A 113,169-nucleotide genomic window follows, 5' to 3' on the forward strand; every position below is an offset into this window, starting at 1 on the left:
ATCAACCCGGAGCTCGGTATCGCGATGGACATGTCGATCCAGCTGAAGAGCGAATCGGGTGCGATCTGCACGCTGTCGCTTTCGTTCAACAACGACGGACCGTTCGGCACGTTCTTCCGCTACATCGGTGACACCGATACGTACATCGCCCGCTATGACGACCTGTTCAACGGTCGCGAGGAGCCGATTGATGTGTCGAAGGTCGCCGTCAGCATGAACGGCATCGAGCTGCAGGACCGCGAGTTCATCAGCGCGATCCGCGAGGGGCGGGAGCCGAACTCCTCGCTTCGCCAGGTCATCGATTGCTACCGCGTGCTCGGTCAGCTGGAGGAGCAACTCGCGTGATGCTTCCCCGCATGGGATTGGGCTGCATGTCGTTGAGCCATGCCTACGGCATCCCACCGTCCGCGGAAGAGGGCCTCGCCGTGCTGCGCACAGCACTCGACAGTGGCGTGACACATCTCGACACCGCAACGCTTTACGGTGGTGGGCGCAATGAGGAGCTCGTCGGTCGCGCTCTGCGTGGGCGGCGGGACGAGGTCGTGCTGGCCAGCAAGGGCGGCATGGCTCTTGTTGACGGAGTGCGGGCCATCGATGGGCGGCCAGAGACGCTGCGCGCGCAGGTGGATGCCTCGCTCGCAAGGCTGGGCGTCGAGCACATCGACCTTTACTACCTGCACCGGTGGGACAAGTCTGTGCCGATAGGTGAGAGTGTTGGTGCGCTCGCTTCGCTCGTCGAGGCGGGGAAGATCGGTGCGATCGGACTGTCCGAGGTGTCGGTCGACCGACTGCGCGAAGCGCAGAAGGTCGCGCCGATTGCGGCCGTGCAGAACGAGTACTCACTGTGGAGCCGCAACCCGGAACTCGAGATGCTTGAGGCGACCCGTTCCTCTGGAGTCGCGCTGGTGGCGTTTTCGCCGGTGGCGCGCGGGTTCCTCAGCGACAGCGTCGGCGATCCCGCCGAGCTCGTCGAGAAGGACATCCGCCGGGCGATGCCGCGCTTTCAGCCGGAGAACTGGCCGGCGAATGCCGCACTGCTGCCTGCCTGGCGTGCGCTCGCCGCAGAGGCTGGATGCACGCCGGCACAGCTGGCGCTTGTGTGGCTGCTCTCTCGCGGCGACCACGTCGTGCCGATTCCTGGGACCACGAGGATCGATCATTTGCGCGAGGACCTCGCGGCTGTTTCGCTCACGGTGGACGCCGCACTGCTGACGCGTGCCGGCGAGCTGATCGACACTGCGACCGTCTCCGGCCCCCGCTACGCTCCGGGGCCGGCCGCCGACGTCGATACCGAGAACTTCGACGAGTCCGCATGAGGGCCATCTCCTCGATGGCGACTCGCCACGTGCTCTCCGAGCTCGCCGCTGCCGCGGTATCGGCCGGGCTACCTGAGGTGGAGATCGAATCGGTCGGCGGAGTAGATGCAGCAAAGCGTGTGGCCGCGGGTGAGTCGTTCGATCTGGTGTTCCTCGCATCCGACGCTCTGGATCGGCTTGCCGCGGACGGGCATGTGGATGCTGCGTCCATCGCGCCTCTCGTGCTGTCGCAGGTGGCTGTGGCTGTGGCATCCGGCACCTCCGAACCTGCGGTGCGCCCCGAGGGTGCAGCTTTCGCGGATGCCTCCGGCGTGCGCGAAGCGCTGCGCGCCGCGAAGCGGATTGGGTATTCGACCGGCCCCAGTGGCACGGCGCTCGTGAAGATGATCGAGGAGTGGGGGCTGGCGGAGGAACTGGGCGAGCGACTCGTTCAGGCTCGTCCGGGCATCCCCGTGGCCAAGTCATTGGCCGACGGCGAGGTGGACCTTGGCTTCCAGCAACTCAGCGAGCTCGTCGGTCAGCCCGGTGTGCGCATCCTTGGCGTGATGCCGGGTGATTGTGCGATCGACACCGTGTTTGCGGGAGCGGTGGCGACTGCGTCGGACGACAAGGCCCGTGCGGCGGCAGTTCTGGCGTTCCTCGCATCCGATGCCGCAGCGCCGATCAAGGCGCAGCATGCCTTCGGGATTCCGGCACTCTGATAGATCCGTTGCACGGTCGCTTCATCTTCTCGTCATCGTCCGTGTGCTGTGGGTTCATCCGCCCTTCGTATTCTGCCGAGCATGCGAGAAACCGGCACCACAACGCTCCGCCGTCTGCTCGTCGCCGTTCTTGTCGCGCTGGCCGTGCTGATTCCGGCGGCGCCGGCCATGGCGCACAACTATGCGGCGACCGTGTTCGTGGAGGTGACCGAACCTGAGCCAGGGCTTGTACGTACGGTGCTTGACTTGGAGTACGTGCTGCTGGCCGTTGATGGCGCCAAAGCCATGGGTGACGCGGCCTTCGAGCGCGATGCGTACGCAGATGTGCAGGCATCCGGTCAGGACCCGAGCAAGCTCACCCCCCGTATCCTCGAGCAGTACACAGACACGGTCAGCGACTACGTGCTTTCGCGGTGGTTCGTTGCACCCGAGGTCGGGCATGGTGAGTCGCCTGCCGATGCATGCACGAACCTCCTCGCTGCGCCGTATGAGATCGTCCTGATCGAGAATGTGCCGCACGCGCGAATCGTGGTGGAATCCGACTGTCGAGCTCTCGTGGGCGCGCAATCACCGGTCTATCGCATCTCTACTGAGCTGTTCCCTGGAACCGAGCCAGGGGGAAAGACCACCACGGTCGTCAATTATGACCTGCGCTCTGGATCGGGCGTCGCAAATCTCGACACCGACACGAACCCGACGATGACGACGAACCAAGACTGGGGTTCTCGCATGTGGGAGTTCTTTGTGCTTGGCGGCGAGCACCTTCTGTTTGGACTCGACCACATCTTGTTCCTGCTGGCGCTCATCGTCGGATCGCGTCGGCTGCGTGACATCCTGCTCGCCGCGACGGCTTTCACGGTCGCTCACTCGGTGACCTTTATCCTCGCCGCTCTCGGCATTGTCAGCGTGCCGGCGTTCATCGTCGAGCCGATCATCGCCCTGTCGATCGCGGTGGTCGCGATCTGGTACCTGTGGGGAGTATGGCGCCGCAGGAGCACGGATGCCGAGACCACAACGCGGGGCGGGTCATCAGTGGCAGGGTCCCGCTCCACCCCGGATGACGGCGGCGGCACGAGCGCTATCGCGGTGCTCGAACGGGCGGCGGTCATCGAGACCGGCGCGCCCGCGCGGAAACGGGCTCTGCAGATGACCCGCGCGGACTGGCTGCGGGTGGGGGTGGTGTTTGCGTTCGGTCTCATCCACGGCGTTGGATTCGCCGGTGCACTCGGGATCGACGAGCCGCTGTCGTGGGGACTGCTGGGTGCACTGCTGGTGTTCAATGTCGGCATCGAGGTCGTGCAGATCGCCATCATCGTCGTTCTTTTCCCGCTGTTGGTGCTGCTGCGCAGGCGAATTCCTTCGGTCGGACTCTGGGTGGGGATCGCAGTGTCCGCCGCGGTGGCGATCGTGGGACTGTACTGGTTCATCGAACGTGTCTTCGCAGTCGGATGACGTGCTCGCGAGGTCGTCGGCGCGTGAGATCGGCGATGACCTCCGGCGGCGCATCCTCGATGGCGAGTTCGTCACCGGTGCACGACTGCCGAGCGAGCATGCGCTCGCCGACGAGTACAAGACATCGCGTGCGATGATCCGCACGGCGCTGGCCGCCGTGGCGCGACGCGGGTTGATCGAATCGCACCGCAACGCCGGTTGGTTCGTGAGCCTGGTCGACCAGGTGCAGGGCTTTGACCGGTTGCGTTCGTTCTCGCAGTGGGCCGAGAGCCGCGGCATTCGCCCCGGTGGCCGGATCATCGATAGGGAACACGTGCATGCCACGGTGCGCGAGGCGCGACTGCTGCGTGTGGCGCTCGGGGAGCAGTTGTTGCGTTTCACGCGGCTGCGGCTGCTCGACGGGCGTGTCGTGATGATCGAGCGCTCGACCTGGGCGCCCTGGGTGATGCCCGTCATCCAGGCGATGCCGAATGACGTTGCCTCAACGACGCTCGCGCTCGAAGCCGCAGGTATCCAGGCCGTGCGCGGGACGCATCGGATCTCGGCAGTGCCCGCGTCGAGTCATGATGCGAAGATGCTCAGTGTGCGGCGGTCGAGTCCGCTGCTCGCCATCGAACGCTCGACGTTCGCCCGAGATGGTCGCGTGGTGGAGTTCGGAGAGGACCGGTATCTGCCGGGCGAGTTCGCATTCGAAATGACAGTCGGCGAACACTAACGCGCCCCTTACGCACGGCGGATGCGCCCATTGTGCACAGTGGGCTGGGCGATACGGGTGAATCCGCGCTCCGGAGGATGAGGCGTCAGCCGATGTTCACGTAATGGCAACTCGGCGGTGGTGGCCTGGGATCGCCCCAATCCACCGACTTTTGGAGACCATCGTGTCACCACACTCCTCTTCCTCCCGGGCGAGCACCTGGGCCGGCCGTGTGCTGGCGGTCACCGCGGCATCCGCGCTGATCGGATCCCTGACCGCGCTGCCCGCGCAGTCCGCTGCGAATCCCCAGGTACCCACCCCGACACCCACCACCGAAGTCAGCGCACCCGCTCAGCCGGCGCCCGACACGACGGCGCCGACGCTGGCAGCCGTTGAGATTCCCGACTCCGTGAAGCTGAACGAAGAACTCGTGCTTCCGGCGGCGGCAGTTACGGACGACTCGGGTGAGGACATCTCGCTCGTCGTGACCACGACAGGTCCCGACAGTGTTGACGTGCGCCTGTACGAGAACACGGACGGCGGGTTTCCGCTGACGCCAGAGGTGGCTGGCACTTATGTCGTGACGTACGCCGCGATGGATTCGGCCGACAACCTGGCGCAGGAGACGTACGAGTTCACGGTCGACTCACCCGCGCCGCTTGCGGCTCAGGCGGCCGACACCACGATCGAACTCCCCAGCGACACCCCGGGCTCGATCTCGTTCGCCTCCATCGGTGACATTCACAACAGCTGGTCAGAGCTCGACATGGCTTTCGATTTCTGGCGTGAACAAGACGTCGATGCATCGCTTTTCGTCGGCGACCTCACCAACAACGCGACCGCGGCGGAATACCAGGGCTTGCGTGACACGCTCGATCGCAGCCAGGGTGACCTGCCCGTCATCGCTTCGCTCGGCAATCACGATGTCGGCTCGAACCTCTCCGGCTACAACCTGTTCCAGTCCACTCTTGGCCAGGCGCCGAACGCCGACTACGTCATGAACGGCTACCACTTCATCACGGTCAGTCCCGGTTCCGGATCGCTGAACGAGGACACGATGTTCCCCTCGAACGGGAGCAGCAATGACTACGCCTACGCGGCGGACTGGTTGGAGACACGTCTGGCCGCTGCTGTCGCTGCCGACCCTGAACTGCCGGTATTCGTGCTCGTGCACGCGCCACTGCGATGCACGCACTATGTCTCGAATGAATGGTACGGATCAGGGCTGGCGACCGGATGCGGGGATGACTTCGACTCGCTGTTCGAGTCCTATCCGCAGGCTGTGGTGTGGGGCGGTCACATCCACACGCCAAACCACATCTCGACATCCATCTGGCAGGGTGCCGAGGGTGCTGGCGGATTCACGACTGTGAACGCACCGCCGCTCGCGTATTACGAGTTCGAGCGCGGCGTCGCCAACACCGACCCGTACAGCAAGGTCACCAACGACAGCACACCCGATAACGGTGGAGACAACCGCGAGACCGCGATCGTCGAGGTTGAAGGCTCGGTGGTCACGATCAAGACCTACGACCTGCGCGCGAATGCGTGGGAGGACCAGGTCTGGACGTGGGACGTCGCAGAAAGCATCGATGATGCCCTGCCGTTTGAGGAGCGCTTCCCGCTCGGGGATGCTCGCGCTGACAAGACCGAGGCGCCGACGTGGCCCGAGGGCTCGGCGGTCGAGGTCTCCGAGATCGAGCCGACCGAGGCGATGGTGACGTTCAACCAGGCGGCCGTCGCGCCGAACGAGGTGGGCGACATCGTCCACAAGTACCGCTACCAGCTGATCGACACGGCGACCAAGCAGGTCGTGAACACGTTCACCCAGTGGTCGGGCTTCTACTTCATGCCGATGCCGGAGACGCTCAACCACATCGTGTGGAATATGGTGCCGGGGCACGAGTACGAGGTGCGCATCTCGCCGATCAATACCTGGGGCAAGGAGGGCGACTACATCTCGACGACGTTCAGTACGAAGGGTTACGACGTCGGGATCAATGTGGCGGGTGCGGGCACCGCGTCCGCGGATCTCGCAGACGCGATGCCGGGCGAAAAAGTGACGCTCACGGCAACGCCCGCAGGAGGCGAGATGTTCCTGGGCTGGGATGTCGTCGAGGGAGACGTCGAGATCATCGAAGGCGCCTTCACGATGCCGAGCGGCCACGTCTCGATCGAGGCGGTCTTCACAGGCTCCTCGGGTTCCGTCGACGCCCACGCCGTCACAACGATGGTGCGCGGCAGCGGGGTCGTCTCCGCTGACCCGGCTGCCGCCATCGGCGGTACGACGGTGACGCTCAGTGGCGAGCCGGCCGAGGGCAACGAACTCTGGGCCTGGGAGCTCGGAGTCGATGGTCTGGATGTGCCCGTCGGGTCGATCCAGGTGGATGCCGGCAGCACGTTTGTGATGCCGGAGCGCGACGTCACGGTGACCGGCGTGTTCGGTCTGCCTGACCACTACGGGATCGTCTACGACGGCAACGGTGCGACCGGCGGTGAGACGGCGCCAAGCCAGCTGCCGGTAGAAGGCCTGGGGACGCTGGCTTCGAACGGCTTCGAGTGGGCACACCACCGTTTCATCGGCTGGGGTACTGAGCCCGATGGCACAGGCGAGCGCTTCGGCGCCGATTTCGACGTGCGCGCGCTTGCGGAGGCGCGTTCGACAGTGACGCTGTACGCGCAGTGGCAGAACCTCGCCAGCGGGCTGGTTGCCGAGTCATTCGACTCGCTTACCAGCACGTTGAAGCCGGGTGTCCAGCACAACCCGGATGTCGTGGGGTGGACCCACGAGGGGCCGGACGGCTGGTCGGTGACCAACGCGGACGCCATGGGCGCAGGCGGCATGCAGGATCTGCGCGGTTGGACGTTCGCGACTCCGGACTTCTGGCTGGGTGAGCTTCAGGAACGCGACAGCTTCACCAAGGGAACCGGCGTGATCGCGGTCGCGGACGGTGACGAGTGGAACGATGCGGCAGGCGCGGGAGTGATGGACACCACGCTGAACGCGCCGGTGTTGACGCTTACCGAGGGTGCCACCGAGGTGCGTATCCAGTGGGACAACAGCTACCGGCACGAGGCCGGTCAGTCAGCTGAAGCCTTCCTCGAATTCGACAACGGCGATCGCGTCACTCTCGCGGCCTGGGGTGACGGTTCACCCGAGAAGGTTGACATCAACAGCCACCGCGATGAGGTTGTGGCGGTGCCTGCAGGCGCGACGTCGGCCACAGTGAAGTTCCACTACACCGCCGGGAACAATTGGTGGTGGGCGATCGACAACGTGCAGATCGACGCCATTCTCGGCAATGCGCCAGCGGAGTTCGCTTCGACCGGCGTCGCAATCACCGGATCAGTGAAGGTTGGCAAGACCCTCATTGCAGATCTCAGCGCCTGGGCTCCCCAGCCCGAGCAGGTGTCGTACCAGTGGCTGCGTGAAGGAAAGGCGATCCGTGGCGCCGACGAGGCGACGTACGAGCTCACCAATCGCGACCAGAACAAGCGGATTCAGGTCGTGGTCACCGGTGCGTCGGATGGCTTCGCGCCAGTGACCGTCACCTCGGAGAAGACCGACAAAGTGAAGAAGAAGAAGAAGGATCACCACCGCTGATCCAGGGCCGGTAGGGGCCAGAGGTCAACAGGACCGCTGGCCCCTCGACCTCGGCGGGCCGAAACAACAAAACCACGCCGAGACGACGCGCATAGGCCGTTGTCTCGGCGTGGTTTTGTCGTCTCGCTAGGTGCCGTTCATCTCGGCACGCGCTACGATTGGCGCACAACGAACGGCAGTTCGCATAGCGAACACCGACCTGGAGCTTCATGACTGCCACCTACATCTACGATGCCGTGCGCACCCCGTTCGGGCGCGCGGGCGGTGCGCTCGCCAGCATCCGTCCCGATGATCTTGCCGCCGTCGTGATGCGTGCCGCTGTTGAGCGCACTGGGGTGGATCCGGCGCGAATCGCGGACGTCATCTTTGGCGATGCGAATCAGGCGGGCGAGGACAACCGCAACCTCGCGCGGATGGGTGCACTACTCGCGGGGCTTCCCACCTCGGTGACCGGCGTGACGGTGAACCGCCTGTGTGCATCCAGCGTCGAGGCCGTCATCCAGGGTGCGCGGGCCATCGAATCGGGGGATGCCGAGATCATCCTCGCCGGCGGGGTCGAGTCGATGAGCCGGGCGCCGTACGTCGTGGAGAAGTCCGCAAAGCCGTTCCCCACGACCGGAAACCAGACCATGTGGAACACCGCGATCGGCTGGCGGATGACGAACAGAGCGCTGCCGACGCACTGGACCATCTCCAACGGAGAGGCCGCGGAGAAGGCCGCCCGCGTCGCCGGTGTCAGCCGTGAGGAGCAGGACGAGTTCGCGGTGCGATCGCACGAACTCGCCGCGAAAGCATGGGCCGACGGCCTCTATGACGGCGAGATCGTGCAGGTGCCTGGGGCCGAACTCGCGCGTGACGAGGGCATCCGCGACGGTTCAACGATCGAGAAGCTGGCCGGATTGCGTCCGCTTTTCGCGGCAGACGGCACGGTGACTGCGGGGAACTCCTCGTCGATCAATGACGGCGCGTCCGCGGTGCTGCTTGGTGCTGAGGGAGTCCTGCCGGGGGAGCCGCTGGCGCGCATTACCGGTCGCGCCGCGCACGGCGTCGACCCGGATGACTTCCCGATCGCGCCGATCGAGGCCGCGAACAAGGCGCTCGCCCGCGCCGGACGCAGCTGGGCTGACGTCGACTTCGTGGAGTTGAACGAGGCATTCGCATCGCAGTCGATCGCGTGCCTGCGCGGGTGGCCTGACCTGGATCCCGCTCGATTGAATGTGCATGGTGGTGCTCTCGCGATCGGCCATCCGCTCGGTGCATCAGGCGGGCGCATCATCGGCCACGCTGCACACGAGCTGCGCCGTCGTGGTGGCGGGGTTGCCGTCGTCGCGATCTGCATCGGAGTCGGGCAGGGGCTCGCCGTCGTGCTGGAACGCTAGGGTTTCGATGTGACTGAATCGGATGCTGCACCTGCCGAAGCGCCGTCCGGCACCGACTCCGCGTCTTCGACTGACTTCGTGCAGTCGCTCGCGCGTGGGCTGGCGGTCATTCGCACGTTCGACGGCGAACCGGCCGGATTGTCGCTAGCGGAGGTTGCCCGCCGCGCGGATATTCCGCGGGCCGCTGCCCGACGATTCCTGCGCACGCTAGAGCAGCTCGGCTATGTGCGAGCGACAACGGATGCCCGATTCCTTTTGACGCCGCGGGTGCTCGAACTCGGCTACGGCTACCTCTCGTCGCTGTCGCTGCCTGAGATCGTCCAGCCGCACCTTGATGCTCTCTCGCACGAGATTGGCGAATCGGTCTCGATGGCAGTGCTGGATGGAGCAGACATCGTTTATGTCGCGCGCGCTGCGGCGCGCCGCATCATGAGCGTTCGAATCACGATCGGCACGCGCCTGCCGGCCTTCGCGACGAGCATGGGGCGGGTGCTGCTGGCGGCGCTTCCGGCATCCGATGTCGACGCCGTGCTGAGCCAGGACGAGCTCGTCGCGTACACGGCACTCACGCGCGTTGATCCGGCAGAACTCACCGAGGTGCTCGATGGTGTGCGCGGTCAGGGTTGGGCCATGGTCGACGGCGAGCTGGAAGTGGGACTGCGCTCGATCGCCGTGCCGCTGCGTGGACGCTCGGGGGTGACAGCAGCGTTGAACGTCTCAACAAGCACCGCGCGCGGGCGCGCAGACGACGTGCGGGCCGAGTTGCTGCCGGAACTGCAGCGCGCCGCCGGGCGTATCGAGGAAGAGCTTCGCGCAGCGCGGGCCTGAATTTGAACTCAGCCCGGCATCCTCGTCGATGGGGGAAGCTTTTCCTGGCTTCCACCGGCGGCGGTGAAGCCGGGAATTCCTTCCCGCAACGAGCAGGACGAGCGTCAAGGAGGAGGTAACTCGCCGTCGCGGCGGCTCAGCGGCCCAGCACGAACCGGTCCCGCGCCGCGAATACCCCGATCACGCCCTGCGCCACCATCGTCACCAGGAGAATGGTCAGCGGCACGATCCAGCTGCCGGTTGCAGCGTGCACGGCGCCGAAGAGAACTGGGCCGATCGCGGCGATGGCGTAGCCGACTGACTGCGACATGCCTGACAGCGCGGATGAGGTGCTGTGGTCGCGTGCGCGCTGCGCCATCAGCGTCAGTGAGACCCCGAGCGATGCGCCGGAGAACAAGCCGAGCGGGACGACCCAGATTCCGATCGCTCCTGGCCAGATCATGAGACCCGCAATCCCGGCGATGCCCAGAAGCGGGAGCAGAGCCGGTGCGATCCGCGCGCCGCGTCCGCGCATGACGAGCGCCACTGTGAGCGCGCCCACCAGCGAGAACACCTGATAGAACATGACGTCGATGCCCGCGATTGCGGCGCTGCGGCCGGTAGAGATCGACACCGAAGCAAGCCAGGTGACCAGCACGTAGAAGCTTGTCGACTGCACACCCATGTAGCCGGCGACTTGCCACGCAACCGGATCGCGCCAGATTCCGATGCGCGGTGCGCGCCCGAGCGAGGGCGTACGCACCTCCCGTCGGCTCACCAGCCACCAGGCGATCAGAGCGAAGGGCAGCACCGCGCCGCCGGTGATGAGCAGCGCCATCCGCCATCCGGCCCCGATATCGTTGCCGCTGAGCTCCGCCAGCGGAACGGCCAGACCGGATGCCACGGCGCCCGCTCCGCCCAGGAGAGCCGAGTACACGCCCATCATCAGTGGCACGCGTAGCGGGAAGTCCCGCTTGATCACCGCCGGCATCAGCACGTTTGCGATCGCCAGCGCGACGCCGATCAAGCCAGTGCCCACCCACAGCCAGACCGTCGATCCTGGGATCGAGCGGACGATCGTACCCACTGCGAGCAGCCCGAGGGCGGCGAGCACTGCGCGACCCAACCCCAGACGCCGGCCGAAGCCATGCGCAAACGGCGATACCACTGCCCACGTGATCAGCACGATCGTCGACAGCGCGCCCAGAAGTGCGAGCGGGATGCCGGTGTCCGCAGACATCCGGTCGATCAACGGACCAACAGCCGAGATCGCCGGCCGCATCATCACGGCGACAAGGCACAGTGCGACGATCGCGGCAGCGATCGACCTGCGCGCGGACTTATTCATCTCAGGGCCTTTCACGCACGGTTCCCGTCGCAATTCGTGTGGTTAAAAAGCCCGGATGGGCGCACGAACTGCGACGGGAACGGTAGGGGTGGGGCGGAGCTCAGGCGGACTTGGGCTGCTCGGTGCCGCCGGAGTTCGTTTTGGCCCGCTGGATCTCACCGTAGATGTGGCGGCGTAGTTCGACGAATCGTGGATCGGAGCGTGTCGTCAGCTGATCGCGCTCGTCGGGCAGATCGATCGTCACGTCGTCCTGCACGACGGTCGGACGGTTCGACAGCACGATCACGCGCTGGCCGAGGTAGACCGACTCGTCGATGTCGTGCGTGACGAACAGCACGGTGACGCCGAGCTCCTTCCAGATCTTGCGGACAAGATCCTCAAGATCGGCGCGGGTCTGCGCGTCGACAGCCGCGAATGGTTCGTCCATCAGCAGGATCTGCGGGCGGTATGCCACAGCGCGCGCGATCGCGACGCGTTGCTGCATGCCGCCGGACAGCTGCCACGGGTACTTGTCCGCGGCATCTGAAAGACCGACCGCATCGAGTGCCTCGCTCGTGCGCTGCTGACGCTCGGCCTTCGCGATACCGGCGCTCTTCAGCGGCAGTTCGACGTTGGCCTGCACGCTCATCCACGGGTACAGGCTGCGCCCGTACTCCTGGAACACAACCGCCATGGTCTTCGGCGGGCCGGTGATGGTCTTGCCCTCGATCTCGAGTCGACCCGCAGTCGGAGGCAGAAGACCGGCGATGCATTTCAGCAGCGTCGTCTTTCCCGCGCCGGACGGGCCGACAATGCAGACCAGCTGCCCCTGAGGGATGCTGAACGTCAGATCGCGGATCGCTTCGACGCTCTCGCCGCCCGGCGTCGGTGCCGGGTAGACCTTGCGCAGGCCCTCGACGAGCAGGACGGGTGTGGTGGTGTTTTCAGGACTCACGTTGGACTTCTCTCAATCCGTGGTACCAGCGGAGGATGTAGCGCTCGGTGTAACGGAACAGCACCGCAAGACCGAGACCGATCAGGCCCAGCAGCAGGATGCCGCTCCACATCTCCGGAATGGCGAAGTTGCGCTGGAACTGGACGATGGTGAAACCGAGACCGGCAGCGGTGTACCAGAGCTCGGAGATCACCATCAGGATGAGGGCGATCGACAGGCACTGGCGCACTCCCGCCAAGATCTGCGGCGCCGCTGCGGGAAGGATCAGATATCGCAGGCGCGCCATGCGACCCAGTCCGTAGCTGTGAGCCGTGTCGCGCTGCACCTCATCGGTGGCGCGGACGCCTTCGACGGTGTTCAGCAGCACGGGCCAGAGCGATCCGAAGATGATCACGAACACCTGCATCCGCCAGTTGACGCCGATGATGATCATCAGCAATGGCAGCAGCACAGGCGGCGGGATCGCACGGAAGAACTCCAATAGCGGCTCAAGCAGCTGCCGCAGCGGCTTGAACGATCCGATCAGCAGGCCGAGACCGACACCGATGATGATCGAGCCGGCGATGCCAATGAACAGGCGACCGATGCTCGGCAGCACGTCCTTGGTGAAGCGGTCGCCGAACCAGGTCTCGAAGAACGTCGTGATCAGTTCGCCCGGCGTCGGCACGAAGAAGCTGGGGTTGATGATCGTGGAGATCCACCACAGCAGCACCAAGACGATCGGTAGCGCGAGCAGGAAGAAGACAGACTTGAAGAACTTCATCCGAGTGCCTCCGTCCGCACTGAGGTGTGCCACGCGAGCACGCGTCGTTCGACGAAGCGAACGACGAGGTTGATCGCGACACCGATGAGACCCGTCGCGAGGATCAGGGCGTACATGCCAGTGATGTCTCCGCCTTCGCGAGTCTCTGCGATCTGCTTACCCAGCCCCGGCGTTCCGATGATGAGCTCGGCGGTGATCGCGAGGATCAGGGCGACCGCGGCGGCCAGGCGGATGCCGGTCATGAGGTACGGCAGTGCCGTGGGCCACGTGACATGGCGGATGCGCTGGAATCGGCTGAGGCCGTAGCTTCGCGCGGTGGCATCCGCAACCGGGTCAACATCCTTCGCGCCGTAGATGACCTGCAGCAGGACCTGCCAGAACGCCGCGTAGACGATGAGCAGCAGGCCGGCTTGGATCTTCGTGCCAAACAGCAGCACCGCGAGCGGGATCAACGCCACCGACGGAACGGGGCGGAGGAACTCGATCGTCGAGTGCGTCAGCCGCTCGAGGAACCGGCTTGATCCGATGAGGAATCCGATGACGGTCGCAGCGACTACGGAGATGAGCAGGCCCAGCGACCAGCTGAGCATGGTGGAGCCGACGTCGCGCCAGAAGGCCATGTCGACGACGTACTCGCCGAAGCGGATGAGCACCTCGCTGGCCGGTGGCACGAATCGGGAGTCGACCAGGCCCAGCCGAGAGACCGCTTCCCAGAGGCCCAAGAAGCCGACCACTCCGACGATGCCCAGCAGCGCGCCACTCCCGGAGGAGGTGCGGCGACGCAGCCGCCGCACCTCACTCAGGGTGTTGATGACTGCTGTCACGGCAGCAGGTTGTCGAAGTCCGGCTCAGCCGACAGAACGCCGTATTCCTGAGCTGCCGCAGCGAGCTTCTCGATCGACGCGCGATCCATCTCGGTGGGGAACTTCGGCAAGGTGATCTCAGCGAGGACGGCCGGGTCGGTCTTCGTGTACGTGGCCATGATCTCGCGCACGGCGTCCGGGTTGGCATCAGCGAATTCCAGCGACTTCGTCATCGCGGTCTGGAACTTCTCCAGCAAGTCGGGGTCGACGTCGTTGAGCGCGAAGTACGCGGCGATGTCGAGCTTCGGGTCGAAGTCGGCGTAGGCGTAGGTGACCACGTTCAGACCCGCATTGATGGCGCTGGTCACGAAGGGCTCGACGACGAACGCGGCGTCAACCTGGTCGTTTTCGACTGCGGCGATCGCGTCGGGGAAAGGCACCTCGACAAAGCTGATCGTCGATGAATCTGCGCCGGCCTCGTCAACCACAGAGCGAACCGCGGTGTCATTGATGTTGCCGACGCTGTTGCTCGAGACGGTCTTGCCAGCGAGGTCGGCGGGCGAGGAGATGCCCGAGTCGGCCTTGGTGATCACCGCGCCCATGTCCTTCGTGGTGTCGCCGGTGGTGGCGACCGCGGAACTGACCATCTTGAGGTCCAGGCCCTGGTCTGCGGCGACCATGAGCGACAGTGTGTTGCTGAAGCCGAACTGGTAATCGCCAGAGACAACGGCTGGCACGATGGCGGCGCCGCCGGTTGCGGTCTCGATCGTGAGGTCGAGGCCTTCCTCTTCGAAGAAGCCCTGATCGTCTCCGAGGTAGATCGCAGCGGTGTCGGCGATCGGGATGACGCCGACCTTGACTGGGATCAGATCAGCGGAGCCGCCGTCGCCTGAATCGCCGGAGCCGCCGCTTGCGGGGGCATCCGAGTCGGTGCATCCGGTCAAAACCAGAGCGGTGATCGCCGCAAGGGCGAAAAAGCCTGCCTTTTTCATGTCACTCCGTCGTGTCAAAGGTGTTGTATTCGAGTGGATGCTGTTCCACTCGATGTCCTGAACGTACGCAGATCCAATGGCGTTGTCAATATTGTCGACGAGATTGATAACAATCTGATGGAGGGACGTCAGCGAGTGGCAGCAGCTGCCTCTGCGAACTCGCTCAGCGTGGCGATGACGCTCCCGACATGGATCCCCATCGCGGCTCTTGCTGCCTCGGCATTTCGCGTGCACACGCCGTCGATGATCGCGAGGTGCTCTGGCAACGATTTGCTCGGGCGTCCCGGAACCAGGAAGAGCTGGAACTGGTGCCGCACCATTTGCCCGTTCAGCTGCTCGAGTATGCGGCTGGCGGTCTCGTGCTGCGCGATATCGCGCAGGGTCGCGTGCAACGTCGAGTTGAGTTCGGAATAGCGGACGAGCTCGTTCTGATCGACTGCCGCCTGCATGTCGACGCCGACCTGCCGGAGGAATGCGATCTGCTCGTCGGTGACATTCTCGGCCGCGCGGGCGGCGACCAGACTCTCAACGGCCTGGCGGATCTCAGTGATCTCGACGGCCTCTTCGACGGTGATCTCGCGCACGCGCGCCCCGCGGTTCGGCTGCAGCTCAACCAGCCCCTCGGCGGCAAGCTGGATCAGCGCGTTGCGCAGAGTGAAGCGACTGGCCTCATATTCCTGGGCCAAGTCGGCCTCGATCAGGCGCTGGCGCGGCGCGTATGATCCGCGCAGAATGGCATCGCGAAGTTGGGTGCGTACGTCGGAGTTATCGACCACCGGGTGCGTTCCTCTCGAGTGACGGGACTCCTCGATTGTGCACTACGGATGCCGTAGCGCGCTCTTCGCGCTTCTCACAGCGACCCCGTCGTCGTCAGCAAGATTGTTGACAATAATCGGGAGCATACAGGAGCCGCGTCAGCCAGGACAACACTGCGCGGCTCCCGAGATTCTCGGCATCCAGACACCAGACACGGATTCCGCTGACACTGTCCTAGTTCAACAGTTTCGTGACGACCGTCACAAAGTTCTTGACAATGGATGCGGTCGGGGTCACGATTATCGAACCCGCACGATGAAGTGGCCGGTACGGTGCCCTAACGGGCCTTGCCGCAGTCGTCGTGATACCCGCGCACCATCACGAAAGGCCATTCGATGAAGAAGAGTCTTGCTGCCCTGGCGATTGCCGCAGCCACCGCATTGCTGCTGAGCGGATGCACGGATTCCGCTGCCCCTCCCTCCTCATCCACGGAGCCCTCGCCTGGCGGAGATGACGGCGCCGGCGAGGTGCGCGAGATCCGCGTCGCCGCACTGCCGATCGCGGAAACCGGCGCGCTCTGGGGTGCCATCGACGCCGGGATCTTTGAGGAGCACGGTCTCGACGTCGAGGTCGTACCCGCACAGGGCGGCGCGCAGGCGATTCCTGCGCTGCTCAGCGGAGACATCCAATTCGCGATCGGCCAGCCTTTCGGTCCGTTCCGTGCCGACCTGGGAGATCTGGGTGTCACGGTGTTCAGCAACTACGCATCGAGTCTCGCAACTGGTGATGACGTGAACGCGGTGGTCGCTTCTGCAGACTCCGGGATCACGCGACCGGCCGATCTCGCCGGCAAACGCGTGTCGGTGAACAGCGTGGGTGCTGCCGGCGACGTGACGATCATGCAGGCCGTCGCCGATGACGGCGGTGACCCTTCCACGATTGAGTTCGTCGAAGTCGCCTTCCCGGATGCCGCGGCGCAGCTCGAGTCGGGCACAATCGACGCGGCCTGGGTGCCGGACCCGTTCATGTCACAGGTCATCGATGGCGGCGGGTCACTCGTGGTGTACCCCTACCAGGCGACGATCCCTGGGCTCTCGGTTCTCGTCAACTTCACGACGCAGGATCTGATCGACTCCGACCCGGAGTTGGTGGCCGACTACGCGGCGGCGATGGCCGAGGCGCTGGACTGGGCGGCAGGCAACGAGGACGCTGTTCGCGCAGCGATCGTGACGCACATGGAGATTCCAGAGGCCGCCGCCGCTGGCATTGCCCTGCCGACGTTCACCGCTGAGCTGAACATCGCTGACTTGGAGTCGCTCGCATCGATCGCGGTCGACTTCGGCGTTTTGGATGCCGCACCGGATCTGGACCGACTGATCCAGCAGCAGTAGGTATGTCTGCATCCGTTCGTCTCAGAGCGACCGTGCGCAAGACGGTTCTAGGCATCCTGGGCATCGTCGGCTTTTTGGTTGTCTGGCAACTGATCCCGATGTTCGGCCTGATCAACCCGCAGGCGTTGCCGCTCGCGACTGACACGTTGGCGCGGCTCGGCACGGAGTTCCAGGATCTTGAGTTCTGGCGCAACGTCGGTCGGACGATGACCGGGTGGCTCATCGGGTTAGTGATCGCCTCTGCGCTGGCGGTCGCGCTCGGAACGCTGATTGGGCTTGTGCCGTTCCTGCGCCGTGCGACGCACAGCATGATCGAGTTCCTGCGACCGATTCCGTCGGTCGCGCTGATCCCGATCGCCGTCCTGTTGTACGGCTTGCAGCTGTCGGCTGCACTTGTCATCATCATTTTCGCCACGTTCTGGCAGGTGTTCGTGCAGGTGCTGTATGGGGTCGCCGATGTCGACACGGTTGCACGTGACACCGCCCGCAGCTTCGGGCTGACGCGTCGGGAGCAGGTGATGAGTCTGGTGCTGCCGACGACGCTGCCCTATTTGATGACCGGACTGCGGCTCGGGGCATCCGTGGCGCTGATCCTCGCGGTGACCGCCGAGATGACGATCGGAAACCCCGGCCTCGGGGTCATGATCAACACGGCGCGCAACGCCGGGGATTCGGTCGCGGTGTACGCGCTCGTCGTGGTGACCGGACTGCTCGGCCTCATCGTGAATCTGGGGTTCCGGCTCATCGAGCGCCGCGCACTGTCTTGGCATCAGTCTGTTCGAGGGGAGGAGGTCCTGTGACTCTTTACACCAGCACCCTGGTCACTCCTCGACGCCGCTCGTTCAGCTGGCGTCGCTTCGCCTCCGGTTTCGGGTTTGCGCTCGGTCTGCCGTTCCTGCTCCTGGTCATCTGGGGAATCTGGTCAACGATCGCACCCGCGAAGTTCTTTCCAGGACCGGTGACAATATTCACGGCATTCGTGGATACCTGGGTCGGGCCGGCGTTCGTCACAGACGTGCTCCCTTCGCTTGGGCGGCTGGCACTCGCGATCGTCCTTTCGGTCGCCATCGGCGTCATGGCAGGCACGATGATCGGGTTGGTGCGGTGGCTGCGCGAGTTGCTCGAACCCCTGCTGGAGTTCTTCCGGGCGATCCCGCCGCCGGTGCTGATACCCGTCGTGATGCTGCTGATGGGGATCACCGACACGATGAAGATCGCGGTGATCGTCGCCGGTGCCGTCTGGCCGGTGCTTTTGAACACGATCGACGGCGTGCGCGCCACAGATCAGGTGATGACTGAGACGGCACGTTCCTTCGCCTTGACCCGGGCCGAGCGCATTCGCTACCTGGTCCTGCCAGCGGCCAGTCCGCGGATCATGGCCGGGGTTCGCCAGTCGATCTCGATTGCGCTGATCATGATGGTGATCTCGGAGATGTTCGGCTCGTCGTCGGGACTCGGCTACCTTGTCGTGTACTTCCAGCGGAACTACCTCATCGCCGAGATGTGGGCAGGAATCCTGCTTCTCGGACTCATCGGAGTGCTGCTGGCAGCCATCTTCGGATTCGTAGAACGACGGGTTCTGCGCTGGTATCACGGAATCAAGGAGGTGGAGCGTGCCTGACGCATTGCTTACGGTAGAACATCTGAGGAAGGTGTATGAGTCGTCCACCGGCACGGTCGAAGCGATCGGCGACATCAGCTTCACGATGGGAACCGGGGAACTGGTCTGCATCGTCGGGCCCTCCGGGTGCGGCAAGACGACGCTGTTGAAGTGCATCGCGGGTCTGTTGCAACCGACCTCGGGAACCGTCGTGCTCGATGGGAAGGCCGTAACAGAGCCGCCGCCGAACATGGCGCTTGTGTTCCAGGAATACGGGCGGAGTCTGTATCCATGGCTGACCGTGCGCGGAAATATCGAGCTTCCATTGAAACACGGCAAGCTCCCACGCGCCGAGCGTGATCGACTGATCGATGACGCCCTGACAGCCGTCGGCCTTGAGCATGCGGGAGGTAGCTACCCCTGGCAGCTCTCCGGTGGCATGCAGCAACGTGTGGCGATCGCACGCGCCGTCGCCTACGAGCCGGAGGTGCTCATCATGGATGAGCCTTTCGCCGCCGTCGATGCGCAGACCAGGGCCGATCTCGAAGACCTGGTGCGAACCCTCCACCGCGACCGGGGGATGTCGATCCTCTTCGTCACCCATGACATCGATGAATCGGTGTACCTCGGTGAGCGTGTCATTGTGCTGTCAAAATCGCCGACGTGGGTGCAGGAAGACCTTCTGATCGACCTCGCGCCCGAGCGTGATCAGATTACGACTCGTGCACTCCCGCGTTTCACTGAGCTGCGAACGCACGTGTACACGCAGATCCAACGAGCGAAGCGTGGCGACGCGGTGCGTCCGGCCGCATGAGCGACGCAGTGGTACGGCCGCGCCCTCCGAAGCGGCTGCTTCTGGCGTTCCTCGGTGAGAACGTCGTCGACCGCGACTGCGGGCCGATCAGGGCGAGCGTGATGATTGACGTCCTCGCCGGCGTGGGTATCGCGGCACCCGCCACGCGGGCGACGTTGGATCGAATGGCGCGGCGGGGGCTTCTTGAGCGCCGCCGGAACGGGCGGGAGATCGCCTTCACCGTCACCGATACAGCGGCCGCTGTGATCCGCGAGGCCGGTGCGCGCGTTCATTCGCCCACGCCATTTGCGCCGCAGGGGGAGGGGTGGACGCTCGTCACCTTTACGTTGCCGGAGCGCGAGCGTGCGCTGCGTCATCGGCTGCGAGCCACTCTGGGGTGGGAAGGATTCGCCCCCTTGCGCGACGGACTCTGGCTCGCGCCAGGCGGTGTCGATCTCGATGCGACGCTCGCCCCATTGCAGAGCGAACTTCCTGCCGGTGCGGTGACGGCGTTCCGTGCTCGCGAGGTGGAGGGTTTCGGATTGGCGACGCAGGTCGCCGATGCATGGAACGTTGCCGCGATCAGAGACGCACACGATGAGTTTCTCGCGGCATGGAGCATGCCGCTGTCCGACGGATCGGGCCTGTCCGCAAGCACTGCGCTGGTCTCCGACTGGCTCGCGCTGCTGCGGGCTGATCCACGACTGCCCGCGCGCTTCCTCGGGGAGGATTGGCCGGCCGGGGACTCAGCTCGGCTCTTCGCCACACGTTATCGGGAGCTGCGATCTGACGCTGAGAGTGAGTTCGCCGAGTCGCTGGGGCGCTGAACGCCGAGCTCGTTCAGCGGAGTCTTGTATGTCTCGCGTCCGCTTGCGATCGCGATCGCGGAGATGACGCACGCCACGGTCGTGTATGCGGCGGCGGGCCACCAGGCGTCGCCATTAGCGCTCGAGATCGCCTGGATGATTACGGGGGAGAATCCGGTCAGCACGAGGCCCAACTGCAGGCCCACCGCCATGCCGGTCACGCGGTAGCGCACGTTGAACAACTCGGCGAAGTACGACGGGTAGACGGCGTTGGTGGCCGCGAAAGCGAGCGAGATCGACAGCAGCACGCCGACGAAGATCAGCGGGACGTTGGCCTCACTGACTGCCCAGAAGAACAGCCAGACTGCGGCACCGCCGAACAGGTTGCCGCCGATGAGGACGGGCTTGCGTCCGATGCGGTCGCTGAGGCTCGCGAGCAGCGGCTGGGTCACCAGCGCGACGATGTAGCCGATGATGACCACCCAGAGCATGATGCCAGGATCGATTCCCACGATGTTCGTCGCGTAGGTCAGGCCGTAGACGGGGACAGTGGTGCTGATGACGAGCAGGAGTGCGGCGAAGATGACGCGCACGACGTCCCACGGCTGGTGACGCAGCACCTCGCCGAGCGGAATCTTGGCGGTCGTGCCCTGCTCTTTCTCGGTCACGAACGCTTCGGTGTCGCGGACTGTACGACGGATGAGGATGCCGACGATCAGGAGGAGGGCGCTGAACCAGAATGGGACGCGCCAGCCCCAGGCCACCAACTGCTCATCGGGCAGGGCGGCGACGCCGATGAAGGCGAGGGTCGCGAGGACGTACCCGACCCAGATGCCGTTGATCGCCCACGAAGTGTAAAGCGCGCGGCGGTTGCCGGGGGCGTGTTCCAACGTCAGCGAGGTTGCGCCGGCTAGCTCGCCTCCCACGGACAGTCCCTGGCATAGGCGCAGGAGGATGAGTAGCGTCGGCGCGAGGATGCCGGCCGTGTCGTATGAGGGCAGGCAGCCGATCAGGAAGGTGGAGATGCCCATCACGAGCAGCGTGAGGATCATGATGTTGCGACGGCCGAACCGGTCGCCCAGGTGCCCGGCGAGGAAGCCGCCGAGCGGGCGGGCGAGATACGCGACGCCGTAGAGGCCCAGCGCGAAGAGGAGCCCGGTGGCCCCGGCATCCGGGAAGAAGACGCGTGCGAACACGAGGGCCGACGCGGATGCGTAGATGTACATGTCGTAGTACTCCAACGCCGAGCCGATGAATCCGGCCAGTGAGGAGCGTTTGCTCTGATTGCCCGGCGCACGCATGCTCGCCGTCTCGCTGAGAAGTCCTGTCTTCTTCGACATGGTGTCCAGTCCTCTTATCGGGGTGTGCCTGTGGATGTCTTCGTCGACATCTGCACAGAACAGCATCGTTCGTTGGGGTCCGGAGTATTTTTCCGGTCGAGAAGCGATATTAGACGAGATCTTGCGCGTTGCGCAATAGCAAGTAGAGTGAATTGCGTGATACGCAAAGATGCACCCCGGGTCGAGTCTGTGCACCGAGCTCTCGTTCTGCTGAAACTCATCATCGAAGAGGGGTCGCTCGGTGTGACCGAGGCCGCAGCCGCGCTGGACGTGAACGCCTCGACTGCACAGCGACTGCTCGCGACGCTCATGCACGACGGTTTTGCGGCGCAGGGGCGCGATCGCCGCTACTCGGCCGGTCCGGCCCTGCACACTCCGGGTCTGGCCACGCGGATACCGCAGCTCACTGATCACCTGCGCCCCGCGCTCGAGGCGCTGTTCGAACGGTCTGGTGAGACCGTGCACCTCGCAGCACTCGTCGGCACGCGTGTCCTGCACCTGGACGGCATCGAGGCACGCACGCACACGCTGCGTTTCGGCCTGCGGGTCGGGGTCTGGCTCCCGGCTCATCTCACTGCCGGTGGAAAGGCGCTGCTCGCTGATCTGAGCGACGAAGAGGTCGAGTCAAGGTATGCACTGGCGACCGCTGGCGTTCGGACTCAGCGACCTCTTGTTGACCTGGTGTCGCTGCGTGCCCGATTGGACGAAGTGCGCGCATCGCGCATTGCTTGGAATGTGGACGAGAGCGAGCCGGGCATCGCCGCCATGTCAATCTCGGTCGGGGATTTCGGAGGACGGCGCGTGGCGATGAGCATCGCGCTGCCCAGCGCCAGATTCACCCCCGAACTGGGCGAGAAATGGTCGCGCGATCTCATCGACATCGCCGATGCTATCGCTGACGGCCGGGCCGCCCGCTGATACGACGCGAACCCCGCCCTCACGCCAGCCCGTGCTGATGCGCGAGGATTACTGCGTGAATGCGGTCTCGCGCCTCGAGCTTCATCAGCACACGCCCGACGTGCGTCTTAACGGTTGATTCACTGAGGAACAGGCTCTGTGCGATCTCCGCGTTCGTGAGACCGCGAGCGATTGCGAGGAACACATCGCGTTCACGCTCGGTGAGTGTCGCCGTCGGATCGGGCCCGTCGCTGGTGGGGGCCAGGTGTGGGCCGAGGTGCTCGAGCAACCTTCGGGTGACGCGCGGCGCGAGCGCCGCATCGCCACGATGCACGGCTCGCACGGCCGAGATCAGCTCGTGCCGCTGCGCGTCTTTGAGGAGGAATCCACTCGCGCCCGCGCGGATCGCACCGAACGCGTACTCGTCGAGGTCGAACGTGGTCAGTACCAGCACACGGGAATCCGGCAGTGTCTGAACGATGGCTTCGGTCGCGGCGATCCCGTCGAGCCCCGGCATCCGGATGTCCATCAGCACAACGTCGGGCGTGAACTCCGTCGCCCGCCGGATGGCCTCTTCGCCGTCGCTCGCTTCGCCGACCACGACCATGTCGGATTCCGCTTCGAGCACCAGGCGGAAGCCGACACGGATGAGCTCCTGATCGTCGACGAGGAGTACACGGATGGGTTCAGTCACGGGGCATCCTCAATTGCAGGGGGAGGGGGAGAGTCGGATGCCGCAGGCAGCTCTGCGCGCAGAGCCCATCGATCTTCGCCGTCCGGCCCCGAATGCAGCATCCCATCCACGTGGGCTGCGCGCTCACTCAGCCCGCGAAGCCCGAACCCAGTCGTACCGATGGGGCCCGAGGCGCCGTCGTTGAGGATCTCGACCACGATCGGGTCCGTCGAGTAATCGATGCGAACCATGATCTTCGATGCGCCCGCGGCATGCCGCATGGCGTTGGTGAGACCCTCTTGCACGATCCTGCCGATGGCAAAGCTCACCGCCGGCGTCGCGTTCGCCACTCCGGTGGTTGTCAGCGTAACCGGATACCCGGCGTCCTGCGCGTTCGCGACAGTGACGTGTGGGGGAACGGGTGCGGACGGTGCAAGTGGCACGTCGGAGTCCGCATCGCGGAGGACGCCGAGCATCGATCGCATTTCGGTGAGGGCACCGCGCGCTGTCGCGGCGGCGGCGGTCGCGGCATGCCGTGCCCTGTCCTGGTCAGCGGTCGCAGCGGCGCCCTCAGAAAGAGCAACGATCACGGTGAGCGAATGGGAGACGATGTCGTGCATCTCGCGGGCGATGCGGGCTCGCTCGCTCGCCGCAGCCAGTTGCGCCTGCTGATCGCGTTCGGTGAGCAACTGCCGAGATCGATCGATCACCGCTTCGATATAGCGTTTCCGGCCGCCCACGTTGGCACCGATCAGCGTGCCGATGAGGGCGAGAGTGAGTTGGCCGAGGACGCCGTTCAGCGCAACCTGGAGTGTGATGGTTCCGGTGCGCTCGAGGATGACCGAGATCAGCGTCAGAGTCCCGATACCGATCCCCAGGCCCGTCCACGCGGCGCGCGTCGAGCGGTAGACGGCGAGCGTATAACTCGTGACGATGAGGAGCGGGCCGCCTGCCGGCTCGAGCATGAACAGATAGGCGATAGCCACCGCGTATCCGGCGACGAAGGCCACCACCGGCCATTGCCTGCGGCGCAACAGCAGCGCACAAGCTGCGACGACCAGGATCGCGATCGTGATGCTGGAGACCAGCGAGGGTGGATCGACGACGGTGAAACCGCCGCCTGGCGCTGGCTCATAGGTAGCGGAGAAAGTCGCCGGCGCAAGCGAGAGGAGCAGGCAGATGACGGCGATGATGATGTCGGCAGCGATCGGATGCCGCGCCCAGAAGCGCCGGATGATGCCGGGTGGACGCGGCAGCCGCAGCTCGTCGTCCTCACGGACGGCGGCGCTGCGGCTGCGCGAATTCATCACGGCCTCGACTTTACGCGTCAGGTCTGCTTGACGTCGCGCTCTCACGCGTCGCGAGTGCGCAGCACCGCCCAGGCAGACAGCATCCCGGCGGCGACCCATGCGGTCAGTGTCAGGTATGCCTCTGCGACCGGCAGTCCCCAGCCGTCTTGCGGGAGGATCGCGCTCTGCGCAGCGGACATCGGCAGGTGACCGATGACGTCACTGATCCACTGCCACTCCTCTCCTGGCATCGCGAAGATGCTTCCCACGATCGGGAGGACGAAGAGCAGTCCGACGGTCGCGGCAATCGCGCCGGCGCCGGAGCGAAGGATGAATCCGAATGCGACGCCGATCAGCGCGAAGACAGCCATCGCAATCGATGAGGCGAGGATAGGCAGGATCGATTTGGCTGGGTCATCCCAGGCGAACGGCATGTCCCTGCCGGCGAAGATCGGCGTGACGGCAATCGCCGCAACGAGGAAGATCAGGAGTGACGCGCCGAACATGAACACCGCGACGACGATCGCCTTGGCAGCGAGAACCGACCCGCGTACCGGATCGGCTGCCAGCGTGGAGCGGATCATTCCGGTGGAGTATTCGCCGGTCACCGCGATGACGCCGAGGATGCCTGCGAGCAGCATCGTGAACTGGATCGGCGAGACCACGGCCTGGATGGGCTCGAATCCCGGCACATCCATGGCGAGTGCGACGAGGACGGCGATACCGATCGTCAGCACGGCGACGAGGCCGATCGACCACCAGGTCGAACGGAGCGTGGAGAGCTTGATCCATTCGCTGCGCACGGCGCGGAAGAACGTGAGACGGTACGGCGACGCCGTCCGCGTGCGCAGCGGTGCCGGAGCAGTGGCGGTGGTCATGAGATCTCCTTCGAGCGGTACTCGACCGATTCACCGGTGAGTGCGAGGTAGGCATCCTCGAGCGATCCGGTGGTCGGAGTCAACTCGTGGAGCGGGATGCCGCGGTCTGCGGCGATATCACCGATGCGGGATGCCGCGAGCCCGACGACCTCAATCGTCTCGGGGCTCGTGCTGATGATCTCGATATCGGGACCGGCCACCGCGGCGGCGAGGTCAGAGGTGCGCGGGCTCCGCACCAGTACGGTGTTTCTCGTCCAGGCCCGGACGAGCTCTTCGAGTGGAGCATCCGCCAACACCTTCCCGCGGCCCATGACGATCACGTGATCGGCGGTCTGCGCCATCTCGCTCATCAGGTGGCTGGACAGCAGCACAGTGCGTCCCTCGGATGCCGCGTGGCGGACGAACTGACGCACCCAGCGCACGCCCTCAGGGTCGAGACCGTTTACTGGCTCGTCGAGGATCAGCGTGTGCGGGTCTCCGAGCAGGGCCGAGGCGATGCCGAGACGCTGGCCCATGCCGAGCGAGAACTTGCCGGCACGCTTTCGTGACACGGAGCCGATGCCGGCGAGGTCGATGACCTCGTCGACGCGCGACAGTGGGATGCCGTGGGTTGCGGCCATCGCGCGCAGATGGTTTCGCGCTGTGCGACCAGTGTGGACGGCTTTCGCGTCGAGCAGCACGCCGACCTCGGTGAGGGGTGCGCGCAGCTTGCGGTATTCCTGTCCGTTGACCGTCGCTCGTCCCGAGGTGGGGCGGTCGAGGCCGACGACCATGCGCATAGTGGTGGATTTGCCGGCACCGTTCGGGCCGAGGAATCCCGTGACGGTTCCTGGCTTGACGGTGAACGACACGTCCTGGACGGCTGTCTTGTCTCCGAACCTCTTCGTGAGGCCTTCTGCTGTGATCATGTCTTCGAAGTTACGGGGTGGATGCGTCCTGACGCGTCCACCTGTGGTGCCAAGTTGGGGGTGGGGCGGGTGGCACTGGGGGACCATACGCTTCATTTTCCCCATCCCGCCCGGAGCTGTCTTGCGCCATGCCAGAAAACAATAGTTGATTTCTTCAATCATCAAGTTTTATGATGGTTGAGCGGTGATCGCCCGGTCCCGCTCGTCCTGCACAACGATGTGGAGTCCATCAATGCGTACCAAGAGTGCATTCGCCCTTGTCCCGGTTCTGACGGTCGTGCTCCTCGCCGGCTGCACGTCGAGCCCCGCCCCTGAATCCGCGCCCGAAGAGACCGAAGCCTCGAACGAGGCTCCCCTGTATGACCAGTTGCCCGACGCGATCAAGGAAGCCGGCGTCATCACCATCGCAGGCGACACACACCCGCCCTACCGCACCATCGAGGAGGGCGGCGAGATCACCGGCATCGACCCCGACCTTCAGGCCGCTCTCTCTGAGCAGCTCGGTGTGCCGTTCAAGATCGAGACCGCGTCCGGCCTCGATGCGATGCTCACCGGCATGCTTTCCGGCCGCTACGACGCTTTCAACGGTCCGGTGCGCGTCACGCCCGAGCGACTGGAGCAGTTTGATGGCGTCGTTTGGATGACGACGCGCACCTCCTACCTCTTCCTGAGCGAGCGCGCCGACGAACTCGACGATCCCGAAGCAGTCTGCGGTGCTCGCATTGCAGGCGTGACAGGATCGGTCACCGAGAGTCAGATCGCGCGCTACAACGAGTGGTGCGAGGCCGAGGGGCTGGACCAGGCCGAGTTCATCGGCCTGGAGGACAGCAACGCGACGTTCCTCGCCGTCAACTCCGACCGTGCCGACTACGCGGGTACCACCCAGGCGTCCGCGATCGACTTCCTGGCCAGCGACCCCGATCGCTACGGCTACATCGTCCAGTCCGATGAGCAGGGTGCCGGCGTCGACCAGCTCGCGATGTTCCTGCCGAAGGACAGCGGGCTTGCCGAACCCATGCTCGCGGCCTTCGAGGCCATCTTCGACAACGGCGAATACGACCGCATCATGCAGGAGTGGGGCATCGAAGATGCCGCCGTCGAGGCTCCTGCGCTGAACCCCGACCTTTCGAAGTGAGTTCCTCATGACCGACCTCATCACGCAGCCAGTGCGCTCGCCACGAGCCGGCGGTGAACCGGATGCCGCCGACGCGCGCGCGCGGATTCAGCCGTGGCGCGTCGTAGTCGGCATCCTGCTAGTGATCGTCGTCGCCCAGATCGCCGTCTTCCTCGCCACGAACGAGCGATTCGAATGGCCGGTCGTCGCGGAGTACCTGTTCAATCCGAGTGTGCTGATGGGCCTGGGCATGTCGATCATGCTCACGATTGTTGGCATGGTGCTTGGCTCAGTGCTTGGCACCGGGCTCGCCGCCGGCCAGTTGAGCGAGTTCATGCCGCTGCGGTGGGCGTGCATCGTTTTCGTCGGCATCTTCCGTGGGGTACCGCCGCTCGTACAGCTCATCTTCTGGTACAACCTCGCGTACCTGCTGCCACGGTTGTCGGTGGGCGTTCCGTTCGGGCCGGAGCTGTTCAGCTGGTCCACGAACGACCTGATCACCCCGCTCACCGCGGCCATCATCGGACTCTCGTTGCACGAGGCGGCCTACATGGCCGAGATCATTCGCGCCGGCATCCTTTCGGTCGATTCAGGGCAGCGGGATGCTTCCGCGGCGATGGGGTTCAGCCGCTGGCACTCGTTCACCCGCGTGGTGCTGCCACAGGCCATGCGCGTGATTATCCCGCCGACCGGATCCCAGGTGATCGCCCTCCTGAAGGGCACGTCATTGGTGAGCGTGATCGCGATGGGTGACCTCTTGCATTCGGTGCAGGTGATCTACAACCGCACCTACGAAGTCGTGCCGATGCTGATCGTCGCTGTGATCTGGTACCTCGTGATTGTGACGGCTCTGACTGTGGTGCAGCGCCGCGTCGAACGACGATTCAGTCGCGGGATGTCACGCACCACAGCAACACGACGGGTAGTGGCACGAGCGGAGGTAGCGGCATGACCGCGATTGAGGATGTGACGGCATCGGATTCTTCGGGACACCGGGGATCGGAGTCGGTGCTGCGCATCACTGGGCTGCGCAAGTACTACGGCGACCTCCTTGCTCTGGACGGAGTCGATCTGGAGGTGCACGCCTCCGAAGTCGTGGCGGTGCTCGGCCCGTCCGGCTCTGGCAAGTCGACGCTCGTGCGCTGCATCGATCAGCTTGAGACCATCGACGGCGGGGCGATGTACCTCGACGGTGAACTGCTCGGCTATGAGGAGCACAACGGACGCCTGCGCACGTTGCGAGACACCGATGTACAACGCCAGCGCAGACGTATGGGCATGGTGTTTCAACAGTTCAATCTCTTTCCGCACTGGACCGTGCTGCGCAATATCACCGAGGCTCCGATCAAGGTGCATGGCACGGCTCCGGCTGACGCTCGCGCGCGGGCGATGGAGCTGCTGGATCGCGTCGGACTCGCCGACAAGGCCGAGGTGCACCCGCGGCAGCTCTCCGGCGGACAGCAGCAGCGCGTCGCAATTGCACGCGCGGTCGCTGCACGCCCGCGCATCCTGCTCTTCGATGAGCCGACCAGCTCCCTCGACCCGGAACTCGTCGACGAGGTGCTGCAGGTGATGAAGGACCTCGCCGAGTTCGGAATGACGATGATCGTCGTCACGCACGAGCTCGAGTTCGCCCGAAACGTCGCTGACCGGTGCGTGTTCATGGCCGAGGGGCAAGTGCTCGAAGACCGGCCGTCGGCGGAGTTCTTCGACAATCCGAAATCCACGCGGCTGCGCGCGTTCCTGACGCGCACATCCGGCGGTCCGCGGGCGGATGCTGCGCCTGCGGATGCCGCACCAGAGAACGCTGTGCCCGAGGAGATCGCATGATCACCGTCCACGCCGTCGGCGACCTCGTGCTCGAGCGTCCCGATTCCTGGCCGCTGCTCGAGCCCGCGGCATCCGTCCTGCGATCCGCTGACCTCGTGATCGGTCACCTGGAGATTCCGCACCTCGCGGAGGGAACTGCGCACACGGTGCACTCCACGGATGTGCCGGCGATCCCCGGCACACCCGGGGCGCTCGATGGTCTGGCACAGGCGGGATTCACCATGCTTACTCTCGCCGGAAACCACATCTACGACTTCGGTCCCGAGGGTATCCGCGAGACGCGCGAGCATTGCGCCGCGCGAGGTCTGCAGACCGCAGGCGTCGGGGAGACACTCGATGAGGCCCTGGAGCCAATGGTCACTGATGTGGATGGCACACGGATCGCGATCTTGAGCATCAACTGCGTCGGGCCTCGGGAGACCTGGGCGTCGTCGCTGAAACCCGGCGCAGCGTATATCGAGGTGACCACTCACTATGAGGCGCGTGGAGCGAACCCTGGCGGGCCGCCGCGCGTCCACACCTACGCAGAACCGATCAGCCTCGAGCGTGTGCTGCAGGCGGTGCGTCGGACCCGCAAGGCGGCGGACGTCGTGATCGTCGCTCTCCACAAGGGGCTCGTGCACACGCCGATCGATCTCGCCGACTATGAGCGTGAGATCTCCCACGCGGTGATCGACGCGGGCGCTCACGCGGTGATCGGGCACCATGCGCACATCATGAGGGGCGTCGAGTTCTACCGGGACCGCCCTATCCTGCACGGCATGGGTAACTTCGCCACTGTCACCCGCGCCCTGTCTGCGCGTCAGGGCGACGCCCCGGAACGGGCCGTGTGGGCGCGACAGCGGCGGCGACTGTTCGGATTCGACCCCGACCCTGAGATGCCCGACTATCCGTTCCATCCCGAGAGCCGCAACACGGCGATTGCGGTGCTCGAGATATCCGGTGACCGCATCGAGGCGGCACTCATTCCGTGCTGGATCGACGACGATGCCCGACCCGTGCCGGTCGGGAGGGACGAACGCGGAGAGTCGGTTGCCGAGTACCTTCGAAAGATCACCACGGAAGCCGGTTTCTCTACTCGTCTCGTGTGGGATGGCGACCGCCTCGTCGCGAGGAGTGAAGATGAGTGACATGAGAGTGACTGCTGCGGTTGTCGGTATCGTCGGCAACGACGTCCCCCGCCAGCTCCTCCTTGCCGCGGGCGCTCTCCCGTATCGGCTGACCGGCTCGTGGGAGGGGGAACTGGACGCCGAGGCATCCGACCTACTCGGAGCTGCGGATGCCGTGACCGTTCGCATCCTCTCCGGACTGCTCGCACAGCGTGACGATCTCGATGCACTCATCATCTGCAACGACAACCAGTCGCACCTGCGGCTGTTCTACGCGCTGCGCGCCATCGGCGGCGATCTGCCGCTGCACCTGCTCGACGTCCCCGCGGGAGGGTCGGCCCCGGCGCGCAGGTTCGCCGAGGGACAGTATCGCGCGCTCGTCGACTTCTGTGCACTGATCACCGGGCTGAGACCAGATGCGCAGTCGCTGCGAGCGGCTGCTGCCGACGAGCACGCGCTGGGTGAATCGCTCGCTCGTCTCCGCGATGCTCGACGGGCCACACCATCACGATGCTCTGGATCACGAGCACTGGATGGCTACTTGGCTGCATCTCGTCTGCATCCGGTCGACGCTGTCACCGAGGTCGACGCAGCCTGCGTCGGCGGTCCGGTGACGGGCACCCGCGTGCACATCACGGGCTCGAGTCATCCAGATGCGCGCGTGTATCGCGAGCTCGAGGAGCAAGAGTGCACAGTCGTTGGTGAGGACCACGACACCGGCGATCGCGCGTGGCTTGGCGAGGCGATCCTCGCCGACAGTGTCGATGACGTGATCACAGGTCTGGTCCAATCTCATTTCGCCCGGGTGGCGGCATCGTCCTCAGCCTTTAGCGCCGAGCGTGCCGACCTCACTGCGACGATGGCAGTGCGAGAGGGCGCCGACGTCGTGGCGGCCTTCATCCGAGAACTTGACGAGGCCCCGCTCTGGGACCTCTCCGACCAGGCGGCGGCGCTCGATGCACGTCACCTGCCGCTGCGGACCCGCAGCCACGTCGGACCGCGCGAAGTGAGCTCGGCCGCGCGTGAACTCGCAGCCGAGATCACCGGGAAGGCGTCGAAAGAATGACTGTCGAACTGAACGCCTCCCGATTGGAGAGTGCGGCGGCGGCCATCGCCTATCAGCGCGACTGGTTCCATGGCCTTCACGCCCGCACCCAGGCGGGAGAACCGCTCGTTTTGGCGAACGCGGATGCCCCACATGAACTGCTGCGCGCGATGGACATTCCCTATGTCGTGAACCAATGGTGGTCATCGATCATCGCGGCCAAGCGCACCGCTCCTGCCGCCCTGGCGGCGATAGCGGCCGCGGGGCTCCCCGATGACAGCCGTCAGTATGACGTGCTCCCGCTCGGCGCGCAGGACCTCACGCCCGAGGAAGCCCCTTGGGGTGGCCTTCCGGAGCCACGTTTCGCGATCAGTGAACGCAGCGGAGATGTGACTCACAAGATCTTCGAGCGATGGGCGCGTCGATCCGGCACGGAGACCTTCCTGCTGTCACGCACCGCGGCGGTCCCCGCACCCGAAAACTGGTGGGAGAGCGTTCCGAACCAGTGGGAGAGCGTGTTCGGCTCCGAGCGCATCGATCTGCTGCAGGGAGAGATCCAGGAGCTTATCCACTGGCTGGAAGCGCGCACCGGCCGGGTACTTGACCTTGACCGACTCGCGGAAGTCATGACGCTGGCCAACGATCAGGCGGAATGGAATCGGCGCACGCGCGATCTGCTCGCAACGGCGAGGCCGATGCCCGTTGCGGTCAACGACATCATCCCCGCCGTGATGGTGCCGCAGTGGCATCGAGGTACGCAATGGGCCGCGGATGCCGCGCACCGGCTCCACGATGAGGTCGCGGAACGCATCGGGCAGGGGCGAGCGGTCCACGATGGCGAACGGCTCAGACTGATGTGGATCGGCCGGGGTCTGTGGGCTGATCTGGACCTCTACAAGTCGTTCCAGGAAGAGTTCGATGCCGTCTTCGTGTGGTCGATGTACCTTGCGATCGCCGCTGACGGGTACGTCCGATACGGGTCTGACCCGGTGCGTGCGCTCGCCGCACGCTTCGTGGGTTTGACAGACCTGCTGTATGTGCCGCCGATGTCCTCGTCCTGGTACGCCAAGGAGGCGCTCACGCACGGTGTCGATGGGGTCGTGCATCTGGTGGCCGACGACACTCCGGGGGCCGCGCTGATCTCCGCCGCTCTCGAAAAGCAGGGAATCCCGGTGCTCGACATCCGCGGTAGCAACGCGGATCCGCGCGCGACGGGCGAGCTGCGCGTCCAGATCGCGGAATTCCTCCGGGAGCGCGTGCAGCCGACGCGATGACGCGCCTCGGATGGCCCCGGCGAGAGTCGCGCGGTCAGCGCTGATCGCTACGACGCAGCAATTCCACCGCGAGGCCGTCGACGACGTGCTGCGACAGCGGCAGTCTCGGCCTGCTTGTCGCCGAAGTATCCACCGGCGAGGACATCGGCTGCGCGGTCGAGGATCTCGGTGAGAGTGGCCGTCGCATCGATGTCGATCTCGCCCGTGAGGCGTTCCTCGCGTTCGAGGATCTCGGATTCGCATTCTCCGAGGAGCCGCCAACCTTCTGAGCTGAGCTGCAGCAGTCGCACACGTCGGTTCGTGGAGTGGTCGATGCGCTCGACAAGGCCGGTGTCGAGCAATTCGGTCACGACCACATGGGCGGCTTGTGAGCTCACGAAAGTGCGCCGAGCCACATCTGCGTTAGACATCGGCAATCCTTCGCCGAGCACCTGGAGGATGAACAACTGGGGGAGTGTGATGCCCCTGGCGAGAGCCGTATTCTCGGCCGCACGGTTCAATGCTCTGGCGAAGCGGTACGCGGTGTAGCTCAGGAAGGCCGTGGCCGGCGTTCCTCGAGGATCTCGTATCTGCTCCGGCACGTTTCCAGACTATGCCTGCGGGGTGCCGGCGGTGCGCCGACACCCTCGCGTGGAGGATGCCGCAGTTCGCGGCACCCGGCTCAGATGACCTGCGACTCCTCCAACTCGGCGATCCGCTCCCCTGGATACCCGAGGAGGTCGGACAAGACTTCCCTCGTGTCGGCTCCCAAGGCGTGGGCAGGGTTGTCGAGCCCGACCGCGCTGCGACTGAAGGTGATGGGCACTCCGGTGCCCCACAATTCGGCGTCAACATCGAAACGAGGATGCTGGATGCGCACCACCTCACCGCGAGCCTGCACTCGTGGGTCCCGCACCGCATCCGCGAGGGTGCGCACGGGCGCCGAGGGCACGCCATTTGCTTCGAATGCCGCTACGGCCGCGGCGACAGTCCGCCGTCCTGCCCAGTCAGACATTCGCTGGTGCAGATCATCGGCGTTTCTCACGCGCGCGTCGCGGCCAGCGAAACGCGGATCATCCGCGAGCTCGGGCTCTTCAATAGCTCGGAACACCCCTGCAGCGAACGCGTCGGTCGGTCCGCAGACCGCGAACCAGCCGTCTTCCGCGCGGAACGTGCCGAACGGCGCCAACCGGGGAACATAGTCGCCGGTCCTGGTCGGGTAGCCCAACTCCTCGAAAGCGTCGAACGGCTCGCAGGCGACGAGGGATGTCATCGCGCCCAGCATCGATACGTCGACATGCTGTCCTTTGCCGCTGGTCACTGCCTCAAGCAGCGCCGAGACCGTGCCGATTACGGCGAATAGCGGAGCGGACAGGTCGGCGATGGGCAGCCCGAAACGCACCGGGCTGTCGCCGGGGTCGCCGGCGGTCATCATGACCCCGCTCAGCGCCTGCACGATGGTGTCCATCGCTTTCGCTCCACCGGTCTCGTCTGAGCCGAATCCCGTGATGGAGGTGTACACGAGTTTGGGGTTCGCTTCACGCACTGATTCGTAGTCGATTCCGAGTCGGCGCGTCACGCCGGCGCTGAAGTTCTCTACCAGAACATCAGCATGACTGATGAGATCCAGCAGCACCTCACGTCCCTCCGGCGTCTTCAGATCCAGGGAAATGCTCTCCTTGTTCCTGCCGCGCAGGAGCATCGACACCGACATGTCGTCGTCGCCCGACTTGACGGGCGAGAGCCCCTCGGCGGTGACGTACGGGGAGTTGGTGCGAGAACTGTCGCCGCCTCGGTGGGGATTTTCCACCTTGATCACCCGTGCTCCGAGCCCACCCAGCAGGAGAGTCGCATACGGTCCTGCCAGGGCCGTGGTGAGGTCGATGACGACTCGTCCCTGCAGTGGAGCACTGGCGGTCATGTGATCTTCTTTCTATCGATGGGTGAAGGCATGGGATGCGCGTCCGGTGTGCGCGCGAGTGTGCTCCGAGATGGTCGACTGACCGCCGCCACCGCAGCTTCGAAGTCGCCGAACCAGCCGCCGAGCAGGGTTTCGGCCAGAATCTCCAGAACCTGCGGCAGCCGCTCGCGGTCGGCATCGGGAAGAGCAGACATCGCCCTGTCCTGCATGCTGTGCAGGGCGTTTCGAGCGGTATCGAGCATTGCCCAGCCGGCATCCGTGAGGCACGCCAGCTTGACGCGCCCGTCGGTCGGGTGACGCACGGTCTCGACCAGCTCACGCGAGATGAGCGTGGAAACGACCTGATGGCTGGATTGCGGAGTGACGAATGCTCGACGTGCAAGCTGCGCCGATGACAGAGGAACCCCTTCTGCGAGAACGAGGAGGACGTTGAACTCGGCCAGCGTGACGCCGTGCTGCCATGCGATATCGTCCACGGCGCGGTTCATCGATCGCGAGAGCCGATTGAGGATGTAATACAGCTCATCCGTGGCAAGAGTGCCGCTGTGCTCTCTCTGGCTGTCGGTTTCGTTCTCGTTCATGATGCGAACGTTTCCGATACGATTCCGTCGCGCGGCTCGGCGGCGTTGTCGAGCTCTGCGAGGAAGAGTGCGACCTCTCGTGCGAGGCGCGCGGGACTCTCGCCCGCGATCATGTGCCCCTCGTCCTCCCACAGCACCGTCTTCGCGCCACGTACATTCATTGCGGCACGCAGGCTGGCCTGCGGGCTGATCACGCCATCGCGCATCGCGCCGAGGATCAAAACCGGGACCCGGATGGACCGGAAGATCTCGGCAAGCTGTTCGTCGGTGGTCGCCTCCGGGAATGGCTTGCCCTGGTTGATCTGGGCTTCCTCCTCGGATTGCGCGGCGAAGTTGCTGATCACACGGCGGTACATGTTCTCGCGGGCTGCGAGGCGGGCCGGGTCATCCGACCACCCCGCAAGGATCTCGAACTGCGCGCGAACGACATCCGGATCCCTGCGGCCGGCGATGATCTTCGCCCGCCCCGCAGAGCTGGAGGTTCCTCCGACTCGATCGTGCGGTGCCCCGACGACGGAGACCAGCGCGAGAAGCCGTTCGGGATGCCGCCTGGCGAGATGCCACCCGATGCCCGCCCCGTGTGAGACGCCGGTGTAGACGAACTTCTCGATGCCAAGCTGATCCGCGACTCTGCAGACGTCATCGGCCCAGGTGTCGAGCCAGCCGGCCGCCGGAGCATCCGCTAGATGGGTGGATCGCCCCCAACCGCGCGCCTGGATCTGGTACAGGGGGTTCCCGAGGGGGGCACGGGAGAGAATCTCGGGATAGCCGCCTGATTCAAATGAGGAGGCGCTGGAGAAGATCGGCACACCGGTGCCACTGAATTCGTCGTACCACAGGGACACGTCGTCAATAGATATGTAGGGCATCAGCCCACCTCTTTCTGCATCGCGGAGTTATTGCTTGTGTCGGTGCGCTCAGTGCTGGGCACGGAAGCCAGAAGGGTTCGCGTGTAGTCCTCGCGGGGCGCGTCGAAGAGCCGCTCGGTCGGTCCGGCCTCGACGATTTCGCCGGAGCGGAGCACCACGATGTCGTCCGAGATCTGACGCACGATCGTGAGGTCGTGGGAGATGAACAGAAGACTCAATCCGAACTCGCGCTGCAGCGAAGTCAGCAGGTTCATAACATCCGCCTGCACCGATAAATCGAGCGCACTCACCGGCTCGTCACACACGATGAATTCGGGGCTCGTCATGAGAGCGCGAGCGATCGCAATGCGCTGACGCTGCCCGCCGGAGAACTGAGCCGGGAAGCGGGCGAGTGCGCTTTCGTCGAGACCGACCTTGCGGACCAGTTCTCGCGCCCGCTCGAGAGCTGCACCGGCCGCCATCCCGTGGAAACGGGCGGGCTCGATGAGGCTGTACCCGATAGTCCGCAACGGGTCGAGCGAGCTGTACGGATCCTGGAAGATCACCTGGCGCACCTTGCCGAGCTCACGACGCTGCCTCGATGTCAGATCGCGGATCGGGTTGCCCAGGAAGCGGATCTCACCGGCCGCAAGTGGCACGAGACCGAGAACGGCCATGCCGATGGTGGTCTTACCCGAGCCGGACTCGCCCACGAGGCCTAGGGTCCTGCCCCGGGCGACGGCGAAGTCGACGCCCGTCACCGCTCGTGACCGGTTTCTTCCGGATCCGTAGTCCACGGCGATGCCTCGGACCTCCAGCACTGGAGCCTCGACGCTCATGCGTTCGCCCCCTCAAGAAGCGCATCGACGCGGATGCAACGGCTCGCGCGGTCCTCGCCAGCATCGACGAGCGCTATTGCCGTCTCGGAGCATTCCGGCTGCGCGAATTTGCAGCGAGCGGCGAACCGGCAGCCGCCCGGCCAGGACCCCGGCGGCGGCACTATTCCACCGATCGTGGGGAGGATGTCACCGCGGCGAGCACCGTGCGGGTCGGAGGCCAACAATCCGCGCGTATAGGGGTGGCGGGGCGAGTTGATCAGCTCGACAACTTCGGCTTCCTCGACCACCTGTCCGGCGTACATGACGAGGGTGCGATCGCACGTCCCGGCGACCACTCCCCAGTCGTGAGTGACGAGGATGATGGCCATCCCCGTGTCGTCACGGATGCTCTTGAGCAGGTTCAGGATCTCCGCCTGTACGGTGACGTCCAATGCGGTGGTTGGCTCGTCCGCGATGAGCACACGAGGGCGTCCGGCGAGCGCCTTGGCGATGACGACGCGCTGTGCCATCCCGCCGGAGATCTGGTGCGGGTAGCTGCGGTAGACGCGGCCAGGATCGGAGAGCCGCATGTCGGCGAGCAGTTCCATCGCCCGATGCTTCGCTTGACGACGAGAGCATTGATCGTGAAGTCGCACGACCTCGACGAGTTGGAAACCGATCGTGAACGACGGGTCCAGCGCGATGAGCGGTTCCTGCGAGATGTACGCGATTCCGTTGCCGCGCACATCTTTCATCGCCTTGGTATCACGAGAAATCTCGCGTCCCTCGAAAGTGATCGAGCCAGCACTCACACGGCCGCCGCGTCCGAGTAGACCGATCGTCGCGAGGGCGGTCACGGTCTTTCCGCTGCCAGACTCTCCGACGATCCCGAGGATCTCCCCGGGAATGACATCGAAGGAGACGCGGTCGACAACGGTGAGCGGGTCGCCAGCGCCGAACGTCACACTCAGGCCGTCGACGTTCAGGAGTGCTCCCTCTCGTCGCTCGCGGTGCTCGTCAGGGGTGTCGACCGTGGAGGACGGGGCCGAGACTCGACCTGCCCGCGCCGGCACCGGCCGCACCTGTACCTGCTCGGCCGCGGCATCCCGCAGGGCGTCGCCCAGTAGGCCGAAGGCGAGCGTCGCCAGGACGATGACGCCACCCGTCGGGATGAACATCCACGGGAAGGACTGGATCGCCGATGCCGCCTCCGCGACCATCCCACCCCACGTCGGGGCTGGCGGCGGCGGGCCGAACGCGAGGAAGGAGAGTCCGGTCTGGATCCCCAGGGTCGCGGCTCCGAAGAGCGAGGCCTGCACCAGGATTGTGCCGCGCGCCTGCGGCAGCACATGGCGCAGGAGGATCAGCCGGGTCGGCAGCCCCGTGACGGCGGCGGCCTGCACGAAAGGCTCTTGCCGCAGTGCCAGTACGGCGCTGCGGAACACCCGAGTGAAGGCCGCCGATGCGAGCACACCGACCGTCACCATGGCCGCGAGCATGCTGTTGCTGAAGATGGCCAGTGACGCCAACGTAATGAGGATGCCGGGGATTGACATAACGATGTCGATGACCGAGAGCACCGCCCGGTCGAACGCCCCGCGGAGATACGCCGCGAGGATCCCGACTGGCACGGAGATGATCAACATCACTCCGAGGCCTTCGGCGACGCCGATCAGGGAGTCTCTTCCGCCGTACATGATTCGGGTCAGCAAGTCGCGCCCGAGAAGGTCTGTGCCAAGCCAGTGCGCGACGGACGGCCCTTGGCGGGCGATCGTCATGTCTTGAGCGATCGGATCGTACGGTGCGAGCCAAGGTGCGAAGACCGCCGCGAGGATGAGTACCGCGATGATGGCGGCAGAGGTGACGCCCAGAGGCTTGCGCAGCAGCGCCCGGGTCAGCGACGCGGAGCGCACAGGAGAGGTCGGAGGCTTCATCGGCTCTGTCGGACTTTCGGATTGAGGGAGACGTACGCGATGTCGACCACGAGGTTGATCACGATGACGATCGCCGTGAAAGCGACGCCGACACCGAGGATGACGGGAAGATCCTGTCGCGCGGCAGCGGAGGTGACGAGGCTGCCCAGGCCAGGGAGGACGAAGACGTTCTCGATGAAGACCGCACCGCTCAGGGCGCCGACCGCCATGAGGCCGATCAGCGTCGTGGTCGGAATGGAGGCATTGCGCACGACGTGCAGCAGCACAATCCGCGGTTCCGACACCCCGGTGGACCGAAGGACTCTCACGTAGTCGCGATCAAGCTCTTTGCGCACCGAATCGCGCATCTGCTTCGCGATGACGGTGATTCCACTCAGCGACATCGCCGCGACAGGCAAGACGAGGGAGTGCAGCCAGGGACCCACTCCGGCGGCCGGTGGCGCGTACCCGGTTGCCGGGAACATGCGCAGTCCCACGGCGAAGATGCCGACGAGCACGATGGCGATCCAAAAGCTCGGAAGGGCAAAGCCGACCAGGGACAGCGCATCGATGCTTCGTCCGACCCATCCTTCGCGGAGGGCGCTGGCGAGTCCGATCAGCACGCCTAGCACGGCGATCGAGATCGTCGATCCGACCATGAGTGAGAACGTGAGGCCCATCCGCGCGCCCAACAGCTTGGTCACGGGTTCACCGCTGTAGATCGACGTCCCTAGATCGCCTTGGACGAGTCCGACGGCCCAGTTCGCGTACTGCGTCCACAGTGGCTGATCGAGACCCATCTGCTCACGGAGGTAGGCGATGGACTCTGGTGTGGCGTTTTCGCCCAGGATCGCCAGGGCCGCATCGCCGGGAACCAACGACATCAGCACGAAGATCGTTGCCGTCGACACCAGGATCAGCACGATCGACATCAGCAGCTGTCGAATGATCATCATTGTCATGTCGTCACCCCCCTCGATGCGGCTCTGGCAACCATCAACTGGCCGGCTGCCAGGCGAGATCGGCCGACGGGGCGACCGGAATCGGGTTGGGGTTCAGCGCGGAGACCGTCACGTTCGTCACATCAGGGGAGATGTAGTAAACGTTCATCGTCGCAACCAACGGCAGGAACCAGGCAAGCTCGTTGGACCGCTCAGTCACCTGCTCTTCCAGAGCCGCCTTCTCAGCGTCCGTCGCAACGATCGACTGAGCGACAAGGTCGTCCAGAGCCGCGTCTTTCACCCCGAACGCGTTTGTGAAACCTTCGCCTGTGAAAGTCGTGGCGTAGTCGGATGCCGTGTCGCCGACGATCGGCCAGATGATCGCCGGGTACTGCTTGCTGCCTGCCTTCTGGATGAAGTCCGGAATCGAGCTGGCGACATCGAGCGTCACGTCGATTCCGATCTCGCCGAGGTGTGAGATGGCGGCCTGGGTGATGAGTGACTGGTTGTCCAGCGGCGTCTCAGACAGCAGGGTCATGGAGAATCCGTCGGGGTAGCCCGACTCGCTCATGAGTGACTGGGCCTTGTCGAGGTCGAAATCGAAACCGTAGTCGTCGATGTGCCCGATCTCATCTGGTGCTGTCAGCTGGTCGATCGCGGTCGCGAACTCGTCGCCGCCACGTGCGGAGACGATGGCCGATCGATCGATCGCGTAGCCCATCGCCTGACGTACCTTCTCGTCGCTCAGTGCCGGTACGAGTTCTCCGTTGCGGTCGAGCACGATAAGACCGTAGTTGAAGAACGGTGCGGCGAGGACCGACAATCCTGCGTCCTTGGCCGTCTCAAGAGAGTCAGCCCCACCCCCGGCGAAGTCCACCTGGCCGGTGGTCGCAGCCGAGATGACGGCATTGGGATCACCGATGACCTGCACGGCGATCTGATCGTACTTCTGCGCGTCGGAGTTCCAATATCCGTCCCAGCGCTCGTACACGTAGCTCGACTCGGCCACGGATGCGTCCGGGTTGTATTGGTAGGCGCCCGTGCCGTTCATGCCGGTCAGGAGCGAGTCGGGATCGGCCACCCCGTCCGGGCCGATGATGAGACCGAGCTGGTTCATCTGCGTGAGCTTCGTTGGTCCTGCCGGGTATGGAGATGAGTAGGTGATGAGCAGAGTGTCTTCGTCCTCGGCGACGATCGTGTCGATTGGTCCGACGGTTCCGACCTGACCTCCGCCAGCATCCATGAAGTAGTTCATCGAGTCGGCGGCTGCCTGCGCGGTCAGCTCGTTGCCGTCCTGGAACGTGACGCCCTCGCGGATCGTCAGTTCGAGCTGAGTGTTCTCCTCGTCGCGGAACTTCCATTCGGTCGCCAGATCGGGTACGAGTTCGCCGTCGCCGCTGAGGTAGATGAGCGGGTCATAGGCGAGGGCGGTGAAGACGACGCTGCCGCCGCCGCCCGCAAGAGCGGGATTCAGGCTGATCGGCACGCCGGTGAACTGCAGCGTCAGCTTCTCACCGAGGCCGCTGCTGGCGTCACTGCTCTGTTCGGGGGACCCCGAACAGCCGGTTAGGACAAGGGCTGCGCTGGCGATCAGCGCGACCCCAGTCGCTGTGTATCTACGTCGTGATGACATGCGTTGCTCCTTTGCAAGATGGTCAGGGATTCGGGATATCCGCAACGAAACTTATCAAGTAAACTGATAAACAACAACTCCCGATCGGAGGTTCATCGATGAACCCACATTCCCCGCAGTTGGTGCTTCTGGATGGCTCAAAACCGCCGTTTGGTGCGGCCTTCGATGCCCGGGAGGGCTTCGGGTGTGACCTGTCCGTTGCGGGCTACGAAGAGGAGGAATACCTGCTCGTCGGTAGTGCAGGGCTCTGGCAGTCGGCCGAACCAGGCTCGCCGAGGCGGGACGATGCCACGATTCCCTATCGCACCCGGCTTCTCGTGCGATATCCCTCCGACCCGGCTCGTGCTTCGGGCGTCACCCACGTCGAACCGCTGCATCCCCACATGGATGCGGGCCTCTCATGGGACGCATTGGCGTCGCATTTCTTGCGCCGAGGCGACGCCTGGGTGGGGGTCACCGTCTACCCACACGTCGCACGAGCGATGCGAGAGCAGATCGATCCCGAGCGGTACGGAACGCTTGACGTCCCGGGACTCGGCACCGAGTGGGACATTTTCTCCGATGCCCTTGAGCTGATCCGAAGCGACACTCTCGGTTCGCTGCGTACATCGCGGATCGTGCTATCCGGGTGGTCGGCGACCGGCAGCTTCTGCCGGGTGTTCGCGCGGGAACGTTTCGCGACCGCGCGCGGCAGTCTCGCCGATGCGGTGGCGATCTTCATCTCCTCTGGCGGAGCGGGACTCGCCGGGTATCCGCTGCTGTCTCCCGAAAGTCGCGCCGTTGACGCCGACGACGAGCGGCGGACGGTGCGCGATGCAGGCATTCCGGTGTTCGAGATACTGAGCGAGACTGAGTCCGAGACGCACCGCGGGCAGCTCCGCGACGACTCGGATGAGCCGGGCGACACGTACCGGCTCTATCAGATCGCCGGAGCGGCCCATATCGAGAACTGGCCAGGCGTGCGATCCACTAACGCCGCTACGCTCGCTGCCACCGGGATCGATACTGGCCACATTCCGGTGCGGGAGCAGCGCTCGGACGCTCGCAGCGATCTCATCGCCCGCGCACTTTTGGACAATCTCATCCGCACTGTCGACGGCACCAAGGCTCCGCATGGGCTGCGGTTCGACTACGCCGAGGGCCCGATACATCCCAGTCAGATGCTGCGCCGCGATGCGGACGGCAACGTGCTTGGAGGCATCCGCTCGCCGTGGGCGGAGGTCGCGCTCGCCGCGTATTCGCCTCACGGTACGCCGGGAGGCGAAGGCGGGGAAGGTCCCGGCTGGACGCCACTCGCGGATCGTGACCTCGCGGCGGGGCTCGTCGGGACGATGACTCCACTGCCGAGAGGGGAGGCCGTTCGTCGGTATCAGGATGAGCGCGGCTACCGTCGACGCTTTGAGGAGTCGAGCCGCAATCTCGTAGACGACGGGTTTCTGCTAGCTGAAGATGCCCCGGAGCTGAATGAGACTGCTGCGAGCCGATGGGAGGCGTCCGTGGCGAGCTCAGACGGCATCCGAAGCGTCCCGCAGGCCAAGTTCGCGGGCTGACGAACCGCGCCCTGCTCGCCTGGAGGGTGTCCTTCGTCTGATCTTGAGCGCCGCCCCTGCCAGGACGCTACGGTGTCCTGTATCGGGTGTAAACCGATGTTCGTGCAGAAGCGACCGATCAGGAGTGCACAGTGCCCACCAACCACACCCCGGCCCGCCAGTCGACCAATGTTGATCCGATGCTCAGCATCAATCCGGTCTTCGTCCGCCCCGGTGAGGCGACCGAGTTCGACAAGTTCGTCATGCCCGATGGGCCGAGCCTCCCTGAGACGGCCTACCAGATCGTGCACGACGAGGCGATCCTCGATGGAAACTCCCGGCTGAATCTGGCGACGTTCGTGTCGACCTGGATGGACGACGAGGCGAAGAAGCTGTACCTCGAAGCCGCAGACAAGAACATGATCGACAAGGATGAGTACCCGGCCACCGCGGCGATCGAAGACCGTTGTTGGCGCATCCTCGCCGACCTGTGGAACGTCCCCGATGCGAATGACACGATCGGTACGTCGACGATCGGATCGTCTGAGGCGTGCATGCTCGGCGGGCTGGCGATGAAGCGGCTGTGGCGGGAGAGGCGCAAGGCGGAGGGGAAGTCGACAGAGAACCCCAACATGGTCATGTCTGCCGCCGTGCAGGTTGTCTGGGAGAAGTTCTGCAACTACTGGGAGATCGAGCCGCGCTACGTGCCGGTGACCCCTGAGCACATGGTTCTGGACGGGTTCGAGCTGGAGAAGTACGTCGACGAGAATACGATCGGTGTCGTCGCCATCCTCGGCCAGACCTACACCGGCGCGTATGAGCCGGTCGAGCAGATCGCCCAGAAGCTCGATGAGATTCAGCAGGACACCGGCCTTGATATCCGCATCCATGTCGACGGGGCATCCGGGGCGATGGTCGCGCCGTTCTGCCAGCCTGATCTGGAGTGGGACTTCCGCATCGAACGGGTGAACTCGATCAGCACCTCCGGGCACAAGTACGGCCTCGTCTATCCTGGCGTCGGCTGGGTCGTCTGGCGGAACAAGGCTGTGCTGCCGGAGAGCATCATCTTCCACGTCAGCTATCTCGGCGGCGACATGCCCACACTCGCGCTCAACTTCTCGCGTCCTGGCGCGCAGGTGCTGCTGCAGTACTACCAGTTCCTCCGGCTCGGTCGGGAGGGGTATCGCGCAGTGCAGCAGAACTCGATCGACGTCGCGACATATCTGTCATCCGAGATCGAAGAGATGGATGCGTTCGAGCTGATCAGTCGTGGCGACACCATCCCCGTCTTCGCATGGATGCTGAAGGCTGACCACACCGACAACTGGACGCTCTACGATCTCGCGGATCGGCTGCGGATGAAGGGATGGCTGGTTCCTGCCTATCCCATGGCCGACAACCTGTCGGACATGGTGCTGCAGCGAATCGTTGTGAAAGCGGGCCTCAGCCGTGATCTGGCATCCGCTCTTCTGGCGGATATCAGGGGCGAGGTCGCCTACCTCGACGCGTTGAAGTTCCCGCTTCCTGATCGTGCGAGCGGCCAGGCTCAGTTCCACCACTGATGGTGCTCACTGAGACCAAACAGTGCTGGGGCTTCATCATTGGCTCGGCATTCTTCGCGCTGGCGACGGTGCCGGGCATGGCCTTTGGCGCGCAGACGGCGAACGTGCTCTGCTTCATCGGGGCATGGTTCTTCACCGGTGCCGGCCTCATCCAGCTCTTCCTCAGCGGTTCCGCTTGGGAGCGCCTCGCTTCAGGACGACGTGTGGTTCGTGCGGAATGGCTGACGGCATCGACGCAGTCATTCGGCACGATCCTGTTCAACGTGAGCACGATCGCAGCGCTGTTCGCCGTGTCACGTTCTGCGGATGACCGATTCGTCTGGAGTCCGGATGCCGGTGGCTCCGTCGCCTTCCTCGTGAGCGGATGCTTCGCTTTCGTCGCGTACGCGCAGGGCGGGGCACGGATGTGGGATGCCGGCAATCGGGACTGGTGGTCGACGCTCATCAACTTCGCCGGGTGCGTCGCGTTCGCTGTATCAGCGGTCGGTGCGTACGTACTTATTGATGGTGAGGACTTCAGGGGCGCGCTCGCGAGCAATGGGACGTTCGTCGGGGCGCTGTGCTTCCTGGCCGCGGCGGCGGTGGCATTGCCGAGGCGGAGTGGTTACTCGGTGGCGTTAGCCGAGCGTTAGATCCCATCCGATTGCGCTCTGTCTCCGAATAACGTGGGAGCACACCTTCACGGGTGTAGTTGGAGGAGACCATGGTCAAGCGCAGTGGCAGGCGATTCATCGTGTGGGCGGCACTCGCGGGCGTGATCAGCGGTGCGGTCTTCCTCGCGACCGCGGAGCTGTTTGCGCTGATCTTCGCACGCGCGGCCAGTCCAATCATCGCCGTGGGCGGGTTCGTGATCGACATTGTGCCCCAGCCCTTCAAAGAGTTCGCGATCGCCACCTTCGGCGAGTACGACAAGATCGCCCTGCTGGCAGGGCTGGGTCTGGCCGTCGTTCTCGCCTCCGCGATCGCCGGCATCTTGCAACTAGTGCGTCCTCCGCTTGGAGTCGTCGCACTGGTCATTGCGGGCGTTGTCTCGACTGCGGCTATCGTGACCCGCGCAGGGGTGACGCCGCTCGCCTTCCTTCCGCCGGTCCTCGGCACGATCGTCGGATCCTTCATCCTCGTGCTCCTCGTTCGTCGCCTCAAGGCATGGCGAGAGTCGACGGTCACTGGCGCAGAAGCCGCACCGACCGGGTTCGACCGCCGACGCTTCTTCATGCTCGCGGCGATCGCCGGAGCATCCGCCGTCGTCGTCGGCATCGCCGCCCGCACCGTGAGCATGGCAGTGGCTTCGGTCGAGTCGCTCCGTAGTGCTCTCAAGCTTCCGTCTCCGCGTACGAGTGTCACCGTGCCGGCGGGTGCAGAACTCGATGTGCCTGGGCTGAGCAAGCTCTTCACGCCGAATGAAGACTTCTACCGTGTCGACACGGCGCTCACTGTTCCAACGATCGACCCAGGGACCTGGCGGCTCGTGCTCGACGGCATGGTCGATCAGCGTGTCGAGATGACCTTCCAAGACATCCTCGACATGGGGCTCGACGAGTATGCAATCACGCTGACCTGCGTCTCGAACGAGGTCGGTGGCGAGCTCGTCGGTAATGCGATGTGGCTCGGCGTGCCGCTGCGCGATGTGCTGCGCAAGGCAGGGCCGAAGTCCGGCGCCGACATGGTGCTGTCACGCAGTGTCGACGGCTATACCGCGAGCACGCCCTTGTCGGCTCTGACCGACGACGGGCTCGATGCCATCCTTGCGGTCGCCATGAACGGCGAGCCGCTGCCGCTCGAGCACGGCTTCCCGGTGCGGATGGTCGTTCCCGGTCTCTACGGCTACGTCTCGGCGACCAAATGGCTCACCGAGCTCAAGGTCACGACCTTCGCCGATGACGAGGCCTACTGGACGCCGCGAGGCTACAGTGCCGAGGCCCCGATCAAGTTCGCATCCCGTGTCGATACCCCCAAGCTCGGCGCGGCGGTCTCTGCCGGTCGCATCCCGATCGCGGGCGTCGCGTGGGCCCAGTCCGTGGGCATTGATCGCGTGGAGGTGAGTATCGACGACGGAGAGTGGGTCCCCGCTACGCTGTCGGCGCCCATCAACGACGACACCTGGGTGCAGTGGGTCATGGAGTGGGACGCGACTGCCGGTTCGCACTACGTGGCCGTCCGTGCGGTCAACAAGAACGGCGACATGCAGATCGAGGAACGGGCACCGATCGCTCCCGACGGCTCTTCCGGGTGGCAGCGCTCACTTATCCGCGTTACGTGAGGCTCGATGCAACGTCCGACTCCACACTTAGGGGTGGAGCCATGGCGTCGTTCCCCGGCGCTATGTGACTGGGTGTGGAATCATCACGGGTTGCGTGCCCGCCAATCGGTCGACGAGCTCCAGTCCCCGTCGCGCCCACTCGATCTCGGCGACCGCACGACCAACGAGGCCCTCGTAGGCGAACCGCTTGAACTCGATCGTGCGCTCGTGATCTTCTGGGGCTGTGACCGCGAGCCGGCGAACAAGCATGAGGTTGGTCATTTCGTCGGTATGCCGAATCTGACCTTCGAACTGAACCAGTTCTTTCGTCCATTCGATGATGTGGCGCTGTAAGAACTCGCGCGCTGCTTGCGGAGTAGTCGCCTCGAGATACGCGGCTCGCAGATGAGCCGGGTCTCGCACGCGTTGGTACTCGATCGGCGAAGCCATCCATTCGAGGAATTGCGAATGACCGAGATCCGTGACGTGGTAGAGCCGGCGCGTGCCCCGCGTGCCGCGGATCTGCTCCTCGGCGGTGACGAGCCCGTCGGCTTCCATGCGCCGCAGTTCCGGATAGATCTGAGAGTTGGGTGCGTACCAAACGTGCCCCACCGACTGACCGAACTGCTTGGCGAGGTCGTATCCCGACAGCGGTCCGACACGGAGAAGCGCAAGCAGAGCGAAGCGCAGAGTCATCGGACTCCTTTCGGGACAAGGGTATACGAGCGAATATTCGTGCGGTCGCAGGCATCGTGAAATATCTATGGACATAGCTACATGCATAGCTATAGAGTGCTTTTTACGATACCAGAACGACGAAGTTTGGAGTTCGATATGGGGCTCGACAGGTCCTATCAAGACGTTCCCGGCACGACTGTCTTCGACGCAGAGCAGGCACGAAAGGGCTATCACCTCAATCAACTCGCCATGTCGTTGATGAAACCAGCGAACCGAGAGCGTTATCTTGCCGATCGCGAGGTATATCTCGATGAGTGGCCCTTGACGCCCGCGCAGAGGCAGGCAGTGCTCGACATGGATCTGAACGCGATGATCCGCGAGGGGGGCAATATCTACTTCCTCGTGAAGATTGGCGCCACCCACGGCTTGAGTGCGCAGCAGATGGTCGGCTCGATGACGGGGATGTCGGAAGCGGCGTATCGCGACATGATGCTCGGCGGAGGACGGAAACCCCAGGGCGTTCGTCTGAAGGACTTGGACGGCTGGACACCGACACCGGTTGTTGAGGCCGCTCAGACGGCCCGGGCAGGAGCGCCGGCCAGATACACATCTGCCGTCTTCACCTCACATGTTCCCGCCATTGGAGCGGCCATGGATCTGGGCAAGACCGAGGAGCCCTATTGGAGAAGGGTGTTCGCTGGATACGAGTGGACACGCAAGTGGGCGAAAGAGAACCCACCCGACGTCGTGATTCTCGTTTACAACGACCACGCCACGGCGTTCGATGCGTCGATCATCCCGACTTTCGTGCTCGGCACAGGCGCTCGCTATTCTGTCGCCGACGAGGGCTACGGCCCGCGGCCCGTACCTGACGTCAAAGGGTTTCCCGAACTGGCGGGTCACATCGCGCATTCGGTGATCCAAGATGACTTTGACCTCACTCTCGTGAACGAAATGGTCGTCGATCACGGATTGACCGTCCCGCTCTCGCTGGTGTTCGGCGATGTCGAGGAGTGGCCGTGCCGGGTCATCCCACTTGCCGTGAATGTTGTGCAGTACCCGGTGCCATCCGGACGTCGATGCTACGAATTGGGAAGGGCGCTGCGGCGCGCGCTGGATAGATGGGACGGTGAACAGTTGAACGTTCAGATTTGGGGGACCGGTGGCATGAGTCATCAACTTCAGGGGCCGCGTGCCGGCCTGATCAATTCCGAGTGGGACAACGCGTTCCTCGACCACCTCATCGCTGATCCGCTCGGGCTGAGCGATTGGCCACACCTCGAATATGTTGACGAGGCCGGGTCTGAAGGTATCGAGCTGGTCGACTGGCTCATCGCTCGAGGGGCGATGGACGACCAGTTTGGCGGCGAGGCTCCCACCGTGGCCCACCGGTTCTATCACGTTCCGGCATCCAACACCGCTGTCGGCCATCTCGTCATGTCGAATCCGGCCTGACATGCAGTCTTCTCGCGAGTCAAGTATTCAGAAGACTCCGGCAGTCGTCCTGGTGCACGGGGCATGGGGTGGTGGCTGGGTGTGGCGTCGTCTACTAGCGCCACTGCGTGCGGCCGGATTCGAGGTCCACGCCGTCACGCTCACCGGCGATGGTGAGCGCGCACACCTGCGCCGGCCAGACATAACGCTGCAGACCCACATCGACGATGTGCTCGGTCTGATCGAGGCAGAGGAACTCGATGATGTCGTGCTCGTGGGACACAGCTATGGGGGCATGGTCATCACGGGTGCAGCCGCGGCGATGGAATCCGCAGAAACTTCGCGTGTTCGCGGGCTGGCGTACGTCGACGCTATGGCTCCGTTATCCGGCGAAGGATGGGGAGTCGGTCACTCTCCCGAGATCGCAGCAACGCGGATAGCTATGGCCGCCGAACACGGCAATGCGCTGCCACCGCCGGATCCGACCGAGGGGTTCGCCCTCAGCGCCGACGATGCGGCCTGGCTGCGCCGGCGTCATGTGCTTCACCCTTTCGGCATGTATCGAGAGCCGCTCGAGTACGACGAGGCGCTGTTGCAGTCGCTGCCGCGCTTGTTCGTCGACTGCAATGAACCGGCCTACCCGACCATCGACCCGATACGCAGGCGCGTGCGGGAGACGCCAGGTTGGCAGGTGAGGGAGATCGCCACCGGACACTTCCCGATGGTGACCGAACCGGTGCTGCTGGCTCAACACTTGCTCACCTTCCTGGATTCATTGCCAAACCGGTAGGCGGTGTCGCCTACGTACCGCGATAGATAGCCGAATAGACAGTGGAATTCAATTCCACGCACGAAGGAGTGGACATGGCTGGGATGCGCACGACAGCGAAGATCTTCGACTACCCGCGCGATGCGTGGTACGTGGCCGCGTGGGACTACGAGGTCACACGTGCCCCGCTCGCACGAACGATCGCTGGCCGGCCCCTCGCGTTGTATCGCACGCAGGACGGCTCGCCGGTGGCCCTCGCGGATGCCTGCTGGCATCGGTTGGCGCCGTTGTCGATGGGAAAGGTCATCGGCGATGATCTGCAGTGCCCGTACCATGGCATCCGTTACAACCAGGCGGGGCGCTGCACCTCGATGCCTGCGCAGGAAACGATCAACCCCAGCGCGACCGTCCCGTCATTCCCCATCGTCGATCGTTATCGGTATGTCTGGGTGTGGGTCGGTGACCCCGTGCTCGCCGACCCACAACTGATCCCGGACATGGGTCAGATGACGGATCCGGGATGGACCGGCGATGGAGAGCTGATACACGCCGACTGCAACTACCAGCTGGTACTGGACAATCTGATGGACCTCACGCATGAGGAATTCGTGCACTCCTCGAGCATCGGTCAAGCCGAGCTGAGCGGATCGGAGTTCGTCACCAGTCACACGGACACGACCGTCACCGTGGAGCGGTGGATGCTCAACATCGATGCGCCGCCACTCTGGTTCAACAGCATGCGGGACAAGTTTCCGGGTTTCGAGGGCAAGGTCGATCGCTGGCAGATCATCCACTTTGAGGCGCCGTCGACGATCCGGATCGACGTCGGCGTGGCCAAGGCCGGTACCGGAGCGCCCCAGGGAGACCGAAGCCAGGGCGTGAACGGCTACGTGATGAATACGATCACGCCCGAAAATGACCGCACATGCCATTACTTCTGGTCATTCCAGCGCAACTACTGCATCGACAGTCAGCTCATCACCACCCAGATGCGTAACGGCGTGCACGGCGTGTTCGGTGAAGACGAGCGGATGCTGCACGCGCAGCAAAGTGCGATCGATGCGAATCCTGACTACGAGTTCTACAGCCTCAACATCGACGCTGGAGGCATGTGGGTGCGCCGCATCCTCGAACGGATGCTAGAGCGGGAGGGGCGACCAACGAGTGTTCCGCTCCGGCCGGGGAGCTCCGCGGAATCTATGCCAGAGGCTGTGTGAAATGGCGCAGGCGCACACCGTGACATGGCAGCAGGCCACTGTGCGAGAGTCGGTGCGTGTGACCGACCGCATCCAGCGGATCGTACTGACTCCCGACGCTCGACGCAGTCTGGGCCCGGGCATGCACATCGATGTTCGCATGAACCTCGGCGGTGAGCCTGTCATGCGTTCGTATTCCATCGTCGATTCAGTCGGCGATGGCGGAGACTTCGCCATCAGCGTCATGCGCACGGACGTCTCGCGCGGTGCAGCCGTCTTCATGCACGCTCTCCGGCGCGGTGATCGCATCGATGTGACCCACCCGCTACAGGACTTTCCCTACCGGCATGGCGCCGCCCAGTACGTCTTTCTCGCTGGTGGGGTCGGCATAACGGCCGTGCTCGGTATGGCGCGAGCGGCTCGCGCAGCTGGTGCGGAGTATCGGGTTGTCTACTGTGGGCGCAGCAGGGAGGCCATGGCCTACCTCGATGAACTGATCGCCGAGCACGGCGAAAGGCTGCGTGTGCACGTCGGGGAGGAAGGCACCTCGCTTGATGTTCCACAGTTCGTCACCGATGTCGCACCGGATGCGGAACTGTACATGTGTGGTCCGATTCGGCTCATGGATGCTGTTCGGCGAGCATGGGATGCTTCTGGCCGGCCCAATGCCAACCTTCGATTCGAGACGTTCGGCAATAGTGGCTGGCATGACGCGCAGCCGTTCCGTGTGCGAATCCCAGGTGCCGACATCGATATTGTCGTGCCGCCAGACAAGACACTGCTGGAAGCACTTGAGGATGCGGGTGCCGACCCGATGTTCGACTGTCGGAAGGGGGAATGCGGCATTTGTGAGGCTCAAGTCGTGGAACTCGTCGGCGACATCGACCACCGCGACGTGTTCTATAGCGAGCGTCAGCGCGACGCGAGAGCGAAGATCTGTCCTTGCGTGTCCCGCATCAGAACGACCAACGAGACCAAGATGGCCACCATCGAGCTCAAGCTAACGTGACGTCAGAGGCGCGCAATCATTCCTGCGACCATGCCAACTGGCGTGAGAACTCACAGCGGACGCGCGAGTTAATCGGAGGGACTGACGGGAATCGAACCCGCGCTATCTGCTTGGGAAGCAGAAGTTCTACCATTGAACTACAGTCCCGCGGCCTTGCGGCGCCTCGCCAGCATAACAAATAGTTGAGGGCGCGAGACGCTACCGCAGCGGGTTGAACGGCTCGATCGCCGGATGCACCTTTCCGGTGACGATCTGCTCGGCGAGGAGCTTGCCAGTGGCGGGGCCGAGCACGATGCCCCACATTCCGTGGCCGCCCGCTACGTACACGCCCGGCGTGCGCGTCACGCCCACGATCGGTAGCCCGTCGGGAGTCACCGGCCGCGAGCCCACCCACTCGTCGTGCCGATTGTCGAGATCGACGCCCTGCATCAGAGTGCGTGTCTGGTTGATGATCGCCTGGATGCGACGGGCCTGAAGTGGCTCGTCCGGACCACGAAACTCCATGGTCCCCGCGATCCGGAACCTGCCCTGATACGGCGTGCAAGCGATCCGCTGCGCGGGCAGATAAACCGGATGCGTCGCCGGCTCCTCAGTGTCGACGGTGAACGAGTAGCCGCGCCCCGCCTGAACCGGAACCCTGACACCCAGCGACCGCGCGAGCTTCGGCATCCATGCCCCGGTCGCGACCACGACCGAATCAGCCGAGAGCCGCTCACCGGATGCGAGAACCACACTCGCCACCGAACCAGCAGATCCAGAAGAACCAGCAACCCCGCCATCCACCCGCACCACCTCGGCATCGGTGCGCAACACCGCCCCGCGCGCGACGACGGCATCCGCCAACGCCTGCACGAACGGCGCCGGCTCGAGGAACCGCTGCTTGTCGAGCCGATACGCGACCTTCACCGCGTCCGAGAGCATCGGCGCAAGCTCGCGCGGATTCTCCAGCCTTTCCAGGGGCACGTCTTGGCCATGCCTGACCACGCCAGCGATCTCTCTGAGGAAGTTCGTCGCATGCCGATCCTCGGTGAACCCGATCACGAACGGGCCCTCCCGTGTCCACGAGTCGACCCCGCCGTCTGTCAATTCATCAAAGGCGGAAAGCGCCAGCTTGTCGATCGGAGTGAGCGCCGCCATCGTGCGATCCCACGCGCGATGCGTGCCGTGCGCGGCGAAACGTCCGAGAAACCCCCAAAGCCCGGCATCCACCCGGAACGGAACATGCAGTGCGGCATCCGGATCAAGCAACGCCTTCGGGCCATACGTCCACAGGCTCGGGTCGGCGAGCGGGATCGCCTTGCCCGGTGTGAGCCAGCCGGCATTTCCCCACGATGAACCCGCGGCGACGCCGGTGCGGTCGAGGACGGTGACCTCGGCGCCGCGCTCCTGCAGATGCCATGCAGTCGCGAGTCCGACCATGCCCGCTCCGATGACGATCGAGTGCGCCATTGCAACCTCCCGAGATGCGACAGATAGGCCCAGGATGGCAGATTCGCCGTCTCATATGGCAGGGTTCGAAAGAATCCTCGCTAAATGCGTAGCACACGCATAAAATCCTCGCAGGAAGAGGAGGATCGACCATGTCCGAGAAGGATTCTTCGCGGTTCGCAGAACTTGACGACATCGACCGCGCCATCCTCATCGAGATCGAGCGCGACGGACGCATTTCCAACACCGAGCTGGCGGCCCGCGTTGGCGTTGCTGAATCGACCTGTCACAAGCGGATGCGCGCGCTGATGAACACCGGGGCGATCGTTGGCTTCCGCGCCGAAATTGACCCAGAAGCCGTCGGCCTACACCTGGAGGCACTCATCGCAATCCGACTGCAGGCGCACGCGCGCGGCAACCTTCACCGCTTCCAGCACTATCTCGAGTCACTAACCGCCACGCGGCGGGTCTACTTCCTCGCCGGTGACCGTGACTTCCTGGTGCACGTCGCCGTCCGCGACGCCCAGGCGCTGCGCGAACTCGTCGCCGACACGATCAGCGTGCGCGAAGAAGTCGCCGGAACCACGACAAACCTCATCTTCGAGCACGCTCCGCGACGGCACAGCTGATGGGCACTCTCATCGGGGAGATGCTCCCGTTCGCCGTCGGCATCGCGATCAGCCCGGTGCCGATCATCGTCGTGATCCTCACGCTTTTAAGCCCCCGTGCCCGCTCGAGCAGCCTGGGTTTCCTGCTCGGCTGGGTGGTCGGCGTCCTTGCGGTGATCGTCGCCCTCACGGTCCTCTCGTCATTACTGCCCGCGCACCAGCAGCATGCGCCGAATCCATGGGAAGGCGCGATCAAGCTGGTCCTGGGCGGGCTGTTGCTGTGGCTGGCTGTCAAGCAATGGCGCAAGCGCACGCACGGCGATGAGAAGCCAGAGCTGCCAGCGTGGATGCAGAAAATCGACACCTTCGGGTTCAGTGACGGCCTGAAGTTCGGGCTTATCCTCTCCATCGCTAACCCGAAGAACGTCATTCTCAGCGCGAGCGTCGGGGTCGACCTTGGCGCCGCCGATCTGAGCTTTGAGCGGCTCATGATCGCCACAGCCGTGTTCGTGCTGATGGCTTCGTCCACCGTCATCATCCCCGTGGTCGCGTTCCTCATCGCCTCCGACCGTATGCATGCACCGTTGGCCGCGCTGCACACCTGGCTGACCCGCGAGAATCACGTCATCATGGCGGTGTTGCTCTTCGTCCTCGGCGCCAATGCCGTCGGCAACGGGGTCGCCGCGATCTGGCCGTAGGCTGGTGCCGTGCTTCTCAGCGACCGCGACATCAAAGCAGAACTCGCCGCCGGCCGGATCGGCCTGTCTCCGCACGAACCGGAGATGATCCAGCCGTCGAGCATCGACGTGCGCCTCGACAGGTACTTCCGCCTGTTCGACAACCACAAGTACCCCTTCATCGACCCAGCCGAGGAGCAACCGGAGCTGACCAGGCTGATCGAGGTCAAGCCGGACGAGCCGTTCATTCTGCACCCCGGCGAGTTCGCACTGGGTGCCACCTTCGAGCAGGTCAGTCTCTCCGACGACATCGCCGCGCGGCTGGAGGGCAAGTCGTCGCTCGGGCGTCTCGGCCTCATCACTCACTCCACGGCGGGCTTCATCGACCCCGGTTTCACCGGTCACGTCACCCTTGAGCTGGCGAACGTCGCGACGCTGCCGATCAAGCTGTGGCCAGGCATGAAGATCGGCCAGCTCTGCTTCTTCCGTCTCTCCTCGCCCACCGAGAACCCCTACGGCTCCGGGCCCTACGGCAACCGCTATCAGGGCCAGCGAGGCCCCACGGCATCGCGTTCATTCCAGAACTTCCACCGCACGAATGTAGGCACGACCGACATCGGATCACTCGGGGCCTGAGCGCCAGGCGTCAGCCAGGCGCCGCGAGCGGGGCGCACACGTAGTATCAAGAGCGTGAGCATCGAAAACACGGAGAATCCGCAAGGTCCCGGCGAGGATGCCACCACCGAGGAGCCCGCCGGCACGTCTGCCGCGCCTGCCTCGCCCCCAGCACCGGGAGTGGAGCCATTCGACGTCCCCGCGCCGGAGACGGTCGACGTCCCGGACGCAGCAGCGGCCATCGACGGATTCGAGGTGCCGCCGCCGCCTACGTTCAGAGTGACCCCGCCCCTTCCCAGTGCCGCGCCGGTCATTCCGCCGGCGCCGTCCGAGAGCGCCGGAGCTGACACAGCGGACGCTCCCGCGCTCCGCAAGCGCAGCACTTGGGCGCCCGACGACACCTGGACCTCGGCATCCGCCCACAAGCAGGAGCTTGTGCCGCCGACCGCTGCGCAGAAAGCCGAGTCACGCGCGGCCGCTTCACGTGCCGCGACGGCGCGCGATGAAGCGACACGGAACTACGTCAGTCCGGCCGCCGGCGGAACAGCCGGGCAAAGCTACCGCGGCTGGACGATCGTGATCTACGGCGGTCTTGCGGTGCTGTTCTTCGGCGCCATCGGCCTCATGGCGTTCCTTGGGGTGCAGGGCTGACATCCGCGGCGGATGCCTCGGCCTGCCTGCCGGGCTGCCTGTCGGGGCGGGCGCGGATCCGGCGACGATCGTCTCGGTCACCTCGCAGTCGGTGGGCCTCGCCACCGAAGGGCCCACGGTCGCAAGATCGTGAATCAGTGCTGTCTCGCACTGCTGATCTGAGCGCGTGCAGCCGGCACTTCAAAAGAGTTCGGTTCGCCGGTCACGAGTGCGCTCACCGCATCGAGTACGTGATCGTCCGATAGCAGCCTGGTGTGCCCAAGCCCGGTCGTGCGGATGAGCCGCGAGCGCCCCGCGTGTGCGGAGTGCAGCCGCAGCGAATCGGTATCCGGCATCCGCTTGTCTTCCCGATCGTGGACGACTAGCAGCTCCGTGGACGGGGGAAGTGGTCGCGCGACGGCGTCGTAGCGTTCGATCGCTGTCGTCTCGCCCAACCTCGCGTAGAAGAGTCGTTCGAATCGCGTCCGGGTCGCGTCGTCGAGACGGAGAATCGCGCTGAACTCCCCGAGGAAGGCTGCGGGGCTTGCCGCGCCGGCGATGACCGCGACTGACGGGATCGCCACGTCATCTCGTGCAATGGCGAGGGCCGCGAGCCCGCCGAAGCAGTGCCCGACGATCGCATCGAATCCGCCGTATCGGCGTGCCAGCTGAGCGCTCGCATCGAGCCAGTCGATGATGTCGGCTCGCCGCCCTTCCGAGGCACCGTGCGCTGGCGCGTCAAAGGACACGACCTGCCACCCGGCGGCGACCAGTTCGCGTGCGATCGGGGCGAGTTGCGATGCACGTCCCTGCCAGCCATGCAGTAGCAGCACGGTGCGATCACCCGCGCCCCAGCGATACGTGGCGATGCTCTGGCCGTGCACCGTCAGATACTCGCGGTGCCCGGCGAGGTCAGTTGCCGCGTCCCTTGCGTGCACCGCGCGTTTCGCGCCGGGACGGAAGAAGGCCCAAAGCGCGAGGCGGGCGGCGATCGCCGGCGAGATTGCTGAGGTGATGCGGATGCTGCGACGTAGCGCCGTGGCAGGAGCGGACATGGTTCCTCAATTCCTGTGAACAATGAATACGTACGATCGTTCGTAGAGTATACGAACGATCGTGCGTACACTAGGGGTGTGGCGGAGAAACTTGTTCAAGACGGCCGGCGGGTGCGCGGTGACGCATCCAGGCGTATCGTTCTGTCGAGCGCGACCGATCTCGCCTCCGTTGACGGTCTCGATGGACTGACGATCGGACGTCTTGCTGGGTCCTCCGGTCACAGCAAGAGCAGCATCGCCACGCTGTTCGGCGGCAAGGAGGGCCTTCAGCTCGCCACGATCGCCGCGGCCAGAGAGATCTTCGTCGACCGGATCATCGTTCCGGCGCGCACCGAACCGCGCGGCCTGCGACGGCTCGCGGCGCTGTTGCGAGGTGCACTGATCTACTCGCGCGATCGAGTGTTCCCCGGAGGTTGCTTCTTCGCCGCGACCGCTGCCGACGTCGACTCCAAGCCGGGGGCAGTGAGCGATGCCGTCCGCGCCGCCACTGCTGATTGGTATGCCTACATCGCGGCGCAGATCGGATTCGCCGTCGAAGCGGGCGAGTTGACGGTCGATGAGGCCGGCGCCGAGCTGCTTGCCTTCCACCTGATCGCGTTGTACGAAGAATCCAACTCGCGCTCATTGCTTATGCGTGATGAGCGACCGTATGCTCTCGCTGCCGCGGGAATGACCGAACGACTTCTCGCGGCTGGCGCGCCATCGGACGTGCGTATCGCGCTCGACGCATGACAATGGCGGATGCCGAAGCATCCGCCATTGATGAGACCGGCCCCGTTTGGGGCCGGCATTTGGTGGTCACTGCGCGTCGCGACCGCGGGTGAATCCGGCGTCGAAGCCGCGCTCGTATGAGCCCTGCGCGAAGCGCGCGAGGTGGGCGCGACCGCGTCCTGCGTGACCTCGGTGTCCGTGCCCTCGCTCTCCGTGCGGGCCGCCACGGTGGCCGTGATCGGCGCCGTGCGCGAACGGGTGTTCGCTGTGCTGGCATCCTTCGTGTCCGCCGGACTCGTCTGAGCCGTGGCCTTCGTGGCCTTCGTGGCCTTCGTGGTCGAAGTGGCGCGGTCCGAATCCGTGGCCGCGTCCTCGGCCGAAGCCGTGGTCTCCGAAGTGGTGGTCTCCGAAGCCGTGGTGCCCGAAATCGCCGCGACGTCCGTGCCGCGCTCCGCCTCCACGGGGGAGCGGCGTGGATTCGTCCCATCCGAACGCACGGGCGAGCTGCTCGAGCGTGGAGATGGTGGTGGCGAGGTTGTCAGCGGGAACCGCATCGGTGATCTTCGCGCGGATGCCTTCGACGATAGTGCTGAGACGTTCTTTGGCCGCGCGGCCTTCGTCGGTGAGGCTCCAGGTGCCATCGGCATCCGTCACCCAGCCGAGCTCAATCAGACGGCCCAGTTTGTGGGCGGGCACCTTGCGAGGTGGCAACGACAGGTCACTCTTCGCGTGGCCGTTCGGAACGGTGCCGTCGATGACGTTTAGGAGGCGCCACTCGCGGCGCGTGATGCCCTCGGCGTCGAAAGCGGAGGCGAACTCGGCCGCCATCAGGCGATCGACGGCCTTGAGCCAGAATCCGAACGGGCGGTTGTTTTCAGTGTGGTCGTGCTCATCAGTGTTGATGGAGTTCATGGAGAAAGTCCTTTGGTTGTAACTGTACATGTATATGTAGTGTGACATGCAATCTAGATGCATGTCAAGTCGCATGTAAAATCAAACGTGTGAGCACTGAGAAGCCCGACCCGGCCGAGATGATCGCGCAAGCCCTGTCGCGCCTGCGTGGGCGGCGGATGCACGGCCGCGGCCACGGCGGACCGCACGGGACGCGCAGCGACCTCATCGGCGACCTTCATGGTCATGGCGCAGGGCACGGCGAGCATCCGCGTGGCACTCGCGGGATTGTCCCCCCACCGTGGGCGGGCGGGCCAGGCGGACGCCTGGGCGGACCGGCCTGGATGCGGATGTTGGAGGCCCTCGCCGCGGCATCCGAACCGCTCAGCGTCAGTGCGCTCGGCGAGGCAGTCGGCGTTGATCAGCCTCGTGCGTCGCGCCTGGTGCAACAGGGCGTTCAGCGCGGACTCGTGCAGCGCGAGGCCGACCCCGATGACGCGCGCCGCACGCGCATCGCGCTTACTGATGAAGGACGCAAGATCACGCGCGGTATGCGTGGTGAGCGACGGCAGGTGTTGTCGCGTGCGCTCGAATCATTCACCGAGGACGAGAGCCGCGAGCTCGCGCGTCTGCTGTCGAAGCTCGCCGACAACTGGGAGAACTGAGCGGTTCCGCATCCGACCGTGGCGTCGTCTCACATAACGTGCGGATGCGAGCCGTCCCACCCACAAGTAGTGTGACGCGGCTCAGCGCACCGGCGTCGCCTTGATGGGAAGCAGCAGCAGAAATCCGGCGAGCAATACGATCATGATGCCGAGGATGCCGAACGTGGTTGACCCGGTGAGCACGATGAGTAGCGTCCAGGCACCGGATGCCATCCAGCTCGCTGCGCGTCCGGTCGTGGCGTAGAGACCGAAGATCTCGCCCTCGCGTCCGGCCGGAGTCACGCGTGCGAGGAATGACCGGGATGCCGCCTGGGCGGGGCCCACGAACGCGCACAGCAGCAGGCCGCCCACCCAGAACACGATGGATCCGGCATCCGCCAGGAAGAACACGGCGAGACCGGCGATCACCATCGCGCCGAGTGCGACCAGGATGATCCGCTTCGGCCCGAAACGGTCGTCGAGGTTGCCGGCGATGATGGTCGAGATGCCGGCGATGAGGTTGGCGGCAATGCCGAAGACCACGATTTCGAGGAACTCGAAGTCGAACACCTGAGCGGCGATGATCGCGCCGAATGCGAAGACACCGCCGAGCCCGTCACGGAACACGGCGCTCGCCAGCAGGAACCAGAAGGTCGGGCGGGTTTCGGGGGACCGGTAGAGCTGGATGACGTCCTTGGTGAGCAGCACATAGGAACGGAAGAAGCCGACCTTGCGCTCGGGGCGTCCAAGCGAGGGCTCTGGCACGTTGAGGAAGATCGGGATGCTGAAGATGATCGCCCAGATCGCGCATCCGACGGCGATGAGGCGGAAGGGCAGCCCGTCCTCGGTGGGAAGGCCGAACCAGCCCGACGCGTAGAAGACGACGACGATGACGAGGGCGATGATGCCGCCGATGTAGCCGAAGCCCCAGCCGAGGCCGGAGATCTTTCCGACAGTCTTGGGGTTCGCGATGCCGATCAGCATGGCGTTCGAGTTCACCGCTGCGATCTCGCCGAACACCGATCCGGCTGAGATCAGGGCGACGCCGAGCCAGAACAGCGCGGGAGTTGGCTCAACGAACCACAGACCGAACATGCACAGGATGAGGGCCCCGGTGCCGATTCCGAGCCAGAGCTTCTGGCGTCCGGCCGCATCTGCGCGTTGGCCAAGCACGGGGGCGAACAGCAGGATCGCGAATGCCGCGATCGTAGAACCGAGCCCCAGGCCGGATGCGAGGTCGGCCTCGGCCGCCTTGTACACCGCACCGTCTGGATCGAGTGCTGCGATCTCCGGCGGCATGAACGCATCGGTCGTCAGGTACATCGCTGCGAAGATGAACGTCAGGATGACCGTGTTGAAGGGTTGCGTCGCCCAGTCCCACAGCGCCCACGAGTAGATCTGCTTCTTCGGCGCCGGGGTCTCGCCGCGCAGGTCCAGACCGATCACGCCGACGGCGCCGCTGTTTGCGATCGCCGACGGCTGTGGCGGTGTCGAGTCGGGCTTGTCGGGTGCGCTCATGCTTCGAAGTCTGGCCAAGACTTGTGAACACCCGGTAACGGCGCGCCGCTGCGCTCATGGACGAGGTCGCAGGTGGCGAACACGTCATCATCACCCGAACGATTCCGCCATCAGCTCAGCGAAGAGTTCCTCGGCGTCGCACTCCACCCGGTGTCGGGCGAACCAGTCGCAGATGTTGACGCAATCGCGGTGCAGTAAATCGAGCCCCTGCGGGTTCGCGATGATGTCGACGATCTGCGGCAGATCGATCACGCGCACCTGGCCGTCGTGCACGAGCAGGTTGTAGGCAGACAGGTCGCCGTGGGCGAAACCTGCACGGGCGAAGACACGCATGATCTGGACGATCTGCGCGTAGTAGTCCGCAAGCAGGCGGCGGTCGCCGCGTTCCTGGGCAAGTCGGGGAGCGGCCGTGGCATCCGTCCCGATGAACTCCATCAGCACCTCCGATCCGTTCACCTGCACGGGATAGGGCACCGGCGCTCCGAGCTCCCACATCCGGCTGAGGGCGTTGAACTCGGCGAACGACCATTCGGCAGCTGCCACTTCGCGACCGAACGCCGTCTTCTTCGCGAGAGCCCGGCCGTCGCGCGAATTCTGCACGCGTCGTCCTTCGGTGTACACGGTGGAGCGATGGAATGTGCGGTGCTCGGTGCTGCGGTACCGCTTCGCAGCCAGCAAGGTGCGTCGACTTGGATCCTCGGGGACGGCGCGTTCGATAAGGAAGACGTCTGCTTCTTTACCGGTCTTGAGGATGCCGAGTTCGGTGTCGATCGCGCCGGCAGACGTCACGACCCATGTCGGCCACGGCTCGGGGCCGCGCTCGGACGGAGTGATGGCTGGCCACGTGGACCAGCGCTGGTCTTCGCCAGGTTCGATTTCGGAGAAGGACAGAGATTCAGAGAAGGACAGGGATTCAGAGAAGGAGAGAGAATCAGGAAAGGACAGGGATGCGTCGAGGGACGCAAAAGGATCAGTCACGGTGGTTACTCCGGAAGGGGAGGCCACACGCGGATCAGGAGCGGGAGGCCTCGAGGGGAAGGTGGTCGGCGGCAGGCGGCGCGACAGAGACAACGTTCATGTCACAGCTCCCTTCGCTCGAATTCCTTCCGGGGCATTCCCGGACCACTTCACAATACCCATTCCTCGCCCAGCGCGCACGCATTCTCGGTGCCAAGACGGGGACGGAGGGTTTCAGCGGACTGGGATCTCGTTGTCGTCGGCATCCTTCAGACGGCCAGCGCTGTAGTGGTCGCCCTCTCTCAGAATGGCAAGGAGCTCTTGCGGGATGTCCCGGAACGCGGGCACCGAGATCGCTTCTTCGTCGACGGCTCTCCGTCGCTTCAGGACGTGGTGGAAGAAGATGTTCAGCAGCAGCGCCATCATCGTCGTCGAGCTGATCGACGATTGGAAGATGACAGAGAACCATGCCGGGAACGCCGCGTATACCGTCGGGACCACCAGCGGCAGCAGTCCGAAGCCGAGCGCGACCGCGATGATGATGAGGTTCAGACTGTCGCGGTAGTCGACCTTGGCCAGCGTCGCGATGCCGCTGGCTGCGACGGAGCCGAACAGTACGATGCCGACACCGCCGAGTACCGGCGTGGGGATGGCGGCCACCACGCGTCCGAGGACGGGCAGGATGCCGAGCACGACAAGGATCACGCCACCGGCGGCGACGACGTATCGGCTCTTGACCTTGGTGATGGCGACGAGTCCGACGTTCTGAGCGAAGGCGCTCTGGGTGAAGGAGTTGAAGATCGGAGACACGGCGCTGGAGAGCATGTCTGCCCGAAGGCCCGCAGCGATGCGCTTGGAGTCGACCTTGGTGCCGACGACCTCGCTGACCGCCAGCAGATCGGCGGTGGTCTCAGTGAAGGTGACCAGCACGACGATCAACATCGAGAGGATTGCGGCGACATTGAAGGTCGGCATCCCGAAGGCGAAGGGTGTGGGAAGTGCGACGATCGGGCCCTCGGCGACCGAGGAGAAGTCCGCTACGCCGATGATTGCGGCGAACACCGTGCCTAGAACGAGCGCGATGAGGATGCTGAGGCGGGAGATCGTCGGCGTGCCGAACTTCGTCAGCAGCACGATCAGCAGAAGTGCGAAGGCAGCAAGGCCGAGGTTGGCGACCGAGCCGTAGTCGTCGGCAGTGGCATCGCCGCCCATTGCCCAACCTGCAGCGACCGGCAGGAGCGAGAGCCCGATCGAGACGATCACGGTGCCGGTGACGACCGGAGGGAAGAAGCGAACGATCATCGCGAACGCGGGTGCGAGCAGCAGCCCGATCACGGAAGACACCATCACCGCACCCATGACGGCAGGCAGTCCACCCTCCGTCATGATCGCGATCATTGTCGCGATGCCAGAGAACGAGACGCCCTGCACCAGCGGCAGCTTGGACCCGAAGAATGGCAGCCCCAGAGTCTGCAGGATGGTGGCGAGTCCGCCGACGAACAGCGCGCACGCGACCAGCACCCCGATCTCGGGCTGCGAAAGCCCACCGGCCTGACCCATCACCAGGGGAGGAGCGATGATGCCGCCGTACATCGTCAGCACATGCTGGAGTCCATAGGCGAAACTCGGAGCGATGCCGAGTTTTTCGTCTTCGGGGCGCGGTGCAGCTGATTTCGCTTTGGTCATGAGTGGGAGCCTTCGAGAGAGAACGGGCGACACTCGACGATATCTGGTGCGCCGCGTGCTCCGGACGAACGGTCGGATGCGGCGGACGACTGATCGGGCGAGGCATCCGTCTGCCTGCGATCGTAGAAGCATGACAACAACCGCGCCCGTCCCCGTCGCTGCCGCCACCGAGCGGATTCGCTACGGCGCCCTCATCGTCTTGATGATGATGGGGTTTCTGCTTGTCACCGCGGAGTTCCTGCCGAACGGCCTGCTGACAGAGATGGCCGTCGGCCTCGGCATCACACCAGGGCAGGCAGGGCAGACCGTCACCGTCACGGCACTGGTCGGGCTGATCGTGGCGCCGACCGTCGGACTCGTCTTCCCCCGGGTTGATCGTCGGTCGCTGTTAATATGGATGGCTCTTGCCGCTGCCGTCTCGAACCTCATCGTCGCGATCGCGCCGAACCTGGTCATCATCCTTCTCGCACGGTTCCTGCTCGGCGCGGCCATCAGCACCTTCTGGGCGATGTCGATCACCGTCGCCGTGCGCATCGCCGGTCCCGAGCGCCTCGGCCGCGCGGTGATGTTCACTTCCGCAGGGGTGTCGCTCGCCACAGTGGCAGGCGTTCCGCTCGGTGTCATGCTCGCCGAGATCATGGACTGGCGTGCGGTGTTCGCACTCGTCGGAGTCGTCACCGGCCTGCTCGCGATCGCGCTGCGCACGCTGCTGCCGGCGGTGCCCGCAGCGCAGGTCTCCAGCATCCGAATCCTGGTCGATACGTTCCGCCGCCCGGGTGTCGGGCTGGGACTGGTCGGGCATATGTCGGTCGTGCTTGGACACTTCCTCGCCTACACCTATATCCGTCTTGCACTGGAGCGGATGCCGGACATCGATGCCGGAACAATTGTGCTGCTGCTCGCGGTCTTCGGCGTCGGCGGTCTGATCGGCAACATCGTCATCGGTCTCATCGTCGATCGCTCCTTCGCGTTCTTCGCGGTGCTGGCACCGGTGGTCATCGCGGTGGCGGTCGGAGGGGCCATCCTGCTGGCTGGTTCCGTGCTCGCGATCGGCGTTGTCGTCTTCGTCTGGGGATTCTTCTTCGCCTCGTGGCTGATCGTCGTGAACACCTGGGTCGGTCACCGAATGCCCGACCGGCTCGAGGCTGGCGGCAGCCTGGTTGTCGTCGGATTCCAGGCCGCGATCATGATCGCGGCGGGGGTCGGCGGTCTCCTCGTCGACAACGTCGGGATCGAACTCGTCTACGTGCTGGGTGCCGCTGCACTCCTCGTCGGCGCGGCGCTGTTCGGGGCGTCGAATCGGGTGCGTCGCTGAGGCGCACAGCGCTTCGGCGTTCACAACTTCGCAGAGAACGTGCGTTCTGCGAGGTTCTTGGCACTCAGCCCCGGATTCTGCGGCGTCTTTGCGAAGTTATGAACCCCGCTAGGCGGGAACGGGGGCCAGCTGGCCCGCGCGCCACGACGATGGAGTCATTCCAGTCGCGCGGCGGAACGCCCGACTGAAGCCCTCATCCGAGGTGTAACCCAGCAGACGGGAAACGTCCGAGACGGCGCGACCAGCGGTGAGCAACTCTTTGGCTGACCGCATGCGCACCTCAGTGACGTAGTTGGCGGGTGAGCGACCGATGGCGTCGTGGAATCGCTCGGCGAACACTGAACGCGACATCGCACTGACATTCGCGAGTGCTGCCACGGTCCATTCCCGGCCGGGCTGTTCGTGGATGGCCTCGACGACTCGATCCAGGAAAGGATCACCTGAGCGGGACGGCCAGCCGGCGGGCGCGCAGCCATTCTCGGCCCAGGCGCGGATGACCGACAGCAGCACTGTCGTCGCCATCATGCGGCAGATGACCGGGTTGCCCGAACGCAGCGCGTGTTCGTCCGGCCCGGCCGGACCCAGGTTGCGGGCCAGGGCGGCAGCCGCGGGTTCGAGTCCTGCGAAGTCGGTGACGGTGACGAACTCGGGCAGCACGTCGCGGAGGATGTGTGCGGTCTCGGTCACCTGCAGTTCAGCGATCATCAGCGATGCGCCGTGCGCGGACTGCAGAACGACAGGTTGGCGTCCGAGGGTCAGGAAGGCATCGCCCTCGGCAAGTAAGTCCTGTGCTGCGTTCGGCGAGAGCGCGACCGAACGAGCTGTGCGATCGACATCGAACGAGCACGCCTGCGCGAGCGGAGGGTGCCCGTGCACGGAGCCGCCTGCGACGAAGACAAGCCAGACTGAGCCAGCCGTGAGAGGGGCGGTGGCCCCGGCCTCCAGAGTGACTCGCCGCGCAACGCCGAGGCGCACGTCCACAGACGAGAGCACCCTCTCCAGCGCCGCCGCATCGATCACTGTCATGCTTGTGCGCAACGACGCGGCGCGACTGATTATTCCGTCACCAGTCGTGAACTGTCCCGTCGGCAAGCCTGTTGAACGGCAGGTACGCCTGCTCGTATGGGTACTTCCCGGCCTCGTCCACATCCAGGGTGACGCCGAGTCCTGGCTGCTCACCCGGGTGCAGGAGGCCGTCCTTCCACGTGAAGGACTGTGCGAAGACGCTGTTCGTCTTGGCGCTGTGCGGCATGAATTCCTGGATGCCGAAGTTGTGGATCGCAAGCCCGAGATGCATCGCGGCGGCCATGCCTACGGGGGAGATGTCGGTCGGCCCGTGCATCCCTGACTTGATCTGGTACTGGGCGGCGAAGTCGAGAATGCGCCGCAGATGTGTGATGCCTCCGGTGTGCGTGACCGAGCTGCGCACGTAGTCGATCAACTGTTCGCGGATCAACTCCTGGTAGTCCCAGACACCGTTGAATACCTCTCCGATCGCGAGTGGCGTGGTCGTGTGCTGGCGCACGAGACGCAGTGCCTCCTGGTTCTCGGCGGGAGTGCAGTCCTCAAGCCAGAACAGGTCGTAGGGCTCGAGACTCTTGCCCAGCGACGCTGCCTGGATCGGTGTCATCCGGTGATGCCCGTCGTGCAGCAGCGGCAGCTCGGGGCCGAACTCTGCCCGGACCGCCTCGAACACTGTCGGGACGTGGCGGAGGTACGCGCGGGTGTCCCAGTCCTCTTCCGCCGGATACGCACCACGTGACGCCGGTTCGTACTCCTGGCTGCGCACCCCGTCGGTGACCGTGACGTCGTGCGGTACACCGTAGACCGCCCGCACCCCTGGCACGGCGGTCTGCACGCGGATTGCTCGGAATCCACGCTCCAGATGGTGACGGATGCTGTCGAAGAGCTCTTCGGTGTCATTGCCCGAGGCGTGCCCGTATGCGAGCAGGCCCTTACGCGATGCGCCGCCCAGCAGCTGATACAGCGGCATCCCCGCGGCCTGAGCCTTCAGATCCCACAGGGCGACATCGACAGCGGAGATCGCGGTCATCGTCACCGGACCCCGCCGCCAGTAGGCGCCGCGGTAGAGGAACTGCCAGGTGTCCTCGATCCGGTGCGCGTCGCGCCCGATGAGGAGCGGGACGACGTGCTCCTGCAGATAGGCGACGACAGAGTGCTCACGCCCGTTCAGGGTGGCGTCTCCGAGGCCGATCAATCCCTCGTCCGTCGTCAGCCGCAGAGTGACGAAGTTTCGGGAGGGGCTCGTGACGATGACTTCGGCGCGTTCGATGATCATGGTGTTCCCTGGGTGGATGCCGGTCAGAATACCCGGACGGCGGTGAGGGTGTGGACGGTGTCGAGTGCTTCCCGCACCGCATCGCGAAAGGCGGATGACTCTCGCACCGCCGCCGGGAAGATGGCATCGAGCGCGAACAGTTCGTCGATCACGGCATCCGGCGCACTGTGGACTCGGCCGCCGACGATCTCGGTGAGCAGCGGGGCGAGCGGATCGTCGAGCCTGCCGTCTGCCGATCGGAGGTCGATGTAGGCGATCCAGGATGCGACAACAAGCGCGATCGAGTGCGGAATGTGCCCAGTGGCGAGGCGCTCCGCGGCCGGATCGAGCAACCGGATCGGCAGTTTGTGCGACGTGTCGCTGGCGACCTGCCGCGTCGTATGCGCCAGTGCGGGATTCGCGAAACGGTCCAGCGTCTCGTGGCAGTATTCGAGCAGATCGAGTCCAGGCACTGGGTCAAGCGTCGGCAGGACATCGTCGGTCAGCATCCGCAGCGCAGCCTCGCGCAGGCGAACATCGCTCACCGCCTCTGCAATCGTGGTGTGACCAAATACCGAACCAAGCAGTGCAAGCAGCGTGTGCGAAGCATTGAGCACCCTCAGCTTGATCCGCTCATAGGGCCTGACATCGTCGGTCAACACGGCACCAGCGAGCTCCCAACGCGGGTGAGGTCCGGCAAAATCGTCCTCGATGATCCACTGCCGGTAAGGTTCGGCGACGACGAGGCCCTCGTCGTATAGTCCCGAGACTTCGGCGGCGCGTGCCCGGTCGGCTTCCGTCGTGGCCGGCGTGATCCGATCGACCATGGTCGAGGGGAAACGTGCGTGGGCGTCGATCCAGAGGCGAAGCTCGCGTGCATGATCGACATCCGCGCCCGCACCGTCCACGGCATCGATCACGAGCCGCCGCACGAGCGGTCCGTTCTCGGGAAGGTTGTCGCAGCACACCACCGTGAGCGGCCGACCGCTGTCGCTACTCCGTGCAATCTGGCTGCGCCGTGCGAGGCCAGCGACGAGCAGCCCAAGGGGAGTACTCGGTGCCGGTTCGTGCCGCCCGTCGATCGCCGCAGCGATGGCAGGCAGGTCGGCCTGCACCGCCGCGGCTGACAGATTGAGCCCACCGGTGGCGCTTCGGTGGTAGCCCTTCTCGGTGATCGTCAGCGTGACCACGTGCGTGCTTGCCGCCGCGATCGCCTCGACCACGCGCCCGCCTTCGACCCGCGGATCGGCGACGTCGAGCATCGTCCCGATGATGCGCAACGACTCGCCCTCTGCATTCCGCGACAGCACACCGAACAACCCATCCTGCGGCGCGAGTTGCTTGATGGCGGCGTCGCTGCGGCCGGCGACTCCAAGAATTCCCCAGTGCCTGTCGCCTGTCGCAGCCGCAGCATCCTCGGTGAACACTGCCTGATGCGAGCGCAGGAACGCCCCCAGCCCGAGGTGCACGATCCCGACCTGCGATGGCCGCTCGGCCACGACAAGATCCGGGTGATGCAGTGCGGCGATGCTTAGAGCAGAAGGCGTCAGTCGAGGTGTGCCCTCAGTCATCCCGTGCATCCTTGACCTGCGCGACCAACTGTGTCGGGTTGATGAAGCGGAGGGCGATCACGAGGATCACCAGCATCATCACCGTGTACATCACGCCCATCGACGAGATCAGCGCACGCGCCTCACCACCGCCGGCACTTGTCATCGCGCGATAGATCGAGACGACGAGGGTGTCGGATGCGGGACCTGAGACCAGGAACGTCAGCTCGAACATACCGACCGTTCGCACCAGCACCAGGATTGCCGAGGCGAGGATGCCTGGCACGAGCAGCGGGGCGAGAATCCGGACGAAGATCTGGCGTGTGCTCGCGCCGCACATGCGCGCGGCGTTCTCGATTGACGGATTGATCTGCTCGATGAACGGCGTCATCGTGATGATTACGAACGGGATCGACGGCACCAGATTCACCAGGATCACCGCGAGTAGCGTGCGACCCAACCCGAAGTTGTACATCACCGTCGCCAGCGGAATGCCGAACGTGATCGGCGGGATCAGAATCGGTAGCAGGAACAACAGCATGACCAGGCGCTTGCCGGGGAAATTGCTGCGGGCCAGCACATACGATGCCGGAACTCCCACCAGTACCGAGATCACGATCACCGTGAGGGCGACGACGAGGGTATTCAGGATGATGTTGCCCAGATCGAACCGTGTCCACGCTGCGGCGTACCACTCGGTGGTGAACATCTCCGGCAGCCACGAGTTGAACCAGGACTTGCCGAATGAGTCGACGAGAACGCTGAGGACGATTCCGAACAGGAAGATGAAGAACGCCGCGATGCCCGCCCAGACGAACCAGGTCGAGGGGGCCGCGGCCAGCGACTTCTCCCCTGGGGGACGCTTCGCCCTGCGGGCGCTGGAGACGTCGACGGCTTCGGTGACGGGGTCGGTCGTGGCCTCGATAACGGTGGTCATCAGCCTTTGCCTCCGGTTGATCCTTTGTAGAGAAAGGAGCGGCCGAGGAACACGATCGCCACGACGACCAGTTCCACACCACCCATCATGACGGCGATCGTGGAGGCCATGCTGTAGTCCAGTTGCTCCGCGAATGCTCGGTAGGCCATCAGTGCCAGCACCCGGGATTCACCGGCGGCGTCACCGACGAGGCGGGCGGACGGGAAGACGCTGAACGCGAGCACGAAGGTCAGGATGAAGGTCGTCGCAAGCCCCGGTGCGAGCAGGGGGAAGATGATGCGACGGAACCGCTGCCACCACCCGGCTCCCAGCGTCTTCGCCGCTGCCTCCAGTGAGGGGTCGATGCCGGAGAGGTAGGACGAGATCAGCAGATAGGCGAAGGGGAAGCCGGAGATCACCAGGGAGAAGAACACCCCGAGGTTGTTACCGACAAGTTCGAGTGGCTCTGAAATGATTCCGAGCTCGAGGAGTGTGCGGTTCAACCAGCCCTGTCGACCGGCAAAGATCAGCAGACCTTGCGCAGTGAGCACCGTGCCGAGCGTGATCGGCAGCACCAGCAGCGTCTGCAGTGTGCGCTTGCCTGTGAACCGGCGTCGCAGCTTGTAGGCGATCGGTATGGAGATGATGACGTTGAAGAGTGCAGCGGGCACTGCGATCCGCAGTGTGTTCCCGACCGATTCGAAGATGAAGCTGTCTCGGAAGAACGCGACATAGTTCGCAAAGATCCCGCCTCCCCATTGCTCCTGCGTCTGCGGCAGCGGCTGCACAGTGAGCCCGAGACCATACGCAAAGGGGTAGATGAACAGTGCCAGAGCGAACAGCACCGAGGGCAGCAGAAGCAGCAGTTTCAGGTCGATGCCACGTTCGGCGAGGCGGTGTCGCAGGCTTGAACGGGTCGAGTCTGCACGCGGAGTGGTTGTGGTCACACCAGCACCTCGGAGGAGCGCGATGCTGCATGATCGCCGGGTAAGGCATCCAGCTCTGCGGGGAAGACGAGAACAGATGCTGCGCGCACGCCAACGGTGACCTGGTCGCCGGTGCGCGGAGCGTGCTCGGTCTGCGCGAACAGATTCAGGCCCTCGGCTGACGTGAGACCGGAGGCGAACTCGCGGCCTTGGTACTCGACGAGGTTGATGGTGGCCTGGATGCTGTTGACCTCGCCGGGTGTGCCGTCCAGCGAGAGGTCGGACGGACGTATCGCGACGCGCACCTGGTCGCCTGCGGCGATCGTGCCGACGGTGCGACCCACGAGCCGGATGCCGTGGCCGCTGACGTGCGCTAGTTCTCCGTCGATACGATCCACGGTGAGATCGAGCAGATTGCGATAGCCCATGAAGTCGGCCACATGCCAGTTCGCCGGGTGGTCGTGGAGTTCCTCTGGCGTGCCGATCTGCTGCACGCGTCCGTCGCGCAGAACCACGAGGCGGTCGGCCATCGATAGGGCTTCCTCCTGGTCGTGGGTGACATAGACGGTGGTGAGTCCGAGGGTCTGGTGCAGACGGCGGATCTCGGCGCGCATCTCGAGTCGCAGCTTCGCGTCGAGATTCGACAGCGGCTCGTCCATCAGCACGAGCCGCGGCTCGAGAGCGACGGCGCGAGCGATGGCGACGCGCTGCTGCTGACCGCCGGACAGCTGGCCCGGCAACTTCTTGGCGTGCTCCTGGAGCTTCACCAGCGCAAGGGCCTCGTCGACACGGCGGCGAATCTCGTCGCGGGGAAGCTTGCGCATCTGCAGGCCGAAGGCGATGTTCTTCGACACCGACATGTGCGGGAAAAGTGCGTAGTTCTGGAACACCATGCCGAAGTCGCGCTTTTCGCTGGGCAGGGTGTCGACGCGTTGGCCGTCGATGAGGATCTTGCCCTCGGTGAGGGGCAGGAGTCCGGCGAGACAGTTCAGAGCGGTGGATTTGCCGCAACCCGACGGCCCGAGCAGAGCGATGAACTCGCCTGCCCGGATCGTCAGGTTGAGATCCGCCAGCGCCGCGCGGCCGCCGAAGCTGCGGCCGACGTGCGCGAGTTCGAGTGACTCGAACGAATGCGGAGAGAGGGGCATGTTTACTTTTCCTCGTACTTTCCGACACCGATTTCGCGGTCCCAGATGTCGAAGGCCTTCACCAGTGCGTCCGCCTCGAGGGGCGTCGCCTTAGGGTTCGACTCGATGAGATCGTCGTACCAGTCGCGGCTGAATTCGGCCAACAGGTCTTGGCTTTCCTGAGGTGCGAGGTCGAGCGTCGCGCCCTCGACGGCAGGGCCGGGGTAGAAGTAGCCCTTGTCGTAGGCGATCGCGTTGATCTCAGGGGTGAGCATGTACTGCAGGAGCAGCAGGATCGCGGAGAGCTTGTCGGCGGACTGGCCCTTCGGCACCAGCGCATAGTGTGCGTCGGTGATCCAGGTGAAGTCGTCGAACGGCGCTGCCTCGATCGTGGCTGGCATCTGTGCTGTCGCACGTGGCTGGATGTCCCACCCTGTCGTGGATGGCACGATGTCCCAGGAGCCGTCGGCCACCTTGCTGACTACTTGACCGGTGCCGGTCGGGTAGTCGCTGACGTACTGGCCGAGTTCCTTCAGATACGCCCACGTCTTGTCCCAGCCGTCGACGGGGTCAGACGGGTCGGAATCGCCGAGCATGTATGGCAGGCCCTGCAGGAACGTGCGACCGGGGCCGGAGTTGGCCGGGCGTGCGTAGCCGAATTTGCCGGGGTTGGCCTCGGCCCATTCGAGTAGTTCTTCCGGAGTGGAGGGCACATCGCTGACAGTGTCGGGGTTGTACTGCAGGATCGGTCCGGACGGGTAGTAGGTCACGACGATGCCCTGACCCTCGGCGAGCTCCTGCATGGCGGCGGCCGGCTCGAGGTAGTTCTCCTGGTTGCTGACCCGGTCGCCGAACTCGTCTGCGATCGGAATCCACAGGTCCTGTGCGATTCCGGCAGAGAGGCCGTCGGTGCCGGAGAGTACCAGGTCGATCGAGAGGTTGCCGGTGCTTACCTGAGGCTTGATCGTGCCGACCAAGTCGGGGGATCCTGCCGACTCCCAAGTCACACCGGAGATCACATCGGGATACTCCTCGATGAAACTGTCGATCATGCCCTCGGTGAGCTGCTGGTTGCCGGCGACATCGAGGATGTTGAGTGTGACAGGCGCGGATGGCTTGTCGGGAACTTCGAGTGTGTCGGAGGAGGCGGCTGGCGTCGCGCTCCCTGGCGCGGTGCAGCCGGTGAGTGCGAGGGCAGCCGCCGTCGCGAGAGCTGCGCCGTAGGCGACACTCCGTCGTATTGCCATTGCTCTTCCTTTCATAGGTCCCCGGTGGATTCCGGGGACGTGTTCAGGGGGTTGCTGAGGACTCGTTTGCTGCGCGATCCGGCGCCACACCGGTGGATTCGCGCACGACCAGGTGCACGGGAACCTCGCCGGGGGCGCCGACTCGTGATGAGTCGTCGAGCATCGCGTCGAGAAGAGCGTCGACACACGCGCGACCCATTTCGATCCGAGGGTTGTCGATCGAGGTCAGTGTCGGCCAGACCATGTTCGAGGCCGGGATGTTGTCGAACGCCATGACACTCATCTGCTGTGGAACGGAGATACCGCGCTGACGCAGTCGCTCGAGCAGCCCCAGTGCCATCAGGTCGTTGTATGCGACGACGGCAGTGGCACCGGATGCGACGGCAACGTCGGCGGCTTCCCGCCCACCGACGAACGACGGCGGGAATGCTCCGAGTTCGACGACTTCGAGGTCATCGCGCGAGGAGCGGAAAGCAGCGATCGCTGCGCTGCGCTCGTGATTCGACCAGGAGTGTGCGGGGCCCGCGGCATATGCGATTGAGCGGTGTCCGAGTGCGATGAGGTGTCGCATGGCCGCGTCGGCGCCGCCGGTGCTGTCGAAGACGATTGAGGCGACGCCTTCGACTCGACGGTTCAGCAGCACCACCGGCACGGCCGCGGCGATCGAGCGGATGCTGTCATCGGAGCCGCGGGCGGAGGCGAGGATGAGGCCGTCGACGTTCGAGCTCATCTGGTGGCCGAGCTCGGCCTCGAGTGACGGATCCTCGTCGCTGTCCGCGATGAAGACGCTGAAACCCGCGGCGCGCGCGCGGTTCTGGATGCCCTTGCACATCGACGCGAAGAACGGGTTGTCGAGGTCTGGAACGATCAGGCCGATGACCTGTGCGCGGGGCGTGCCTGCGGCATCCGTGCCGTGCAGAGGGCGGTAGCCCAGTTCATGTGCGACCGCCTCGACCAGAGCGCGGGTGCGCGCAGCGACGGCATCACTGCCGGAGAGAGCGCGGGACACCGTGGCAATGGAGACGCCGGCGGCGCTCGCGATGTCGCGGATCGTCACAGCCATGGTGCACCTCCTCGTGCTCGGGTGATCTCATCGACGGAACCGTCGGTGGGGACAGTCTGCAACGAGGTTGCGGAGCATGTCAATCGTTTCATAAATGTTCCTTCTGTGCTTAGCTGTCCCCAGGCAATTACTGGCGTTAATCAATGTAACAACCGTCGCAGTTTGTTACATTGATCGACACCGCAGAAGTGAATGGAACCTCATGAATGCGCACTGGCGCCTCCATCCGGATCGAGCTCTGCCCGCGGGCTCCACCCTCCGACCCCTGGCACGCGAGATCTATACGACCACGGCGGCTTTGCCGATCGTCTCGATGCACGGACACGTCGACGCATCCGCAATCCACGAGAACGCAGCCTTCCCTGACCCGGCGGCGCTACTGGTCACGCCAGACCACTACCTGGTGCGCATGCTCGTGTCGCAGGGGATCGAGCACTCCCGCCTCGGTGTGGCGTCTGCGGACGGCGGTGCCGTGCCGCCGGCCCGGTCGATCTGGCGCACTTTCGCGGAGAACTGGCGTCTGTTTCGAGGGACGCCAACGCGGTTCTGGATCGAGCACTCGCTCGGAGTGGTGTTCGGCGTCACGCAGGAGTTCTCGGCTGATACCGCGGATGTCATCTTCGATGAGCTCACGGAGAAGATCGCACGACCTGACCACCGCATCCGCGCCCTCATCGATCGTTTCGACATCGAACTGCTCAGCACGACGGACCCTGCCGACTCTTCCCTCGAGCATCATCGCGCGCTCGCGGAAGACGGATGGGGCGAGCGCGTGGTGCCGACGTTCCGCCCAGATGCACTCTTCGCGCTGGAGTCACCGATCTGGCGCGAATCGGTGGAGCAGTTGGCCCAGCGCAGCGGCGTCGACGTCGGCGACTACGCGGGTTTCCTGCGTGCGATCCGCCAGCGCCGCGCGGCGTTCATTGAGGCCGGCGCCCGTGCCACTGACCATGGACCTCGCACTCCGCTGACCCTCGAACTCAGTGCCGACGAGGGCGAGCGCATCTTCTTCGCAGCCCTCAGGGGCGAGGCAACGTCAGCAGAAGCGGAAGCATTCGCGGCGGGGCTGCTCTTCGAGAGCGGCCGGATGAGTGTGGAAGATGGGCTTGTGATGCAGGTTCATCCCGGCGTGCATCGCAGTCATTCAACGCCGATCGCCGGACGTTACGGGGGCGACAATGGGTTCGACATCCCGTTCTCCATCGAGTACACCCAGTCACTCAAGCCGCTCTTGGATGCCTTCGGGATGGACCCACGCTTCCGGCTCATCCTGTTCACCATTGACGAAACAACTTACTCCCGCGAACTCGCACCGCTTGCCGGCGCCTACCCGTCTGTGCGGTTGGGGGCGCCGTGGTGGTTCCTGGACTCGCCCGATGGGATGCGCCGCTTCCGTGAGCTGACCACAGAGACGGCCGGTTTCTACAACACCAGTGGTTTCGTCGACGACACCAGGGCCTTCACGTCGATCCCCGGGCGGCACGACCTTGCCCGCCGTATCGATGCCGGGTACCTTGCCCGTCTCGTCGCCGAGCATCGGCTCTCACTCGACGAGGCGATCGAGACCGCTGGCGATCTCGCGTATCGACTACCGAAGAAGTCGTACGAGCGGAGGCCGTGACGCGCTCAGAGAGCGCGGGGAAGCCGGGGGATGGCGGCCACAAGAGTGCGGGTGTAGTCCGTCTGCGGTGAATCGAGAATGCCCCGAGTGGTGCCGTCCTCGACGACCCGGCCGTCTCGGAGCACGACCGTCTGCTCGCAGAGAGCGGCGACGGCGCTCAGATCATGGGAGACCATGATGAGCGCGAGCCCGGTATCCTTGCGCAGTCGGTCGAGCAGCTCGATCACCTGGATGCGAGTGGTGACATCCAGCGCGCTCACCGGCTCATCCGCGAGCAGGACTCGTGGCTTCGACACGATCGCGCGTGCGATGGCGATGCGCTGACGCTGACCGCCCGAGAACTCATGGGGGTGCCGCCGCAGCACATCCGGGTCGAGGCCGACGGACGTGACCGCCTCCGTCACCGCATGGCGTGCCTCGTCACCGCGCGCGATTCCGAGCGAGCGCAGCGGCTCGCCCACGATCCGATCGATGCGCTGACGAGGATCGAGTGAGGAATACGGGTCCTGGAACACCGTCTGCACGTCGGCGCGGAAGCGGCGCATGAGACGCCGGTCGCGCCGATCGAGCGGGGCGCCGTCGAAGAGTACCGATCCAGATCGTGGCGTCGCCAGCCCGAGCAGCAGCGAGAGGATCGTCGACTTGCCCGCGCCGGATTCGCCGACCAGCCCGATGGCCTCTCCCGCCGAGACGGAGAGCGAGATCCCATCGACGACCGTGCGCGCGCCATAGGCGAAGCCCGCCTCCTTCAGTTCGAGGATGCTCATCGGATGCTCCCGTCTGTCGCGTCGGGACGGGGTGCGTCGGGTCCGGTCGCATCGGGTCCGGGCGTGCCGGCCGGGCCGTCGAGCGCGGCATCTAGCGCTCGTGCGCTCGCCACGAGCGCCGTCGTGTACGGATCGTGAGGGTCACCGACAACCCGCGCGATCGGTCCCTGCTCCACGGCGCGACCTTGGCGCATCACGACCACCCGGTCGGTCATCCGCGAGACGACGGCGAGATCGTGGCTGATGAACAGCAGCGCCATGCCGCGCTCGGTGACGAGACGGTCGAGCAGTGTGAGGATCTCGTCCTGGACGGTCACGTCGAGTGCGGTCGTCGGCTCGTCGGCGATGAGCAGCCGCGGGCGGGCGGCGAGGGCGATCGCCGTCGCGACTCGCTGGCGTTGCCCACCGGAAAGCTCGTGCGGGAATGCTGTCGCGATACGCGGATCGGTGAGCGCGACATCCGTAAGGGCGGTACGCACAGCATCGCGAAGCACACCTCCGCGCAGCCCTAGGTGACGTCGCATGGGTTCTGCAATCTGGCGCTCGACCCGCATGAGCGGATCGAGCGCGGTCAGTGGCTCTTGGAACAGCACCGCCGCGACCCGTCCGCGCAGTGGCCGAAGGGTGCGGTCGGACGCGCCGATCACCTGGACGGTGTCGAGCAGCACCGATCCCGACGCGGTGAGCGAATCTCCCAGCAGCCCGGTTATAGCGAGTGAGGTCACCGACTTCCCTGAGCCGGATTCGCCGATCACGCCGAGCCGCTCTCCGGCGGAGATGGTGAATGACACGTCGTCGACCAGGCGCTTCTGCCCAGCGGTGACGGTGAGGCCGGCGACATCGAGGAGGCTCATCGGGTCCTCCTGCGTGTCGGGTCGATGAAGTCGCGCAGCCCATCGGCGATGAAGTTGACGCCGAGAACAAGGGCGACCAGCGCGATGCCGGGGGCAATCGCGCCGACGGGGGCGGTCATCACTGTGCCCTGCGCCTCTTGGAGCAGGCGCCCCCAGGACGCGTTGGGCGGCGGCGCGCCGAGACCGAGGTACGACAGGCTGGCCTCCGCGAGCACGGCGGCACCGAACTGGAGCGCGAGGTTCACGCCCAGTGTCGGTGCGATGTTCGGGAGCACGTGGAAGACGACGATGCCCGGCCACCGCGTGCCGCTCGTGCGCGCGGCCGTGATGAACTGCTCGTGCAGCACCCGACGCGCGAGGATGCGAGTGAGCCGGGCCACAACCGCTGACATGGCGAGACCGATGGCGAGGATCGCCGACCACAGCGACGCGCCCTGAACCGCGACCACGAGCATCGCCAGCAACAGCACGGGGAACGCGATCACCACGTCGAGGGTGGCGGACAGCGAGTCGTCGACCCACGGGCGCGCGAACGCCGCGATGAGGCCGATGAGGATGCCGAGGGACGCGGCCAGCGCGACGGAGCCGAGCCCGACGAGCAGGGCGATCCGCGAACCGACCATGAGCTGCGTGAACAGGTCGCGGCCAAGCTTGTCGGTGCCGAGCAGGTGTGCGGCGCTCGGCGGTTCGAGCCTTCCACCGCTGATGTCGGATGGCGGATACGGGAGCCAGAACAGTGAGACGAGGGCAACCAGCACGACGGCGCCGGTCAGGCAGAGTCCGAGTACGAGGGTCGTGTGGCGGCCGATGCGACGCCGCGGCGCGGCATCCTCGATCTGCTGTTCGATGACGGCGCTCATCGGCCTACTGCCACTGTCGCGCGTAGCCGAGGGTCGATTAGTCGCTGGCCGATGTCGGCGACGAAGCCGACGAGGAGGACGAACAGGGTGCTGACCACGAGCACCCCCTGAATGTTCGCGAAGTCGTGCTGCTCGATCCCGGTCAGCAGCATGCTGCCGAGGCCAGGAAGCGTGAAGACGCTCTCCACCACGACCGCGCCGAGCAGTGTGGTCGACAGTTCGATGCCGAGCACCGCGACGACGGGGACGGCCCCGTTGCGCAGCCCGTGGCGCAGCAGCGCCTCGCCGAGGCCGGAACCACCGGCGCGGGCGGTACGCAGATAATCGCTGCCGAGTACGTCGAGCGTCGCCGCGCGCACATAGCGCGCAAGGGACGCGCTCATCACGAACGCGATGGTGATGATGGGCAGCGTGAGTGAGCGCAGCGCTTCGGCGGGGTCGGCCCAGTCATCCCGCGGGAATCCGCCGGATGGAAGGATGCCGAGACCGAGCGCGAAGATCCAGACCAGGATCATTCCCACCCAGAACACCGGCACGGCGATCCCGAGCTGCGAGAACCCGGAAAGCACCGCGCCGTACCAGCGGTCCGCCTTGACGGCCGCAGTGATGCCGATGATCACGGAGACGACCAGCGCGAGTGCGAAGGAGAGCAGCGTGAGCGGCAGGGTGATGAGCAGGCGGGACGCGATCTCCGGTGCCACCGGCAGAGTACTGATGTACGAGTTGCCGAGATCGAAGCGCACCATCTGCCCAGCCCAGGTCAGGAACTGCTGTGCGAGTGGCAGATCTGAGCCCACCTGTGCACGGGCGGCAGCGATCTGCTCCGGGGTGGCGTCCACCGAGAGCAGTGCGTTCGCCGGGTCTCCCGGCAGGAGCCGGAGCAGCACGAAGATGACCACCATGGCGACGACGAGCGACACCACGAGAAAGGCCGAGCGGCGGAGGAGATAGGGAAGCATGAGCACGCAATGAGTCAGTGTGTGTGAGGGTCGCTGTCCGCGACTCTCACACACACTGCGAGCGGATCAGGATTTGACGATGTCGTAGGCGAAGAACTGCGAGTTCAGGCCATTGACAGGATATCCGGTGACGTCAGCCGAGGCGACGACGATCTGCGGGTACAGGTAGAGCCACACGCTGGCGGCGTCCCCGGCGATCTGCCGGTTCACCTTCTTCAACAGCTCGGTCTGCTCATCGGGAGTCGCAGCCTGCTCGGCCTCGGCGACCCACTGCTGCACATCGGCGTTGTCGTAGCCCCAGTAGAAGTCCGGGTTGCCGTACCAGACAACGTCACGGTCGTTCACGTGCTCCTGCAGCGTCGCCTCGAAGTCGCGATCCTTGAAGACCTTCGTGTACCACTCGTCCGCGCTGATGGTGTTGATGTTCACCGTCACGCCGATCTCGGCGAGCTGCGACTGGAGGAACTCCGCCACGGCGGGGTGCGGGTCGTAGCTCGGGGTGTCGAGAGTGAACTCGAAGCCGTCGGGGAAGCCCGCCTCGGTGAGCTGCTGCTTCGCGAGATCGAGGTCGTACGGGTTCACGTCGGTGAGGTCCTCGTACCAGGGGTCGGTTGGCGGAACCATTGAGCCGATGACCGTACCGTAGTCGGCCCAGATCGAGGTCAGGAGCTTCTCGGTGTCGACCGCCGAGTAGATCGCCTTGCGGACCAGCGGGTCGTCGAAGGGCGCTATGCGGTCATTGAAGGCGAGGAGTTCCTTCGTGGTCGACGTACCCTCACTGATCGTAAACGCGTCAGTGTCGAACTGGTCGATCGCATCCGGGCTCTGAACGCTCGTGATGATGTCGATCTCGCCGGTGAGCAGCGCATTGTTCTGCGCCGTCGCGTCGGTGTAATAGGTGAAGACGACCTCAGCGTTCGTCGCAGCTTCACCCCAGTAGTCATCCCAGCGGGTGAGAGTCAGGGTGCTGCCCTGCTTCCACTCGTCGAGCGTGTAGGGGCCGGTGCCGTCCTCGGTCGTGGTGAGGTCTTCGGCATCGCCGTTAACGATCCAGATGTAGGCGAGGTTGTACAGGAACGAGATCGAGGGCTCAGAGAGAGTGAAGACGACGGTCGCGTCATCCGGGGTCTCGATGCCGGAGATAACCGTGAAAGCGGAGGCACGCGCGGACTGCGAGTCCTCGGCGGTGACTGCCTCGACGCTCGCCTTCACGTCGGCGGACGTGAGGGCCTTGCCGGAGTGGAACGTCACGTCGTCGCGCAGCGTGATCGTGTACGTCAGCCCGTCGTCGCTCGTCGTCTCGCTCTCGGCGAGCAGTGGCTCGATCTCTCCGTCGTCGGTGAGCTTGTAGAGCCCCTCGTAGACGTTGCCGTTGAAGGCCTCGGTGACGCCCTGCCCGCCGCCCTGCGTGTTGCTCAGGTTTTGCGGCTCGTAGAGCGAGCCGATGTAGACGGAGGCGTCGGCGCTGTCGCCGTCAGAACCGGTGCTTCCGGATGCGCAACCGGCGAGGGCGAGTGCCGAGACGGCGATGGCCGCGGCAAGCGCGAGTGGTCTTCTCAAGGGTGTTCTCCTGGGCGGGTGTTCGGGTGGGGTTGATCAGATCGCGGCGTAGATGTCGAAGCCGCCGCGGAAGAGGACGTTCTTCTCGCCAGCGCGGATCGGCTCGGCGAAGCGGTTCTGCGGGGGCGGCATCGGGCAGTTGTACTGCGCGGAGAAGCCGCACGGCGGCACGAAGGCACGATTGAAGTCGAGGGTGACGGTTCCACCGTCGCCGAAGTCCTCGTCGCGATGGACGAAGAGGAAGCGGCCAGCGCCGTACGTCTCCTCGCCGTTCGTGGTGTCGCCGAACACCAGCAAGAGTGTGCCGCCGTCATCGAACGCCGCAAGACGGTGCTCGATGCCGTCACGGGTGAAGGTGATGTCACCCGGCACGACAAGATCGCGCGTGCCACCGTTGTCGCGGATGTGCTCGAACGGCACAGTGCGGTCGGTGCCGACCGGCGTGAACTGCGCCTCGATGACCCATGCGGGGTCGTACTCATAGGTGTCGATGGCATCGAATGCGCTGATCGCCGGAGACTCGGCATCCCAGACGCGCAGACCGTATTCGGCCTCACCGGTCGTGAGATTCTTGCGCTCGAGCGATGTGAGCGTGACCGATACCGGGGCGTGCTCGGCGGCGAGGTCGGGGCGAGAGCTGCCGGTCCAACGCGTCTCGATGAGCGCAAGGTTGCCGGTCGGCGCAGTCACTGCGTCGCGCCGTTCGGATCGCCAGCGCGTGTGGGCTTCGGATGTGGTCAGAGATGTAGACATGGCTCTTCGATGGTAGGAGAACGGGGGTGGCGCGCAGACTGCGCGGTCACCGTGGGCAACAATATCGCCGCCCGGCTGAGAAGGAAGGGTAGGTCTGCTCGCCTCTGTCGCCAACGTCGGGAGGCGCGCGGCTATTCCGGACGGAGCGCAATCGACAGTTTGGCTACGCTCAGGGTCATGATCACGATCGCGCTCATCGCCGCCGCTGTCCTCATCGCGGCGCTCGGTGTCGCGCACTCGATCCTCGGCGAGAAGCACATCATCGGCTGGCTGCTGACGCATGACCTTCCCCACTTGTTCGGAGGTACGTCTTTCACCGCTGGGACGATCCGGTTCGCGTGGCACATCACGACCGTCCTCTTCCTGGGTCTCGCCGGTGTGCTCTTCGTCATCGCGCTGGGTGCGCCCGCGTCGACCGTGCTCATGGTGATCGGATCCACCTTCATCCTGAGTTCGGTGCTTCCGATCTGGTTCACACGAGGACGGCACATCTCGTGGGTCATTCTGCTGGTGGCTGGCGGGCTGTGCTTCTGGGGCGCCTCGTAGCCTCGCCTGTGCCGCGACTGCTCAGAGCGCGTCGGCGACGCTCCGCGAGCCCCCGTACGCTGGAAGGACCCCGATCTACAAGGAGCACGATGTTCCGTACGCCTGCCCGTCTCTACCGCGTCCTCGCGGTCGCCGAGGCCATCACATGGACGATCCTGATCGCCGCCCTGATCGCTCGGGCGCTCGGAGCCCCGGGGATTGTCGTGACGATCGGCGGAGGCATTCACGGCTTCGTCTTTCTCTCCTATGGTGCGACGGCGATCCTCGTGGCGTTCAACCAGCGCTGGTCGATCGGAGTCGGCGTGCTCGCAGTCGCCAGCGCGATCGTTCCCTATGCGACGATCCCGATGGAGATTTGGCTGCATCGCTCCGGTCGGCTGCAGGGCGACTGGCGTTTGGATGCCGGTGACGATCCGCGCGACCGTCGGTGGTATGACCGCCTGATGCGCTGGTTCCTGAACCGCCCGTGGGTGCTCGTCCTGTTGCTGGTCGCAGCGATCGTCGTTCTCTACGTGGTACTGCTGATGGTCGGCCCTCCTGGCGGGAAGTGACCGAGCGACGGCGCGGACCCGTATCAGTGCGCGGTGGCCACGCCGATCGTGTCGTGCACGAGCACCGCAGCCACCCGCGCACCAGCGCCGGCAGCAACGATGAGCTGCTGAGGCCCAGGAGCCGCGACGTCACCGGCCGCATAGAGCCCTGGCACGTCAGTTCGTCCTGAGCGGTCGGTGAGCAGATGCCCGGCGCTGTCGAGGGCGGGAGTGATGCCGTCGAGGAACGACAGGTCGCTTTCCCATGCCGGGCGCACGAACCCGCCGTCGAGCGGAACGACGGTACCGTCAGCGAGCCGCACCGATTCCAGCTGGCCACGTTCGCCGCGTAGCTCAGCGATCGGCTGCCGCAGCACGGCGACCCCGGCAGCGGCGAGTTCGGCCTCCTGGATCGTTGTGACGACACCTGTGCCATTGGTGAAAACGGTGAGGTTCCTGGTCCATCGAGCGATGAGTCGTGCCCGATCCGCGAGGTCGGCCGACTCCCCGATGAGGGCGAGCCGTTGGTCCCGCAACTCCCAGCCGTCGCACGCTGCGCAGCTGAACAGGCTGATGCCGTAGTAGCCGCGCAGATTCGGCACCTCGGGGAGTGTCTCGCGCAGTCCGGTCGCCAGCAGCACGGCCCGCGCAGTGACAACCTCGGTGGGCTCTCGTCTGCCGATGGCTGCGGTAAATCCGGCATCCGCCGCACGCGCGTCCGTCCTGCGAATTGAGGCGACTCGCATCCGCGTGCGTACCTCGACATTCGGGTAGGCAGTGAGCTCCTCACGCGCGATTCGGCGCAGTTCCTGCGGCGGTATGCCGTCGCGGGTGAGGAAGCCGTGTGAGTTCAACGTGGCGGCGTTGCGCGGGCGATCGGCGTCAATCACCAGCACCCGAACCAGCGCTCGGCCCAGGTTGAGTGCGGCCGAGAGGCCGGCCGGCCCGCCACCCACGATGATCGCGTCGTACTCCGCAGGCTCAGCCATGCGCATCCCCCTGAGGTGCGAGAGCCGCGACGAGCGGGTGGTCGAATGCGTAAACGCCGACTTTGGCGGCCCCGCCGGGGGAACCGATCTCCTCGAAGAACTCGACATTCGCCGCGTAGTAGTCCTGCCACTCTTCGGGCACGTCATCCTCGTAGTAAATCGCCTCCACAGGACACACCGGTTCGCACGCACCACAGTCCACACACTCGTCCGGGTGGATGTACAGCGAACGCTCACCCTCGTAGATGCAATCCACCGGGCACTCGTCGATGCACGCACGATCCTTCACATCGACACAGGGCAGTGCAATCACATAGGTCACCGGACGAACGCTCCGTCTCGCGACACTGTGACCTGCTCCTCGCGCGGCACAAGCTTGACCCGCTCGCGGGTATGCGTGTGCGTCTGACCGAGACGACGTTCATGCGCATCGAGGGCCAGCCAGCCGTCCCAGGTCGTGTACGCGGTGTCGCGCTCGTCGAGCACATTCAGCACGTCGTCCACGGCGATAGGCGCGGTGAGCAGGCCCGCCTCTGCATCCGCCAGCAGGTTCGTGATCGTCTCGAGCGCGTCGGACTTCGTGTGCCCGATGAGCCCGACCGGCCCGCGCTTGATCCAGCCGGTGGCATATAGTCCGGCTTCGTCGTCGACCCGGCCTCCGACGTTGGGCACGACACCGCGGGCCTCGTCGAACGGCGCATCGACGACCCGAGTGCCGTAGTACCCGACCGCGCGATAGACCGCCTGCACCTGGTACTCGCGCTCTTCGCCCGTCTGCACCAGGTTGCCGTCGGCATCCGTTTGCGTGCGCGCGAAGCGGATGCCATCGACCTTCTCTTTGCCGGTGATCTCGACGGGCGTGTGCCAGAAATGCAGGTGCAGGCGGCGAGATGCTTCGCCCTGCGGCCGATCCCGCCAGCCGTTCAACGTGCGCAGCATGACTTTCAGCTGGTTGTTAGCCGCGGCTGCGGGGTCGACGCCGTCGAAGTCTTCGTCGTGCAGCACGATGTCGACGTCGTTCACGTCGCCGAGCTCGCGGAGCTCGATGGGCGTGAACTTGATGTCCGCGGGCCCCCGCCGCCCGAACACGTGCACGTCTGTCACTGCAGACGACTCCAACCCGGCGAGGACGTTGTCCGGCACCTCGGTGGAGCGCAGGTCGACGGGGTGCTTTGCGAGCACGCGCGCCACATCGAGGGCGACGTTGCCATTGCCGAGTACGGCGATGGATGTGGCATCCAGCGGCCAGGTGCGCGTTACATCTGGATGGCCGTCGAACCAGGCGACGAAGTCGGCGGCGCCGTACGAGCCTGGCAGTTGCGTGCCGGGGATGTCGAGGGCGGCATCGCGGATCGCTCCGGTGGCGAGGATCACTGCGTGGTAGCTCTCGCGCAGCTCGTCGAGGGAGATGTCGCGACCGACCTCGACGTTGCCGATGAAGCGGATTGTGCGGCGGGTCGGAGCCGGTTCGCCATCGATCTGCGTAGGGAACGCGTCGAGCATCTCGTGCAGCGAGTTCACGATGCCCTTGATTCGCGGGTGGTCGGGCGCGACGCCGTAGCGGATCAGCCCATAGGGAGCGGGCAGCGACTCGAACAGGTCGATCTCGACGCGTCCACCGCGGTCGGCGCCGGCTCCGGCCAGCAGATTGCCCGCGTAGATACCGGCGGGGCCGGCACCGACGATGGCGATGCGCAGGGCGAGGACAGAAGAAGAGGAGGTCATGGCGAAGGAAGCCTTTCGGGCTGCAGGCTCAGCGAGTGCGAGAGAACGGGGTTCGGGAGAACACGGTGGATCGGGAGGATGTCGTATCCAGCGCCGATTCGACAGCTTGGATCAATCCGGTGTCGACGGCGAGCCCCGCATCGAATGCGTCGGCCCAGCGGGAACGGCCGGAGGAGTGATCTGATGCCGCGTCGGCGGGCGCCGACAGAGCGGATGCCGCGTGCGGGCTGAGCGTGACGACATCGCCGACCACCACGACGGCGGGGGAGCGCACCTGGCGTGCCGCGGCCAACTGCACGATCGTACCGAGCGTGCCGATGGTCACGCGCTGGTGTTCGCCGTATCCGTCCTCGATGATTGCGACCGGGCAGGCTGCCCCACGGGCACCCGCGGTGAGCACGTGTGCGGAGTGACCGAGGGTGCCAACCCCCATCAGTAGGACGACGGTGTGTTCGGCGCCTCCTGGAACCCGTGCAAGCTGATCATGGCCGCTGACCACGGTGAACGAGGTCGAGATGCCCCGGTGGGTGAGCGGGATGCCGGCGACCGCTGGCACCGAGATGGCGCTGGTGACACCGGGCACGACGTCTACGGTGATGCCGGCCGCTTCGCAGAAGAGCTGCTCCTCGCGGCCTCGGCCGAACACGAACGGGTCGCCGCCTTTCAGCCGCACGACGTGTTGCCCCTCTGACGCGAGCTGCACCAGCAGGTCATTGATGCCGTCCTGTGGCACCGGGTGGTGCCCTGGCAGTTTGCCGACATCGATGACCTCGGCGCGCACCTGCACGCCTTCCGCGGCGAGTTGTGCGAGCACCTGACGTGCGCCGAGCCGGTCGGCGACGATCACGTGTGCTTCCTGCAGCGCGCGCAAACCTCGGAGGGTGAGCAGCCCGGCGTCACCAGGGCCGGCGCCAACGAGCGTGACGCGCCCGGTCACCTGGCATCTCCCAGTGCGAGGCCGCGGCTGCGCAGCATCCGTCGCTCGAGCGGGCCGAACAGCGCAAGCTCGATCAGGATGCCGATGCCGAGGATCAGGAGAATCGTGCCGAGCACGCCGGCCAGATCGGACAGCTCGCGGGACTGCTGCAGCATCGACCCGAGCCCGAAGCCGATCGATCCGCCCACGGCGATGATCTCGGCGGCCATCAGCGATCGCCAGGAGAAAGCCCAACCCTGTTTGAGGCCAGCGACATAGCCGGGGAGCGCGGCCGGCAGAACCACGACCGTGGCCAACTGCCAGCGGCTTGCACCGAGCACGACGCCCACCTGGCGTAGCTGCGGAGGGACACTGTCGATGCCGGACAGCAGTCCGTTGACGATTGAGGGGATCGCACCCATCAGAATGACGAAGTAGACGGTGGCGTCGGACAGGCCGAACCAGATGATCGCGGCGGGTACCCACGCGACTGATGGCAGCACCTGGAGTCCGGAGATCAGGGGGCCTGCGGCGCGGCGCAACGGTCGCCATTCGGCGAGCAGCAGCCCGAGCGGGGTGCCCACCACGATTGCGATGAGGAAGCCGATGATGCCGCGCTCGAGGCTGGTGAGCACGGCCTCCTGCAGCCGTCCTGAGTCCCACGCATCGCCGAGCGCTCCGGCCACTTGGAGGGGGCCGGGGGAGATATCGGGTCGGGGGTTCGCGATGACGGTGTACAGCTGCCAGGCGACGAGCAGCACAACGAGCAGCACGATCGGAGGCAGAGTCTTCGCCAAACCGCTGCGCCAGCGGGAACGGCGAGCAACCTCGTCACTCTGCAGCCGGTCAAGACCAGCGGAGAGGGTACGCAAGTCGTCGGTCGCATCAGCGAGGGGCGTCGCGGAGACGCTTTCTGCAGGCTCGGTGGGGGGAGCGGTGGTCTCAGGCAGCATTGCGTCGAATCTCCTTGCGCAACTCGGCGGTGATCTCGGTCGCGAGAGCGGAGACCTCAGGAGACTCGATGCGCCGCCCGGTAGTGGAGTCGACATGCCACTGGCCGACGATGCGTCCTGGTCTGCTGGAGAGCAAGATCACCCGCTGTCCGAGTCGCGCCGCCTCTCGCACGTTGTGTGTGACGAACACGATGGTGCGCCCGGTCGCGCGCCACACCCGTTCCAGTTCTCCGTGCAGCAGATCGCGGGTGATGGCGTCGAGCGCGGCGAAAGGCTCATCCATCAACAGCACAGAGCGATCCTGGGCGAGCGCGCGGGCAAGGGCGACGCGTTGCCGCATCCCGCCCGACAGCTCGTGCGGCCGTTTGTCGGCAGCATCGGTGAGATTGACCGTCGCCAGCAGGCGCATCGCCTCTTCGCGTCGTTCGCGCCGAGGAACGCCACGAAGTCGCAGCGCGAGTTCCACATTGCTCCGTGCAGTCATCCACGGCATCAGCGCAGATTCCTGGAACATCACCGCAGCGCCTCCCGGTGGCGTACCGATCGTGCCGGCGGAGACCGGTTCGAGACCCGCGATCAGGTTGAGCAGCGTTGATTTTCCGCAGCCGGATGCTCCGAGCAAGCACACGAACTCACCGGGGGCAATAGCGAGCGAGATGTCATCGAGGACGATTGGTCCGGTGCCGTAGCGCTTGGTCACGTGGGAGATGCGCACCGCGGCATCGACCGGCTCCGCCTGCGCCGTCGCCGGTGCGACGTCGTCGAAGCTCGGGGCTAATGTCGTAGACAGGGCATCCGGAGACGTGGCGTCCTGAGTCAGTGTTTTCCCCGCGGGCGCGCTCATCACTCTTCTCCGAGCCCCGCGGCCGAGACGGGCTCCTGGCCGTTCTCCTCAAGGATCGAGTTCAGTGCGCGGAGGTCAAAGAGGCCATCGATCGAACCCTCCTTCTGGGTGCCGGCTGCCAGGCCGTTCTCGACGAGAGTCGTGAAGGTATCCGCATGCGGGTCGACGCTGAACGATGTGCTCTCCAACGCGCCGGCGAGCACATCGTCGGACAGCTTCTTGCCGGTCGCTTCTTCGAGCGCGGCATTGATCACGGCGGGCGCCTCCTCGGCGTTCTCATCGAGCCACGAAATGGCGGCAATGTGCCCCGCTAGCAGCTCCTCAACGACCTCTGGGTGTTCCTCGGCGAATTCGGCACGCACGAGCAGCACCGTGGTCGGGAAAGCGCCAGCTGGCCACAGGTCGGCCTCGTCGACGAGCACGTGAGCGCCCGCCTCCACGATGAGTCGAGAGACCCAAGGCTCTGGCAGCCAAGCGCCGTCGAGTCGCCCCTGTTGGAAGAGGGTGAGCGTCTGCGCATTCTCGGTCGGGGTGACCGTCACCTCGCCGTCGCCGGAGGTCGACGTCTCGAAGCCCTCGTCTGCCAGCCAGCTGCGCAACGCGACGTCCTGGGTGTTGCCCAGCTGCGGGCTTGCGATGTTCGTACCGGCCAGATCTGCGACGGAGTCGATGCCGTCCCTGACCACGAGGGCTGCCCCACCGGTCGTCGCGCCCGCGATGATCTTGGCCGAGACTCCGCCCGACTGAATGAACGTGTTGATCGATGGATTGGGTCCGATATAGGTGGCATCTATCGCGCCTGCGGACAGCGCCTCGATTGCAGACGGGCCGGCATTGAAGATCTCTGTCTTCAGCTCGATGTCGCCGAGTGCCTCTTCGAACAGTCCCTCAGCGACTCCGACCAGCGCTGGGGCATGGGTCACGTTCGCGAAGTACCCGAGCTTGACCTCGTCGAGCGTCTGCGTAGTCGAGCCGCCGCCGTTCGCAGATGCGGAGGCGCAACCGGCGAGCATCATGGCGCTGAGTCCTAGGGCTGTGAGTGTGGTGGTTGTGCGGTTGATCTTCACGGTTTCGCCTCCTTCATGAGCGGTGTGGATATGGGGAATCGGATGGGAAACGTCAGGGTTCGTCGATGACGGTTGCCGCGGCGAGTGTGGCACCGTCGACGGGGTGGATGAGCAGCAGCGAGCCGCTCGCGCGGTTGTGTGCGTAGGGTTCGAGCGGCAGATCGGCGGCAAATCGCAGCCGCACGCGGCCGATCTCGTTCACCGCGAGAGCCGTTGCGCTGTCGTGAACGAGCGTCTCCAGGTCGCGCCGTGAGAGCACCTCCGCGACCTGCGCCTGCACTGTCGCGGTGCCGTGCTTCACGAGCACTCTCATTCCAGGAGTGACGGCGCGTTCATCCAGCTGGAACAGCTCGACTACGGCCTCACGCACGCTCTGCGGCGCGGTGCCCGCCGCAGCGATGAGCGCTCCGCGTGCGGCATCCAACTCATCGGCGAGAGTGACCGTCACCGACTGAGGTGAGGTCGCGGCGTCCGCATCCTTGCCCGCAATCTGGATGCCGGTGATCGTCGTCTCTCGGCCACCAGGGAGGACCTCGACGCGGTCGCCGACTCGCACGACGCCCGTCGAGATGCGGCCCGCGAATCCGCGGAAGTCGCGGTACCGCTCGGCGTCGGATGCGTCGATCGTCGGTGCAAGGCCGCCCTGTGGTCGCAGCACCAGCTGCACGGGAAGGCGAAAGTCAGCGGCCGCCGACTCGGCCTCATCCAGACTGGGCAGCGATTCCAGCAGCTCAATGAGAGTGGGGCCGGTGTACCAGTCGGTGTGTGTGGAGCGGTCAACGATGTTGTCGCCCTCCAGCGCTGACACCGGTAGGACATGAATACCGCGCAGGCCGAGCTGTTCCGCCACGCGCTCGGCTTCGATTTCAATCTCGGTGAAGCGATTTTCGTCGTGGCCGACCAGATCGATCTTGTTCACGGCGATGATCACATGCGCGACTCGCAGGAGCGACACCACGGCCAGGTGCCTGCGGGTCTGCTCAACGACACCCTTACGCGCATCGACGAGCACGATGACGGCGTCGGCGGTGGCGGCACCGGTGACCATGTTGCGCGTGTACTGCACGTGGCCAGGGCAGTCGGCGAGGATGAAGCTGCGCCGGTCGGTAGCGAAGTAGCGGTACGCGACATCGATCGTGATTCCTTGCTCACGTTCGGCCCTCAGCCCGTCGGTGAGCAGCGCGAAATCGAACGCGCCATGTGCGAATCCGCGTTGGCGTGACGTCGCGGCGACCTGTTCGAGCTGGTCGGCCAGGATCGCCTTCGCATCGTGCAGCAGGCGGCCGACGAGGGTCGATTTGCCGTCGTCGACCGAGCCGGCAGTGGCGAAGCGGAACAGTGTGTTCACGCTCTCGCCCTCCGAAAGAACGGGGCGAGACAGAACGCTCGAGATATCGGTGGTCATCAGAAGTAGCCGTCTTTCTTGCGATCTTCCATGGCGGCCTCGCTGATGCGATCATCGGCCCTGGTCGCACCGCGTTCAGTGAGTGTGGAGCGCGCGACCTCGGCGACGACGGATGCCGTGTCTGCGGCATCCGATTCCACCGCGCCCGTGCAACTCATATCGCCCACAGTCCGGTAGCGGACGACGCGGCGCTCGGTCGGTTCCCCGGCGAGGGGAACCGCGAATTCACCGACTCCCCACCACATGCCGTCTCGGCGGAACACCTCGCGCTCGTGCGCGTAATACAGCGGCGGCAGCGCGATGTTCTCCCGCTCGATGTATCTCCAGACGTCGAGCTCAGTCCAGTTGGAGATCGGAAAAGCGCGCACGTGCTGACCCGGCAGGTGTCGGCCGTTGTACAGGCTCCACAGCTCAGGGCGCTGGTTGCGCGGATCCCACTGGCCGAACTCATCTCGCAGCGAGATGATCCGCTCTTTCGCTCGGGCCTTGTCCTCGTCGCGGCGGGCTCCGCCGAACACGGCGTCATGACGACCGGCAGTGATCGCATCGAGTAGCGGCCGGGTCTGCAGCGGGTTGCGGGTGCCGTCTGGGCGCTCGGCGAGTCGGCCGTCGTCGATGTACGACTGCACGCTGGCGACCTCGAGCCGCAGCCCGAGACGAGCCGTGGTCTCATCGCGGAACGCGATCACCTCGGGAAAATTGTGTCCGGTGTCGACGTGCAGCACCGGAAATGGCACGCGCCCTGGCGCAAACGCCTTGGTCGCCAGATGCAGCACGAGAACGGAGTCTTTGCCGCCGGAGAACAGCAGCACCGGGCGCTCAAACTCGGCGACCACCTCACGGATGATGTGGATCGCCTCCGCCTCGAGAAGGTCGAGAGCAGACAGGGCGGTGGCGGGCAGGGCGGTGGCGGGCAGGGCGGTGGCGGGCAGGGTGGTCGGTGAGCTCATAGGTGCAGTCCGCATTCTGTCTTGGCAAGTCCTGCCCAGCGACCTGACCGAGGGTCTTCGCCGGGCGCGACGGGCTTCGTGCACGGCGCGCAGCCGATTGACGGGTAGCCGTTCGCGATCAGGGGGTTCACCGGCACCTCGTGCCTGGTGGCGTAGTCGATCAGGTCGTCGAAGCTCCAGCTGGCAACCGGGTTGATCTTCACCAGTCCGTTGTTCTCGTCCCAGACGATCAACTCGGTGTTGGTGCGCGTGGGGCTCTCGTCGCGGCGTACGCCGGTGAACCACACCTCGTACTCGCCGAGCGAGCGCCGCAGTGGGGCGACCTTCCTGCGTGCGCAGCACAGGCCGGGATCGCGGGAGAACAGGTCACTTCCGTACTCGGCATCCTGCTCCGCCACCGACTGCTCTGGCGTGACGTCGACGATGCGCACGTCGAGGGTGCGCGCGACTTCGTCCCGGGTGAAGGTCGTCTCGGCGAAGTGGTATCCGGTATCAAGGAACAACACGTCGACACCGGGCAGCTGCTCGGCGACGATGTGCGGGAGCGCGGCGTCAGCCATCGAGCACGCGACGGTCGCCTGTGACACGGCGAAGTTCTCGGCGGCCCAGGCGATCACCTCGACGGGGCCTGCCTCATCCGGCTGGCGGCTGCGCAGCTCGAGCGCACCGCGCTCGGCGAGCGCGCGGAGCTCTGCGGCGGGTCGGCGTATGGGGCGAATATTCACGGCGGTGCTCACAGCAGAGCCTCCTCTTCGGCGCGGTGCGCCCACTGCGCGAAGGTCTCAGCGGCTTCTCGATCGTCGAGGTAACGGCGGATCACTCGCTCGGCGTAGTCGGCGATTCCGTCGGCTTCGACCTTGAGCCCGCGCACCGTGCGCCCGAGCCCGGCCTCGTCGCGATCCTGACCGGCAAGTCCTCCTCCGAGGTGCACCTGGTAGCCGGGTACCTGCTCGCCCGCGGCGTTGGTGATTAGTTGTCCCTTGAGGCCGATGTCGGCGATCTGGATGCGGGCGCAGGAGTTGGGGCATCCGTTCACATGAATGGTGATGGGCTGCCCGATCTCGGGCTCGAGTTCGCCGAGACGTTCCTCGAGCTGCGTGATCGCATCGGCCGCGTTGATCTTTGTTTCGACGATGGCGAGTTTGCAGTATTCGATGCCGGTGCAGGCGATGGTGCCCCGGCGGAACAGGCTGGGCCTGGCCGAGAGGCCGAGGGCATCCAGCCCGTCCACGAGAGCGGGGACTTCGGCCTCTGGCACGTCGAGCACGAGGAGCTTCTGGTAGGGCGTGGTGCGGATGCGGTGCGAACCGTGTACTTCGGCGAGGTCGGCGAGTCCGGTGAGGGACGCCCCAGACACGCGCCCGACCAGCGGCGCGGCGCCGACATAGAAGCGACCGTCTTTTTGGCGGTGGATGCCGACGTGATCGCCCTGTCCTTTCGGTCGGGGCGCGGCAGGGCCGTCAGGTAGCGGAGCGCCTAGGTACTCGGTCTCCAACACCTCGCGGAATCGCTCGACACCCCAGTCGGCGAGGAGGAACTTCAGGCGGGCCTTGTTTCGCAGCCGCCGGTAGCCGTAGTCGCGGAAGATCTGGGTGACGCCGTGCCAGACCTCGGCGACTCGCTCGGGCTCGACGAACGTGCCGAGGCGCTCGCCGAGGCGCGGCACCGCGGCAAGGGCACCGCCCACCCAGAGGTCGTAGCCGATACCGAGTTCAGGATGAACGACCGCGACGAAGCCGCAGTCGTTGATTTCATGGACGACATCCTGGCTGGGGTGCCCCGTGATCGCCGTCTTGAACTTGCGGGGGAGGTTCGCCAGTGTGGGGTCGCCGATGAATCGGTCGGTGATCTCGCGGATCTGCGGGGTCGGATCGATGAGTTCGTCTTCGGCGATCCCCGCGACGGGGGAGCCGAGGACCACACGCGGCACGTCGCCGCACGCCTCAGTGGTACTGAGGCCGACCTCTTCGAGTCGTCGCCAGATCTCGGGGACATCCTCGACGCGCACCCAGTGCAGCTGCACATTCTGTCGGTCGGTGAGGTCGGCGGTGTCGCGGGCGAACTCGGTCGAGATCTCGCCGATCACTCGCAACTGTTGCGTGGTGAGTTGGCCACCGTCGATGCGTACGCGCAGCATGAAGTACTCGTCTTCGAGCTCGTGCGGCTCGAGTTGCGCCGTGCGGCCGCCGTCGATCCCTGGCTTGCGCTGTGTGTAAAGGCCCCACCAGCGGAAGCGTCCGTGCAGATCTGTCGGATCGATCGAAGCGAATCCGCCGGCGGCGTAGAGCGTCTCGATGCGCTCGCGCACGTTGAGCCCATTGTCGTCGAGTTTGAACTGCTCGTTGGCGTTGAGCGGGTCGCGGCCGTCGACCGCCCACTGCCCGTGGGGCTTCGTCGGTGCCCGCCCGGTGCGCGTGCGTGCACCGCGGATCGGTGTCGGCTGCTGGATGGTCATCGCCCCTGCTCCCTGGAATGGATTTGCATCACCGTATGGGTGATGGACTGAGTCCAGGAATGCTGAGTGACACGCGACGTCAATAGGCGACACATGGCGTCATAGAGGTGGAAATGAGCGCGGAATGGTGGCGCGGGGCGTCGACATGTGCTTGGTCTCGCGGTGGCGTCATTCTCAAACTTGAGTGCAGGCGTATCAAGTTTAAATTGACAGCTTTCGGTCGCCCGGGTACAGTTGAGTCATCGCGGCTCAGGTTTACTGACTCGCCAGAGAACTTCACTCACAGACTTCAATCAAAAGGAGAATCGCATGGCACGTGCTGTTGGAATCGACCTTGGTACGACGAACTCCGTCGTCAGCGTCCTTGAGGGTGGTGAGCCGAAGGTTATCGCCAATGCCGAGGGCTTCCGCACGACCCCTTCGGTCGTCGCATACACGAAGGACGGCGAAATCCTCGTCGGCGAGACCGCCAAGCGTCAGGCTGTCACGAACGTTGACCGCACCGTCGCATCCGTCAAGCGTCACATGGGTACCGACTGGACCTTCGACGTCGATGGTAAGAAGTGGACGCCGCAGGAGATCTCCGCGCGCATCCTCATGAAGCTCAAGCGTGATGCTGAGTCGTACCTCGGTGACACCGTGTCGGATGCCGTCATCACCGTGCCTGCGTACTTCAACGACGCCGAGCGCCAGGCTACGAAGGAGGCCGGCGAGATTGCGGGCCTCAACGTCCTGCGCATTATTAACGAGCCCACCGCTGCCGCCCTCGCATACGGCCTCGACAAGGGTAAGGAAGATGAGCTCATCCTGGTCTTCGACCTCGGTGGCGGAACGTTCGACGTCTCACTGCTCGAAGTGGGCAAGGACGACGACTTCTCCACCATTCAGGTGCGCTCCACCTCTGGTGACAACCGCCTCGGTGGTGACGACTGGGACCAGCGCCTCGTCGATCACCTCATCAAGCAGTTCAAGGAAACCACCGGTGTGGACGTCTCTGGCGACAAGATCGCGCTGCAGCGTCTGAAGGAAGCCGCCGAGCAGGCGAAGAAGGAACTCTCCTCCTCGACCAGCACGAGCATCAACCTGCCGTACCTGTCGCTGACTGAGTCTGGCCCCGTCTCGCTCTCGGAGACCATCACCCGCGCGAAGTTCGAGGACCTCACCAAGGACCTGCTCGACCGCACCAAGAAGCCGTTCGAGGATGTCATCCGCGAGGCGAACGTCAAGGTCGCCGATATCGACCACATCGTGCTCGTCGGTGGATCAACGCGTATGCCTGCCGTTGCTGAGCTCGTCAAGCGCGAGACCGGTAAGGACGCCAACAAGGGCGTAAACCCGGATGAGGTCGTCGCCGTCGGCGCCGCTCTGCAGGCTGGAGTCCTGCGTGGCGAGCGCAAGGATGTGCTGCTCATCGACGTCACTCCACTGAGCCTCGGAATCGAGACCAAGGGCGGCCGGATGACCAAGCTCATCGACCGCAACACCGCGATCCCCACCAAGCGCAGCGAGACCTTCACCACGGCAGACGACAACCAGCCGTCCGTCGCGATCCAGGTCTTCCAGGGCGAGCGCGAGTTCACTCGCGACAACAAGCCGCTCGGAACGTTCGAGTTGACCGGCATCGCCCCGGCTCCCCGTGGCGTCCCGCAGGTCGAGGTCACATTCGACATCGACGCCAACGGCATCGTGCACGTGTCTGCAAAGGACAAGGGCACCGGTAAGGAGCAGTCGATGACCATCACCGGCGGCTCGTCGCTGTCGAAGGATGACATCGAGCGCATGGTTCGCGAAGCCGAGGAGAACGCGGCCGAGGACAAGCAGCGCGCCGAGGCTCTCGAGCAGCGCAACCAGGCCGAGACGCTTTCGTACTCGATCGAGAAGCTCATCAAGGAGAACGAAGACAAGCTGCCTGCGGACGTCAAGGAGACGGTCCAGGCTGACGTCGACGCTCTGAAGACGGCTCTGGCTGGCGAGGATGACGACGCCGTCAAGGTGGCGTTTGACAAGTTGAACGAGTCGCAGAGCAAGCTCGGCGAAGCGATCTACGCTCAGTCGCAGGCAGATGCTGCGGCAAGTGGCTCCGCCGAGGGTGAAGCCCCCGCAGGTGACGCTTCTGATGAAGAAGATGTCATCGACGCTGAGGTTGTCGACGACGAGGATGAGAAGAAGTAACCATGACGGACAAGAACTTCGACGAAAACGGCGAGGTTCTTCCTGAGGACGAGGGGTCGGATGCTGTGGCATCCGGCCCTGCGTCGCAGGAGAACCCCAACTCCGCAGAGGCTGCCTCTGCGGAGGGATCTGACGATGACTTCACGATTGAAGACATCTTGAACGCTACGCAGAGCGACGAGGCGGCAAAAGCCGGTGACGCGGCGCTCGCTGACGCGGAGTCCGCCTTACTCAACGACCTCAAGCGGCTGCAGGCCGAGTACGCCAACTACCGTCGGCGCACCGAAGAGCAGCGGCACGTAGAGATCGCGCGTTCCAAGGGCGAGGTGGCCAAGGGGCTGCTCCCGGTGCTTGACGACCTCGACCGCGCCACGCAGCACGGTGACCTCGACGAGGGCACGCCTTTCTTCGCCATCGGCGAGAAGGTGCGCACGGTCGTGGAGCGACTGGGCGTTGTCGCGTATGGCGAGAAGGGTGAGGTATTCGACCCTCAGCATCACGAGGCGATCTTCCAGCAGCCGACTCCAGGCGCCGAGGGTTCGACGATCCTCGAGGTCGTCGAGGTGGGATACCGCCTCGGTGACGTTGAGCTGCGCCCGGCGAAGGTCGTCGTCGCTGTTCCTGCAGAGTAGGTGATCGATGGCCAGCCAAGATTGGTTCGACAAGGACTTCTACAAGACGCTCGGCGTCTCCAAAGATGTCGCTGACGCGGATCTGAAGAAGACGTACCGAAAGCTGGCGCGCAAGTATCACCCGGATTCCAATGCGGGGGATGCGAAGGCCGAAGCGAAGTTCAAGGAGATCAGCGAGGCGTACTCGGTGCTCTCTGACGCGGAGCAGCGCAAGGAATACGACGAGATCAGGGCCATGGGCTCTGGTGCGCGTTTCACTGCGGGCGGTGCTGGTGCGGGCGGCTTCGAAGACGTGTTCAGCCGATACGGTCAGGGCCGGGGCCAGAGCAATGCCGACTTTGAGGACATCTTCGCGATGTTCAATCAGGGGCAGCAGGGCGGCTTCGGTTCCGGTCGCTTCGGGCAGACGACTGGCGGATTCCGTGGTCAGGGTGGTCCGCAGAAGGGCATCGACATTACGGCGCGCACCACGCTCGACTTCGCCACTGCTGTGCAGGGCGAGACGATCACGTTGCAGGGCGAGGATGGAAAGCCTTTCAAAGTGAAGATCCCTGCTGGCGTTGCTGATGGGCAGAAGATTCGTCTGCGCGGTCGTGGTCGCCCTTCGCCGGATGGCGGAGAAAATGGCGACATCGTGGTGGCGATCAAGGTGCGTCCGCACCCGGTGTTCACGCGTGACGGTCTGCACCTGCGGCTGACGGTGCCTGTTACCTTCACCGAGGCGGCGCTCGGCGCGACCATCGAAGTGCCCACTCTCGGTGGCGACGTGGTCAAGCTCCGCGTTGCACCAGGCACGCCGTCCGGTCGCGTTCTGCGCGTCAAGGGGCGTGGAGTCAAGACGGCGAAGGGCACCGGCGATCTACTCGCCGAGCTGCAGGTCGCGGTTCCCACGCATCTGGATGACGCCGCACGCGAGGCGCTCGAGAAGTTCCACGAGCTGGAATCGAAGGAGAACCCGCGCGCCGAGTTGATGGCGAAGGCGCAGGCCTGATGATGACGAGTACGAGCTGCGGAGGTGATCGCGATGACCACGGATGAAGATGCCCTGGTCTTTGCGATCGCCGTCGCGGCCGAACTCGCGGGCATGCACCCGCAGACGCTGCGCCAGTATGACCGCATCGGGCTGGTAGTGCCCGGCCGCACGCGCGGCGGCTCACGCCGCTACTCGGCGCGGAATATCCAGCAGCTGCGTGAGGTCGCCAGGCTCGGTGCCGAGGGCATGAGCCTTCCCGCGATCGCGCGGTTGCTCGATCTCGAGGACGAAGTGCAGCTGTTACGCCGTCGAGTCCTTGATCTTCAGAGCGCCCTGCGCTCTGAGCGAGTTAACCGCCCCGGCGTGCGCGTTTTCGCGGCCGGTGCGAGCGGAGTGATTCCTGTCTTCAGCGGTCGCCGTATCCGTCGCTCGACCGATGTGGTGCTGTGGCAGCCGCGGGGTTTCGGCAACGAAGACTGACTTGCAGGGTCGCTCTGCATCCGATCATCGCGCTTGCGGCCCATGTTGCGGTAGCCTGATCGCACGACTGTTAACTGTAGACAGTTTTGTAGACGGGCGGAGAGCAGCGTGGCCACCAGACTTCAACCGGTGACGGTCGTGCGTGAAGCGCTCGGAACCCAGGTTGCGAACCATATTCGCGATGCGATCGTCAGGGGCGATCTCGAGGCGGGTGAGCGCCTGGTAGAGACGGAATTCGCCGATTCCCTCAACGTCAGCCGCGGCCCGGTGCGTGATGGGTTCCGCATCCTCGAGGCCGAGGGCCTGATTGCCAAGCAGGGCCAGGGTTACCTCGTCCAGAGCCTCGATGCGCGTGATATTCGCGAACTCTATTCTCTGCGTGGTGCGCTCGAGTCGCTGGCGATGTCGATAACCATGGCGCTGGACAAAACTCCCGATCTCGGAGCGCTGCGTGCGGTCGTCGAGGCCATGGGCAGAGCGGCGGATGCCGCAGATTCAGATGAGTTCGCCCGTGTAGATGTGATCTTCCACAGCATGCTGTGCGACCTTTCCGGGCATCGCCGACTTGCCGCGGTGTGGCGACAGTACGAGCCGATCACCATGGCGTTGCTTCGGGTCACCGTGCTCGTCGACGATGATCTGCACGTCACGACCGCGCGACACGCGCTGTTGGTCGACCTCATCGAGGGTGGTGACAGCGCGGCTGTGCTGGCGGAATTGGAAGACCACCTCGACGGTTCGCGTGAGCGGATGCTTGAGGCGTGGCGTACCTCCGCCGCGCGGAAGTCGGCGACGTGACTGTGCTTGCCACCACCGCGCCTGAAACCATCAGCCCCCACGTCGACGCCGCCTCGTTTCGAGAACGACTTAGCGCGCGGCACGCGATGAGTGGAGCCTGGGTGTTCCTCGATGACGCCGTAACGACGCAGGTGATGGCGCGCGCGGGCTTCGACTTCATCACGATCGACCTCCAGCACAGCTACTCGACGATGAGTTCTGCGGATGCCTTGGTTGAGGCCGTGCGGCAGGGCGGAGCGCCGGCGATCGTGCGCGTCCCCTGGAATACCCCCGACCTGATCATGCGATCACTCGACCTCGGTGCCGATGGAGTGATCGTGCCGATGGTGAACAGCGCTGCCGAAGCAGAAGCAGCGGCCTCCGCGTGTCACTACGCGCCGCGCGGAACGCGCAGTTGGGGTCCGCTGTGGCAGGGAGTGCACGAGCGCTTCCCCGATCACGAAGAAGGCGACCGCACGGCAGCCTGCATCGTCATGATTGAGACGGCGGCGGCGTATGCCGACATCGACGCGATCGCGGCAGTGCCGGATGTCGATGCCGTGTACATCGGGCAGAATGATCTCTCGCTCAGCGCCGGGCTCGGCCGCCAGACATACGCGGAGTCTCCGCAGATGCACTCGATGATCGAGCGCATCATCGAGCGCAGTCATGCTGCCGGAACTGCAGTGGGGCTCGATTGCAGCGGCGCCGAGGCGGCGCGCTACTGGCGTGAGCGTGGCGTCGACTTCGTCATCGCGGCAAACGATGTCGCGCTGCTTGGCCAGGCTGCGGCCGCTGCGGCCGCTGATCTCCAGAATCGCTGAGTCGCGGCATCCGCGAACTCGCTTCTGCACGCCCGAACGCGTTCGTTCACTGTTGACTGTCAACAGTGAACAGTGCTACGCTCGGCCCGTCAGTCCCTACTGCACTCAACGACAACTCGCACTCAAAGAGGAGCAAAGATGCCCATCAAGCGCATGAACCGCGCGCTGGCAGCCGCCGCGGTCTTCACCACAGCAGCACTGGTTATGTCCGGATGCACGAAGGTCGATGAGGGTGGCGAAGCCGCATCGTCCTTCCCCGAGAAGGACATCCGCCTGATCATCCAGGCCAACCCCGGGGGTGGCTCTGACCTGTCTTCCCGCGCACTGGCCACCCAGCTCGAGGGCATCCTTGATGTCAGCGTGATTCCGGAGAACATGCCGGGAGCTGCTGGTGCGCTCGCGATGGAGTACGTCGCAGAGCAAGACCCTGATGGCTATGTCATCGGCTTCGGTCCGGTCGAGATCGCCATGCTCAACACCACGCAGGACGCGAACGTTCTGCCGGAGAACTTCGACCTGCTCGGCCAAATCATGCTGGCGCCGGGCGTCATCACGGTCTCCGCCGCCAGCGATGTACAGACCCTGGAAGACCTCGTCACCAAGGCGAAGGCCGCGCCCATCACGATCGCCAACTCCGGCGCTGGCTCCATCTGGGAAGCCGCCAGTGTCGCCTTCGGCACCGAGACCGGTGGTCAGGTCACTCCCGTCCCGTACGACGGTGGCGCACCAGCCGTCGCAGCAGCGGCATCCGGTGAAGCTGATGCAGCCGTCTCCGGACTCGGTGAAGCACTGTCGCAGGGTGGCGCCGTGCGCATCCTCGCCGTGCTGAACGACGAACGCCACCCGGATGCTCCCGACGTCGAGACCGCAGAAGAAGCTATCGGCGCCGAGCTCATCTTCGGTGGCTGGGGCGGAATCTACGCTCCCGCCGGTCTCCCGGACGACGTGCACGCCACGCTCGAGGCCGCCATCAAGGAAGCCGTAGAGTCCGACACCTACACGCAGTTCCAGGAAGACGCCGGAAACCTCGTCGTCTACCGTGACTCGGCTGAGTTCACCGAGTTCGTCGGCGAGCAGTTCACCCTGTTCCAGGACCTGCTGGGCTGACATCAATGACGGAGGCCGGGACACCTCGGCCTCCGTCATCCGTCCTCGTCGAAGGAAGCACATGTCGTCTGCAGAAGTCGCCGAGAGCGACGATTACCAAAGCGCGACGCCCTCGCGCGCGCTCGAAATAGCGTTCGCCATCGTCGCACTCGCGTTTACCGCGGGATACCTGGCGCTGTCGACGCAGATCCATCTGCGCCGCGAGGTTGCGGCAGGACAGATCGATGCCCGCTTCTGGCCCATGCTGCTCGGAGTGACGGGCGTTGTCGTGGCCATCACTATTTTGGTGTTCGCGATCGCGCGGCCGGCACCGGGACGTGAGGACACTGAGCGCATTCAGCCCGGTGGGGTCGCCCGGGTGAGCGCAACTCTCGTGATCTCGGGTGCCTTCATCGCCCTGTGGTCACTCGGCTCGGTCATCCTGTTCGGTTACCGCATCGAAGTCTTCCCGATTGCCGCAGCCCTGCTCATGGCCGCTCTGATGCTCGTCTACGGGCACCGGCGCTGGCTGAGCCTCATCATCTACACGGCATCCGTCACGGCGTTCATCTACGTCGTATTCGGGATGCTCCTGAGGATTCCGCTATGACTCCGTTCCTGGAGGGGCTCGACGCGCTCCTTGATATCTCGATCCTGCTCTACATGCTCGTGGGGCTCTTGCTCGGCTTCATGGTTGGTGCTTTCCCCGGCATTACCGCCACCATGGCTGTCGCGCTCGCCGCCGGCTTCACCATGACGCTCGAACCTGTGCAGGGTCTTGCCGTGCTGCTCACCATCTATGTCGCCGCAAACTTCGGTGACCGGGTGCCGTCGATCCTGATCAACACGCCAGGCACCCCGGCATCCATCGCAACGACCCTCGATGGCTACCCGATGGCCAAACAAGGCAGGGCAGGACTCGCGCTGACGATGTCGGCGATCGTTTCTGCCGTCGGCATCCTCGCCTCACTCGTGTTGTTCGCGGTTGCTGCAGTGCCGATCGCGAGCTTCGCCCGCGACTACTTCAAATCTCCCGAGCTGTTCGCGCTCGTGGTCTTCGGCATCGCGATCATGATCGGCATCTCGTCGAAGTCGATGCTCAAGGGCATCCTCGCCGGCCTCTTCGGGCTCATGCTCGGCACGGTCGGCACATATGCCGCCACCGCAGACAAGCGTTTCACCTTCGGATCGCTGGACCTCGTCGAGGGCCTCAACTTCATCGCGGTCATCATCGGGCTCTTCGGTATCGCCGAGCTGTTCGACCAACTGCTCACGTATCGCAAGAACAACGTTCGTCCGATCTCGAGCCTCGGTCGCTGGTGGCCGAACAAGGCCGAGTTCAAGCAGAGTGGTCGCGCGACGGCAGTTGCCGGAGCCGTCGGTCTCGGTGTCGGGCTCATCCCCGCGGCCGGTGGCGACATCGCCGGACTCATCGGTTGGGATCGCGCGCGCAAGGCTTCGAAGCATCCGGAGGAGTTCGGTAAGGGCTCGATCGAGGGCGTCGCGGCATCCGACACGGCATCCAGCGCGACGCTCGGAGGATCGCTCACCACGACGATGGCGTTGGGCATCCCCGGCGACTCGGTGATGGCCGTGATGATCGGTTCGATGATCATCTGGGGCATCACCCCGGGGCCCACACTGTTCACCGAACGGCCCGATCTGGTCGTCTCGATCGTTGGCATCATGCTCGTTGCCACGCTGCTCTCGCTCGGGCTGAGCCTCGTGCGCATGAAGGGCATGGTGAAGCTGCTCGACGTTCCGCAGCCGTACCTGTGGAGCGGCATCCTGATCTTCTGCATCATCGGCACATACGCCACCTCAAACAGCCTCGCGACGGTCGTCACGATGCTCGTCTTCGGCGTCGTCGGCGTGCTGCTCAAGCGGATGCAGGTGCCGGCCGGGCCGGTCGTGCTCGGTCTGCTGCTCGGTCCGCTGGCCGAGGAGAATCTCGCCCGCACTCTCGCGATTCTTCCCACGAAGCCGTTCTTCGAGGTCGTCAGCCCGATCGCGATCGTGCTGCTCGTGCTCGCCGTGCTCTCGATCGTCATGCCGGCGATCCGCTCGGCGCGCAAGCCGCGTGACAAGCGGGCGTCCTTCGCCGATTCGGTACTCGACACCGAGAGCCTCACTCAGATCTCGAAGGCGCACGAGGAACTTGCCGCCGACCCCGACCTGCTCACCTCGACGGTGCGCACACCATCCACCCGGCGCGGTGCGCGCCGGAAGAACAAGGAGAACAAGAAGTGACCCGTTACGACATCCTGACTGCCGTTCCTACCGCGTTCCATCGGGACGGGAGTCTTGATCTGGAAGGGTCGCGCGCGATCTTCCGTTTCGTAGGGGAGTCTGGCAACGAGGGCGCGTTCATTCTCGGCACGACGGGGGAGTTCCCTGCGGTGGACGCTGCGGAGTTCCGCTCGCTTGTCGAGGCGGCACTTGCTGAGCTCGCAGATCGGATGCGCGTGGTCGTGCATGTCGGTCAACCCAGCACGTTCGAAGCTGTGCGCCTCACGGGTATCGCACGCGAGCTCGGCGCGACAGAGTTCGCGGCTCTCACTCCGTACTACCTGCGCTCTAGCGAGGATTCGATCTTCGACTACTACCAGGCAGTGTCGGATGCCGTGGGCGACGGACGCCTGTACATCTACATTTACCCTGCGCGCAGCGGCAACACGGTCTCGCCGGAGCTGCTGGTGCGGCTGTCGGCGCTGCCGAACGTCGTCGGGGCGAAGATCAGCGAGCTCTCGCTGGAAGAGATCGCCGCGTACCGAGCGGTGGTTCCTGCTGATTTCGATCTGTACACCGGCGCTGATCGCGACCTGATCGCTGCCGTCGAGGTCGGTGCGCAGGGTGTCGTCTCTGGTGTCTCGTCTGTGACGCCGAAGCCGTTCCGTGCGTTGGCGGATGCCGGCCGCTCGGGGGATGCCTCGGCGATCGCAGCCGCTCAGGTCGCAGTCGACGATGTTGTTTCGCTGATCGGCGGCGACATGGCTCGGATGAAGGAGGGCTATCGCGTGCTCGGTGTGACCGACACACACTGCCGCATGGCGATCGCGGAGCCGACGGATGCTGAGCGTGCTGATGTGCGCCAGGTTGTCGAGCTGTATCGCTGAGGTTCGTCGGTGGGCCGCCGGGCCGCCGGGCGTGCGGGGCGTAGGCCGGGGAAGTCAGCGCTGACGGCGGGAGCGCTCAGCGAGCGCATCAACAGCCTGCAGCACATCGTGGGCGGCCCACGTGCGGTTCCGCCTTCCGGATCCGATCTGTGTGAGCACGCCGTCATCCACCAATCGGTCGATCGCAAGAAGTGCGTTCGGTGCGGTGACGCCGAGACGCGACACCGCGACCCGTGAATTGATCGCGGGTTGTTGGACAAGGAAGTCGACGAGCCGTCGCGCCGACGAGCCGCGCCGCGCGGTCAGCCGAGTCTCCCAGGAGTCCCGAACAGCGTCGAGGTCGTCCATGAGTACACGCGTGGTCGCGACTGCTGTGTGCGCCGCTCGAGAGAAGACGTCGACGATATCGGCGGCGTGTCCGGCTCGGTACCGGGTCAGGGCGTCGAAATAGCCGGCCGTGTCCTGGAGAAGCCCAGCCGAGACAGGCAGCACCGTCGACTGCGTGAGATCGGCGCGCCGCAGCATCGCCTGCAGGATTGCGCGTCCAGTGCGTCCATTCACTTCGAGAAATGGATGGATCGTCTCATATTGCGCGTGGGCGATGGCGATCTGCGGGAGCGGAGGAAGATCGCGCCGGCGCATGAAGGCAACCAGATCCGTCATCAGCTCGGGCACGCGAGATTCGTGCGGAGGCACGAATGAAGCGCGCTGCGGTCCGCGTGATCCACCGCCGATCCAGATCTGCTGATTGCGCCAGCGCCCGCGTCGGTCAGGGCGCGTCGCGGCCATCAGGGTGCGCTGGACATGCACGATGGTGTCCTCGTCGATGGAACCCGCACGCGCAAGGCTGGTTTCATCTGCCCGCATGTGGGCGACGATCTGCCTGGCGTGGGGCTCCAGCGTCTCGTCGATCCCCGCCAGGGCGACCGAGAGCGCCGGGGCACTCACTCGCTCGATCGCTGAGCTCGCTGAGCACTCCGCCAACAGCAGCAGCGGCCCGAGCGCTCGACTCTCGCGTCCGAGTTCCGAGTCGAGTCGGATCAAGTCTGCGGTCGCATCGTGTGCCCGGCTCACACTGTCGGGACCGAGATTCACCGAGATCTCTGCGATGAGCGGCGGGATCGATGCGCGGTAGGGGCCAGGGGCGGCGAGGTGTGGGCTGAATGAGTCGCGGACGTCAGCGGCGGGGTGCCACTGCCGCTCTTCGTATGCGACCGCCTTCCAAGGCTCACCCGTCACCGTCATATGTTCACACTACCTGTCTGGATAAGTAACTAACCGATAATAAGGCCCGCCTTGAGGTCGGCTGCACGACGTTCCAAAGGTACAACCGAGCTTGCATTCGATACCGCGTCAAACAGGCGTTCACGGCTTTGACCGTGCACACAAACCGTCCATAGAGTCGCTTCAGCAGCCAAAGTCGGCAAGCGGAATGAGGGAACAATGAAGTCATACTCCATGTGGATGCTGGAGTACTCGCACTGCCTGGAACACCCGGTGGGGTGCATCTTCTATGGGACGTGGGACGGCTCGACGCGTATGTTCGCCTACTCCTATGTCTATCTTGAAGGGAACGGGCACAAGATCCTCGTCGATGTCGGGCACGACAATCGCGGTTCGAACCGTGCCTTCAATGATGTGAACAACATCGTCGATTTTCAGGCTCCGGACGTCGTGCTCGCGAAGCTCGGTGTCTCGCCCGAAGAGATCGATACTGTGATCCTCACCCATGCGCACTACGACCATGCGGGAGCTGTTCGTTATTTCCCCAACGCCACCTTCTATCTCCAGCGGATCGAGTTGGAGAGTTCGCGGTGGGCGTTGGATAACGCCGACCTATATGAATCGATCATCGGCGCCCTCGATCCGGACGACGTGCGGCTGCTCGAGGGCATGGCGGAGCAGGGGAAGCTGAAGCTCCTCGACGGTCCTGTGGAGAACTTGTATCCAGGGCTGCACATCCGCACCGCGCTCGATACCCACACGATGGGTGGCCAGTATGTCGTCGTCGAGGACGGCGATGAGAACTGGGTCGTGACTGGCGACGCGCTGTACTCCTATGAGAACGCAGAAGGCATCGGCGGCTCAGGCACCCCGGTGAACATCGGCTTCGGAGGAGGTAGCGGATGGAGGGGCCTCCAGATCATCGACGAGATGTCCCGCACTGCCGGTGACACGAACAGGCTCGTGATCGTCCACGAGTCAGCCACCTTCCAAAGACACCCCTCCCGTCAATACGACGATCGGCTCTCGGTCGCGGAACTTCTCCTCGCACCTGGGGAGCCATCACGAATCATTCCTTCGAGAAAGTAGAAATCCATGTGGAAGAACAAGGCAGTTCTTACGGCATCGGTCGCGTGCGCGGTCGTCCTCGGTCTATCAGGGTGCAGCGTGCCCGACAGCAGCGGGGCTGGCTCGTCGAATACCGCGAGTGACAGCACGCTCCTCGGCATCGTCACCATCAGTGCGACAGACGCCAACAATGCCCGCGTCATCGAAGGGGCAACGGAGGCAGCTGAAGCGGCCGGCTGGACAGTGGAGGTCGTCGACGCTGCGGGTAATGCGGATCAGGCGAACACCGCGATTCAGAACTTCGTCAATAAAGATGCGGGGATGATATTTAACCTTGTTTTCCCGGCGAGTTCATTGGGGACGGGGCTGAACGCTGCTTCACAGGCGAACGTGCCCGTCGCAACCTGGGGCGGAGGTGCAGGCAAGGGAATTGTGGTCGTCGCAGGCGACGGCGCGCCATTCGCCGAACCTGCGACGCAGTCGATGATCGACGCGATCGAGAGCGATGGCGACGTGCTGGCCCTCACCTACCGGACCGGACAGGTGTGCCGTGATCGTGAAGTGCTGTTCGACGAGATGATGGCGGAGCAGGCTCCCGACGTCAATGTCACGAAGAACGAGGTCAACATTCCCGGCTTCCTGCAGGATGGCGCACGCTACGCGACCGCGTGGCTGGCGGCGCACCCTGAGGGCAGCGGGAACCTCGCAGTGTGGGGATGCTGGGAGGACCCAACGCTCGGCGCGATCTCAGCGATCAAACAACAAGGGCGCACTGACATCCTCACCTACGGGATCAACGGGTCCAGTACGGCAATCCAGGCTGTGCAGGACGGCACGCTTACTGCCACAGTGTTCGAGGACGCGCGGGCCGAAGGGCGCACGATGTTCGAAGAAACTGCGGCGGCGATCGAATCCGGTGATTTCAGCTCGCGTACCGTCGATGTTCCCGGCATCCTCGTTTCGGCTGACAACATCGACGATTTCCTCGCAGAGCACCCGGAAGCGCTCGACTAGTGCCATCGGTGGTCGGAGTTCAGTCCCAAGTGACGAGAGCGGAGGCGGAGGAACGGCCACTGATCTCGATCAACGGGGTGAGTAAGTCGTTCGGCGGGGTTCACGCTCTCCGTGAGGTGGCTTTCAGCATCAGGGCAGGTGTGGTGCACGGGCTTGTCGGAGCGAACGGCGCGGGCAAGTCGACATTGATCAAGTGCCTTGCGGGGATCGAGCATCCCGACTCCGGCGAGATCATCGTCGATGGAGTCGCTGCTCAGATCGCCACGCCGAGTGATGCGTCCACGTTGGGGCTCGCGTTTATTCACCAGGAAATGAGCCTGATTCCGGGGTGGAGCGTGCTGCGGAACATGCTCCTCGGGCAGGACCCTCCCACGCGTCTTGGCATCATCGATTGGCGTCCCGCACGGGTTCGCGCCCGCGCTGTCGCCGAAAGGCTCGGCATGAAGTTTGGCCTGAACACCTCTGTCGACGATCTCGGTCCCGCAGATCAGTGGTTGGTGCTCATCGGCAGAGCCCTCATGCGCGATGCGCGGATGATCGCGATGGACGAGCCAACGGCCTCCCTGTCCTCCGAAGAGGCCGGACGACTTCACACCATCATCCGGGAACTCGCAGCCTCTGGCACTGCCGTGATTTTCGTCTCGCATCGACTCGACGAGGTCAGCGCATTGTGCGAGGACGTCACGGTCTTCAAGGACGGGCAGGTCGTGGATCGACGCGTGGGGGAGTCAGTTGCGAAAGCCGAGTTGGTGAGAGCGATCGTGGGCAGAGACCTCGAGATCGCCGAACATGGTCGGGAGCCGGCTGAGCATGGAGCTCCCATTCTTGTCGTGAACGATGCGCGTGATGGGAGTCGTGTCCACGGCGTCTCAATGGTGGTGCACTCCGGTGAGGTATTGGGCATCGGTGGTCTCGTTGGCGCAGGGCGGACGGAACTGGCCGGCCTGATCTACGGAGCCCGTCCGCGTGTTGCCGGGAGCGTTGTCCTTGATGGCAAGGAAGTCCGCTTCAGGGAACCGGCTGATGCGGTCCGCGCGGGCATCGGTCTGGTGCCGGAAGAGCGACGAAGTGAAAGTCTCTTCCTGGAGCGATCCATTGATTTCAACATCAACGTGTCGAGTCTGGGCGGGCTACGACGTTCACGCCTCTGGCCGTTTCTCAGGATGCGGGAAGGTCGGCGTCGCGCCCGATTGCTTGCCGACGCAGTGACCGTCAAGGCCAGGGATGTCGCTGATCCGGTGGGATCACTGTCAGGGGGCAACCAGCAGAAGGTCGCGATCGCGCGGTGGTTGGTGGAGCGTCCACGACTGCTCATCCTTGATGAGCCCTCGCGCGGTGTCGACGTCGGGGCCAGAGCCGAGGTGCATCGTGTAGTCCGCGAACTCGCCGCTCAGGGTACCGGTGTCCTGGCGATTTCTTCGGACAACGAGGAACTTGTCGGATTGTGTGACCGCGTCATCGTGATGGCTGAAGGCCGGGTGACCGGAGAACTCGTCGGCCGTGAGATCACGGAAGACCGAATCCTGTCGCTCAGTTTCGAGCGCGGGAACGAAAGGAAGACGAATGAAGATGTCCCTCGCCCCTGAGGTCGTGATCCGGCCCCGAAGCAGAGCAGGTGGCACGGCCCTTCTGATCGTCTCGAAGTACGGGACGCTGATCGCGATGGCGATCATGATCGTGACCTTCGCCATCGCAGTTCCCAACGGCGCCTTCTTCACTGCCAATAACCTGCTGAGCATCGTCAACCAGTCCTCTCTTACGGCGATCATCGCGTGCGGGTTGACAATGGTGCTCGTGGTCGGCGAGTTTGATCTCAGCATCGGCTACATGGCGAGCCTCGCGGGTGTCCTCGTTACGGGATTCATCGCGAACCAGGGCCTTCCGATTCTGGTCGCCGTCGTCGTCACGCTCATCATCGGTGGCGGCATCGGCGCAGCGAATGGGATTCTGGTCACCAAGGCGCGCGTGAATGCCGTCGTCGCAACGCTGGGCGTGGGGACGATTCTCACCGGTCTCGCATTCGGGTACACCGCAGGGTCTCCCATCACCCAACTGCCGGAAGAGTTCACCTGGATCACGCTCGCCCGGTTCATGGGTGTGCAGAATCCGATCTGGTTCATGTTGATCGTCGTCGCGGTTCTGTGGATCGTGCTGAACAGGACAGCTATGGGCCAGCGGATTCAGGCGGTGGGCGCTAACCCGAAAGCGGCGCGTCTCGCTGGTATCCGGGTCGACCGGGCGAAGATCACGGCATTCGTGATTGCCGGGGCATGCGCTGCGCTCACCGGGGTGCTGCTGGCATCGATCTTGGGCAGCGGCACGGTCAGTGCGGCCGACGGGTATCTGATGGACTCTTTCGCCGCTGTGTTCCTCGGCTCCGCGACACTCCGCGACGGTGAGTTCCACATTCTCGGCACGCTCATCGGGGTGCTCGTCGTGAGCGTCGGATTCAACGGACTCGCGCTGCTCGGCACGCCGACCTTCTGGCAGTACATCTTCAAGGGCGGCATCCTGGTGCTCGCTGTCGCACTGTCGACGATCGCGCGAAGATACGCCCGAAGATAGAAGTCTCGACGGAGCGCCCACGGCCTCATCGTGGGTGCTCCGTCGGACAGGTGATGAAATCGGTTACAGTAAACTCCACAATGACCACGATCTACGACGTCGCAGCGCTCGCGCAGGTCTCACCGGCGACGGTCTCACGCGTGTTCAACGGCACGAACGTCTCCTCGGAGAAGGTAGCGGCGGTGCGCGCTGCGGCGGAACAGCTGAAGTTCGTCCCGAATCGCATGGCGCGCTCGTTGCGGCTCCAGAGTTCTGAGGTCATCGGGCTGATCATTCCTGATATCGAGAATCCGTACTTCACCGAGATGGCGCGCGGGGTCGAGGATGTCGCATCCGAAGCCGGCTATTCCGTTGTGCTCTGCAACTCCGACTCGGTGCTGGCGAAGGAAGCGACGTACCTCGACATCGCCATGGCCGAGCACATGTCGGGGGTGATCATCGCGACAGCATCCGAGGAGTCGAAGCTCGACGGTATCCTCGCCACAGGCCGGCCTGTGGTCGCGGTCGACCGCGGCACCACCTACGACATCGACGGCGTGATCATGGCGAACCGCGCCGCGGGGGCGAGCGCGACGCACGACCTCATCGATGCGGGTTACCGCCGTATCGCCTACATCGGCGGCCCTGAGCACATCGACACGGCGGCCGAACGTGCGGCCGGGTGGCGTGATGCGCTGAACAAGGCGAGTCACGAGCTCGACCCTGAACTGCTCCGCTTCGCAACCTTCCGCGTCGACGGGGGCCGTGCGGCCATGGAAGAGCTTCTCGCACTGCCAGAGCCTCCCGATGCCGTCGTGGCCGGCAACAACCTCATCGGCGTTGGCGCGATCCAGGTTCTCACCGAGCATGGTCTCACCCCGCCGAAGGTCGGCGTTGCCGTCATCGGCTCGCTGCCGTTCACAACACTCTCGCCGACGGCGGTTACCGTGGTGCGCCTGCCCGCGCGCCACATGGGCGTCACCGCCGCACGGATGCTGCTCGAACGCATCCGTGGAGACCAGCAGCCGGCCCGCACGGTCGTGCTGCGCAACGAAGTGCAAGCGGCCAGCGCGGTGCGTTGACGCCGATCCTCGTCCTGAAATCAGGACCTTCGACTGAGATCAGGACGTTTCTGCAGAGCCCTCCTGTTCTCGAGACAGCCTCCTGATTCCGGGATGCCGAGGACGGGTGCCGTACCCATCCACTTGCGGCTTGAAATCGATTTCAGGTACAGTTGCCAACGCGGCGTCTGTACCCACCAGTAACGGAGAACACTATGAGCTACACCCTTCCCGCCCCGGCGTCTCGCCCGGCATCCGCCCCGAAAACCGCGTACCTGATCACCTCCGGCGATCTGCGCGAGGCTGCGAACGTCGGCGGATGGCCGACCCAGGTCGCGCTCGAAGCAGGCGTGTCGCGCGTCTTCGGTGAGCTCGGGTGGAGCGTCGTCCGCGCCTTCGACGTCGACCCCGCCACCGGCCACGGCTTCATCTCCAGCCAGCGCATGGGCCTCGAAGTCTTCAAGAACATCCCCGCTGACGCCCCGCTTATCGTTGCGATCGCGAACTGGCAGTACTCGCACCACGTGCTCGCCGGACTCCGCACCCACCAGGGCCCGATCCTCACGGTCGCGAACTTCGCGGGTGACTGGCCGGGACTCGTCGGTCTGCTCGGACTGAACGCTGGCCTCACCAAGATGGACAAGCCTTACTCGTCGACCTGGTCGGTTGACTTCACTGACGACTGGTTCACGGCCACCCTCAAGGAGTGGACTGAGACCGGCACCATCACCCACGACTACACGCACGTGCGTGCGCTCCCCGCGCTGCCGGAGAGCCCGGAAAAGCAGCTCGGCGAGGCGCTCGCCGCCCAGCTTCGCGACGAGAAGGCCATCATCGGCGTCTTCGACGAGGGATGCATGGGGATGTACAACGCCATCTTCGATGACGAGCTGCTCAACCAGACCGGCATCTACAAGGAGCGACTGTCGCAGTCCGCGCTGTACGCCGAGATGCTCAATGTTGCCGAGGAAGAAGCTGACGCAGCCTTCGACTGGCTCGTCGAGCACGGGATGACGTTCCGCTTCGGTGAGGATGGCACGACCGAGCTCACCCGCGAGCAGGTGCAATGGCAGATGAAGATGTACATCGCTGCCCTGCGCATCTCCGACGACTTCGGACTCGACGCCGTCGGCATCCAGTACCAGCAGGGTCTGAAGGACCTGGTTCCGGCATCCGACCTCGCCGAAGGCATCCTGAACTCCACCGAGCGCCCGCCGGTCACCTCGCGCGATGGCTCGCGTGTGCTGCACGAGGGGCGTGCGTTCCCGCACTTCAACGAGGCCGATGAGGGCGTCGCGGTCGACGCGCTGGTCACCGACCGCGTCTGGCGCGCGATGGGCCTCGTTCCCGACAACACACTGCACGACGTGCGCTGGGGCGAGGATTACGAGGGCCAGTTCGTTTGGGCGTACGAGATCTCCGGTTCCGTGCCCGCCTCGCACCTCGGGGGCTGGGACAAGGCCGAAGGCTGGCGTCAGGGCCACGTGTTCTTCCCCGCAGGCGGCGCCACCCTCAACGGTGTGTCAAAGCCCGGTGAGATCGTGCTGTCGCGCGTGTTCATCGCCGAGGGCATCCTGCAGGCAGACATCTTCCGTGGTGCCGTCGTCGAGCTCCCAGAGGCGGAGACCCAGCGCCGCAAGGATGCCACCAACCCGGAGTGGCCGCTCGCACACGTCGTACTGAACGGCGTCTCGCGCGATCAGTTCATGGCGCGCCACAAGGCGAACCACGCACAGCTCGTCTACGCACCGGATGCTGAAACCGCCGACAAGGCACTCATCGCGAAGGCAGCGATGTTCGACGGCATGGGCATCAAGGTGAACCTGATCGGCGACGTCGCGGTCTGATTCACCTAGTGGTCTGATCGACAACATCGTATGACCCACGTCAGGGTCTGACCGACAACGCACAAACCGCCCTTCCTGGATTCAGGGAAGGGCGGTTTGTGCGTTCTCGAGAGCGTGGCGTGCGCGGCGACTCTCAGCCGGGTAGCAGCCCCGCGACGAGCGCGTCGACGATGTCGTCGGTGGACGTATCCGGATCGATGGGTGATGTGAGTCGATCGAAGACGAGACCTTCAATCGCGTAGTGGAACAGGGTGATCTCGCGTCGCCCGCCGGGGAGCCCCGCCGCTTCGTTGAACGCGACATCGCCGTCAAGCCCGGCGCGTTGCCACGTGCCCAATGAAGCGGCGAGCTCTGGACGGCGGGCTGCTTCGAGCCTCAGTTCGTAGAGCGCGAGCGTCACCTCGCGCTGTGTGGTCAGACGGCGCACGATATCGCGCGTGTAGTCGGCGAAGAGTTCGCGGCTGGGCTGCTCTTCGGCACGGGCCTCGAGATCTGACGGTGGGGGCGCGAGGCGCACGCCGATTCGCTCGAACAGCCCGGTGACGAGGGCCTCCCGGCTGCGGAAGTAGTTCGAGGTCGTGCCGATCGGAACGCCGGCCTCCGCATCGATCGCCCGATGGGTCAGGCCGCGCGAGCCCTCTCGCGCCAACACGGTGATGCCGGCATCCGCCAGCACCGCTCGGCGTGCTTCGTTCTTCGCCATGGGAATGACTCTAGCGCAACCACTGCACCTGTTGTAGTCTCCAATCACTGCACCTGTAGTTATTGGAGAAATGATGCGAGAACTCACCTATTACGTCGCCGTGAGCATTGACGGTTTCATCGCCGGCCCTGGCGGAGAATTCGACCGATTCCTCGTTGAGGGGGACCATGCAGCGGACATCTGGTCGAAGTACGGCGGAACAGCGCCGACGGCGCTCGCCGCAGCCGCCGGCCTGTCGGTCGAAGGGGGCCCGTTCGACACTGTGCTCATGGGCTGGAACACCTATGCGGTCGGACTCCCCGATCTGCCGTCCCCATACCGCCACCTCTGGCAAATTGTCTTCACGCGTGGGCACAGTGCCCCGAATGGCTCGGATGACGTCGAGTTCACTGACCTCGATCCCGTTGAGGTCGTGCGCGAGCTCAAGGCTGAGGAGGGTAAAGGGATCTGGCTCTGCGGAGGCGGCTCGCTTGCGGCCGTGCTGCGCGACGAGATCGACCGGCTGG

Annotated in this window: 108 protein-coding genes and 1 tRNA gene (2 of these 109 cut by a window edge); 55 read left to right on the forward strand and 54 right to left on the reverse strand. The window is 64.8% G+C overall.

Going from position 1 to position 113,169, the window contains the following annotated elements:
• The 8 genes from AC1C2Q_RS10470 to AC1C2Q_RS10505 all read left to right on the forward strand — a co-directional run.
• Nucleotides 1–345, forward strand: partial view of a Gfo/Idh/MocA family oxidoreductase gene (locus AC1C2Q_RS10470; RefSeq protein ID WP_495431033.1) — the 3' end only. It extends 609 nt beyond the left edge of the window; only the last 345 of its 954 coding nucleotides appear in the window; its start codon lies off the left edge, out of view; the stop codon is at nt 343–345.
• Nucleotides 345–1,316, forward strand: coding sequence for an aldo/keto reductase (locus tag AC1C2Q_RS10475; protein WP_495450570.1), 972 nt, complete (start codon nt 345–347; stop codon nt 1,314–1,316). Before AC1C2Q_RS10470 ends, AC1C2Q_RS10475 begins: the two co-directional genes overlap by 1 nt.
• Nucleotides 1,313–2,017 carry a substrate-binding domain-containing protein gene (locus AC1C2Q_RS10480; RefSeq protein WP_495450035.1) on the forward strand — a complete coding sequence of 235 codons (705 nt, stop codon included), beginning with the start codon at nt 1,313–1,315 and terminating at the stop codon, nt 2,015–2,017. Before AC1C2Q_RS10475 ends, AC1C2Q_RS10480 begins: the two co-directional genes overlap by 4 nt.
• 81 nt (nt 2,018–2,098) lie before the next feature.
• On the forward strand, nt 2,099–3,469 hold the full coding sequence (locus AC1C2Q_RS10485; RefSeq protein ID WP_495450036.1) for a HupE/UreJ family protein: 1,371 nt from the start codon (nt 2,099–2,101) through the stop codon (nt 3,467–3,469).
• On the forward strand, nt 3,450–4,184 hold the full coding sequence (locus tag AC1C2Q_RS10490; RefSeq protein ID WP_495450037.1) for a GntR family transcriptional regulator: 735 nt from the start codon (nt 3,450–3,452) through the stop codon (nt 4,182–4,184). The genes AC1C2Q_RS10485 and AC1C2Q_RS10490 overlap by 20 nt, the downstream gene beginning before the upstream one ends.
• A gap of 163 nt (nt 4,185–4,347) precedes the next feature.
• Nucleotides 4,348–7,767: an InlB B-repeat-containing protein gene (locus AC1C2Q_RS10495; RefSeq protein ID WP_495450038.1), complete on the forward strand. Its 3,420-nt coding sequence runs from the start codon at nt 4,348–4,350 to the stop codon at nt 7,765–7,767.
• Between the two features lie 209 nt (nt 7,768–7,976).
• Nucleotides 7,977–9,146: a thiolase family protein gene (locus tag AC1C2Q_RS10500; RefSeq protein WP_495450039.1), complete on the forward strand. Its 1,170-nt coding sequence runs from the start codon at nt 7,977–7,979 to the stop codon at nt 9,144–9,146.
• Between the two features lie 9 nt (nt 9,147–9,155).
• Nucleotides 9,156–9,974: an IclR family transcriptional regulator domain-containing protein gene (locus AC1C2Q_RS10505; RefSeq protein ID WP_495450040.1), complete on the forward strand. Its 819-nt coding sequence runs from the start codon at nt 9,156–9,158 to the stop codon at nt 9,972–9,974.
• Between the two features lie 136 nt (nt 9,975–10,110).
• Here AC1C2Q_RS10505 and AC1C2Q_RS10510 read toward each other — a convergent pair whose 3' ends face one another.
• The 6 genes from AC1C2Q_RS10510 to AC1C2Q_RS10535 all read right to left on the reverse strand — a co-directional run bounded on the left by AC1C2Q_RS10510 (nt 10,111) and on the right by AC1C2Q_RS10535 (nt 15,569).
• Nucleotides 10,111–11,301 carry an MFS transporter gene (locus AC1C2Q_RS10510; RefSeq protein ID WP_495450041.1) on the reverse strand — a complete coding sequence of 397 codons (1,191 nt, stop codon included), beginning with the start codon at nt 11,299–11,301 and terminating at the stop codon, nt 10,111–10,113.
• A 100-nt stretch (nt 11,302–11,401) separates the two neighbouring features.
• Complete coding sequence (locus AC1C2Q_RS10515; protein WP_495431038.1) at nt 11,402–12,235, reverse strand: ABC transporter ATP-binding protein; 834 nt, start codon at nt 12,233–12,235, stop codon at nt 11,402–11,404.
• Nucleotides 12,225–12,998, reverse strand: coding sequence for an ABC transporter permease (locus AC1C2Q_RS10520; RefSeq protein WP_495431039.1), 774 nt, complete (start codon nt 12,996–12,998; stop codon nt 12,225–12,227). Before AC1C2Q_RS10520 ends, AC1C2Q_RS10515 begins: the two co-directional genes overlap by 11 nt.
• Entirely contained in the window at nt 12,995–13,822 is an 828-nt protein-coding gene (locus AC1C2Q_RS10525; RefSeq protein WP_495431040.1) for an ABC transporter permease, read from the reverse strand. Before AC1C2Q_RS10525 ends, AC1C2Q_RS10520 begins: the two co-directional genes overlap by 4 nt.
• A complete protein-coding gene (locus AC1C2Q_RS10530; protein WP_495450042.1) occupies nt 13,819–14,793 on the reverse strand; it encodes an ABC transporter substrate-binding protein in 975 nt (324 codons plus the stop codon). The genes AC1C2Q_RS10525 and AC1C2Q_RS10530 overlap by 4 nt, the downstream gene beginning before the upstream one ends.
• A gap of 128 nt (nt 14,794–14,921) precedes the next feature.
• Nucleotides 14,922–15,569, reverse strand: a complete 648-nt coding sequence (locus AC1C2Q_RS10535; protein WP_495431042.1) for a GntR family transcriptional regulator — start codon at nt 15,567–15,569, stop codon at nt 14,922–14,924.
• A gap of 375 nt (nt 15,570–15,944) precedes the next feature.
• Between AC1C2Q_RS10535 and AC1C2Q_RS10540 the strand changes: the two genes are divergently transcribed.
• The 5 genes from AC1C2Q_RS10540 to AC1C2Q_RS10560 are packed head-to-tail and all read left to right on the forward strand — an operon-like array spanning nt 15,945 to nt 20,160.
• Entirely contained in the window at nt 15,945–16,940 is a 996-nt protein-coding gene (locus tag AC1C2Q_RS10540; RefSeq protein WP_495450043.1) for an ABC transporter substrate-binding protein, read from the forward strand.
• A 2-nt stretch (nt 16,941–16,942) separates the two neighbouring features.
• Nucleotides 16,943–17,740: an ABC transporter permease gene (locus AC1C2Q_RS10545; protein WP_495431044.1), complete on the forward strand. Its 798-nt coding sequence runs from the start codon at nt 16,943–16,945 to the stop codon at nt 17,738–17,740.
• Nucleotides 17,737–18,561 (forward strand): ABC transporter permease, encoded by an 825-nt coding sequence (locus tag AC1C2Q_RS10550; protein ID WP_495450044.1) that lies wholly within the window; start codon nt 17,737–17,739, stop codon nt 18,559–18,561. Before AC1C2Q_RS10545 ends, AC1C2Q_RS10550 begins: the two co-directional genes overlap by 4 nt.
• The gene (locus tag AC1C2Q_RS10555) at nt 18,554–19,354 is read left to right on the forward strand and encodes an ABC transporter ATP-binding protein (protein WP_495450045.1); all 801 of its coding nucleotides are present in this window, start codon (nt 18,554–18,556) and stop codon (nt 19,352–19,354) included. The genes AC1C2Q_RS10550 and AC1C2Q_RS10555 overlap by 8 nt, the downstream gene beginning before the upstream one ends.
• Nucleotides 19,351–20,160: a PaaX family transcriptional regulator gene (locus AC1C2Q_RS10560; RefSeq protein WP_495450046.1), complete on the forward strand. Its 810-nt coding sequence runs from the start codon at nt 19,351–19,353 to the stop codon at nt 20,158–20,160. The genes AC1C2Q_RS10555 and AC1C2Q_RS10560 overlap by 4 nt, the downstream gene beginning before the upstream one ends.
• Here the strand turns inward: AC1C2Q_RS10560 and AC1C2Q_RS10565 are convergent.
• On the reverse strand, nt 20,103–21,479 hold the full coding sequence (locus AC1C2Q_RS10565) for an MFS transporter (RefSeq protein ID WP_495450047.1): 1,377 nt from the start codon (nt 21,477–21,479) through the stop codon (nt 20,103–20,105). The genes AC1C2Q_RS10560 and AC1C2Q_RS10565 overlap by 58 nt on opposite strands.
• A 156-nt stretch (nt 21,480–21,635) precedes the next feature.
• Between AC1C2Q_RS10565 and AC1C2Q_RS10570 the strand changes: the two genes are divergently transcribed.
• Nucleotides 21,636–22,397 carry an IclR family transcriptional regulator gene (locus AC1C2Q_RS10570; protein WP_495450049.1) on the forward strand — a complete coding sequence of 254 codons (762 nt, stop codon included), beginning with the start codon at nt 21,636–21,638 and terminating at the stop codon, nt 22,395–22,397.
• A 19-nt stretch (nt 22,398–22,416) separates the two neighbouring features.
• Here the strand turns inward: AC1C2Q_RS10570 and AC1C2Q_RS10575 are convergent, their stop codons facing one another.
• Genes AC1C2Q_RS10575 through AC1C2Q_RS10590 form a run of 4 tightly spaced genes read right to left on the reverse strand, consistent with a single transcriptional unit; the run spans nt 22,417 to nt 26,124 of the window.
• A complete protein-coding gene (locus AC1C2Q_RS10575) occupies nt 22,417–23,070 on the reverse strand; it encodes a response regulator (protein WP_495450050.1) in 654 nt (217 codons plus the stop codon).
• A complete protein-coding gene (locus AC1C2Q_RS10580) occupies nt 23,067–24,356 on the reverse strand; it encodes a sensor histidine kinase (protein WP_495450571.1) in 1,290 nt (429 codons plus the stop codon). Before AC1C2Q_RS10580 ends, AC1C2Q_RS10575 begins: the two co-directional genes overlap by 4 nt.
• Nucleotides 24,357–24,400: 44 nt before the next feature.
• On the reverse strand, nt 24,401–25,216 hold the full coding sequence (locus AC1C2Q_RS10585; RefSeq protein ID WP_495450051.1) for an ABC-2 transporter permease: 816 nt from the start codon (nt 25,214–25,216) through the stop codon (nt 24,401–24,403).
• Entirely contained in the window at nt 25,213–26,124 is a 912-nt protein-coding gene (locus tag AC1C2Q_RS10590; RefSeq protein ID WP_495431052.1) for an ABC transporter ATP-binding protein, read from the reverse strand. Before AC1C2Q_RS10590 ends, AC1C2Q_RS10585 begins: the two co-directional genes overlap by 4 nt.
• 232 nt (nt 26,125–26,356) lie before the next feature.
• Between AC1C2Q_RS10590 and AC1C2Q_RS10595 the strand changes: the two genes are divergently transcribed.
• The 6 genes from AC1C2Q_RS10595 to AC1C2Q_RS10620 are packed head-to-tail and all read left to right on the forward strand — an operon-like array spanning nt 26,357 to nt 32,496.
• A complete protein-coding gene (locus AC1C2Q_RS10595) occupies nt 26,357–27,259 on the forward strand; it encodes a transporter substrate-binding domain-containing protein (RefSeq protein ID WP_495450052.1) in 903 nt (300 codons plus the stop codon).
• A 7-nt stretch (nt 27,260–27,266) separates the two neighbouring features.
• Complete coding sequence (locus AC1C2Q_RS10600; protein ID WP_495431054.1) at nt 27,267–28,190, forward strand: amino acid ABC transporter permease; 924 nt, start codon at nt 27,267–27,269, stop codon at nt 28,188–28,190.
• Nucleotides 28,187–29,068, forward strand: a complete 882-nt coding sequence (locus AC1C2Q_RS10605; protein ID WP_495450053.1) for an amino acid ABC transporter ATP-binding protein — start codon at nt 28,187–28,189, stop codon at nt 29,066–29,068. Before AC1C2Q_RS10600 ends, AC1C2Q_RS10605 begins: the two co-directional genes overlap by 4 nt.
• Complete coding sequence (locus AC1C2Q_RS10610) at nt 29,065–30,198, forward strand: CapA family protein (protein ID WP_495450054.1); 1,134 nt, start codon at nt 29,065–29,067, stop codon at nt 30,196–30,198. The genes AC1C2Q_RS10605 and AC1C2Q_RS10610 overlap by 4 nt, the downstream gene beginning before the upstream one ends.
• Nucleotides 30,191–31,243, forward strand: coding sequence for a 2-hydroxyacyl-CoA dehydratase (locus tag AC1C2Q_RS10615; protein WP_495450055.1), 1,053 nt, complete (start codon nt 30,191–30,193; stop codon nt 31,241–31,243). The genes AC1C2Q_RS10610 and AC1C2Q_RS10615 overlap by 8 nt, the downstream gene beginning before the upstream one ends.
• Nucleotides 31,240–32,496, forward strand: a complete 1,257-nt coding sequence (locus AC1C2Q_RS10620; RefSeq protein WP_495450056.1) for a 2-hydroxyacyl-CoA dehydratase — start codon at nt 31,240–31,242, stop codon at nt 32,494–32,496. The genes AC1C2Q_RS10615 and AC1C2Q_RS10620 overlap by 4 nt, the downstream gene beginning before the upstream one ends.
• Nucleotides 32,497–32,543: 47 nt before the next feature.
• Here AC1C2Q_RS10620 and AC1C2Q_RS10625 read toward each other — a convergent pair whose 3' ends face one another.
• The 8 genes from AC1C2Q_RS10625 to AC1C2Q_RS10660 form a co-directional block, all read right to left on the reverse strand.
• Nucleotides 32,544–33,077 (reverse strand): MarR family winged helix-turn-helix transcriptional regulator, encoded by a 534-nt coding sequence (locus AC1C2Q_RS10625; protein WP_495450057.1) that lies wholly within the window; start codon nt 33,075–33,077, stop codon nt 32,544–32,546.
• Between the two features lie 80 nt (nt 33,078–33,157).
• Nucleotides 33,158–34,396 carry a CaiB/BaiF CoA transferase family protein gene (locus AC1C2Q_RS10630; protein WP_495450058.1) on the reverse strand — a complete coding sequence of 413 codons (1,239 nt, stop codon included), beginning with the start codon at nt 34,394–34,396 and terminating at the stop codon, nt 33,158–33,160.
• A complete protein-coding gene (locus AC1C2Q_RS10635) occupies nt 34,393–34,977 on the reverse strand; it encodes a MarR family winged helix-turn-helix transcriptional regulator (protein ID WP_495450059.1) in 585 nt (194 codons plus the stop codon). Before AC1C2Q_RS10635 ends, AC1C2Q_RS10630 begins: the two co-directional genes overlap by 4 nt.
• Complete coding sequence (locus AC1C2Q_RS10640; protein WP_495450060.1) at nt 34,974–35,846, reverse strand: alpha/beta fold hydrolase; 873 nt, start codon at nt 35,844–35,846, stop codon at nt 34,974–34,976. Before AC1C2Q_RS10640 ends, AC1C2Q_RS10635 begins: the two co-directional genes overlap by 4 nt.
• Entirely contained in the window at nt 35,846–36,664 is an 819-nt protein-coding gene (locus AC1C2Q_RS10645; RefSeq protein ID WP_495450061.1) for an ATP-binding cassette domain-containing protein, read from the reverse strand. The genes AC1C2Q_RS10640 and AC1C2Q_RS10645 overlap by 1 nt, the downstream gene beginning before the upstream one ends.
• Nucleotides 36,661–38,577, reverse strand: a complete 1,917-nt coding sequence (locus tag AC1C2Q_RS10650; RefSeq protein WP_495450062.1) for a dipeptide/oligopeptide/nickel ABC transporter permease/ATP-binding protein — start codon at nt 38,575–38,577, stop codon at nt 36,661–36,663. The genes AC1C2Q_RS10645 and AC1C2Q_RS10650 overlap by 4 nt, the downstream gene beginning before the upstream one ends.
• Nucleotides 38,574–39,518, reverse strand: coding sequence for an ABC transporter permease (locus AC1C2Q_RS10655; RefSeq protein WP_495450063.1), 945 nt, complete (start codon nt 39,516–39,518; stop codon nt 38,574–38,576). Before AC1C2Q_RS10655 ends, AC1C2Q_RS10650 begins: the two co-directional genes overlap by 4 nt.
• A gap of 34 nt (nt 39,519–39,552) precedes the next feature.
• Nucleotides 39,553–41,130 (reverse strand): ABC transporter substrate-binding protein, encoded by a 1,578-nt coding sequence (locus AC1C2Q_RS10660; RefSeq protein ID WP_495450064.1) that lies wholly within the window; start codon nt 41,128–41,130, stop codon nt 39,553–39,555.
• Nucleotides 41,131–41,228: 98 nt separating this feature from the next.
• Between AC1C2Q_RS10660 and AC1C2Q_RS10665 the strand changes: the two genes are divergently transcribed.
• The 4 genes from AC1C2Q_RS10665 to AC1C2Q_RS10680 all read left to right on the forward strand — a co-directional run bounded on the left by AC1C2Q_RS10665 (nt 41,229) and on the right by AC1C2Q_RS10680 (nt 46,481).
• Complete coding sequence (locus tag AC1C2Q_RS10665) at nt 41,229–42,680, forward strand: alpha/beta hydrolase domain-containing protein (protein WP_495450065.1); 1,452 nt, start codon at nt 41,229–41,231, stop codon at nt 42,678–42,680.
• A gap of 179 nt (nt 42,681–42,859) precedes the next feature.
• Complete coding sequence (gene gad / locus AC1C2Q_RS10670; RefSeq protein ID WP_495450572.1) at nt 42,860–44,221, forward strand: glutamate decarboxylase; 1,362 nt, start codon at nt 42,860–42,862, stop codon at nt 44,219–44,221.
• Nucleotides 44,221–44,853, forward strand: a complete 633-nt coding sequence (locus tag AC1C2Q_RS10675; RefSeq protein ID WP_495450067.1) for a hypothetical protein — start codon at nt 44,221–44,223, stop codon at nt 44,851–44,853. Before gad ends, AC1C2Q_RS10675 begins: the two co-directional genes overlap by 1 nt.
• A 71-nt stretch (nt 44,854–44,924) precedes the next feature.
• Nucleotides 44,925–46,481: a molybdopterin-dependent oxidoreductase gene (locus AC1C2Q_RS10680; protein WP_495450068.1), complete on the forward strand. Its 1,557-nt coding sequence runs from the start codon at nt 44,925–44,927 to the stop codon at nt 46,479–46,481.
• Nucleotides 46,482–46,541: 60 nt separating this feature from the next.
• On the opposite strand, the gene AC1C2Q_RS10685 is transcribed toward AC1C2Q_RS10680, so the two are convergent.
• Complete coding sequence (locus AC1C2Q_RS10685; protein ID WP_495431071.1) at nt 46,542–47,156, reverse strand: PadR family transcriptional regulator; 615 nt, start codon at nt 47,154–47,156, stop codon at nt 46,542–46,544.
• Between the two features lie 138 nt (nt 47,157–47,294).
• Here AC1C2Q_RS10685 and AC1C2Q_RS10690 point away from each other — a divergent pair, with 138 nt between their 5' ends.
• The 4 genes from AC1C2Q_RS10690 to AC1C2Q_RS10705 all read left to right on the forward strand — a co-directional run bounded on the left by AC1C2Q_RS10690 (nt 47,295) and on the right by AC1C2Q_RS10705 (nt 51,546).
• The gene (locus AC1C2Q_RS10690) at nt 47,295–48,593 is read left to right on the forward strand and encodes a protocatechuate 4,5-dioxygenase subunit alpha/beta (RefSeq protein ID WP_495450069.1); all 1,299 of its coding nucleotides are present in this window, start codon (nt 47,295–47,297) and stop codon (nt 48,591–48,593) included.
• A gap of 1 nt (nt 48,594) precedes the next feature.
• Nucleotides 48,595–49,362: an alpha/beta fold hydrolase gene (locus AC1C2Q_RS10695; protein WP_495450070.1), complete on the forward strand. Its 768-nt coding sequence runs from the start codon at nt 48,595–48,597 to the stop codon at nt 49,360–49,362.
• Between the two features lie 74 nt (nt 49,363–49,436).
• Nucleotides 49,437–50,558: an aromatic ring-hydroxylating dioxygenase subunit alpha gene (locus AC1C2Q_RS10700; RefSeq protein WP_495450071.1), complete on the forward strand. Its 1,122-nt coding sequence runs from the start codon at nt 49,437–49,439 to the stop codon at nt 50,556–50,558.
• Nucleotide 50,559: 1 nt separating this feature from the next.
• Nucleotides 50,560–51,546: a PDR/VanB family oxidoreductase gene (locus tag AC1C2Q_RS10705; protein ID WP_495431075.1), complete on the forward strand. Its 987-nt coding sequence runs from the start codon at nt 50,560–50,562 to the stop codon at nt 51,544–51,546.
• 76 nt (nt 51,547–51,622) lie between these two features.
• Here AC1C2Q_RS10705 and AC1C2Q_RS10710 read toward each other — a convergent pair.
• Nucleotides 51,623–51,693 (reverse strand) — tRNA-Gly (locus AC1C2Q_RS10710).
• Nucleotides 51,694–51,744: 51 nt separating this feature from the next.
• Entirely contained in the window at nt 51,745–52,995 is a 1,251-nt protein-coding gene (locus AC1C2Q_RS10715) for an NAD(P)/FAD-dependent oxidoreductase (RefSeq protein ID WP_495450072.1), read from the reverse strand.
• A gap of 131 nt (nt 52,996–53,126) precedes the next feature.
• Between AC1C2Q_RS10715 and AC1C2Q_RS10720 the strand changes: the two genes are divergently transcribed.
• The 4 genes from AC1C2Q_RS10720 to AC1C2Q_RS10735 are packed head-to-tail and all read left to right on the forward strand — an operon-like array spanning nt 53,127 to nt 55,525.
• Entirely contained in the window at nt 53,127–53,603 is a 477-nt protein-coding gene (locus tag AC1C2Q_RS10720; protein ID WP_495431099.1) for an Lrp/AsnC family transcriptional regulator, read from the forward strand.
• Nucleotides 53,603–54,280, forward strand: coding sequence for a GAP family protein (locus tag AC1C2Q_RS10725; protein WP_495431100.1), 678 nt, complete (start codon nt 53,603–53,605; stop codon nt 54,278–54,280). The genes AC1C2Q_RS10720 and AC1C2Q_RS10725 overlap by 1 nt, the downstream gene beginning before the upstream one ends.
• Before the next feature lie 9 nt (nt 54,281–54,289).
• Nucleotides 54,290–54,895: a dCTP deaminase gene (gene dcd / locus AC1C2Q_RS10730; protein WP_495431101.1), complete on the forward strand. Its 606-nt coding sequence runs from the start codon at nt 54,290–54,292 to the stop codon at nt 54,893–54,895.
• Between the two features lie 54 nt (nt 54,896–54,949).
• The gene (locus AC1C2Q_RS10735) at nt 54,950–55,525 is read left to right on the forward strand and encodes a hypothetical protein (protein ID WP_495431102.1); all 576 of its coding nucleotides are present in this window, start codon (nt 54,950–54,952) and stop codon (nt 55,523–55,525) included.
• Between the two features lie 134 nt (nt 55,526–55,659).
• On the opposite strand, the gene AC1C2Q_RS10740 is transcribed toward AC1C2Q_RS10735, so the two are convergent.
• The gene (locus AC1C2Q_RS10740) at nt 55,660–56,559 is read right to left on the reverse strand and encodes an alpha/beta hydrolase (RefSeq protein ID WP_495431103.1); all 900 of its coding nucleotides are present in this window, start codon (nt 56,557–56,559) and stop codon (nt 55,660–55,662) included.
• A gap of 78 nt (nt 56,560–56,637) precedes the next feature.
• Between AC1C2Q_RS10740 and AC1C2Q_RS10745 the strand changes: the two genes are divergently transcribed.
• Entirely contained in the window at nt 56,638–57,291 is a 654-nt protein-coding gene (locus tag AC1C2Q_RS10745) for a TetR/AcrR family transcriptional regulator (RefSeq protein ID WP_495431104.1), read from the forward strand.
• Between the two features lie 66 nt (nt 57,292–57,357).
• Here AC1C2Q_RS10745 and AC1C2Q_RS10750 read toward each other — a convergent pair whose 3' ends face one another.
• Nucleotides 57,358–58,182 (reverse strand): MarR family winged helix-turn-helix transcriptional regulator, encoded by an 825-nt coding sequence (locus tag AC1C2Q_RS10750; protein ID WP_495450073.1) that lies wholly within the window; start codon nt 58,180–58,182, stop codon nt 57,358–57,360.
• 89 nt (nt 58,183–58,271) lie between these two features.
• On the opposite strand from AC1C2Q_RS10750, the gene AC1C2Q_RS10755 reads away from it, so the two are divergent.
• On the forward strand, nt 58,272–58,826 hold the full coding sequence (locus AC1C2Q_RS10755; RefSeq protein WP_495450074.1) for a MarR family winged helix-turn-helix transcriptional regulator: 555 nt from the start codon (nt 58,272–58,274) through the stop codon (nt 58,824–58,826).
• Nucleotides 58,827–58,907: 81 nt separating this feature from the next.
• On the opposite strand, the gene AC1C2Q_RS10760 is transcribed toward AC1C2Q_RS10755, so the two are convergent.
• The 3 genes from AC1C2Q_RS10760 to AC1C2Q_RS10770 form a co-directional block, all read right to left on the reverse strand.
• A complete protein-coding gene (locus AC1C2Q_RS10760) occupies nt 58,908–60,323 on the reverse strand; it encodes an MFS transporter (protein ID WP_495431107.1) in 1,416 nt (471 codons plus the stop codon).
• 90 nt (nt 60,324–60,413) lie between these two features.
• Nucleotides 60,414–61,301, reverse strand: a complete 888-nt coding sequence (locus AC1C2Q_RS10765) for a serine protein kinase RIO (protein WP_495450075.1) — start codon at nt 61,299–61,301, stop codon at nt 60,414–60,416.
• Nucleotides 61,302–61,514: 213 nt separating this feature from the next.
• Nucleotides 61,515–62,966 carry a nucleobase:cation symporter-2 family protein gene (locus AC1C2Q_RS10770; protein ID WP_495431109.1) on the reverse strand — a complete coding sequence of 484 codons (1,452 nt, stop codon included), beginning with the start codon at nt 62,964–62,966 and terminating at the stop codon, nt 61,515–61,517.
• Between the two features lie 130 nt (nt 62,967–63,096).
• On the opposite strand from AC1C2Q_RS10770, the gene AC1C2Q_RS10775 reads away from it, so the two are divergent.
• Entirely contained in the window at nt 63,097–64,281 is a 1,185-nt protein-coding gene (locus tag AC1C2Q_RS10775; protein ID WP_495450076.1) for an MFS transporter, read from the forward strand.
• A 108-nt stretch (nt 64,282–64,389) separates the two neighbouring features.
• Here AC1C2Q_RS10775 and AC1C2Q_RS10780 read toward each other — a convergent pair whose 3' ends face one another.
• From AC1C2Q_RS10780 to AC1C2Q_RS10815, 8 genes are read right to left on the reverse strand one after another with little or no spacing between them, the layout of a single operon-like run.
• A complete protein-coding gene (locus AC1C2Q_RS10780) occupies nt 64,390–65,307 on the reverse strand; it encodes a helix-turn-helix transcriptional regulator (RefSeq protein WP_495450077.1) in 918 nt (305 codons plus the stop codon).
• Nucleotides 65,308–65,344: 37 nt separating this feature from the next.
• The gene (gene manD / locus AC1C2Q_RS10785) at nt 65,345–66,580 is read right to left on the reverse strand and encodes a D-mannonate dehydratase ManD (RefSeq protein WP_495431112.1); all 1,236 of its coding nucleotides are present in this window, start codon (nt 66,578–66,580) and stop codon (nt 65,345–65,347) included.
• 23 nt (nt 66,581–66,603) lie between these two features.
• Nucleotides 66,604–68,130 (reverse strand): mannitol dehydrogenase family protein, encoded by a 1,527-nt coding sequence (locus tag AC1C2Q_RS10790; RefSeq protein ID WP_495450078.1) that lies wholly within the window; start codon nt 68,128–68,130, stop codon nt 66,604–66,606.
• Nucleotides 68,123–69,046, reverse strand: coding sequence for an ABC transporter permease (locus tag AC1C2Q_RS10795; protein WP_495431114.1), 924 nt, complete (start codon nt 69,044–69,046; stop codon nt 68,123–68,125). The genes AC1C2Q_RS10790 and AC1C2Q_RS10795 overlap by 8 nt, the downstream gene beginning before the upstream one ends.
• The gene (locus AC1C2Q_RS10800) at nt 69,046–69,972 is read right to left on the reverse strand and encodes an ABC transporter permease (RefSeq protein ID WP_495431115.1); all 927 of its coding nucleotides are present in this window, start codon (nt 69,970–69,972) and stop codon (nt 69,046–69,048) included. The genes AC1C2Q_RS10795 and AC1C2Q_RS10800 overlap by 1 nt, the downstream gene beginning before the upstream one ends.
• Nucleotides 69,969–71,099: an ABC transporter ATP-binding protein gene (locus AC1C2Q_RS10805; RefSeq protein WP_495431116.1), complete on the reverse strand. Its 1,131-nt coding sequence runs from the start codon at nt 71,097–71,099 to the stop codon at nt 69,969–69,971. The genes AC1C2Q_RS10800 and AC1C2Q_RS10805 overlap by 4 nt, the downstream gene beginning before the upstream one ends.
• A gap of 2 nt (nt 71,100–71,101) precedes the next feature.
• A complete protein-coding gene (locus AC1C2Q_RS10810) occupies nt 71,102–72,325 on the reverse strand; it encodes an extracellular solute-binding protein (protein WP_495431117.1) in 1,224 nt (407 codons plus the stop codon).
• Nucleotides 72,326–72,368: 43 nt separating this feature from the next.
• Nucleotides 72,369–73,388: a LacI family DNA-binding transcriptional regulator gene (locus AC1C2Q_RS10815; protein WP_495450079.1), complete on the reverse strand. Its 1,020-nt coding sequence runs from the start codon at nt 73,386–73,388 to the stop codon at nt 72,369–72,371.
• Between the two features lie 202 nt (nt 73,389–73,590).
• On the opposite strand from AC1C2Q_RS10815, the gene uxaC reads away from it, so the two are divergent.
• Nucleotides 73,591–75,009, forward strand: coding sequence for a glucuronate isomerase (gene uxaC / locus AC1C2Q_RS10820; RefSeq protein ID WP_495450080.1), 1,419 nt, complete (start codon nt 73,591–73,593; stop codon nt 75,007–75,009).
• Between the two features lie 5 nt (nt 75,010–75,014).
• On the opposite strand, the gene AC1C2Q_RS10825 is transcribed toward uxaC, so the two are convergent.
• The 6 genes from AC1C2Q_RS10825 to AC1C2Q_RS10850 form a co-directional block, all read right to left on the reverse strand.
• Entirely contained in the window at nt 75,015–75,776 is a 762-nt protein-coding gene (locus AC1C2Q_RS10825) for an ABC transporter ATP-binding protein (protein ID WP_495450082.1), read from the reverse strand.
• Entirely contained in the window at nt 75,773–76,630 is an 858-nt protein-coding gene (locus tag AC1C2Q_RS10830; protein ID WP_495450083.1) for an ATP-binding cassette domain-containing protein, read from the reverse strand. The genes AC1C2Q_RS10825 and AC1C2Q_RS10830 overlap by 4 nt, the downstream gene beginning before the upstream one ends.
• The gene (locus tag AC1C2Q_RS10835; protein ID WP_495450084.1) at nt 76,627–77,490 is read right to left on the reverse strand and encodes an ABC transporter permease; all 864 of its coding nucleotides are present in this window, start codon (nt 77,488–77,490) and stop codon (nt 76,627–76,629) included. Before AC1C2Q_RS10835 ends, AC1C2Q_RS10830 begins: the two co-directional genes overlap by 4 nt.
• Nucleotides 77,487–78,449, reverse strand: coding sequence for an ABC transporter permease (locus AC1C2Q_RS10840; protein ID WP_495450573.1), 963 nt, complete (start codon nt 78,447–78,449; stop codon nt 77,487–77,489). The genes AC1C2Q_RS10835 and AC1C2Q_RS10840 overlap by 4 nt, the downstream gene beginning before the upstream one ends.
• 66 nt (nt 78,450–78,515) lie before the next feature.
• On the reverse strand, nt 78,516–80,009 hold the full coding sequence (locus AC1C2Q_RS10845) for an ABC transporter substrate-binding protein (protein ID WP_495450085.1): 1,494 nt from the start codon (nt 80,007–80,009) through the stop codon (nt 78,516–78,518).
• Nucleotides 80,010–80,045: 36 nt separating this feature from the next.
• Nucleotides 80,046–80,762: a DUF1684 domain-containing protein gene (locus tag AC1C2Q_RS10850; RefSeq protein ID WP_495450086.1), complete on the reverse strand. Its 717-nt coding sequence runs from the start codon at nt 80,760–80,762 to the stop codon at nt 80,046–80,048.
• A gap of 177 nt (nt 80,763–80,939) precedes the next feature.
• Between AC1C2Q_RS10850 and AC1C2Q_RS10855 the strand changes: the two genes are divergently transcribed.
• Both AC1C2Q_RS10855 and AC1C2Q_RS10860 read left to right on the forward strand, forming a co-directional pair.
• Complete coding sequence (locus AC1C2Q_RS10855; protein WP_495450087.1) at nt 80,940–81,308, forward strand: hypothetical protein; 369 nt, start codon at nt 80,940–80,942, stop codon at nt 81,306–81,308.
• Between the two features lie 89 nt (nt 81,309–81,397).
• Nucleotides 81,398–81,859, forward strand: coding sequence for a DUF3817 domain-containing protein (locus tag AC1C2Q_RS10860; RefSeq protein WP_495431126.1), 462 nt, complete (start codon nt 81,398–81,400; stop codon nt 81,857–81,859).
• A gap of 23 nt (nt 81,860–81,882) precedes the next feature.
• On the opposite strand, the gene AC1C2Q_RS10865 is transcribed toward AC1C2Q_RS10860, so the two are convergent.
• The 11 genes from AC1C2Q_RS10865 to AC1C2Q_RS10915 are packed head-to-tail and all read right to left on the reverse strand — an operon-like array spanning nt 81,883 to nt 93,142.
• Complete coding sequence (locus AC1C2Q_RS10865) at nt 81,883–82,827, reverse strand: NAD(P)/FAD-dependent oxidoreductase (RefSeq protein ID WP_495450088.1); 945 nt, start codon at nt 82,825–82,827, stop codon at nt 81,883–81,885.
• On the reverse strand, nt 82,820–83,149 hold the full coding sequence (gene fdxA, locus AC1C2Q_RS10870) for a ferredoxin (protein ID WP_495431128.1): 330 nt from the start codon (nt 83,147–83,149) through the stop codon (nt 82,820–82,822). Before fdxA ends, AC1C2Q_RS10865 begins: the two co-directional genes overlap by 8 nt.
• Nucleotides 83,146–84,552 (reverse strand): FAD-dependent oxidoreductase, encoded by a 1,407-nt coding sequence (locus AC1C2Q_RS10875; protein WP_495450089.1) that lies wholly within the window; start codon nt 84,550–84,552, stop codon nt 83,146–83,148. Before AC1C2Q_RS10875 ends, fdxA begins: the two co-directional genes overlap by 4 nt.
• A gap of 28 nt (nt 84,553–84,580) precedes the next feature.
• On the reverse strand, nt 84,581–85,489 hold the full coding sequence (gene cobA, locus AC1C2Q_RS10880) for a uroporphyrinogen-III C-methyltransferase (protein WP_495450090.1): 909 nt from the start codon (nt 85,487–85,489) through the stop codon (nt 84,581–84,583).
• Nucleotides 85,486–86,421, reverse strand: a complete 936-nt coding sequence (locus AC1C2Q_RS10885) for an ABC transporter permease (protein ID WP_495450091.1) — start codon at nt 86,419–86,421, stop codon at nt 85,486–85,488. The genes cobA and AC1C2Q_RS10885 overlap by 4 nt, the downstream gene beginning before the upstream one ends.
• Nucleotides 86,411–87,265 carry an ABC transporter ATP-binding protein gene (locus tag AC1C2Q_RS10890; protein WP_495450092.1) on the reverse strand — a complete coding sequence of 285 codons (855 nt, stop codon included), beginning with the start codon at nt 87,263–87,265 and terminating at the stop codon, nt 86,411–86,413. Before AC1C2Q_RS10890 ends, AC1C2Q_RS10885 begins: the two co-directional genes overlap by 11 nt.
• Nucleotides 87,265–88,332 (reverse strand): ABC transporter substrate-binding protein, encoded by a 1,068-nt coding sequence (locus AC1C2Q_RS10895; RefSeq protein ID WP_495450093.1) that lies wholly within the window; start codon nt 88,330–88,332, stop codon nt 87,265–87,267. The genes AC1C2Q_RS10890 and AC1C2Q_RS10895 overlap by 1 nt, the downstream gene beginning before the upstream one ends.
• Nucleotides 88,333–88,384: 52 nt before the next feature.
• Entirely contained in the window at nt 88,385–89,737 is a 1,353-nt protein-coding gene (locus tag AC1C2Q_RS10900) for a sulfate adenylyltransferase subunit 1 (protein ID WP_495450094.1), read from the reverse strand.
• A complete protein-coding gene (gene cysD, locus AC1C2Q_RS10905; RefSeq protein WP_495450095.1) occupies nt 89,737–90,687 on the reverse strand; it encodes a sulfate adenylyltransferase subunit CysD in 951 nt (316 codons plus the stop codon). The genes AC1C2Q_RS10900 and cysD overlap by 1 nt, the downstream gene beginning before the upstream one ends.
• A complete protein-coding gene (locus tag AC1C2Q_RS10910) occupies nt 90,684–91,412 on the reverse strand; it encodes a phosphoadenylyl-sulfate reductase (protein WP_495450574.1) in 729 nt (242 codons plus the stop codon). Before AC1C2Q_RS10910 ends, cysD begins: the two co-directional genes overlap by 4 nt.
• An 8-nt stretch (nt 91,413–91,420) precedes the next feature.
• Nucleotides 91,421–93,142 carry a nitrite/sulfite reductase gene (locus AC1C2Q_RS10915; protein ID WP_495450096.1) on the reverse strand — a complete coding sequence of 574 codons (1,722 nt, stop codon included), beginning with the start codon at nt 93,140–93,142 and terminating at the stop codon, nt 91,421–91,423.
• Between the two features lie 309 nt (nt 93,143–93,451).
• On the opposite strand from AC1C2Q_RS10915, the gene dnaK reads away from it, so the two are divergent.
• The 10 genes from dnaK (at nt 93,452) to AC1C2Q_RS10965 (ending at nt 103,202) form a co-directional block, all read left to right on the forward strand.
• Complete coding sequence (gene dnaK, locus AC1C2Q_RS10920) at nt 93,452–95,314, forward strand: molecular chaperone DnaK (RefSeq protein ID WP_495431138.1); 1,863 nt, start codon at nt 93,452–93,454, stop codon at nt 95,312–95,314.
• A 2-nt stretch (nt 95,315–95,316) separates the two neighbouring features.
• Nucleotides 95,317–95,946, forward strand: a complete 630-nt coding sequence (locus AC1C2Q_RS10925; RefSeq protein WP_495431139.1) for a nucleotide exchange factor GrpE — start codon at nt 95,317–95,319, stop codon at nt 95,944–95,946.
• A gap of 7 nt (nt 95,947–95,953) precedes the next feature.
• The gene (locus AC1C2Q_RS10930) at nt 95,954–96,937 is read left to right on the forward strand and encodes a DnaJ C-terminal domain-containing protein (RefSeq protein ID WP_495431140.1); all 984 of its coding nucleotides are present in this window, start codon (nt 95,954–95,956) and stop codon (nt 96,935–96,937) included.
• A gap of 33 nt (nt 96,938–96,970) precedes the next feature.
• Entirely contained in the window at nt 96,971–97,399 is a 429-nt protein-coding gene (locus AC1C2Q_RS10935; RefSeq protein ID WP_495450097.1) for a heat shock protein transcriptional repressor HspR, read from the forward strand.
• A gap of 108 nt (nt 97,400–97,507) precedes the next feature.
• Nucleotides 97,508–98,197, forward strand: a complete 690-nt coding sequence (locus AC1C2Q_RS10940) for a GntR family transcriptional regulator (RefSeq protein ID WP_495431142.1) — start codon at nt 97,508–97,510, stop codon at nt 98,195–98,197.
• Complete coding sequence (locus AC1C2Q_RS10945; RefSeq protein WP_495450098.1) at nt 98,161–99,000, forward strand: HpcH/HpaI aldolase family protein; 840 nt, start codon at nt 98,161–98,163, stop codon at nt 98,998–99,000. Before AC1C2Q_RS10940 ends, AC1C2Q_RS10945 begins: the two co-directional genes overlap by 37 nt.
• Nucleotides 99,001–99,138: 138 nt before the next feature.
• Nucleotides 99,139–100,107 (forward strand): tripartite tricarboxylate transporter substrate binding protein, encoded by a 969-nt coding sequence (locus tag AC1C2Q_RS10950; protein WP_495450099.1) that lies wholly within the window; start codon nt 99,139–99,141, stop codon nt 100,105–100,107.
• Nucleotides 100,108–100,168: 61 nt separating this feature from the next.
• Entirely contained in the window at nt 100,169–100,696 is a 528-nt protein-coding gene (locus AC1C2Q_RS10955; protein WP_495431145.1) for a tripartite tricarboxylate transporter TctB family protein, read from the forward strand.
• A complete protein-coding gene (locus tag AC1C2Q_RS10960; RefSeq protein WP_495431146.1) occupies nt 100,693–102,336 on the forward strand; it encodes a tripartite tricarboxylate transporter permease in 1,644 nt (547 codons plus the stop codon). The genes AC1C2Q_RS10955 and AC1C2Q_RS10960 overlap by 4 nt, the downstream gene beginning before the upstream one ends.
• Nucleotides 102,333–103,202 carry a dihydrodipicolinate synthase family protein gene (locus AC1C2Q_RS10965; RefSeq protein ID WP_495450100.1) on the forward strand — a complete coding sequence of 290 codons (870 nt, stop codon included), beginning with the start codon at nt 102,333–102,335 and terminating at the stop codon, nt 103,200–103,202. Before AC1C2Q_RS10960 ends, AC1C2Q_RS10965 begins: the two co-directional genes overlap by 4 nt.
• 54 nt (nt 103,203–103,256) lie before the next feature.
• Here the strand turns inward: AC1C2Q_RS10965 and AC1C2Q_RS10970 are convergent, their stop codons facing one another.
• Entirely contained in the window at nt 103,257–104,447 is a 1,191-nt protein-coding gene (locus tag AC1C2Q_RS10970) for a Fic family protein (RefSeq protein WP_495450102.1), read from the reverse strand.
• 198 nt (nt 104,448–104,645) lie between these two features.
• Between AC1C2Q_RS10970 and AC1C2Q_RS10975 the strand changes: the two genes are divergently transcribed.
• From AC1C2Q_RS10975 to AC1C2Q_RS11000, 6 genes are all read left to right on the forward strand, one after another.
• Nucleotides 104,646–105,515, forward strand: a complete 870-nt coding sequence (locus AC1C2Q_RS10975) for an MBL fold metallo-hydrolase (protein ID WP_495450103.1) — start codon at nt 104,646–104,648, stop codon at nt 105,513–105,515.
• 78 nt (nt 105,516–105,593) lie between these two features.
• Nucleotides 105,594–106,508, forward strand: coding sequence for a sugar ABC transporter substrate-binding protein (locus tag AC1C2Q_RS10980; RefSeq protein ID WP_495450104.1), 915 nt, complete (start codon nt 105,594–105,596; stop codon nt 106,506–106,508).
• Nucleotides 106,509–106,585: 77 nt separating this feature from the next.
• Nucleotides 106,586–108,094, forward strand: coding sequence for a sugar ABC transporter ATP-binding protein (locus AC1C2Q_RS10985; protein WP_495450106.1), 1,509 nt, complete (start codon nt 106,586–106,588; stop codon nt 108,092–108,094).
• Nucleotides 108,072–109,073 carry an ABC transporter permease gene (locus AC1C2Q_RS10990; RefSeq protein ID WP_495450107.1) on the forward strand — a complete coding sequence of 334 codons (1,002 nt, stop codon included), beginning with the start codon at nt 108,072–108,074 and terminating at the stop codon, nt 109,071–109,073. Before AC1C2Q_RS10985 ends, AC1C2Q_RS10990 begins: the two co-directional genes overlap by 23 nt.
• Nucleotides 109,074–109,153: 80 nt before the next feature.
• Nucleotides 109,154–110,134 carry a LacI family DNA-binding transcriptional regulator gene (locus tag AC1C2Q_RS10995; RefSeq protein WP_495450108.1) on the forward strand — a complete coding sequence of 327 codons (981 nt, stop codon included), beginning with the start codon at nt 109,154–109,156 and terminating at the stop codon, nt 110,132–110,134.
• 194 nt (nt 110,135–110,328) lie between these two features.
• A complete protein-coding gene (locus AC1C2Q_RS11000; RefSeq protein ID WP_495450109.1) occupies nt 110,329–111,960 on the forward strand; it encodes a fucose isomerase in 1,632 nt (543 codons plus the stop codon).
• A gap of 133 nt (nt 111,961–112,093) precedes the next feature.
• Here AC1C2Q_RS11000 and AC1C2Q_RS11005 read toward each other — a convergent pair whose 3' ends face one another.
• A complete protein-coding gene (locus tag AC1C2Q_RS11005; protein WP_495450110.1) occupies nt 112,094–112,663 on the reverse strand; it encodes a TetR/AcrR family transcriptional regulator in 570 nt (189 codons plus the stop codon).
• A gap of 73 nt (nt 112,664–112,736) precedes the next feature.
• Here AC1C2Q_RS11005 and AC1C2Q_RS11010 point away from each other — a divergent pair, with 73 nt between their 5' ends.
• Nucleotides 112,737–113,169: the 5' portion of a dihydrofolate reductase family protein gene (locus AC1C2Q_RS11010; protein WP_495450111.1), read on the forward strand. 140 nt of this gene lie beyond the right edge of the window; the window shows 433 of its 573 coding nt (coding positions 1–433); it begins with the start codon at nt 112,737–112,739; the stop codon falls past the right edge of the window.

The sequence above is a fragment of the Microbacterium sp. Y356 genome, assembly GCF_059445355.1.

Bases quoted from the DNA above. Each gene is read 5' to 3' on its own strand.
- AC1C2Q_RS10740 (WP_495431103.1), bottom strand. From the start codon at position 56,559: ATGTCCGCTCCTGCCACGGCGCTACGTCGCAGCATCCGCATCACCTCA.
- AC1C2Q_RS10660 (WP_495450064.1), bottom strand. From the start codon at position 41,130: ATGTCATCACGACGTAGATACACAGCGACTGGGGTCGCGCTGATCGCC.
- AC1C2Q_RS10830 (WP_495450083.1), bottom strand. From the start codon at position 76,630: ATGAGCCTCCTCGATGTCGCCGGCCTCACCGTCACCGCTGGGCAGAAG.
- AC1C2Q_RS10885 (WP_495450091.1), bottom strand. From the start codon at position 86,421: ATGCTGCCTGAGACCACCGCTCCCCCCACCGAGCCTGCAGAAAGCGTC.
- AC1C2Q_RS10840 (WP_495450573.1), bottom strand. From the start codon at position 78,449: ATGCTTCCCTATCTCCTCCGCCGCTCGGCCTTTCTCGTGGTGTCGCTC.
- AC1C2Q_RS10590 (WP_495431052.1), bottom strand. From the start codon at position 26,124: ATGATCACAGCAGAAGGCCTCACGAAGAGGTTCGGAGACAAGACAGCC.
- AC1C2Q_RS10650 (WP_495450062.1), bottom strand. From the start codon at position 38,577: ATGAAGCCTCCGACCTCTCCTGTGCGCTCCGCGTCGCTGACCCGGGCG.
- AC1C2Q_RS10480 (WP_495450035.1), top strand. From the start codon at position 1,313: ATGAGGGCCATCTCCTCGATGGCGACTCGCCACGTGCTCTCCGAGCTC.
- AC1C2Q_RS10760 (WP_495431107.1), bottom strand. From the start codon at position 60,323: ATGAGCGCACCCGACAAGCCCGACTCGACACCGCCACAGCCGTCGGCG.
- AC1C2Q_RS10665 (WP_495450065.1), top strand. From the start codon at position 41,229: ATGAACCCACATTCCCCGCAGTTGGTGCTTCTGGATGGCTCAAAACCG.
- AC1C2Q_RS10610 (WP_495450054.1), top strand. From the start codon at position 29,065: ATGATCACCGTCCACGCCGTCGGCGACCTCGTGCTCGAGCGTCCCGAT.
- AC1C2Q_RS10545 (WP_495431044.1), top strand. From the start codon at position 16,943: ATGTCTGCATCCGTTCGTCTCAGAGCGACCGTGCGCAAGACGGTTCTA.
- AC1C2Q_RS11000 (WP_495450109.1), top strand. From the start codon at position 110,329: ATGAGCTACACCCTTCCCGCCCCGGCGTCTCGCCCGGCATCCGCCCCG.
- AC1C2Q_RS10725 (WP_495431100.1), top strand. From the start codon at position 53,603: ATGGGCACTCTCATCGGGGAGATGCTCCCGTTCGCCGTCGGCATCGCG.
- AC1C2Q_RS10605 (WP_495450053.1), top strand. From the start codon at position 28,187: ATGACCGCGATTGAGGATGTGACGGCATCGGATTCTTCGGGACACCGG.
- AC1C2Q_RS10600 (WP_495431054.1), top strand. From the start codon at position 27,267: ATGACCGACCTCATCACGCAGCCAGTGCGCTCGCCACGAGCCGGCGGT.
- AC1C2Q_RS10720 (WP_495431099.1), top strand. From the start codon at position 53,127: ATGTCCGAGAAGGATTCTTCGCGGTTCGCAGAACTTGACGACATCGAC.
- AC1C2Q_RS10775 (WP_495450076.1), top strand. From the start codon at position 63,097: ATGACAACAACCGCGCCCGTCCCCGTCGCTGCCGCCACCGAGCGGATT.
- cysD (WP_495450095.1), bottom strand. From the start codon at position 90,687: ATGAGCTCACCGACCACCCTGCCCGCCACCGCCCTGCCCGCCACCGCC.
- AC1C2Q_RS10585 (WP_495450051.1), bottom strand. From the start codon at position 25,216: ATGACCACCGCCACTGCTCCGGCACCGCTGCGCACGCGGACGGCGTCG.
- AC1C2Q_RS10500 (WP_495450039.1), top strand. From the start codon at position 7,977: ATGACTGCCACCTACATCTACGATGCCGTGCGCACCCCGTTCGGGCGC.
- manD (WP_495431112.1), bottom strand. From the start codon at position 66,580: ATGATCATCGAACGCGCCGAAGTCATCGTCACGAGCCCCTCCCGAAAC.
- uxaC (WP_495450080.1), top strand. From the start codon at position 73,591: ATGAATGCGCACTGGCGCCTCCATCCGGATCGAGCTCTGCCCGCGGGC.
- AC1C2Q_RS10640 (WP_495450060.1), bottom strand. From the start codon at position 35,846: ATGCCCTACATATCTATTGACGACGTGTCCCTGTGGTACGACGAATTC.
- AC1C2Q_RS10565 (WP_495450047.1), bottom strand. From the start codon at position 21,479: ATGTCGAAGAAGACAGGACTTCTCAGCGAGACGGCGAGCATGCGTGCG.
- AC1C2Q_RS10990 (WP_495450107.1), top strand. From the start codon at position 108,072: ATGAAGATGTCCCTCGCCCCTGAGGTCGTGATCCGGCCCCGAAGCAGA.
- AC1C2Q_RS10700 (WP_495450071.1), top strand. From the start codon at position 49,437: ATGGCTGGGATGCGCACGACAGCGAAGATCTTCGACTACCCGCGCGAT.
- AC1C2Q_RS10770 (WP_495431109.1), bottom strand. From the start codon at position 62,966: ATGACCAAAGCGAAATCAGCTGCACCGCGCCCCGAAGACGAAAAACTC.
- AC1C2Q_RS10850 (WP_495450086.1), bottom strand. From the start codon at position 80,762: ATGTCTACATCTCTGACCACATCCGAAGCCCACACGCGCTGGCGATCC.
- AC1C2Q_RS10580 (WP_495450571.1), bottom strand. From the start codon at position 24,356: ATGAATTCGCGCAGCCGCAGCGCCGCCGTCCGTGAGGACGACGAGCTG.
- AC1C2Q_RS10925 (WP_495431139.1), top strand. From the start codon at position 95,317: ATGACGGACAAGAACTTCGACGAAAACGGCGAGGTTCTTCCTGAGGAC.
- AC1C2Q_RS10795 (WP_495431114.1), bottom strand. From the start codon at position 69,046: ATGACCACCGTTATCGAGGCCACGACCGACCCCGTCACCGAAGCCGTC.
- AC1C2Q_RS10955 (WP_495431145.1), top strand. From the start codon at position 100,169: ATGTCGTCTGCAGAAGTCGCCGAGAGCGACGATTACCAAAGCGCGACG.
- AC1C2Q_RS10890 (WP_495450092.1), bottom strand. From the start codon at position 87,265: ATGAGCGCGCCCGCGGGGAAAACACTGACTCAGGACGCCACGTCTCCG.
- AC1C2Q_RS10995 (WP_495450108.1), top strand. From the start codon at position 109,154: ATGACCACGATCTACGACGTCGCAGCGCTCGCGCAGGTCTCACCGGCG.
- AC1C2Q_RS10825 (WP_495450082.1), bottom strand. From the start codon at position 75,776: ATGAGCATCCTCGAACTGAAGGAGGCGGGCTTCGCCTATGGCGCGCGC.
- AC1C2Q_RS10780 (WP_495450077.1), bottom strand. From the start codon at position 65,307: ATGACAGTGATCGATGCGGCGGCGCTGGAGAGGGTGCTCTCGTCTGTG.
- AC1C2Q_RS10835 (WP_495450084.1), bottom strand. From the start codon at position 77,490: ATGAGCGCCGTCATCGAACAGCAGATCGAGGATGCCGCGCCGCGGCGT.
- AC1C2Q_RS10485 (WP_495450036.1), top strand. From the start codon at position 2,099: ATGCGAGAAACCGGCACCACAACGCTCCGCCGTCTGCTCGTCGCCGTT.
- AC1C2Q_RS10620 (WP_495450056.1), top strand. From the start codon at position 31,240: ATGACTGTCGAACTGAACGCCTCCCGATTGGAGAGTGCGGCGGCGGCC.
- AC1C2Q_RS10930 (WP_495431140.1), top strand. From the start codon at position 95,954: ATGGCCAGCCAAGATTGGTTCGACAAGGACTTCTACAAGACGCTCGGC.
- AC1C2Q_RS10815 (WP_495450079.1), bottom strand. From the start codon at position 73,388: ATGGCTGTGACGATCCGCGACATCGCGAGCGCCGCCGGCGTCTCCATT.
- AC1C2Q_RS10630 (WP_495450058.1), bottom strand. From the start codon at position 34,396: ATGACCGCCAGTGCTCCACTGCAGGGACGAGTCGTCATCGACCTCACC.
- AC1C2Q_RS10675 (WP_495450067.1), top strand. From the start codon at position 44,221: ATGGTGCTCACTGAGACCAAACAGTGCTGGGGCTTCATCATTGGCTCG.
- AC1C2Q_RS10695 (WP_495450070.1), top strand. From the start codon at position 48,595: ATGCAGTCTTCTCGCGAGTCAAGTATTCAGAAGACTCCGGCAGTCGTC.
- AC1C2Q_RS10865 (WP_495450088.1), bottom strand. From the start codon at position 82,827: ATGGCTGAGCCTGCGGAGTACGACGCGATCATCGTGGGTGGCGGGCCG.
- AC1C2Q_RS10690 (WP_495450069.1), top strand. From the start codon at position 47,295: ATGGGGCTCGACAGGTCCTATCAAGACGTTCCCGGCACGACTGTCTTC.
- AC1C2Q_RS10715 (WP_495450072.1), bottom strand. From the start codon at position 52,995: ATGGCGCACTCGATCGTCATCGGAGCGGGCATGGTCGGACTCGCGACT.
- AC1C2Q_RS10530 (WP_495450042.1), bottom strand. From the start codon at position 14,793: ATGAAAAAGGCAGGCTTTTTCGCCCTTGCGGCGATCACCGCTCTGGTT.
- AC1C2Q_RS10935 (WP_495450097.1), top strand. From the start codon at position 96,971: ATGACCACGGATGAAGATGCCCTGGTCTTTGCGATCGCCGTCGCGGCC.
- AC1C2Q_RS11005 (WP_495450110.1), bottom strand. From the start codon at position 112,663: ATGGCGAAGAACGAAGCACGCCGAGCGGTGCTGGCGGATGCCGGCATC.
- AC1C2Q_RS10790 (WP_495450078.1), bottom strand. From the start codon at position 68,130: ATGACTGAGGGCACACCTCGACTGACGCCTTCTGCTCTAAGCATCGCC.
- AC1C2Q_RS10970 (WP_495450102.1), bottom strand. From the start codon at position 104,447: ATGACGGTGACGGGTGAGCCTTGGAAGGCGGTCGCATACGAAGAGCGG.
- AC1C2Q_RS10680 (WP_495450068.1), top strand. From the start codon at position 44,925: ATGGTCAAGCGCAGTGGCAGGCGATTCATCGTGTGGGCGGCACTCGCG.
- AC1C2Q_RS10510 (WP_495450041.1), bottom strand. From the start codon at position 11,301: ATGAATAAGTCCGCGCGCAGGTCGATCGCTGCCGCGATCGTCGCACTG.
- AC1C2Q_RS10705 (WP_495431075.1), top strand. From the start codon at position 50,560: ATGGCGCAGGCGCACACCGTGACATGGCAGCAGGCCACTGTGCGAGAG.
- AC1C2Q_RS10475 (WP_495450570.1), top strand. From the start codon at position 345: ATGCTTCCCCGCATGGGATTGGGCTGCATGTCGTTGAGCCATGCCTAC.
- AC1C2Q_RS10960 (WP_495431146.1), top strand. From the start codon at position 100,693: ATGACTCCGTTCCTGGAGGGGCTCGACGCGCTCCTTGATATCTCGATC.
- AC1C2Q_RS10540 (WP_495450043.1), top strand. From the start codon at position 15,945: ATGAAGAAGAGTCTTGCTGCCCTGGCGATTGCCGCAGCCACCGCATTG.
- AC1C2Q_RS10750 (WP_495450073.1), bottom strand. From the start codon at position 58,182: ATGAACTCCATCAACACTGATGAGCACGACCACACTGAAAACAACCGC.
- AC1C2Q_RS10520 (WP_495431039.1), bottom strand. From the start codon at position 12,998: ATGAAGTTCTTCAAGTCTGTCTTCTTCCTGCTCGCGCTACCGATCGTC.
- AC1C2Q_RS10615 (WP_495450055.1), top strand. From the start codon at position 30,191: ATGAGTGACATGAGAGTGACTGCTGCGGTTGTCGGTATCGTCGGCAAC.
- AC1C2Q_RS10915 (WP_495450096.1), bottom strand. From the start codon at position 93,142: ATGACCATCCAGCAGCCGACACCGATCCGCGGTGCACGCACGCGCACC.
- gad (WP_495450572.1), top strand. From the start codon at position 42,860: ATGCTCAGCATCAATCCGGTCTTCGTCCGCCCCGGTGAGGCGACCGAG.
- AC1C2Q_RS10975 (WP_495450103.1), top strand. From the start codon at position 104,646: ATGAAGTCATACTCCATGTGGATGCTGGAGTACTCGCACTGCCTGGAA.
- AC1C2Q_RS10860 (WP_495431126.1), top strand. From the start codon at position 81,398: ATGTTCCGTACGCCTGCCCGTCTCTACCGCGTCCTCGCGGTCGCCGAG.
- AC1C2Q_RS10875 (WP_495450089.1), bottom strand. From the start codon at position 84,552: ATGACCTCCTCTTCTTCTGTCCTCGCCCTGCGCATCGCCATCGTCGGT.
- AC1C2Q_RS10900 (WP_495450094.1), bottom strand. From the start codon at position 89,737: ATGACCACCGATATCTCGAGCGTTCTGTCTCGCCCCGTTCTTTCGGAG.
- AC1C2Q_RS10805 (WP_495431116.1), bottom strand. From the start codon at position 71,099: ATGCCCCTCTCTCCGCATTCGTTCGAGTCACTCGAACTCGCGCACGTC.
- AC1C2Q_RS10655 (WP_495450063.1), bottom strand. From the start codon at position 39,518: ATGACAATGATGATCATTCGACAGCTGCTGATGTCGATCGTGCTGATC.
- AC1C2Q_RS10635 (WP_495450059.1), bottom strand. From the start codon at position 34,977: ATGAACGAGAACGAAACCGACAGCCAGAGAGAGCACAGCGGCACTCTT.
- AC1C2Q_RS10950 (WP_495450099.1), top strand. From the start codon at position 99,139: ATGCCCATCAAGCGCATGAACCGCGCGCTGGCAGCCGCCGCGGTCTTC.
- AC1C2Q_RS10645 (WP_495450061.1), bottom strand. From the start codon at position 36,664: ATGAGCGTCGAGGCTCCAGTGCTGGAGGTCCGAGGCATCGCCGTGGAC.
- AC1C2Q_RS10560 (WP_495450046.1), top strand. From the start codon at position 19,351: ATGAGCGACGCAGTGGTACGGCCGCGCCCTCCGAAGCGGCTGCTTCTG.
- AC1C2Q_RS10855 (WP_495450087.1), top strand. From the start codon at position 80,940: ATGATCACGATCGCGCTCATCGCCGCCGCTGTCCTCATCGCGGCGCTC.
- AC1C2Q_RS10685 (WP_495431071.1), bottom strand. From the start codon at position 47,156: ATGACTCTGCGCTTCGCTCTGCTTGCGCTTCTCCGTGTCGGACCGCTG.
- AC1C2Q_RS10595 (WP_495450052.1), top strand. From the start codon at position 26,357: ATGCGTACCAAGAGTGCATTCGCCCTTGTCCCGGTTCTGACGGTCGTG.
- AC1C2Q_RS10810 (WP_495431117.1), bottom strand. From the start codon at position 72,325: ATGGCAATACGACGGAGTGTCGCCTACGGCGCAGCTCTCGCGACGGCG.
- dnaK (WP_495431138.1), top strand. From the start codon at position 93,452: ATGGCACGTGCTGTTGGAATCGACCTTGGTACGACGAACTCCGTCGTC.